Raw genomic sequence first — 112,501 nt, forward strand, 5'->3', positions numbered from 1 at the left:
AGAATGGCCGCGTAGCTGAAACCAATCAGCCTCCGGCGAACCCGGGGCGGTTCAAACCTTAACCTGACGTACGCACAGTCGAATGCGAACGATCGCAAGCTGCGCGAAGCCTTCGGGCAGCCGCTCTTGCCAGAGTTTGCCCCCACAGCACCGCCCCGGCTCGTGCCGCACGTCCCAAAGCGACGCCAACGGGGGCCCGCGGTAGCGCGGCTCGTTGCCATCCTGTCGGACCTGTTCCGCCGACTGGTGCCTGACTCCCATCAGGCATTGATCGCCGGTCTGTCGGAGGCGGGCTACGACGCCAAGCTGAGCTCCAATTACCATCAAGTAATGTCATTCGAGGTCGATGGCCATGGCTTCGAGGGTCGACTCGGCTTGCTCGGAGAGGCCTACTATCCCCGACAGCTCGAGCGGCGGTATCGGTTGGTAAAGCGTTTCCGTCTATTGAGCAGCCTGCTCGACCTGCGCGACGCCATGCGGAAGCTGGCCCAATACGACGCATCCCTTCCCCCTGAGAAAAGGCTCTCCCATGTTGCAGAACGACATCCCGCCCTCCCCGATCGAACCGCTGAAGCACGACAGCCTAGTGCTGCAAAAGATGACCACGATGGATGGCAAGCTCGACGAGTTGATGCCATTGCTCGATCTGCTGGAGACGGAAACCGACCCGAGTGGGCACGGGATGCTGGTCCGCGTCCATACGGTCCTACGGGACGTACAGGAAGAGTTGCGGGTGATACGGACGGACCGCGACGAACTGAAGGCCAGCATGGAAGCGCAGAAGGAAGAGTTCCGCCAGATGGCACGAGCCATACGGGGAATGGCCAAACTCTTGGCAGCCAAGATCAGCACCTGACCTTGGCCGACCGACTTCGACAACTCGCTCCAGTCCTCCGGTCCATGCAAGCGCGGCTGGTACGGGTTGAGCATCAACCCGACGGAAGAATATTCGCTGTAATTCAGCTACCCGGACAGGATGGCGTTGCCAAACTTGAAAGGCGCCTACTTGGAAAGCGGCTCGACGCGCCTCGTATTGAAGGGGGCCTAGAGGCAGTCGAACAGCAAGATGGAGCACCGATCGGGAACGCTTTCCCACAAGCGGAACCTCCCGTTCCCGACATCGATTTCTCAACGGGGATCTAGTATTAGCCCACACGACGCTAACGAGACACTTGTGCGCCGCAGCTCTCGGCCCGTCCTACAGGCACATCCGCAAAAATGACCGGATTCAGTCGCAGCATCCGAGCGTTTTGAGCCGAAATCGAAGTCTTTAAATTTAATACCGCAGGTAGCCTATGCTAGGTCCTGCGTCTCCCTACCGAAAGTGCTCGAGCTTATTCCGGATACACGCATTATATGATCAACCTGACAGCCGGCGAATACTTCCTCCATGTGGCTAGGTTTAAGTCTATCCGACTTGCGGCAGAGCGGCTGCATGTCTCACCCTCGGCGATCAGCCGACAAATCGTCAAACTCGAACATGAATTTGGGGGGCAACTCCTTGAGCGGCGGGCCGAGGGCGTAGAGTTGACCGAAGCCGGCCAAGTGCTGGTCGAGCACTTGGCCGCGGTCTTCAACCGCATTGAGGTGGCCAAAGGCGACATCGCCGACCTACACGACCTTAAGGCCGGCACGGTGTCGATCGCGACAGTCGAAGGCATCACCGATCCGTTCCTGTCAACGCATATTACCGACTTCCGGACCCGGCATCCGAAGGTCGAGTTCCGGGTGCGTATCCGCGGCCGCGAACGCGTGCTGGAAGCGGTCGAACAGCACCTGTCGCAGATCGGCTTCGTCTACGACCATTACTCCCACGAAGGTATCGAGACAGTCGGCCAGTGGCGCCAGCCGCTGTTGGCGCTAGCGCCTCCGAAACATCCCCTGGCTGACGGGCGCCGCCTTCGCCTTGATGATCTAGCCGAGCAGCCCTGCGTCATGCCCGACTCGGGCTTCGGCATTCATCATCTGCTCAACCGGGCCTTCTTTAAGATCGGGCGAAAACCCGATCCGATCATCGTCGCCGACCAGTTCCACTTCCTCATTCGGCATGCCATCCGCAATAATACCATTGTCTACCTGCCGCTACAGGCGGTCCTAAGCGAAGTGAAGCTCGGGCAGCTTCTTCCCCTGAACCTCGACTGCAGCGATTTTGAGCATCGCTTCACCTATGCGGTGGTGCGGCGGGGGCAGCATCGCTCCCCCGCTTGCGAGGCCTTCATTGCCTCGATCCTTTCCGTCTTCGCAGAAGGCGAGAAATCCGATGCGGCGCTTCTCGCACGCCTGCGTACTAGTCAGACGTGAAGCTCGACCGTGATATCGGCCTCGACCGGCGCGTTTAGCCCAAGTACGTGCTGAGTTAGAGCAGCTCGCGCGTGCCGGCCGTTCTCTTCGCCCCAAAGCGCGACAAACAGGTCCGAAACCCCATTAAGCACTTTGTGCGGCTCATAGAAATCCGGCGCACATGACACGTAACCGATCATCTTCACGATGCGCTTCACACGGTCCAGATCGCCGAGGACCGCCTTCATCATGGCGAGATGGTTGATCGCCATCAGCCTAGCCGAGGCATATCCCTCCTCGATGGTGAGGTCCGAGCCCACCCGCCCGACATAGGGCAGCACGTCGTCGTCGTTCTCGTCGGGCCGCGTGCCGAGCGTCCCAGACGTGTAGAGCATGTTGCCCACCACCACGCCGGGCACGTAATTGCCGATCGGTTTCGGGCGGCGGGGCAGAATGATGCCCATCTCGTTTAGTCGACGTTCTGTTTCATGTGCCAAGGGGCGGCCTCCGATGCGATGCGATGTGTCGAGGCCAAACTAGGCATTTCGAGAACGACCACGAGAGCGCAGGTGGCAACGAGGCGTTGCCGAACCGACAACAGGGCATGATCAAACCTACCGTGGTAAATGTTTCTTACCACTTTAAGAACAATGACTTACCGCTCCGCCTCACGCATCGCTCTGGGCTACGACAGCTTTTGAGGCCTGAACAGGGGAGTGGCGTTACGGAAAGCTCTGCATAAGGATGACGCAACAGATTAACCGGAAGGGATGACCAAAGGTGCCTCAGGCTTCGCTCGAAAAGATCGCCGGCGGGCTGCGGGACGGGACCGTCGGCGCCGTTGCCCTCATGGCTGAGGCCGGGGCACGCTACGAAGCGACCGAAGACCGCCTGAACGCCTATCGGACATGGGCCGGCGACCGCGCCGCCGCGCAAGCCGGGGCCGTGGACACCCTGCTGCGCACCGGCGTCGATCTCGGCCCGATGATGGGCCTGCCCGTCTCGATCAAGGACCTCTACGGCGTGCCGGGCCTGCCCGTCTTCGGCGGCACGGATACCGAGTTTCCCCAAGAGTGGCGCCGCCCAGGCCCGCTCGTGCGGCGGATCCTGGATCAACTCGGCCTCGTGACCGGCAAGACCCATACCGTGGAGTTCGCCTTCGGCGGTCTGGGCACCAATCCGCACTGGGGCGCGCCGGTGAACCCTTGGTCTGCGCCGGGCGCGCCGCGCGCCGCTGGCGGATCGAGCTCCGGCGCCGGCGTCTCGTTGGCTCAGGGCAGTGCATTGGCAGCCTTGGGGACCGACACTGCTGGCTCGGTACGCATCCCTGCCTCATTCACCGGACAGACCGCGCTCAAGACCACCTTTGGCCGCTGGTCACTGAAGGGGATCGTGCCCCTGTCGCCCTCGATGGACACGCCCGGCATTCTGGCCCGCTCTATCGAGGATCTAAGCTTTCTCTTTGCCGCGATCGAGAACCGCGACCGCGTGGACGCGCGCGACGTCGGCGGCTTGCGGATCGGCATTATCCGTAACGTTGTCTGGGACGGAATCGATCCCGTTATTGCGGAGAACACGCAGGCGGCCTTGGCCAGACTGGAAGCGGCCGGCGCGCGGTTGGTAGAGGTCGAGGTGCCGCATCTCGACCGCGTTCTTGATATCTTCCGGCGCGGCGGCCTCGGCGCACCCGAGCTGCGCGGCTTCCTCGAGCACCAGTTCCCCGAACGCATCGCGCGTCTCGACCCCGCGGTCCGGGTGCGGGTCGACCAGGCCGACGAGATCACTGCCTCCGACTATCTGCAGCGCCGCGCGGTCTTGGCCGAATGCGGAAGTTCGGCCGCGCGGGCCTTCGAGGGCGTGGACCTGCTGGTCTCACCGACCGTGCCCGTTACGGCACCGCTGCTGGCCGATCTCAAGGATCCCGAGATCTACCGCCAAGCCAACATGATGGCGCTGCGTAACACTGCCCTCGTCAATCTCTTGGGCTGGTGTGCCACGACTCTTCCGACCGGATTGGACGGAGATGGCATTCCCACCGGCCTTCAGATCATCGCGCCGCCCCATCAGGAAGAGCGGCTTCTCGCCGCCAGTCTCGGGGTCGAGGCGGTGCTGGGCGTGGCCTCCGACCTTTTAGGTCCGCCGCCGCTCTAACCCGTGACCACTTCAGCCAAATAAAAAACTGACCAACAGGAAAAGACATGCCCTTCAAAACCATCAAGATTTCGCTGACCGTTGCAGCCACTGCCCTGCTCGGCACCGCGGCTGCCGCTGCGGATTTCGAGTTCACCTTCGCACATGTTCTGACCGAAGATACGCCCAATGCCCGCGCCGCGGTCGTATTCAAGGAAGAGGTCGAGAAGAATTCGGACGGCCGGATCGAAATCAACATTCGCCCTGCCGCGCAGCTCGGCGGCGACGTCGAGATCATCGAGCAGACTCAGATGGGCCTCGTCCATATCTCCATTCCGCCCACCGGCAACCTCGCCAACTTCAACGAGCAGATGTACCTCTTCGACCTGCCGTTCCTGATGGAAGGCGACGACGCGATGAAGCGTGTGCTCGATGGCGAAGTAGGCACCGAACTCTTGGGCACGCTCGAGGGCAACAACCTGCACGGCATCGCGATGTGGGGCGCGGGTTTTCGCAACATGACCAACAACATCCGTCCCATCACCGGGCCGGATGATCTGAACGGCATCAAGATGCGGACCCTTCAGGCCCCGACGATCCTCTCCACCTATCGCGCCTACGGCGCAAACCCCACGGCAATGGCCTATGTGGAGGTCTACAACGGCCTGCAGCAGGGCGTCGTCGAAGGTCAGGAAAACCCGCTGGCCAACATCGCCTCGATGAAGTTCTACGAGGTGCAGGACTATATGACGATGACCAACCACGCCTATCACACCTATGCAGCCGTCATGAACCTTCAGGCATGGGAAAGCCTGCCCGAGGATCTGCAAACGGTGGTCGAGGACGCGATGATCGTGGGCCGCGACGCGGCGCGCGAGTTCACAGTCGAGGACGAGGCCAAGATTCTCGATCAGATCGCAGACCAGATCGAGATCACCGAGCTGTCGGACGAAGGGCGCGCCGCTTTCATCGAGGCTTCGAAGCCGATCTATGACGAGTTTCGTCCCAAGGTCACGCCTGAGCTGATGGACAAGGCGCTGGCCGCAGCCAAGGGCGAATGATCGTAACGGGGACCTGAAAACATGATCGTCTGGCTCAATCGCATCGTCGACTGGATCGAGGGGGTCTTGGTGACCGGGCTTGTCCTGGTTGCCACTCTCATCGCCATCCTGCAGGTCATTGCGCGCTACGTCTTCAACAACTCTCTCTTCTGGTCAGAGGAGCTCATCCTCTACTCGCTTATCACGATGAGCTTTCTGACCATGGGGATGGGGGTGCGCTATGCCTCGCATATCAGTGTCGAAGCGGTCTATGCCTTCGCGGGTCCCCGCACCGGAAAGATCCTCCAGATCGGGGCAGCCTGCCTCGGTCTAGTCTTCGCTGCCGTGCTGGTCTGGTACGGTGGCAAGCTGGTGCTGAACACCTCGCGCATGGGCCAGCTTTCGCCAGCGATGCGCATTCCCGTCGGCTACATCTATGCCGTCATTCCAACGGCCGGCGTTTTCATGATGCTTCGCTACCTGCTGGTCCTGCGCGATTTGGTCAGCGGACGTAGTTACGAGCCGCCACAAGTCGACATCAAAACCAGCTGAGGACCGAAAATGGTTGGCGCTCTCGTTCCCGTATTTTTCGGCCTCCTGATCTTCGGTCTGCCGATCTTTGCTGCTCTGGCTCTCGCTGTAGCGGCCGTCTTCTACTTCTGGGGCGGAATGGACCCTGTGCTCGTGCCGATGCGCATGTTCTCGGGCATGAACAACTTCTCGCTCATGTCCATTCCCTTCTTCATTCTTGCGGCAGAGCTGATGCGGATCGGCGGATTGTCGGACCGGCTCATAGGCCTGGCCCGTGCCTTGATCGGCTGGCTACCCGGCGGGCTGGCTGCGGCGGCGGTGGTTGCCTGCCTAATGTTCGGCTCGATCTCTGGCTCCAGCCCTGCCACTGTGATCGCTATCGGCTCAATCCTGTTTCCGGCTATGGTCGAGGCCGGCTACGACCGCCGCTTCTCGATCGGACTGATCGCCACGGCAGGCACGCTGGGACCGATCGTGCCGCCTTCCATCGCGTTGATCATCTACGGCTCGGTCACCGGCACCTCGGTGGGCCAGCTGTTCGCTGCCGGGCTGCTGCCAGCACTGCTAATTGGCGGGCTGCTGGTCGGCTTCGCGACGTGGTACTCGGCGCGCAAGGGTTATCCGCGCGACGCCTACCCTTCGGTGCGCAGCATCCTCGCGGCAATGCGCCGCGCCGCTTGGGGCCTAGGTCTGCCTGTGATCCTGCTGGGCGGCATCTACTCGGGCGTCTTCACCCCTACAGAGAGCGCCGCCGCGGCCTGCCTCTACGGCTGGTTCGTGGGCGCGGTCGTGTATCGCAGCATCTCCCTGACCGACACGCTGAAGGTGCTGCGCAGCACCGGCTTGATTTCCGGCCCCCTGCTGCTGATCACGGCGGGCGCCTCCGCCTTCTCATGGCTGCTGGCCAGCACCGGCACGCCGGGCGATCTCGCGGCTTACGTTCTGTCGAGCACCGACAACCCCTTCTTCGTGATCGCCTTGTTCAACGTAATCCTGCTGCTCGCGGGCTGCTTCCTCGACAGCGCCTCGGCGATTATCATCCTCGGTCCACTGATGATGCCGATCGCCCAGCAGTTCGGCGTGGACCCGATCCATTTTGGCGTGATCATGCTAGTGAACCTCTCAGTCGGGATGCTGACCCCACCGGTAGGCTTAAACCTCTTCGTCGCCATGGGGGTCGCGAAGATGAGTCTGGGCGAGGTTTTCCGCGCCACCTTGCCGACGATCCTGCTGATGCTGCTGGCACTGATCCTGCTATCCTACATCCCCGCCATCAGCATGGTCCTGCCAAATCTGATGTTCTAATACGACACTCCGCTCAGCGCCCTGAGCGGAGTGTTTCATCAAGAAATCAAGATAGCTTGTTGGGTAGCCCCACGTTTCTTAGACGCCTTCGGTTTTCGGTTTCTGCTGCCTCTCGAGCTCGACAGGCGACCGCACCTCCTTCCGAGCGTATTCTCACGTGAGATTGCATGACATCTCAATGTAATCGAACAGGTCTCGTCTTACTTCCGCTCGGGTGCGGTAGGTGCGCCGCCTGATCCTCTCTCGCTTGAGCAGGTTGAAGAAGCTTTCCGGCGAGACTTTGTCCGCAAATGATCCGAGGATGATGGTCGAGTGCGTCGTCATGGCGGTTGCCCCTACGGCTCATTGAATGCTCGGGAACTTGGGCCCGCAGGAATGCCGTCCAATCTATGATGGTGAACCGGCTGCCATGGACGCCCCTCTGTCTGTCAAGCCGTGATGCAGGTGGCGTTGATCTCCTCATGAAGGTGCATGACGACGCCGTAGAATTCGCGAGTGATGTAGCGATTTAGGGCGCGGATAGCCTCTTTAAAAACTTGCCAATCCAGTTTCTCGAAAGCGGTTCACTGGATTTATCACCGTCAGATCTGCCGACTTCAACCTGCTGCAATCTCCTTGCGCAGCTGCACAAGTCGATCGCGTCTCTCATGGCGCGCGGCAAGAGCTTCGGCCATATCTACGCGTCTAAAACGGGTGGGGGCGTTAGGCTGCAGCTGCCCTACGAGATCCATATCCGCCGAGATAACTGCGCCGAGAGTGAAGTAGCCGCCACCTGAAACCGCGTCTCGATGCAGCACGATGGGCTCTTGCCCCCCGGGTACCTGGATCGACCCGTAGGAGTAGCAGCCGTCGACGATGTTCGAGGGGTCCGACCCTGCTCCAAAGACCGGTTTGCGCTCGACGAACTCCATCGCCCGCCCCCCTTTGAACCGATAGCCCATGCGGTCCGCCTCGGGGGCCACGCGCCATTCATCTTCAAAGAACTGCTGTTGCGCCGCCTCGGTCAGCCGATGCCAATAGAGCCCCGGCAGAACGCGTAGCTCCGCTGGATCGCCAGGGGCGCGCCTATTCTGTGGTGCGACCGTTGTGCCGGCCTTGGCCAAAGTCCGTGCGGCATCGGACGTCTGACCGGTGGGAAGCTGGTCTCCCACAGCGATGGCGCGCCCGTCGATGCCCCCCAGCGCTCCGATCGCGTAGGTCGAACGCGACCCCAGCGCCAATGGCGTGTCGATGCCACCAGCCACCGCGATATAAGCGCGGGCCCCGGCCTTCAGAAAGTCAAAGGACAGCACCTGCCCCGCACGAACCGCGATGGTTGTCCAGCTTGGTCGCGGCTCCCCGTCGATCCGAAGCGGCATGTCTGCCCCCGTCACGGCGATCACCGCGTCGCTGTCAAAGCGGACCTCGGGCCCCATGAACACCGCCTCCAGCGCGGCCTGGCCTTCATCGTTGCCCACGAGCATGTTGGCCACGCGCAACGCGAAGCGGTCCATCGCGCCACCTTGAGGAATCCCCAAGTGGAAATAGCCCGGGCGGCCCAGATCCTGGATCGTCGTGGACAGGCCCGGCTTCAAAATCTCAAGCCCCATCGAGCGCCTCCATCAGCCTTGCGTTGGTTCCGGTCATGTCGGCCTCGAAGGCCGCAAGGTCGAACTCGACCTCGGCGATGCGCGGGTGGTAACGCCCTTGGGCCACCTCTTCCTCGATCCGGTCGAACTCGGCCCGGTCGATGGGTTTCCACTTCACGATGTCGCCCGGTTTGAAGAACACCATAAAGTCGCGCAGGTAGCTTACCTTCTGCTCGGGATCGAAAATCGGCATCGGCGTGATCCCGAACATCTGATACCCACCCGCGCCCCGCACAGAGTAGATGCATGAAAAACAGCCGCCATAGCCGACCGTGTGGCGCGGCGTGTCGGTGCGCGGACGTAGGTATTTCGGCACTTCGATCTGCTGCTCGCGCCCGACGAGCTGATAGAGAAAGGGCAGCCCCGAGACGAAGCCCACCATGGATACGAACCACGGCTGCGAATGATGCGCTTCGATGAAGGCCTCGACGCTGTCAAAGCCGTTGATCCGGGCGGCGTAGTCGAGATCGGTGCCAGAGGGGTCCTGATGCCGCTCGCGAAACCGCATCAGCGTCTCATGCGTCCACGGATCGCAGTAATAGACAGGAATCTCGATGATCCGCGTCGACAGTCGCTTCTCGGCGCTTTCGGTTCCCGCCTCCAGCGCCTTCAGACGTACCATCAGATCCTCGCCGGAGATCCGGTCAGGATCGAAGCGCAGCTGAAACGACGCATTGGCCGGGCAGACTTCGGTGATGCCCTCGATCCCGGCCGCACGAACGGCATCGTGCATCGCCATGCTCTTGAAGAAGGCGGCGAGCGACATCTCTTCGTCCATCTCGACGAATATGTGCTCGTCACCGCCGTAGGAATAGCGGGTTTTCACAGCGTCTCTCCTTGTGCGGCGGCCTTCAGCCCCCCATCGGCCAACCAAGTTTCGAGCCAGCCTGTATGCACCTTGCCCGATCGCAGCGCCGGATCGGCGGCAAGCGCGAGGTGCAGGGGGATCGTGGTCCTCAGCCCCTCGATCCGGCAACCGCGCAGCGCCTGCGCCATCCGCTCGATCGCCGTCGCGCGGTCAGCGGCATGAACGACGAGCTTGCCGAGGAGCGAGTCGTAGAAGGGCGGTACCGTGTATCCCTCGTAGAGAAAGTGATCCACGCGCACCCCCTCGCCCTCCGGCCAGCTCAAGCCGCTCACCGTGCCCGGAAACGGCGCGAACTGCAGCAGCGGATCCTCGGCGCAGATCCGGACCTCGATCGCATGACCGTCGCGGACGACCTGTTTCTGGGTCAGCGGCAGCAGCGCGCCACCGGCGATCTCGATCATCATCACCACGAGATCGAGACCGGTGATCATTTCCGTCACCGTATGCTCTACCTGGATCCGGGTATTCATCTCGATGAAGTAAAACGCGTCGCCTGTTTCGTCGTAGAGGAACTCCACTGTCCCGGCACCGCGGTAGCCCACAGCCTCAGCAAGTCGCACCGCGGCGTCGCACATCGCCGCGCGCGAGACCTGCGACAGCCCCGGCGCGCCCGCCTCTTCCCAGACTTTCTGACGGCGGCGTTGCACCGAGCATTCGCGCTCGAAGCAATGGATCGCGCTGGTGCCGTCTCCCATGATCTGAACTTCGATATGGCGCGGCCGCTCGATCGCCTTTTCGAGATAAAGCCCGCCATCCCCGAAGGCCGCCTGCGCTTCGGCACGGGCCTGTGGCGCAAGCCGGCGTAGCTCGTCTTCGTTCGCAGCGACCCGAATGCCGCGACCGCCACCGCCCGCGGCCGCCTTGAGCATGACCGGATATCCGATCTCTCTCGCCGCCTCGACCACCGCTGCGACATCGTCGAGCCGCCCATCCGAACCCGGCACGATCGGCACACCCGCCGCGCGGGCCGCCTCGCGCGCCGCGACCTTGTCGCCCATCCGCTCGATAGTGCGTGCCTCGGGACCGACGAACACCATCCCGGCGGCCACCACCGCCTCTGCGAAGGCCGCGTTTTCCGCGAGGAACCCGTAACCCGGATGCACGGCGTCGGCACCCGCCGAGCGGGCCGCCTCGATGACCGCCGAAATGTCGAGATAGGACTGAGACGCGGGTGCGGGGCCGATGCAGACGGCGGCATCGGCCTCTCGCACCGCCGACATCTCGTGATCCGCCTCCGAATAGGCCTGCACGGTCTCGATGCCCAGAACGCGCGCCGCGCGGATGATGCGCATCGCGATCTCGCCACGGTTGGCGATGAAGAGCCTCCGGATCGCCATGCTCAAGCCAACCGAGCCAAGGCCGCACCTGCCTGAACCGGGGCGGCATTCTCGGCCAGATAGCTCTCGAAAGTGCCGGCGCTCTCGGCCTTCACCTCGATAAAGGTCTTCATCACCTCGATCAGCCCGATAACCTCGCCCACCGCGACATTGTCGCCCTTGGATTTATAGGGGGCCGCATCCGGCTCGGGGCGCTGGTAGAAGGTGCCCGGCAGAGGGGAGGGTATTTCGGTCATGTCGCTCAAACTCCTTGATGTTTCAGGCCTGGCCGATGACCTGGGCCGCTGGCGCAATGCGGATGCCATGCGTCTCGAGCCGGTCTCGTATGGCCCGCCCGATATCTAGCGCGCCGGGTGTGTCGGAATGAAAGCAGATCGAGTCGAAACCGATCTCGATCTCCGTGCCGCTCACGCTCCTCACCACGCCGTCGCGGCAGGCATGCAGGCATTTTTCGGCGATAGCCGCGGGATCGGGCCGCTCCACCTTGCGGGCAAAGACGATGGCGCCGCTGTCGTCGTAATCGCGGTCGGCGAAGAACTCGCGCACCACCGGATGTCCGGCCGCACGGGCGGCGCGGTAGGTCTCAGAGGCTTCCATGCAAAACAGGATCGTGCCGGGGGCCACGCGTGACAGCGTTTCGATCAGCGCCTCGGAGAACCGTGCCGAGGCCGCGATATCCATGAACAGCGCACCGTGCGGCTTGATGTGTTGCAAGGCTTGGCCATGGCGCGTCGCAAAAGCTTGCAACGCCCCGACCTGATAGACGATGTCATTGATCAGCTCCGCATCGGAGGCTCGGATCGAGCGACGACCGAAGCCTTGAAGATCGCGGTAGCCCGGATGCGCGCCAAGCGCGACCCCGTGCGAGACCGCAAGGGCCACGACCTCGTCCATCACATTGGGATCACCGGCATGAAACCCCGTGGCGATGTTGGCCGAGCTGATCAGCGGCATCAGCGCCGCATCCTCCGTCTCGCCGAGCCGCCACTGCCCGAACCCTTCGCCCATGTCGCAGTTCAGATCGACCGATCTTGTCATACGGACGGCTCCTGTCCTTAGCCTTTGGAGCGAGTGTCCGGTGGATGGAGCCTGCTGTAAAATTCCGATTTCCGTTATCACAGTATCGAAAAAACAGATATGGTTCGAATCATGAACCTGCGTCACCTCAAATACTTCGTGGCCACGGCCGAAACCGGTCAGGTCAGTCGCGCTGCGCGAGCGCTGTCGATCTCGCAAAGCGCTGTTACCGGCGCGATCACTGATCTCGAGCGCGAAGTGGGTACAGAGTTGTTTTCGCGCAGCCCGCGGGGCATGGAACCCACGGCGGCAGGGCGTGAGTTTCTGTCCGGGGCCTATGAGATACTGTCGCGGCTCGACGAGATGCGGGCACTGGCGCGACGCAGCTCGTCGCTGTCCGCCAAGGTGCGTCTTGCCGCAACCTACACGGTGATGGGGTATTTTCTACCGCGACATCTCGAACGATTGGCGCGCCTGCACCCCAACCTCGAAATCGACCTTCTGGAGCTCAATCGTGCGGAGATCGAAATCGGCCTGCGTGAAGGTTCGATCGATATCGCCTTGCTGCTGACCTCGAACCTCGATGCCGCCGACCTCGCCTCTGAAACGTTGCTGCGCTCGCCAAGGCGGCTTTGGGTCGCGAGCGGGCACCGGTTCGCCTCGAGAACCGAGGTCGGGTTCGACGAGATCGCGCAGTGCGACTACATCATGCTGACCGTGGACGAGGCGGCGCAGACGACACGGCGCTATTGGTCGGGGACCGGTCATGCCCCACGCATCCGGCTCGAGACCTCCGCGGTCGAAGCCGTACGTTCGATGGTTGCTAACGATCGCGGCGTGACGATCCTATCGGACATGGTGCATAGGCCGTTTTCGCTCGAAGGCCGGCGCATCCGTACAGTCACGACGTCGATGCCAGTGCCGACAATGGATGTCGGTCTGGCTTGGCGGCGCGGTGTCGAACTGGGACCGGGCGCGAAGTTACTGGCTCACTATTTCCGTTGCAGCTTCGACGCCTCGCTGTTTTAGGCGTGAGCCAAGGCCTGCGCGATCTCGTCGTGCCCCGCGCCCGCGGCCAGAAGCGCCGAAAGCAGCAGCCGGGCCTTGAGCCCCGACAGCGTGCCGGTCAGCAGCCCCCCTGCCTCGATGAGCGTGGTCGCACCGCTGTCGCCGCCGTAAACCGCACGGGTGCGGCTTTCCACGCAGCGCGAGGCGATGAGCACGGGCACGCCAGCCTTAGTAAGCCGCCGCACCGCCGCCCCGAAGCCGCGCGGCGCGTTGCCGCGACCGAACCCCTCGATGACCACGCCGCGCGCGCCATGCCCGGCGCAGAAGTCGAGAAACGCCGGTGTCGTGCCGAGCGCGAGCCGGACCAGCTCCACCTCCTCGACCAGCCCGGCATCGGCCACCACCCTGCGCGGGCCGGGGTGGCGGTAGAGATGCACCTCGCCGAGATCGACCTAACCCAGCTTGCCCAGTCCGGGCGAGCGGAAGGTGTCGGTGCGCGAGCTGTGCATCTTGGTCACGTCGCGCGCGGCATGGATCTCGCCTTCGAAGACGATCACCGCGTCGATGCCGCGCGTGGCCCCATCGGCCGCCACGCGGATGGCATCGGCGATGTTGCGCGGCCCGTCGCTGTCGGGATCGCCCGCGTGGCGCTGCGCGCCGGTGAAGACGATCGGCTTGTCGCCCGCCACGAGGATATCGACGAGATAGGCGCTCTCCTCCATCGTGTCGGTGCCATGGGTGACGACAACACCGGCGCAGCCCGGATCCTGCAACACGGCGCGGATCGCGGCGACGAGACCGTGGGCATCCGACAAGGTAAGCGCGAAGCTGTTGAGCTCGCGGAACTCCTCGACCTGGACCTCGATCCCGTCCAGCGGATCGTGCAGATTGGCCAGAAGCGCACTTCCGCCCAGACCGGCGACGACCGCGCCCGCCTCATCGGAATGGCGCGAAGCGATGGCGCCGCCCGTCGAAATCAAGGCCACATGTCTCACGTTCCGTTCCTTTTGACCCGCCCCTGCCCGCCGCGGGCGAGATCGACGAGTTCCCCCCATCGCCTGACAAGATAATTGTGCTCGTCCATGGTGGTGTTCCAGACGGCAATATGCGCAGCACGGGTCCAGTAGGAGCCGCCCGAGCGGACCTCGCCTACGCGGATCGCGGAATGTCCCGAAGGGTCCGGCAAGGTCCGAACGGCCGGTCGACCCTCGTACCAGTAGTCCCACTCGTCTGGATCGAGGAAATCGCGGACGCGGGAAGGCACCGACATGTAGTAGCCTTGCCGCGCCATGACGGCTCCCGGCCAGCCCGATAGGAACCAGTTCAGGTACGCATAGGCCCGGTCGAGCCGGTCGCCTTCGAGGTGCCGAGCGAGACACAACCCGCCATGCCAGGCCCGGTAGCCTTCGACCGGCACGGCCTGCCGAATTCGCACCGACCGGCTCTTGAGGGCGATCACGGCAGGCGACCACATCGAGGCAATCACCGCGCGCTTGTCTTCGAACAGCGCACGCGCCTCATCGATGGTGCGCCAGAACGGTGCAAAATGCCCGCTCCGGACCATCTCAGTCGCGTGGTCGATCAGCATGTCGATCTCGGCGACCGACATGTTTCCCATGTTCGCGAAACGCAGTCCTGACTTCGCCTGTGCCGCGAGCGCTAGGTCGAAAATGCCGATTGCGGGTTCGTCAACGATCGCGGTCCGGCCGTGCCAGCGCGGGTCCAGCAACTCGCCCCAAGAGCTGACTTCCGCATCGACATCGAGACCGGTCGCGAGTTCGTTGACCCCGAAGCAGTCGAAGTTGTGGACGGTCGGCAACATGGAGATCCGCCCCGACGGCACCCGCGAAAGCGAATTGTCGTCTTGTACGAACAGCCGCGTCACTGGCGCGTCGCCCAAACCCACCCTGGCCTCTGCGGAGATGCTTCCGGTTCTGGTCAGGTCGGTGACGTCGTTCCAGGCATCAATCCGGCTTACGTCGATCGGTTGGATCGCGCGCCAGTGCCAGACGATATCGAGGTTATGAAAGCACTGATCGTAGACATCGTAGCGCCCGGGCTCGGTGGCCGCGATCCGCTGGGCCGTGACAAAATCATGCTGTTCGAACTCCAGCGCAAACCCAAGGTCCGCTTCTGCCTGCGCCTGAAGCTGGCGAAAGGGCGTGATCTCGGTGCATAGTACCCGCAGGGGTGACAGCTGGGCACGACCGACAACCGCAGGGGCCGAAGCGGCAGGTTCGATCATGATCAGGCCTCGACCTGCGCCGAGTTCGAAAGCCTGTTGAAGACATGGAACGAGCGTCGGATTACTTCAGGATCGAGCCCTTCAAGAATGAACACTAGTCGGGAGTAGCGCTCGTTCGTCGGCCAGCGCGACAAGTGTACTGGCGGATGCACGAGGTGCTGCACCCCATGTACAGCCACGGGCCGATCCTCGCCCTCTACGTCGAGGATGCCCTTGACCCGAAAGATCCGGTCGCCGTGCCGGTTCAGCAGCATCGTCAGCCAGATGCCAAAGGCGGTCCAGTCGATCCGCTCTTCGATCACCAGCGAAAAAGAGACGACGCCGAGACCCTTATCGTGGTGATGGTGACCGCGCTTGCCATCATGCGCAAGATCGTCCGTCTCAGTCAGGGCGGGCTCTGGCGCGGTCTGGGTCCAGCGCGACGGATCCTCGCTGAGCATTTCGCCAGGCGCGGTATCACGCGCAATCAGCACACGGGCCGCGGGGTTGAGGCGCTCCAGCCGGGTCCGCAGCGCGCTCGTCTCGGTTGGGGCGCAGAGGTCAGTCTTAGTGAGCGCGATCACATCCGCCGCGCCGATCTGGCGCACCGCCTCGTCGCGCGCCTTGATCTGCGCGCCCGCGTTGACAGCGTCGACGGTGGTGATCACCTGCCCGACCGTGAAATGGCTGCGCAGGACCGGGTGAGCGCGAATGGTGGAAAGAACCGGAAACGGGTCCGCCAACCCCGTGCTTTCGATCACCACGCGATCAAAGGCGGGGATCTCACCGCGCGCGCGGCGCGAAAACAGGTCGGACAGGCTGTCGGCGACCTCGCCGCGCACCGTGCAGCACAGGCAGCCCGATTTCATCAGCATCACCGTGTCGTCGATCCGGTCGAGCAGCTCGTGATCGAGCCCGACTTCGCCGAACTCGTTGATCAGCACAGCCGCCCCGGCCATCGAGGGATCCGACAGCATCCGCTGCAACAAGGTGGTCTTGCCCGAGCCCAGAAAGCCGGTGAGCAGATTGACCGGGATCGGGGATCTGTCGCTCATGGATGGCGTTCCTCGAGCGCTGCGAGCAGGGCCGGGTCGAGCGGGTCAAAGGGCTTGCCCGACAGTGCCTCGGCCTCGGGCCAAAGATGCGCCAGCGCGTCGAAGACCGTGGTGGCGCCGGTGGCGCCCCGTAGCACGTAAGACGTGTTGTGGAAATCTTCGACCTTCATCCTTCGCGTGTGCAGCACCTTGTTGGCGATGGCAAGTCGGCGGGCCGCCTCGCGTCGGCGCGACAGACGGCTGTCGTTGCGGCTATAAACGCCGGGACGCTCAACGGCGCTGCTCCAGTGGTCGTCGCATCCCAAAATGCCGCAGAGCGAACACATGGTGGATCCTCCTTTCCTGTCCGGGGCGACAGGGGCGCGCACGGCGCCCCGGTCGGTATCACGGTCTCACTTGCGCGGGCTGCGCTTTGCAAAGTCGTCCGCCATCTCGTCCATGGTGACGAAGCGCACGCCGTCGTGGCCTTGGATGTAGTCGATCAGCCGCTCGAGCATCAGCAGGACCTGCGGGCGACCCGAGACGTCAGGATGGATGGTGATCGGGAACACGGCGTAGTCCATCTCACGATACACCCAGTCGAACTGGTCCTTCCACATCTGCTCGATATCGCGCGGGTTCACGAAGCCGTGGCTGTTGGGTGCCTTCTTGATGAACATCATCGGCGGCAGATCGTCGAGATACCAGTTCGCCGGGATCTCGATCAGGTCGGTCTCCTCGCCCCGCTCGAGCGGCTTCATCCAGTCCGACGGCTTGCCCGCGTAGTCGATCTTAGTCCACTTGTCGCCCACGCGCACGTAATAGGGCGAGAAGTCGTTGTGCATCAGAGAGTGGTCGTACTTGATGCCCTTCTTGAGCAACAACTCGTTCGTGACGTTCGAGAACTCCCACCACGGCGCGACATAGCCCGTCGGTCGCTTGCCCGACAGTTGGGTGATGAGATCGATCGAGCGGTCGAGCACCTCCTCTTCCTGCTCGGGCGTCATTGCGATCGGGTTTTCGTGGCTGTAGCCGTGGATGCCGATCTCGTGGCCAGCCTCGGCCACCGCCTTCATCTGCTCGGGGAAGGTCTCGACCGAATGGCCCGGAATGAACCAGGTCGTGGTCAGACCCTTGCGCTTGAACAGTTCGAGCAGGCGCGGCGAGCCGACCTCGCCCGCGAACAGGCCGCGCGAGATATCGTCGGGGCTGTCCTCACCACCGTAAGAGCCGAGCCAGCCCGCCACCGCGTCCACGTCGATGCCGAAGCCGACGAGAATTTCCTTTGCCATTGTCTTTCCTCTTTCACTTGGAACTTGGTCCGGCCAAAGCCGGGATCTGGGAGCCGCTCAGCGCGGCGGTACCAGGGTGACGGACTCTTGCGCGAAGCTGAGAGAGACCGGATCGCCCGTTGCAAGCGCGCGGCCCGCCAGCGCGTCGTCGCGCCCCTCGACCACAACCTCGCGCCCGTCCGTCAGGCGCACCTTGAAGTGCCCGGTCGCTCCCACGACCTGCTGGCCGCTGAGCGCCCCGGAAAGCCGGGTGCGACCCGCCACCGGCACCGCGTCGGCGGCATCGATGCGCATCGCCTCGGCCGGTACGACGGCGAGAAGGCCCTGGGCCGGATCGATCCCGTCACGCCAAGGCGCGCGAATCTCGCCCAGCGCGGTGTCGAGCAGCGCCGACGCGCCGTCGCGCCGCAGGCCGCGCCCTTCGAATATCGCATTGGCGCCGATGAAGTCGGCCACGAAGGCCGAGGCCGGACGGCGGTAGAGCTCGGTCGGGGTGCTGATCTGCTCGACCACGCCATCGCTCATCACCACGACACGGTCAGAGAGGCCCAGCGCCTCTGACTGTGCGTGGGTGACGAAGACAAAGGTGATGCCCAGTTCGCGCTGCAGCAGTTTTAACTCGTTCTGGATGATCCGCCGCAGGTTCGCGTCAAGCGCACCCAAGGGCTCGTCGAGCAACAGAATCTCGGGCTCGACCACCAGACCGCGCGCCAGCGCGATGCGCTGACGCTGACCACCCGAGAGCCGGTCGGCGGGGCGGTCGGCGAACTCGGTCAGGCCGAACATGTCGAGAATCCGGTCGACCTTGGTATCCTTCTCGCGCTTGGACAACCCTTTGACGTCGAGGCCGAAACCAATGTTGTCACGCACGTTCATGTGCGGAAACAGCGCGTAGTTTTGAAAGATCATCGAGGTCGGGCGCTTTTCGGGCGGCGTGCGAGAGACGTCGCGGCCCTTGATCATGATCCGCCCGTGGGTGATCTCTTCGAAGCCCGCGATCATGCGCAACGTCGTCGACTTTCCGCAGCCCGATGGGCCAAGAAAGGCCACAAACTCGCCGCTGCCGACCTGCAGGTCGAAGTCCTGCACCGCAACGGTGCCGTCGGGGTATGTCTTGCCGACACCGATCAGTTCTAGGTCGTGCATCAGTCGCCTCCTGGGAATGGGGCGCGCGTCCCGGTCCGGCCGGGACGCGCGATGTCGGGTCAGGCGTTGAGGAACTCGTCCCAGCGCATGATCAGGTGGTCGTACTCATCGGGCCACTGGTGCCAGTAGGCGACGTTCTGGGACCGCTCATCGAGCGAGCCGCCGTCGCGCAGATCCCCTTCGTTGATGCCGCGCTCGGGCGCGCCGACCCAAGGCTGACCTTCGTACCAGAAGGCGTATTTCGCAGGCTCCATGGCCTCCTTGATCTTGGTCGAGGGCGAATAGTAGCCCTGCTCCGTCACGGTGATCGCGGGCGGGCCGGAGAGCCAGAAGTTGGCATAGGCGATGACGGCCTCGCGGTTCGGCGTGCCCTTGAGCATCGACGGCCCGATCGCCCAACCGCGGGTGCCTTCCTTGGGAGAGGCGTAGCGGGATGGCTTGCCTTGCGCCTTCACCGCCATGACCGCGGGCTGCCACGCATCGCAGACGACCATCTCACCCGACGCCATCAGGCTCACGAGCTCGCCGAAATCGCCCCAAAGCGCGCGGAACTGCCCGGCCTTCTTTTTGGCGATGAGGAACTTGGCGGCCTCGTCGATCTCGTCTCGGGTCGGGTTGCCGGGGTTCTGGGCCTCGAGCATCCCCAGCGAGTTCATCGCGAGGATCGCCTGCCCGATGGCAATGAGCGGGTCGATGTTGAGACCCGAGCGCCCCTTCCACTTCTCGTCGAAGAGGGCGGTCCAAGTATTGGCCTCCTCGTCGCTCACCACGTCCGGGTTGTAGCCGATGGAATCGTAGTTGTAGACGGCCGGCACCATCAGCAGCTGGGTCTGCGCTTCATCGGCCCAGATCTGGCCCGCGATCTGCGCGCTTGGCGCCCATTTGTCCGAGGGCGTCGTGAAGGTATCGCGGATCGCGTTCCAGTTAGGCAGGTCTGCGGTGGCGATGGTCTCGACATTGTCGGTGGCGATCAGCGCTGGAAGGCGCTCGGCGATGATCTCCCAGCAATCGTAATCGGACGAGCCCGACAGGATGCGGGTCTGCGCGTCCGGATAGGTCGAGGGCGTGCCCGAGACCGATCCCACGCCCGAAGCCTCCTGGAACATCTGCAGGATGCGGTCCTGCACGGTGGTCGAGAGGCCGGTGGTGCGCAGCTGCTGGTCCCCCAGGGAGGCCTGCGCGAAGGCGGCGCCGCCGAAGGGCAGCCCGCCAAGGCCGAGGCCCGCCGCGGCGCCCAGGCCCGCGCCGCTGCGCAAAAGCCCGCGCCGGGTCAGATGAGATGTGCGTTTCATTGTAGTCTCCCTGTTGATCTTGTTGGTGTTCAATAGCGGCCGACGAGAAGGCCACCGTCGACCGTCAGCACCTGCCCGGTGAGGTAGGAGGCCGCGGAGGATGCTAGAAATGCGATGACACCGGCGATTTCGGCGGGCTCGCCCAGGCGTCCCATCGGAATGTAGGGAGAGGCCATCGCCGCGGCGTCGGGGCCAAGCGAGTTCTCGGCCGACAGGAGCTGCGCGGTGCGGATATAGCCCGGCGCGACGCCGTTGACCCGGATGCCGTCCCGCGCAAGCTCGGTGGCAAGCCCGCGCACGAGCCCCACCACGCCGGCCTTGGCGGCCGAATAGGCGACATGTTCGTCCCAACCATAGGCCACGCCCATGATCGACGACAGGCAGATGATCGTCCCCTGCCCACGGGTCTTCATCGCGGGCACGGCCGGGCGGATCACCCGCAGCATGCCCTTGAGATCGATGTCATGGGTTTCATCCCATTTCTCGTCCGAGAGCCGGTCGAGCGGCACCTTGTGGGCGATGCCCGCGTTGGCGACGATCACGTCGATCCCCCCGCGCCGCGCCACCACATCGGCCACCAGCGCATCGGCTTGCATGGTCGATCGCACGTCGAGGGCCGCGAATTCGGCGCTGCCGCCCTGCTCCGTGATGGCTTGGACGACCGCCCGGCCCTCGGCCTCGAGCACATCCGTCACCACCACGTGACAGCCTCGTGCCGCGAATGCCTCGCAGGCGGCGCGGCCGATGCCGATGCCCCCGCCTGTCACGAGAACCGTGCGCCCCTCGTCATGCGTCATGTCAAATCCCTCGCTCACAGCATCACATCTCCGGAATTCGGCCCCAGCGTCTGGCCCACGAAGAGCGCGCCGTCGTCCGAGGCGAGAAACACCACGGCGCCTGCCACCTCATATGGCTGTCCGAAGCGGCGCAGCGGCAGTTCGGCGGCCTTGGCGCGACGCCAGTCCTCCGACAGCGCCGCAACAAGCGGCGTCTCGATCGGTCCGGGTGCCACGGCATTGACCCGAACGCCTTGCGCGCTCACCTCGCGGGCGAGCGATTTGGTCATGGCGATCACCGCACCCTTGGCGGCAGCGTAATGCGCCAGCTCGACACCGCCCACCTGCCCCAGTTGAGAGGCGATGTTCACGACACAGCCGCGCCCCGCCTCGATCATGGCGGGCAGAAAGGCGCGCGTGACGAGGAAGGTGCCGCGCACATGCACCGCAAAGATCTTGTCGAAGGCCTCGGTTGAAATGTCGGCAAAGCGCGCCTGATGGCCGAAGCCCGCGTTGTTGACGACCAACTCGGGCGACCCGAGGCCGTCCCGCATCTCCTGCGCCATCCGCGCGACCGCGGCCTCGTCCGATACGTCGGCGACAAGGGCCAGTGCCTTCCCGCCGTCGGCCTCGATCCGGTCGACCGTGGCGTGCGCTGCGTCGATCGTCAGATCGTTGACCCCGACCGCATACCCCTCGCGCGCGAGGCGCGACGCGATCGCGGCTCCGATGCCCGAGCCCGCGCCCGTGACGATGGCGCCGCGCATCACGCCTCCTCCGTCGCGCGTGTCTTGGCGCGGCCGACAAAGCGCATCATCAAGAGCGCGTAGATCGCCAAGAGGGTGAAGGAGAACAGCGTCGTCAGCAGGCCGAAGGCGAAGACGTTGGGATAGATCTCGACCGAGAAGGTCCCGTAGATCGACAGCGGCAGGGTCAGCTGTGCGCCCGAGGTGAACAGCGTGCGGGCGAATTCGTCGTAGCTCAGCGTGAAGGAGAACAGCATCGCCGACAGGACGCCCGGAAAGATCACCGGGAAGGTCACCCGCCGGAACGTCTGCGCCGGAGAGACGCCCAGCGACATCGAGGCCTCTTCGATCGAACGGTCGAAGCGATTGAAGATCGCCAACATCACGAGAAAGGCGAACGGGAAGGTGTAGACCACGTGCAGCACGAAGGACGTGCCCCACCAGGCGCGGTCGATGCCGAGCTGGTTAGACAGGAGCGCCACACCGAGGCCGACCAGAACGCCCGGCACCATCATACCCAGAACGATCAGGTAGAAGACCGGACCGGAGCCCTTGAAGCGGGTGCGAAAGGCTTCGGCGCTCATCACCCCCAGCACGGTCGCCACCACCGTGGTCATCAGTGCCAGCACCAGACTGCGCACGAGGCTTTCTCCGACCGGGAGCTGGCTGACACGGGCATTGTCGACCAGCCCGAACAAGTGCCGGTACCAGTAAGTCGACCATTCCTGCACCGGGAACTGCGGCCCGCCGTTGGGTCCCTGGAAGGACAGGATCGCGAGGACGATCAGGGGGCCGTAGAGAAACAACAGGAACAGGCCAGCATAGACGGCGAGAACGGGCTTGAGAAAGCGCACTTCCATCTCACACCTCCTTTCGCAGATCGACGAAGCGCAGCAGCACGCCAATGATGAACGAGATGATCACGGTAAGGACGACGCCTGCCACGGCGGCGAAGGCCCATTTCAGCGATCCCACCTGGCTCACGATGATGTTGCCCAAGAGGTTGACCTTGCGCCCCGAGAGCGACGCGGCGGTGGCGAACTCTCCCAGCACCATGACCGAGACGAAGACGGCACCGACGACAACACCGGGAAGCGACAGTGGCAGGATGATCTTCCAGAAGATCCGACCGAAGCCCGCGCCCAGATCGCGCGCCGCCTCGAGGATGGAGGGGTCGATGCGCGCCAGCATAAAGGTGATCGGGCCGACCATGAAGACGCAGTAGATCTGCGTCATGCCGACGACGACGGAGAATTCGGAGAACAGAAGGAAGGTGAGCGGCGCGTCGATCAGCCCGAGGTTCATCAAGATCGTGTTGATCGCGCCCTCGGTGCCAAGCATCGGGCGCCAAGCGATGACGCGGATGAGAAACGAGGTCCAGAACGGGATCACGCACAGCACGAGCAGTGCCGTCTGCAGCGTCTTGGAGCGGACCATCAAGCCGATGAACAGCGCCACCGGATAGCCGATCAGCAGCGTCGTCGCGAGCACTACGACCCAGATCCTCAGCGTGGTCCAGATCGACGAGAGATAGGTCGAGCTTCCGAGAAACTGTTCCCAGCTTGCGGTGGTGAGATCGGGCGAAACCGCAAAGGTGGTCTGGGTCCAGAACGATACGTAGACCACCATCAGCAGCGGCAGCACCATGAAGAGCAGCATCCACAGCACACCGGGGCTGAGCAGCAAGAGCGCGCGGCGCCGGTCGCGCTGGGCGCGTTTCAAGGCCGGGGAATGGCGCGCGTCCGGCGCAGGCGGGGCAGCGGGCGGCACGGCGGCCGGCGTGGCAGTCTGTATCATCAGGCAGCCCTTTGCGGATGAAGGATGGCGTCCTCGGGATCGAAGCGCAGCTCATAGGCGCTGCCTTCGTCGAGATCCGGCAGACGTGGCGCGCTCAGATGGTCGAGCACTTGGATCAGTTCGCCGTCGAGGGCGCGGAAGAAGCACAGCCGGGTCGAGCCGTTGAATTCCGAGGTGATGAAGCGCGCGGGCAGCCCCATCCGACCGTCGGTCGCGCTTTCTGGGGCAAGAACCGCGATCCGATCGAAACGGACCGACATCTCAGCCGTGGTGCCTTCAGCCAAGTTGCTGCTATGTGGCAGCCCCAGCAAGCCTTCGGGTGTCTTCAGCATGCCGTTTGAGATCTGGCCTACAAAGGTGTTGTAGGCGTTGAGGTGTCGGGCCGTCTCGGCATTGGCTGGCTGTGTGAAAAGCTCGGACGGCGTGGCCGAATGACTGATCCGACCGCCTGAAAGCACTGCGACCTCGTCGCCCATCTTGAGCGCCTCGGTCTCGCTACCCGTAACGTGCAGGAAGGTCACTCCGAGCCGGGCACGAATCTGTCGCAGCTCGTCGCACATGCGTTCGCGCAGGTTGGCATCGAGCGCCCCGAGCGGCTCGTCGAGCAGCACCACGCGCGGCTCGCAGACCAAGGTGCGCGCCAAGGCGACACGCTGCTTCTGACCGCCGGAAATCGCCCCGACCGCCCTTCCGCCCAAGCCCTTCAGACCCACGAGATCGAGCATGTCATTGCTGCGCGCCCGGATCTCCTCTGCATCGGTCACCCGATCGTTTGCGCGGTATTTCAACCCGAAGGCCACGTTCTCCGCCACGCTGAGATGGGGGAAGAGGGCAAAATTCTGGAATACGAAACCGATATCGCGCTCATGCGTCGGCATCCCGTCGAGCCGCGCGTCGTCGAGCAGAATACGGCCTGCATCCGGCTCCTCGAAGCCGGCAATCAGACGCAGCAACGTGGTCTTGCCTGAGCCACTGGCTCCAAGCAGCGATACATAGCGGTCCTGCGGCACGATGAAGTCCAAGCCGTGGAGAGCAGCCGTCGCTCCGTAGGACTTGGACACCTGCTTTAGCACGAGCAAGGCAGCCTCCCTGAGATCGTCCCGCTACATCGCAGGATCTATAAATGTCCTTCGCATACAAACTTCATTATTGATTCGAATCAAGCCGGAAAGGAGGGTGATGCCGCCCAAAGTTCGGGCGCTATATAAACCTTAATATTTATCAATGTGTTGGGAGGTTTTCAGTGCTATGGAGGAGCTGCGCGGCATATACCTACTGCGCGCCTACTAAAGAATCTTGTACACTATAATCACTGTAAACTTCCCCAGCACCTTGGGGGTGGGCATTCTTGGCCAACCTGCGTTGTCACCGCCTTCGACCGCAGTTACACCATCGCCCTGGCTCTGAAGGGACCATTCCATGACCCGTCGTAGCGCAGCTGCAAAGCCGCTGTTCGAGAACGCTGAAGACGTCATTCGTCTCAACATCGAGAACGGAACGCTCGCGCCTGGCGTGGTGCTGCTCGAAAGCGCTCTCGCCGAGGTCCTCAAGATGTCGCGGGCGCCGGTGAAGCGGGCGCTCAGTCAGCTCGAACAACAGCGACTGATCAGCCGCTTCGACGGTCGCGGCTACATGGTGGGAGCAGTTCCCACTCCGGGACACGTCCCCAGGCGCATCGACATCCGCCGTCTGGGTCTCGATCTCGGCCCCGCCGAGGGCGAAGCCAGCGGCCCCAACTGGACCCGGATCCATGACGAGGTCGAAGCGGAGTTGTCCCGTTGCCTCGTGTTCGGGCAGTTCAGGATCATCGAAGACCGCCTTGCCGAGCATTACGACGTCAGCAGGACGGTCGCCCGGGATGTTCTCGGTCGTCTGCAGGAGCGCCGCATCGTAGCCAAGAATGCGACCTCGCGCTGGATACTGAAACCGCTCACCGCACAGATCATCAGGGAGCGTTTCGAATTGCGCGCGGTTCTCGAAGTAGCTGCGTTGCGTACTGCCGCGCCTCACCTCGATCGAGAGGCCTTGCGTGAGCTGGCGCGCCGAATCGAGTCGATAGAACGCGCCGACGAAGATATCGATCAGGCGGAATGGTTCGAAATCATGGGCCGCTTCATCGATCTCGCGGTCTTGACCACGCCCAACTCCGAATTGGCCGACTACGTGGCGTCGAACCGCAAAACCTTGCAGGCCTCGCATTCGGCCTTGTTCAGGCTCGGCATGCCAAGCGATCGTTCATCGGTGATCGAGCTGAGGATCATCGTAGAACTACTCCTCAATGACGCGAGCCCCAGCGCCGCCACGATGTTCGAACAGCACATCTCGAAACTTAGAGATCGAACCATTGCCCAACTGAAGATAGTTGCCGTTGTCCCGGCACCTACTGATCTTCCGCCTTACGTCGTCCATTTGTGAAAGCGACCATGCCACCCATTTTCCGTACGACTGAAGATCTTGCCATCAACTTTGACATTGGTCGCATCGCTCGCGCTTGCGGCTAAGTCTGATCAGCACTCAATATAGCTGGCGATAACATTCGCGAGGCTGCACGATTGATCGTGAATTTCCATTGACTACCACACCATAGCGCGAAGCAGCCTAGCGCACACAGATCCCATGAAGTGACCGCCAAAGCGCACTGATTGATGGAATGATCGATCAACCCTCCCTCCTCGTCGTCTCGCCTCGCAAAACCTTGACGCTCTGCGATACACGGCTAATCTACTGAAACGTCACACAAGCAGCGCACGCTCGAATTTACCAAACATTTTCAATGCTTTGAAAATCTCCGGAATTTCACTGGGGCTCCTACCACCCCAGCCAGGTTTTCTCCAAGTCATTGATATTGTTGATGCCCCGAAACGTGACCGGGGCATGTCACACAGAGCTGTCACACCACGGTGCAGCACTGGATGTCGGGGATCTCGGACGGCCTGCTCTCGATGGAGGGCGGCATGACTGCAATGAACCATGTCTTCCGAGGAGGCGCCGTCTATACGTGGCGCCGTCGCCTACCCCGCCCGCTGGTCGGGCGTGGAGCGCCTGCCCAGCGCAGGGCCGGCCGGTAGCAATCGGCCGTGTCGATGTCGGCTTCCGACGCGGATGCGGCACACTCTGAGGACACGGTCTCCGAGCAGGGCCGTGAGCTTAGCCTATCCTTCCATCCTCAGCAGACGCATCTTTTCCGTGATGGGCGTGACCGATAAGAGTGGCAAGCTCCTCCAGTTGATCCAGCGCAAGGCGAAGAAATCCGTTCGCCGTAAGACTCCCGAGAACCTTGAAGGGAGGCGATCCATGGCACGCGTGCTTCTGGTTTTGATCATGATCATGTTCGCCGTGCCGGCTTGGGCCCAGGACCGCACGGCTACCTTCGATCTCGGGGAGGATTCGTTTCGCGCCGGGCGCTCGGTGAGCCATGCCGTGGCCGGAACGGATGACCTGTTCATGGCCGGGGAGAGAGTCGCGGGGCAAAGCGACATCACGGGATCGGCGCATCTGGCGGGCCGCGCGATCACCATGGAAGGCGCAGTGGGCGGCGATGCCTACGCGGCGGGCGAAGAGGTGTTTATCCGTGGCGTTGTCCAAGGGGATGTGACCGCGGTCGGCCGTGCGGTCTCCGTCGCGGGCGTCGGCGGCGATCTGCGGATGGCCGGCTCGGAGTTGCGGCTCGGCGGCGAAGTCGGTGGCTATGCGATGGTGATGGGTGAGGACGTCGCGTTCGACGCGGCGGTGGCTGGCGATGTGAGCCTTGCGGCGCAGCGAGTGGAATGGGGCAGCGCGGCGTCGATCGCGGGACGGTTGATCGTTTACGAGGCGGAGCCCGGCAACCTGCAGGTGCCCGCCCGGGTCATTCCCGCCGATCGGATCGAACGGCGCGAGATCGAGGAATGGGAGGGGCCGCAGCCGCCGAACTGGGGCCGAGCGATCCTCTGGTTCCTGTTGGGGGTGCTCGTGGTGGTCGCACTGGCCGCGCTGATCGCGGCGCTGGTGCCGGAGCGGCTTGCCGAGATGCGGCGGCAGCTCCTCGCGCGGCCGTTCCGCACCTTGTGGCTGGGCTTTCTGACGCAATCGGCGGTGATCGGCGCGGGCCTGCTGTTCGCGATGACGATCATAGGGCTGCTGCTGACACCGGCCATGATCGTACTGGCGCTCATCGGAGGTTTCGCCGGCTACATCGTAGCGGCGTATTCCTTCGGGGTGGGCCTGTTGCTGGCGTTCGGCAGGGGGGAGCCGGACAGCATCAGCAGCCGAATGGCGGCAGCTTGCGTCGGCGCGCTGGCGGCGGGACTCATCGGCCTCATTCCGTTCCTGGGCTGGCTCTTCGTCCTCGCATTGGTTCTTTCGGGGATCGGGGCGATCGCGACGCGACTGTTTCGGCCCGCGTTCTTCCGCGATCTCCCGTGAGACGACGGGACGCCTCGGGCCGCGATTGTTGCGACACAAGTCGCGCATTGCCCCCCGCAATTCGGGATACAGAAACTGGATCGTGCAGCGCCGGTCAGGTCGGGGGTCAGACCTGCCGGAGTCGGACCCGCGCCGAGGTCATTTGACGTAGATCAACGTGGCTTCGGACCGATGATGGCAGCATCGGGCAGGACACTGGTTCAATCGCGACGCCCATGATGACCGATGACGTCGTGACGGGCAAAATGCCTGCGAGGCGAAACGGGATCATCAGGCGTCCTTCGGAGAAGGAATCCGAGGCGCGCCCGGAACAGGGGGCCCCGATGCCCATGGATCATCTCGGCGACCGACAGCGCAACCACTCGGCACGGTCGAAGACCGGCCCGCCGACCGATGACGCTGGTACGGGTGGCTTGGCCGCGTTCCGTACCGAAGGGCTGAGCAAGACCTATGGCGCCGGAGGGCCGAACGAGGTCCGCGCGCTCGACGGTGTTGATCTGGAACTACCGAGTGAGGAGCTCGTGGTGCTTCTCGGACCATCGGGGAGCGGCAAGTCCACCCTGCTCAACATCCTTGGCGGGCTGGACCACGCGACGCGAGGGACCGCATGGTTCAGGGAGATGGAGCTGACCGCGATGACCGATCGGCAGCTCACCCGCTACCGGCGCGACCATGTCGGCTTCGTGTTCCAGTTCTACAACCTCGTGGCCAGCCTCACCGCTCGCGAGAACGTCGAGCTGGTCACCGACATCGCCGCGGATCCCATGCCGGCCGCCGAGGCCCTGTCGCTGGTCGGGCTCGACGCGCGGCTCGATCACTTTCCCGCCCAGCTTTCGGGCGGCGAGCAGCAGCGCGTCGCCATCGCGCGGGCCATCGCCAAGCGCCCCGAAGTGCTGCTTTGCGACGAGCCGACCGGCGCGCTGGACAGCCGCACCGGGGTCGCGGTGCTGTCGGCGCTCGAAGCGGTCAACGCGCGGTTCGGGACCACCATCCTCGTCATCACCCACAACGCCGACATCGAGCGGATGGCGCATCGGGTGATCCGTTTTCAGGATGGCCGGGTTATCGACGTCGCGCGCAACCCCGACCGCGTCGCGGCCAAGGGCATCCGATGGTGAGGGCGCGCGCCATCGACCGCAAGCTGCTGCGCGACCTGCGCCGCTTGTGGTCCCAGGTCGCGGCGATCGCGCTCGTGCTGGCCTGCGGCGTGGCGATTCTGCTGACCGCCTTCGGCATGATCCGAGCGCTGGAAACCACGCTTGACGACTATTACGGCCGCCAGCGCTTCGCCGATATGTTCGCCTCGGTGCGCCGCGCGCCCGGCGAGCTGGTCGAAGAGATACGCGCGATCGAGGGAGTCCGCTCGGTCGAGGTACGAAAGGTCGGTCCGGTCACGCTCAACCTGCCGGATCGACCGGCGCCGGGTTCGGGCCGGCTGTTGTCCCTGCCCGCCGGTGCGCCGCTCCTGAACGCGCCCCTGCTGGTCTCGGGGCGGATGCCCGACCCCGACAGCGACCGCGAGGTTGCCGTTAACGCCCGGTTTGCGGAGGCCAACGGCTTTCGCCCCGGCGACGGCTTTGCGGCGATCGCCAATGGGCGGCGGCTCGATCTGACGATCACCGGCACGTTGCGCAGCCCGGAATTCCTCTACAGCCTGCCCCCCGGCGGGCTGATGCCCGACGACGCGGGCTTCGCGGTCATCTGGATGCCGGAACGGGCCGCGGGCGCAGTGCTCGACCTCGAAGGCGCCATCAACGACGTAACCCTGACCCTGCACGCGACCGCCGTGACGGCAGAGGTCGCGGACCGGGTCGATGCGCTGCTCGCCCCGTGGGGCGGTACCGGCGTCCGCCTGCGCGACCAACATCCAAGCCATGCCTTCATCGCCGCCGAGCTCCAACAGCTGCGCAACATGACCGTCGTGCTGCCACCGATCTTCTTTGTGATCGCGGGCTTTCTGGTGAACATGCTCTTGGGTCGGATCGTGGCGTTGGAGCGCGCCGAGATCGGCCTGCTCAAGGCGGTGGGCTACCGCAAGTCGGAGATCGCGCTGCACTACCTACTTCTCGCGATGCTGGTGGCCTGCATCGGCATCGCGATCGGCTGGCTTGCCGGAAGCTGGCTGGCAGGCGGCATGGCCCGGATCTACGCCCGGTTCTTCGATTTTCCATGGCTGATCCGGCCGGATGGTTTCGACGTCTACGCGATTTCGGGGCTCCTGGCCCTCGTGGTGGCCGGGCTGGGGGCCGCGCGGGCCGCGCTGACCGCGGCGCGGCTGGCCCCGGCGGTGGCGATGGCCCCGCCCGCGCCTCCGCATTTCGGCAAGGGGCCGTTCGACCAGCTGGCGGCCGGGCGCTGGCTCTCCCAGCCCGCCAAGATGGTGCTGCGCGGGCTGCTGCGCTGGCCGGTCCGTGCCGCGATGACAATGCTGGGGCTCTCCGCCGGGGTCGCGATCCTCGTGGCCTCCAGCTTCATGATCGACGCGATGGATGTGGTGATGGACAGCGCCTTCTACCGGGCGAACCGCCAGCACGCGACGCTGGTCCTTGGCGCACAAGCGCCTGCCGAAGCGGCCTTGCAGGCCCGCGCCCTGCCCGGCGTCCTGCGGGTGGAGCCACAGTTCGATCTCGCCGTGACGCTGCGCAAGGGGCACCTGTCCAAGCGTCTTTCGATCACCGCCCAGCCCCCCGGCGGCGATCTGGTCCGGATCCTCGACACCAAGGGCCGGGTCGTCGCGGCCCCGGAGACGGCCCTGATGCTGTCGCGCCAGCTGGCCGATCAGCTGCAGGTCCGACCTGGCGACGTGGTCGAAGTCGAGGTCGCCGGGGACCGGGAGCGCGACTTCCGGGAGCCGGTCGCAGCAGTGACGCGCCAATATCTCGGCCTCGGGGCCTATATGGACCACGACGCGCTCGCGGCGCGGCTGGGCCGGGCACCGCAGGTCACGGCCCTGCATCTGGCGCTGGACCCCGCCGCGCTGCCCGAGTTTCAGACGGCGCTCAAGACGCTGCCGACGCTTGCGGCGAGCGTCATGCTGACCGAGGTCCGCGACAGCTTCCGCGAGACGATCCGGCAGAACATCCGCTGGAACACGATCCTGTTCCTGACGATCTCCGGGCTGATCACGGCCGGCGTCGCCTATAATGGCGCCCGCATCCAGCTCTCGGAGCGGGCGCGCGAGCTGGCCAGCCTGCGCATCCTCGGCTTCACCCGCACCGAGGCGGCGTCGATCCTGCTCGGCGAGACCGCCGTGCTGGCGCTTCTGGCGCAGCCGCTGGGCTGGGGGATCGGTGCGCTGATCGCGCAGGGCATGGTCTCGGGCTTCGACAGCGACCTCTACCGGATTCCACTGGTGCTGACCCCGGCCAATTTCGCGCGCGCGAGCCTGCTGACGCTGACCGCAATCCTGGCCGCCGCGCTGCTGGTCCGGCGGCGTTTCGACCGGCTGGATCTTCTGAACGTCCTCAAGACGAGGGAATGAAACCATGGCCCGCCCTATCCGCCTGATCGTCCTGTTTGCCATCCCGGCGCTGATCGTCGCGAGCCTCCTTTGGGTCGCATTTCGACCGCTGCCCGTCACCGCCGAGCTGGTACCCGTGGCGCGCGGGCCAATGGAGGTCACGCTCGAGGTCGAGGGAAAGGCGCGGATCCGCGAGGTCTGGGAGGTCTCGGCACCGATCGCGGGTACCGCCCGGCGTTCGCCGGTCCGGGTCGGTGACGCGGTGGTGGCCGGCGAGACGCTGGTCGCCGTGGTCGAGCCGATCGAACCCAGCCTGCTCGACCGGCGCAGCCGGGTCGAGGCCGAAGCCGCCACGCATGAGGCCGAGGCCGCCTTCACCGCCGCCGAGAGCCGGTTGCAGCAGGCCCTGCAGGAGCTCAGCTACGCCAAGTCGCGTCACGATCAGGCGCGAACGCTGGTCGAGCGCGGCGCCGCCCCGGCCGACCGGCTTGAGGAGGCGGCGCAGGCGCTGAAGGTCGCGCAGGCCGCCCGCGACACGGCGCTGTCGACGCGCATCATGGCGCAGAGCGCGCTCGACCGGACCCGCGCCGCGTTGATCGGTCCCGGCGACGGGACCGGGGATGGCAGCGGCTGCTGCGTCGAGATCCGCGCCCCGGCCACCGGCGTCGTCCTCGCCATCGACCAGCTCAGTGCGCGGCCGGTCGCCGCCGGCGAGCGGCTGCTCGACATCGGCGATCCGAACGATCTGGAAATCGTCGCGGACCTGCTGTCGCGCGATGCCGTCCGCCTCCCCGAGGATGCCCTGGCCCATGTCGCGCGCTGGGGCGGGGCGAGCGAGCCGCCCGCCCATCTGCGCCGGATCGAGCCTTCGGCGCGGACCGAAGTCTCGGCGCTCGGGATCGAAGAGCAGCGGGTCGAGGCGATTTTCGATTTCACCACGCCCGATGCTCCGCCCGTCGGGCTCGGGGACGGCTATGCCCTTCGTCTGCGCATCGTGCTGTGGCGGTCACCGGACGAGTTGCAGGTGCCGATCGCCGCGCTGTTCCGCGAAGGCCGCGACTGGGCATGCTTCGTGGTCGAGGAGGGTCGCGCCCGCCGCGCCGTGCTGGAGATCGGCCAACGCAACGACACGGCCGCGCAGGTGCTGGGCGGGCTGAAAGTCGGCGACGTGGTCATCGCGCATCCCGGCGAGAAAGTCGCCGAGGGCGTGGCGATCCGGGCGGCCGAGCGCGAGTGACCCGGAGACCGCCGAGCCGACAGGCGCAGCGCCACCGCGGGGCGGCATCATATCGACCCGTGGCTCCCTCGCCTTGATCCAGATCAGGGCCGGGTTGTCCACGGGCGGCGATACTCGCCCCACCTCCGCTGGAAAGGCCGCCCCATGATCCCCACCGCGATCGAATGCATGGCGGCGCGGCCCGTACCCCGCGCAGCCTGCCCTGCCCTGGAACCTGCTTTCCTGCGCGCGAGGGGCGCGGCTAGCCAGTCCGTGGCACGCGCGTCGCGTCGGCCCGACCGATGAGCATCAAGATCGGCACGACGGCCGGACGGCCAGAGATCGAAATCTCGGGCTCTCTCGGCCTGCCCGAACTGGAACAGGCCCGCCGCCGTTTCGCGCAGATCCCCTTCACCCCCCAGGCCACGCTCGACCTCTCGGCACTGCAGCGTCTCGATTCCGCCGGTGCGTGGCTGCTGCTGACCGAACAGGCGCGGCTGCGGCAGGAGGGGACGGATCTCACCCTTTCATCGGTGCCGCCACATGCCCTGCCGCTCGTGGAGGTCGTACGCGCGAACCTCGCGCGGGCCGAGCCCGCGACCCAGCCGCCACTCACCGTCACCGCGCTGCTCGACCGGCTCGGCAGGAAGGTCGCCGGCGGCGCTGCCTTCCTGCGCGACCTGCTGGGATATCTCGGGATCTTCACCGCGCGGCTGCTCGGAGCGCTCCGGCGGCCACGTGGGTTTCACCTGACCTCGCTCGTGCATCACTGCGAAGAGGTCGGGCTGCGCGCGGTACCGATCGTGGCGCTGATGGCATTCCTGATCGGCGTCGTGCTCGCCTTTCAGGGCGCGACCCAGCTGCGTCCCTTCGGCGCGGAGATCTTCGTGGTCGAGCTGATCGCCATCTCGATCCTGCGCGAACTCGGCATCCTTCTCACCGCGATCATCGTCGCCGGGCGCACCGCTTCGGCCTTCACGGCGGCGATCGGCTCGATGAAGATGCGCGAGGAGATCGATGCGATGCAGACCCTGCGCATCGACCCGGCCAACGCGCTGATACTGCCGCGCATTCTGGCGCTGGTGATCACGCTGCCGATCCTCGGGCTGGTGGCGGATCTTAGCGGTCTCCTAGGCGGTGCGCTCATGTCATGGGCCGAGCTCGGCATCTCGCCCGCGATGTTTCGCACCCGTCTGATCGAGGGCGTCGAGCCGATCCATGTCGTCGTCGGGCTGGTCAAGGCGCCGGTCTTCGCGCTGATCATCGGCATCGTCGGCTGCCGCGCCGGCATGCAGGTCGGCAACAGCGCGGAATCGCTCGGGCGGATGACCTCCAGCGCCGTCGTCACCGCGATCTTCGCGGTGATCGTCATCGACGCGCTGTTCTCGATCCTCTTCGCGCAGGTCGGCCTGTGATCGGGACCGACGACATGGTGATCCGCATTCGCGGGCTGGAGAGCCGCTTCGGGCCGCATCGCGTCCATGAGGGGCTCGATCTCGACATGCGGCGCGGCGAGGTGCTGGGCGTGGTCGGCGGCTCGGGCACGGGCAAGTCGGTGCTGCTGCGCAGCATCGTCGGCCTGCGGCGCCCCGATGCCGGACGGATCGCGGTGTTCGGCGAGGAGATGACCGGGATCAACGAGGATCGCCGCGCCGCGCTCGCGGCGCGGTGGGGTGTCATGTTCCAAGACGGGGCGCTTTTCTCCTCGCTGACGCTGCGCGAGAATGTCGAGGTGCCGCTCCGCGGCGTCGCGGGGCTCGATCCGGACACCCGCCGCGCCTTGGCCGAGCTCAAGATCGCCATGGTCGGGCTGCCGCTCGACGCGGCCGAAACCTATCCGGCCGAGTTGTCAGGCGGCATGCGCAAGCGCGCGGGCCTCGCGCGCGCGCTCGCGCTCGACCCCGAGATCGTCTTTCTCGACGAACCGACCGCGGGGCTCGACCCGATCGGCGCCGCGGCCTTCGACCGGCTGATGCGCGATCTCGTGCAGGCGCTCGGGCTCAGCGTGTTCCTCGTGACCCATGATCTCGATACGCTTTACGCGCTGTGCGACCGCGTCGCTGTGCTGGCCGAGCGCCGCGTGCTCGCCACGGGCACACTCGACGAGATGCTGGCGGTCGAGCACCCTTGGGTGCGCGACTATTTCCACGGCCCCCGGGGAAGGGCCGCTCGCAGGTCCGGCCAGGCCGCGCCGCAAGGGAGGTGACACATGGAGACCAAGGCCAACTACGTCCTCGTCGGCGCCTTCACCCTCGCGGGCCTGCTCGGCATTCTCGCCTTCCTGCTCTGGTTCGCCCGGGTCGAGCTGGACCGGCAGTTCGCCACCTACGAGATCGAGTTCGGCAGCGTCTCCGGGCTCGGCCGCGCCTCGGAAGTGCGCTTTGGCGGGCTGCTGGTCGGACAGGTCACCGACCTCGCCCTCGCCCCCGAACAGACGGGTGCCATAAGGGTCGTGGTGCAGGTGCAGGCCGATACCCCGGTCCGGCGCGACAGCATCGCCCGGATTGAGGCGCTGGGTGTGACCGGCGTGTCCTATGTCGAGATCGAGGCGGGATCGCCCGACACGCAGCTGCTTTCCGCCGCCCCCGGCGATCCATTGCCGCGCATCGCCGCCGGGCCCTCGACGCTGCAATCGCTGACCCGCAGCGCGCCCGAACTGCTCGACGAGGCGCTCTCGGTCATGCAGCGCCTCGACACCCTGCTCGACGAGGCGAACCGCGACCGCATCGTGCGAATCCTCGACAACACCGAACGGGCGAGCGCGGCGCTGGCGGATACGCTCGACGAGCTGTCCGGCACGGCGGAGGCGATCACAGGCGTCACGGCCGAAGCCCGGCGCTTCAACGACACATGGGACGATCTCGCCGATGGGCTCCTGCGCCTCTCCGACCGGGCCGAGACCACCATGGCCCGGATCGATACGCTGGCGGAGTCCGCCGGGGAGACGATGCGAAGCGGCTCCGACACCCTTCAGGCAGCACAGGATCTGCTGGCCGAGACCAACCGCTACATGGCCGATGAGGCAAGCGCCGCCAGCACCGCCCTGCAGCAGATGCTCGACGAGCTGCGGGCCGAGATCGGGGTGCTGGGGCCCGAGGCCCGGCGCATGATCGACACGCTCGCTTCGGCTGGGGAGGCGGCCGGGGCCCGTCTCGACGAGACCGCCGAGCTGCTGCAAAGCGCCACGGACGCTGCGACCCGGCTCGGCCCCGCGATCGGAACCGCCGAGCACGAGATCGCGGCCCTTTCGGGCGCCGCGCGCGATCTGGTGGCGCGGGCCGAGCGGTTGGTCGACGAGGATCTCGCGCCGATGCTGTCGGAGCTGCGCGGGACCGGGCGCGCCATGGACGATCTCGTCTCGACGCTGGGCCCGGATATAGCGAGCGCTACCGAAAGCGCCGCCCGGCTCGCCGGCTCGGCCGAAGCCCTCGTCACGGGGGCGGCGGACGGGCTCGCGGCCGCGCAGGATGCCATGCGCTCGCTGGAGACCGCCATGCAGCGCGGCGAAGCCGCCTTCGCCTCGGCTGACCGGACCTTTTCGGAGACGGCGCGGATCGCGGAAGAGGAGATCGCGCCGCTGATCTCGGACGTCCGGGGCGCCGCTTCGGGCCTCGAGAGCGCCATTGGCACGGTCTCCGCCGAGCTGCCCGGGATCGGCACGGATCTGCGGCGCGCGAGCCAGGCGGCGGCGACCGCCTTCGAGACGCTGGCCGCCACGGTGGCGCGGTCGGGAACCGCGCTGGACGGCTTCACGGCCGAGGCGCTTCCGGGCTATGCTCGCCTCGCACAGGAAGCGCGTGCCCTGGTCGGGAACCTCGACCGCATGGTTGGCCGGATGGATCGGGACCCCGCCCGCTTCCTGCTGGACGACCGGGCCCCCGCCTACCGCAGGTGAAGGGAATGGAATGCTTCGGGTTCAAGGTGCGGCCGGTTTCGGGCTCTTTCTGCTGCTGGCCGGCTGTGGCGCGCTGGATGTCCTGGACCGGGCTTCGGCGCCACTCGAGGTCTTCGAACTGCGCCCGCCTGAAATTGATGGGGCTGCGGGCGCATCACGCCCGCTCGACGTGATCGTCGAACTGCCCGTGGCCTCCGGCAGCATCGCCACCGACCGGATCATGATCCGCCCCGATCCGCTGCGGGCGCAGTACTTGCCCGACGCGCGCTGGGCCGACCCGGTGCCGCAGATGGTCCAGACGCTGATGGTCCGAAGCCTCGGCGACAGCGCCGCGCTGCGATATGTCGGCCGCAGTCCTCTGGGCGTGGGCGGTGATTACGCAGTGCTCACAGAGATCATCGGTTTTCATGCGGAGGCCTTCGCCGCCGAAGGTGCGCAGGTCGAGATCGAGCTGCTGGTCCGGTTGGTACGCGAAAGCGACGCGGCCGTTGTCTCGACGCGCCGGATCAAGGCGGCTGCCGAAGCGCCTTCGACCGACAGCCCGGCGCTGGCCGCCGCCTTCGACCGGGCCGTGCGGACCGCGCTGGGGGACTTCGTCGGCTGGGTGCTCGGCGCGGTCCGCACTAGCAGCTGACGTCATTTCGAGAACCGCACTGGCCATTTGGCGTTGCGCAGCAGGCTCCACGTCATCGCCCCGCGCACGAAGTCGTAGACGCGCGAATGGCCGAAGGCACCGGTGACGATCAGCGGCGCCCCCGTCTGGAAAGCTTCGCGCTCAATTATCCCGCTGATCTTGGATGACCCGCCGTCGGGCCACTCAGGTGCCGAAACGCTGGCGATTGGCGGCACAGCAGCGGCAATGGCCTATCTGGTCGGATCGCTGCTTCGCAGGATTGGCTAGAGGAGATCGGACTATCGCGGCCCAGGCGTCGCCCCAACCGCATCCGCGAGCGCGGTTGTGTTGCACGACACCTTCTCGCGCGCGGCGCGGCGGAACCGCATGGACTTGTTGTCCGATGCGCTTCCTTCGTTTTACGTGGGTTCTGCCCGACCGGCCACGCTACGCCCCGCCCAACGCGACCGGGCGGTTCGACATCTCCCACATCTCGCGCAGCGACTTGTGCATGGCATGGGCGACATTCTCGATCTCGCCGGCGGAGGTCTTGCGACGAAGCAACGCGAAGACGGCGCAGACCGCCCCCTCCGGGTCGACCAAAGGCTCCTTGCTGAAATGCGCGCCGACCCGGTCGAGGAACTCGGCCTCGTTGCGCGGGCGCGGCACCTGCTTCGAGGGGTCCCAGCCCTCGAAATAGATCCCGCGTACCAGAACCGGCAGCTGGGCCGAGAGATCGACCGCCTCGTCGAGCGGCAGGAAATCCCGTAGCGTGTGCAACGTCGCGCGAAGCAGCATGTAGGCGCGCGGCTTGCGACCGCCCCATTCGAGATCCCGGCAGATTTCGTTCAGCCACTCGGCCACCACCTGCGGGCCGTGATCCAGGGCCGTGATTCCCGTCGTGGTCATGGCGCTCTCCTCGATTCGTGAATGTCTTCGAGCATCGCTCCTGGGAGCGGTCCGGACCTTGATCCTGATCAAGCCTGCGCCAACCGATCCCGTGATGCGATGAACAGCCGCTCAGCCGGAAGCGCTCCGCTCGGCCGCGGCGACGTTGCGCTTCACCGCGAGGAAGCTGTCCGGGCTGACCGAGATCGAGTCGATGCCTGCCCGCACGAGCAGCCGGGCGAAATCCGGGTCGTTGCTCGGGGCCTGCCCGCAAAGACCGATCTTCCGTCCCGCCGCCCTGGCCCGAGCGATGGCGGTCTCGATCATCCACAGCACCGCCGGGTCGCGTTCGCTGAACAGCGGCGCGAGGGCCTCGTTGTCGCGATCACAGCCGAGGGTGAGCTGTGTCAGGTCGTTGGAGCCGATCGAGAAACCGTCGAACCGCTCCGCGAAGGCGTCCATGAGGATCACGTTCGAAGGGATCTCGGTCATCATGTAGACCTCGAGGCCATTCTCGCCGCGCCCCAGACCGTTTTCGGCCATGATCTCCAGCACCCTGTCCGCCTCTTCGAGCGTGCGACAGAACGGCACCATGACGACGACATTATCGAATCCCATCTTGCCGCGCAGCCGCTTCAGGGCCGCGCATTCCATCGCGAAGGCATCCCGGTAGATCGGAGCGTAGTAGCGCGCCGCCCCCCTGAGACCGATCATCGGGTTTTCCTCGACGGGTTCGAACCGGCGCCCGCCAAGGAGGTTCGCATACTCGTTCGACTTGAAGTCGCTGGTGCGGACGATCACCGGCTTCGGATGCCAGACGGCAGCGATCCGGGCGAGGCCCGAGGCCAGCCGGTCGACGAAATAGGCGCGCCCGTCGGGGTGATCGCCGATCAGCTCGACGACAGAGGCGCGCTCGGCCTCGTCGGGGATGGCCGCCGGGTCGAGGAGCGCAAGGGGATGCGCTTTGATCTCGTGGCCGATCAGGAACTCCATTCGCGCCAGCCCAACCCCGTCCGCTGGCAACCGCCACCAGCGCAGGGCAGTAGCGGGATCGGCGATGTTCAGCATCACGCGGGTGCGGGTCTCGGGCACGCGGTCGAGCGGGATGTCCCGGACCGCGATCTCGGCCGCCCCGTCGAGAACCCTGCCCTCGCGGCCACCAGCGCAGGAGACGGTCACCACCTGCCCGTCTTGCAGGATTTCGGTCCCGCGACCGGTGCCGACTACCGCGGGCAGGCCCAGCTCGCGGCTGACAATCGCCGCGTGCGAGGTGCGGACGCCGTGATCGGTGACGATCGCCGCCGCGCGCTTCATGACCGGCACCCAGTCGGGATCGGTGGTCGCAGTGACCAGCACGGAGCCGTCAACGAAGCGGTCGATATCCTGCGCCGAGCGGATCACGCAGACCCGGCCCGCCGCCGCGGCGCTGCCGACGCTGGTCCCTGCGAGCAGGACGGGGCCCTTCGGGGTGACCTCGTAGGACCGCATACTCGCGCCGCCGAGGCGGGACTGCACCGTTTCCGGCCGGGCCTGAACGATGAACAGCTCGCCCGTCTCGCCGTCCTTGGCCCATTCGATGTCCATCGGAACGCCGTAATGGGTCTCGATGAGCAGCGCCTGCCGCGCCAGTTCCACGACCTCGCAGTCGGTCAGGACGAACCGCGCGCGCTCGGCCATGCCCGTCGGCAGGTTGCGGGTCCGGGCTTCGCCGGGGACACCATATACCATCCTGAGTTCCTTCGAGCCGAGACTGCGCGACAGAATCGGCAATGCATCCGGGCGAGACAGGAACGGCTTGAAGACAAGAAACTCGTCAGGATCGACCGTCCCCTGAACGACATTCTCGCCAAGCCCCCAGGCGCCGGTGACGAGCACGAAGCGGTCGCAGCCGGTTTCGGTATCGATGGTGAAGACCACGCCGGAGGCCGCGCTGTCGGCCCGCACCATCAGCTGCACGCCGACCGACAGAGCGATAGCTTCGTGATCGAAGCCCTTCAGGCTGCGATAGGTGATCGCCCGGTCGGTGAACAGCGAAGCATAGCAGTGGCGACAGGCGTCGAGCAGCGCCTCCTCACCGGTCACGTTCAGGAAGCTCTCCTGTTGGCCGGCGAAGCTGGCGTCGGGCAGGTCTTCGGCGGTCGCACTCGATCTCACCGCGACCGAGGGCCGGTCGCGCCCGGTGCGCTGGGCGAGCGTGCGATAGGCCGACAGGATCTCCTCGGCGATGTACGGCGGCCAGCGGGCGTCGAGAAAGGCTTGGCGAATGGCGGCCCCGGCTTGCCGCAGGCCAGACCGCTGGGCTTCGATGGCGGCGATATGCTGTCGGATGGTTTCCCGCAGTCCGTTCGCGGCGACGAAACCGCGATAGGCCTCGGCTGTCGTGGCGAAGCCCGGCGGCACTCTCACGCCACTTTCGGCAAGCTTCGAGATCATTTCGCCCAAGGAGGCGTTCTTGCCACCGACCAGCGTCACATCGGAGCGGCGTACCTCCTCAAGCCAGACCAGATTGCGCGCCATACGGACCTCCCTGCCGGACTTCCGACAGCCTAGCCCGCCTGCCGGACCCGGCATTGATCCTGATCAAGGCGCCCGCCGGGCGCTTCGACCAGCATCACCGGCAAGAGCAACCGCCATGCGGGAGGATCCCATGACGACGAATTTCGAGACGCTCGCCGCCGATATCGAGGGCCGGAAGGCCGGTCTGGACGCCAACCTCACCGCGCGCGCGATGTCCGCGATAGGCGAGTGGCATCCCGACCTCGTGCCAGCCAGCCGCACAGAAGAAATCTCGGTAGAGACGCTGCTCCACCTTGCTGATCAACTCGTCCCGGGCTGGAGCATTCTCTTCCGCGGAAAGGCGCAAGAACCCGATGGACACTGGTCCTGCACGATACGCGAGACCATGAGCCGTGACAGTGACGAATTCATCGGCCACGGCAAAGCTCCGGACCTCACGGCGGCGCTACTGGCCGCCATCTTGCGCGTGGTGAGCTATCGGTCGCGATCCAGTCTGCAGGCCTGATCCACATCCATGTAGCGGCGCAGAGCCCCGGCCTCAGGCACCGCTTGCACAGTCGCGGCACAGCACGGCATAGGGCACCGCGCGCAGCCGTGCTTGCGAAATGTCGCGACCGCAGCGCCTGCAGATCCCGTATTCGCCGCGACCCATCCGCGCCAGCGCCTCCTCGAGCAGCCGCAGCTCGCGAAGATTGACCCGGCCCATGCTCTCCAGCACCTCGTCCTCCTCGAGGTCGATCGCCTGATCCTCAAGGTCGGGGTCCAAGGCCTGATCGAGACTGACTTCGATCTCGGCGAGATGGATCTTCAACTCCTCGATACGGGTCTCAATGCGGGCCCGGCGTTCGCTCTCTTCGGCCATGGGCTGTCCTTTCGCTCATCCTGTCGGATTCTCTTGGCCGCAACAGCGCGTGGCGAGCCGGCCGGGACGCCAATCCCGCTTCAGGGACATGCCGTCGCCTGCGGACCGATCACAGTGACCTTCGCCACCGGATCAAGACAGCGGCGGATCTCGGCGGCGTCGAGGGTCTCGCGCGCCTCCAGCGCCTCGACGAGGCTTTCGATCTCCCGGTTGTGACCTTCGAAGATCTCGGTCGCCCGGCGCTCCGCCTCCTTGAGCAACGCCATCACCGCCCGGTCGACCCGGGCCGCCGTCTCGTCGGCATGGCTGCGCGGCTGCGCGATGGACTGGCCGATGAAGGGATGGTCCTCGCTCTGCTTCAGATCGACCGGGCCCAGCGCCTCGTCCATGCCCCAGCGGGACACCATGGCGCGCGCGAGCCCGGTGGCGCGGCGGATGTCGTCATCGGCCCCGGAGCTGACCGATCCGAGCAGCGCCCGCTCGGCCGCCCGCCCACCGAGCAGCGTGGTCAACTGCCCGCGCAGATAGGCCTCGTCGAGCGTGTGCCGCTCCGCCTCGGGCAGCATATGCGTGCCGCCCAGCGCGTGGCCGCGCGGAATGATCGTCACCTTGAACAGCGGGTCGGCGCCAGGGGTATAGAAGGCCGCGGCGGTGTGCCCGGCCTCATGAACCGCGAGCCGGTGGCGCTCCTCCGGGCGGATCGCCAGCGAACGCACCGTGCCCATCATCACCTTGTCGCGCGCCTCCTCCAGATCGGCGCGGGTGATGCCCGTTCCGCTGCGCCGCGCGGCCATGATCGCGGCCTCGTTGAGCAGGTTCTTCAGGTCCGCTCCCGAAAACCCAGGGGTCCCGGCCGCGATCGCATCGAGATCGTCGGCGTTCGCCAACGGCAATCGTCCGGCATGTATGTCGAGGATGGCGCGCCGCGCGATCCGGTCAGGCAGTTCGAGCGTGACGTGCCGGTCGAAGCGGCCCGGACGGAGAAGAGCCGGGTCGAGCACATCGGGCCGGTTGGTCGCGGCGAGCACGACCACCGCCTCGCGCCCGCCGAAACCATCGAGCTCGGCGAGGATCTGGTTCAGGGTCTGCTCGCGCTCGTCATGCCCGCCGCCGAGCCCGGTACCACGGGTCCGGCCGATGCTGTCGAGCTCGTCGATGAAGATCACCGCCGGGGCGGCGGCGCGCGCGGCCTCGAACATCTTGCGGACCCGGCCCGCGCCGACCCCGACGAAGATCTCGATGAACTCGGAGCCCGAGGTCGAGAAGAAGGGCACGTCGGCCTCACCGGCCAGCGCCTTGGCGAGAAGCGTCTTGCCGGTGCCGGGCGGCCCGACCAGCAGCACGCCGTGGGGCACCTCGGCGCCGACGCGCTGGAACCGCTCCGTGTCGCGCAGGAATTCGACCAGTTCGGCCACCTCGCGCTTGGCCTGGTCCTGCCCGGCCACGTCGTCGAAGGTGACCTTCTGCGCCGGTCGGCTGGGCTTGGTGAAGCGGCCGCTCAGCAGCCCGCCCGCGCCGAAGCCGCCCGCCCCCGGCCCGAGGCCGCCGGCCATCCGCCCGATCAGGCGGCGCTGCAGCCAGAAATACACCCCGAGGATCACGACCCATGGCAGCAACAGGCCCAGAAGCGAGAAGTCGCTCGGCTCTGCCGCGCTCACCTCGACCCGCCTGGCCTCCAGCAAGGGCAGCAGGTCGGGATCGCCTTGGACCGGCGTCACCGCCCTGTACCGCGCCTCGCCGCCGCCCGTCGTTTCGGAGACAGACAGGAGGATGCCGTGCTCTTGCAGTTCGGCGCTGGCGACCTCGCCCGTCTCGATCATGCGCTTGGCGGCGCTGTAGGAGATTTCCTCGGGCGCCTCGTCGGGCAGAAACCAGACCGCGCCTAGGATCAGCAGCGCCCAGAAGACCCCGACCCATATCCACTGACGGGCAGGAGGCCAGCCCGGATCGGGCTCCGGGGATCGCTCATCCCTGTCGTTCATCATGTCCCCTCCGGCATTTGGTCATACAGCGGGTCTACCGGAGGGGCGCGCCACCAACCTTGATGCAGGTCAAGCCGGGAGGGAGCGGGCGGGCTTGCGGCAGATCAAGGCGCGCAAGGGCTCGTCAGCTAGGTTGGGGATGGAGAGGGAGATCGCCGATGTATGCAAGCCGAACCGAAGCCGGGCAGCGGCTGGTGCCGCTCCTCGCGGAAATGGGACTGCAACGACCCATCGTCTTCGCATTGCCGCGCGGCGGCGTGCCGGTGGCCATCCCGGTCGCGGCGGCGCTAGGTGCGCCGCTGGAGCTGGTGATGGTCCGCAAGATCGGCACGCCGGGGGCGGAGGAGTTGGTGATGGGCGCGATCGCCGAAGGCGAGGAGACCGTCGTGAACGAGGATATCTACGCCGCAGCAGCAAGCGGGCGTAGCTACCTCGAGCACGAGGCCGCGCGGCAGCGAGATGAAATGGCGCGTCGCGCCCGGCTCTATCTCTCGGGGCATGCCCGCGCCGATCCGGCCGGACGCTGCGCCATCCTCGTCGATGACGGGCTGGCCACGGGCGCGACGATGAAGGCGGCCCTTGCGGCGATCCGTCGCCGCGGCGCGGCGGAGACGGTCGTGGCGGTGCCCGTAGCGCCGCCCCGCGCGCTCGACGAGATTGCGCGGCTGGCCGACCGGGTCGTCTGCCCTTGGCCTGCCGAGGGTTTTCGCGGCGTCGGGCAGTTCTACCGCGAATTCCACCAGCTGTCTGACGAGGAAACCATTGCGCTGCTGCGCGCGGCTTGGGCCAGACCTGACCATGACTGGAATGGCGGTGACGAAGACGCCAGAGGTTGAGGTCGCCCGACGGGTCAGGCCAGGTCCGTGACCTGCACCTCGTCCACCAGCCGCCGCGCCAGCGCGCCGTCGCAAAGCTGGGTGGCGGGGGTGGTTACGGCGGCCGCCGCGGCGGCTGTGCCGCCGCGCACGCTGGTCCGGAAGGTCTGCCCCCGCGCGAGGGCCAGCGCCACAGCGCCGAGAAGGCTGTCCCCCGCCCCGACCGCGCTGACGAGCTCGACCGGAGGAGCGTGGCAGAAGAAGGCTTCCGTCGCGGACACGCCCACAGTGCCGCGCGCGCCGAGCGCCATCACCACCTGCCGCACCCGGCCCGATCCGACCAGCTCCCGGCCGAAGGCCGCCAGCGGCTCGGGCGCGTCGAAGGCATGCCCGGCGAGCTGCCCGGCCTCTTCCCCATCCATCCGGAGCAAGTCGAACGGCGCGCCCGCAGCCGCGCCGAGCGCCTCCGAGAGCGCCGCCCCGGAGGTGTCTAGCAGCATCTCCGCCCCGTGCTCGTGGCACAGATCGGCCAGCCGGTTCAGAACCGCCCCCGGCAGACCCGGCGGCTGGCTGCCGGACACCACAACGAGGTGGCCCGGACCGACCCGCTCCTCGACCTCCGCAAACAGCTGCGCGGTCGCCTCCGGCGGCCAGTCCGGCCCGGGCATCACGAGCCGGTACTGTGCGCCGGTGTCGCGTGCCGTGACGGCGACGGATTGGCGCGTCAGTCCCGGCAGCTGCAGCGCCGCGATCGCGATGCCCTCGGCCGTCAGCAACGTCGCGATCGTGTCGCCGGTCGCGCCGCCCAGCGCGACCATCGCGGTCGAGACGCCGCCCAGCCGGGCGATCGCGCGCGAGGCATTCACCCCGCCGCCGCCGGGATCGAGCCGCGGCGCGGCGCAGCGCAGCTTGCGCCCCGGCAGCATCGCCTCCGTCTCGGTCGACAGGTCGAGAGCGGGGTTCAGGGTCAGGGTCAGGATCGGGCGCATCGGGACCTCGCGGACAGACCGCCCCCGGCGGAACATCCGCCGGGGGCGCGGCAGGACAGTTTGCATCCTAGCACCGCCGGGCGCGCAGATCAGCCATTGGGCCCACTCGGCGTGGCCGGGGCCGTCCTCGCGGCCTCCTCGACCTCAGGAGGTCTTGATCGAGACCCGCTTTTCGTGGCGCAGCGCGTCCTGGCTCTTGGGCAGGCGTACCGTCAGCACCCCGTTGGCAAAGCGCGCCTCGACCTTGTCCTCGTCGATGCCCTTGGGCAGACCGAAGCTGCGCATGAACGCCCCATAGCTGCGCTCGCTGAGATGGTACTCGTCACTTCTCTCGTCGCGGCTGGCGCTCTTCTGGCCGCGGATCGTCACCTTGCCATCCGAGAGCTTCACCTCGACATCCTCGGCCGTCAGCCCCGGCAGTTCGGCTTGCATCTCGAAGGCGTCCTCGCGCTCCAAGAAATCGACGGCGGGGCTTACCTGCCAGTGGCCGCCCGTTTCGCGAATTGGCCCGAAGGCCTGCCGAGCGAGCGGCATCCGCCAGAAGGCCGGGCTGAACTCGTCGAACAGCCGGTCCATTTCCCCGCGCAGCGAGGCGAAGGGCTCCCAGGAGTCCGAAGGCTTCTTCTGCACCATCGACTGCGGCTTCATCGCCTGCTTCGCCGCCTCCTTGCTGACTTCGACTTTCTGATTCTTCGTCGCCATGTCGGTTCTCCGTGCTTGTGGCGTGTCACAGCGGCACGCGGGCAAATGGAAGACCCGTCCGCCCCCGCCCGCCTTGATCTGGCGCAAGCGACAGGCGCTTCGTGCCCGCCTGTCCTGCCCATGCCGTCGACTGCTCGGCCGCCGCGTCGAGTAAACCAGTCCCGATGACCTCGACGCCCTCGCAGGCCCCGGCGAACGGAATGCTCCTTTGGTACGCGCTCGACATACACGAAGTCCTGACAGGCGCTGGAAGCGGGCCGGAAGGGCTAGCGCGCCCGAGGTCGCGTCAGGCCGGGATCGCGTCGTCGCCGGTCTCGCGCCTCAGCCGGTCGAGATCGGGGATGAGGATGCGCCGCCTGTTGTCGAGCGCGATCACCCCTTCGCGCGCGAGCTGACTGATCTGCCGGCTCACCGTCTCGATCGTCAGGCCGAGATATTCCGACATCGCCTCGCGGGTCAGCGGCAGGTCGAGCCGGATGTCGCGGGTCCGGGGCGCAAGATCGAAGCTCGCCTCGCGCCGGGCGACCGAGACCAAAAGGCTGGTGATGCGCTCGCGCGCAGTCTTGCGGCCCAACACCATCATCCATTCACGCGCCGCGTCCAGCTCGTCGAGCGTCATCTCAAGAAGCCGCCCCGCGACATGCGGCATCTCCTCAAGCAGCCGCTCGAACGGCGCGCGGCGAAAACAACACAGGGTCATGTCGCTCGCGGCCGCCACGTCGTAGGGAGCAATGTCGCGGCCTGGCCGCCCGATGAAGTCAGAGGGAAGTAGCAGCCCCACCATCTGTACCCGCCCGTCCTCGAGCGTCTGCGACATGGTGGCGATGCCCGAGACCACCGAGCCCACGAAGCTCAGCTCGTCACCGGCCCAGACGATCTTCTGCCCGGCTTCGTAGTTGCGGTAGAACTTGACCTCTTCGAGCCGCGCCAGCTCGGCCTCGTCGCAGCGCGCGCAGACGGCCCGATGGCGGATACCGCAATCGGCGCAGCGCAGGTTCAGTCGGGGAGTCATCCCGGTTCTCCTTGCTGGACCATCCAAGGTTACCACCGAACGACGAAGAGGAGTAGCGCGAGACGATTCGACCTCGCGCCTTCGTCATCAAAGCGCCCCTTTGGCCGTTTTCGGCGAATGGCGCTCCATGAGCATCGCGGGCCGCAAATCCCCGCCGATGGACCCGCTCGTGCTAGGCTGGGACGGCCTCGAGGCTCATGAATCAAATAGAACGGTTCCGATTTCCGAACAGGAGGGCAGATCATGCATGTCGCCGTCTTTTCGGCCAAGCCCTATGACATCGCCTTCATGACCGCGGCCAATGCAACGGGTCCCGGTCACGATCTGCGCTTCCACGCGGCAAGGCTCGCGCCCGGCACCACGGCGCTTGCGGGTGGGGCCGAGGCGGTCTGCGCTTTCGTGAATGACACGCTCGACCGGCCGGTGCTGGAGGCACTGGCCGCCGCCGGCGTGCGGCTGGTGGCGCTGCGAAGTGCCGGTTTCAACCATGTCGACCTCGCTGCCGCCAAGGCCGCAGGTATCGACCTGTGCCACGTCCCGGCCTATTCCCCGCATGCGGTTGCCGAGCACAGCCTCGCGCTGATCCTCACCCTGAATCGCAAGACGCACCGCGCCTGGGCGCGGGTGCGCGAGGGCAATTTCGAGCTCGACGGGCTGATGGGCTTCGACCTGTACGGCAAGACCGTCGGCGTCATCGGCACGGGTCGGATTGGATCGATCCTGGCGCGGATACTCTTGGGCTTCGGCTGCCGCGTCGTCGCGCATGACCCGAACCCCGATCCCGACTGCCTGGCCCATGGTGTCGCCTATCTCGATCTCGACCCCCTGCTCGCGGCCAGCGACATCGTCACCCTGCAATGCCCGCTGACCGCGCAGACGCATCATCTCATCGACGACCGGGCGGTGGTGCGGATGAAGACCGGGGCCATGCTGATCAACACCAGCCGCGGCGCGGTGATCGACACCCGCGCGATCATCCGCGGCCTCAAGAGCGGCCAGATCGGGAGCCTCGGCCTCGACGTCTACGAAGAAGAGGGAGAGCTTTTCTTCGAGGACCTGTCGAACCGGATCATCCCCGATGACGTCTTCGCGCGGCTCCTGACCTTCCCGAACGTGCTGATCACCGGCCACCAGGGGTTTTTCACGACCGAGGCGCTCACCGCCATCGCCGAGACCACCCTCGCCAACATCACCGCCTTCGAGCGCGATGGCACGGCCCTCCATCCGGTTCCAGATCCGTAGGCATAGGCGGGCGCAGCCGGGTGGCCTGAACTATCCTGTCCCAGTCCATGGGTCGCACTGGCAGGGTGCCCACCCGCGCGCAATGCTCGAACCGGGATTGTCTCTGCGCGGGGTCGTTCCGACCTGATGCGATTGCAGCGGCTCTGTTGCACGGACCGCCCTAAGGCTGAGCGTCCCCTTACCCCTAGCGGCTTGGACGACGGGTTCTGTGATGGGAATGCCGAGGGCGGTGAAGCGGTTCAAGATCGCGAAGCGGAGCTGAAGCTCGGCGGTCTGGCGATCGACGTCTCGCGCCATCGGTTTCTGGCCGAGCAGCTTCATACAGTTCATCTTGGCCTCGGCGCGGCTTCTGCGGCGATATCCGGTCCAGTGCCACCAAATAGCCCTGCCGAGATGCTTGATGGCGCGCACAGCCTCGTCCCTGTTTGCCGCTTTGGGGGCTATCCTTCCTCCACGGCTTGGCGTTGTGCCTGAGCGGTATGAGCGCGTCCGCGCCCCGGTGCGCGATGGCGTCGCGGCAGCCGGTCAGCAATCCACGCTCACGCAACGCCGCGTTGTCGGCGGAGCAGTTCAGTGTGTGGTAGCGGGTGGGGACAGACTTGGACATGCCGCCCAGCTGCGCCGCAGGACTCGTAATGTGAATCCCGGGCAGGAATCACGTAACAAGGCCGCTGCACCTGCAACACCTCTTTGCTGGACAATAGGTCAACAGGCTGCCCCCTTGGCAAGAGCTACACATTTCCGCGCGAGAATATCAGTTGGGTCTAGCAGGATCGGCAGACCTACCGATGCGGAGCCGCTTGGGGCGATCAGTGGGAGTTCAGTGCAGCCCAAGATCACGGCCTCCGCCCCCTTGTCACTGATATGCTGGATCGCGGCGAGGAGATCGTCGCGGCATCGCCCGGTGGTGAATCCGGCTTTGACACCATGTGATCCGTAGATTGCCTCCATGACACCGGTCTGGGTTTCGGCATCTGGCAGGATCAGGGTCAGACCCACGGCATCCAATGCGTCCCGATATACAGCTGACCGGACGGTCCCGGCCGTTGCCAATAGCCCGACCCTTGTCACGTCCGGGTAGGTGGCACGGATGTGAACCGCCGTCTGGGTCGGCATGTTGATGATCGGGATGTTCAGATGCTGCTGTATCCGGGCGACGAAGGCATGCGCGGTATTGCAGGGGATGGCGATGGCATTCGCACCCTCTGCCTCGAGCCTCTTGCAGGTGGCATAGAGTGGAATGGTCGGGTCCTCGCCCTCGCCGAGCAGATGCGCGGTGCGGTCGGGTATCTGCGGGTTCTGCTCGACCACCATCTTGATATGGTCCTGATCGCGGCTCGCCTGCGTCCGCCGGACGACCTTGTCCATGAAATCGACCGTTGCCGCGGGGCCCACCCCCCCGACCACCCCGAGCCTGAAGGTGCCCGGAGGGCTCGCCCCGTCATAGGCCAATGCCAGCTCGGCATAAGCCTGATTGACGTCGAGTATCGGCCGCGCGACGCGCGGCCGGAGCGCCTCGATCAGAACCGGCAACTCGGTGGAGCCCAGAACGATCACTTCGGCCCCGAGGCTCGTGAGATTGTCGCAGGCTTGCGCCAGCCACCCGACCGAGCGGCCGCTCAGGCGGCCAGCCTTGATACCCTCGGGGCCATAGACCGCCGGCATGACCGACCCTGTCTGTATGGCGTCGTCGGGGTAGATCACCTCATAGGCCGCCCCCAGCGCCTTGTCGAACAGTCGTCGCTGGCGGACGTAGCTCGAGCTCACGACACCTATGCGTGTCGCATGGGGGTGATCGCGCCGCAGCATGTCCCGCGTTGCCTCGAAAATATTGAGGACGGTGAGGTCGAGCTCGGGGGCGATCTCGTCGATGAAGCTGTGCGACACGAAACAGGGCAGAAGCGCCACCTTGCAGCCCCGGCGCTCCATGCCCTTGAGGGTGTTGTAGACGTGGAACTTGCGCGGGTTCGGGTTGTAGCCCGCGTCGGCCACGGCCCCGGCATCGTCGAACGGCTGCTGCTCGAAGCTGATGTCGAGCTGCTGATGATCGCCGTCGGCGGGCGTGGACTTGATGATCTTCATCAAAAGATCGGCCGCACCGATGGCACCGAGCCCTCCGACGATACCGAATTTGCTGCGTTTGGGCGTGGATGTCATGGCCTGCGCTTTGCGAGAGAAAAGGATGCCGGGACCGCGCGGGCCAGATGGGATGGCAATTGCACGTCTGCTCCCTGCCCGGCCCGCCTCGGCGGCACGTCCAGCCGCTCTCGCATGTCGCGAGGATCAAGACGCCGAGGCCGGCGGATGCCGCGGAAAGCCCCGGCATCCGGTCGGGTGGCACCGAAGGCGGGTCAGTGGTTGAGGATCTTCGACAGGAAGTCCTGCGCACGGTCGCTTTCGGGATTGTCGAAGAAGTCGGCCGTCGGCCGGTCCTCGATGATCCTGCCTGCATCCATGAAGACCACCCGGTCGGCGACCTTGCGGGCAAATCCCATTTCGTGCGTGACAACCATCATCGTCATGCCTTCGCCCGCCAGCTCCACCATGACGTCCAGCACCTCCTTGATCATCTCGGGGTCGAGCGCCGAAGTCGGTTCGTCGAACAGCATGGCGATCGGATCCATCGCGAGCGACCGCGCGATGGCGATGCGCTGCTGCTGGCCACCGGAGAGCTGCCCGGGATACTTGCGGGCATGGGCGGCCATGCCGACCCGGTCGAGCAGCGCCTCGGCGCGCGAGACGGCCTCGTCGCGGCTGCGCTTGAGCACCTTTTCCTGGGCCAGGCAGAGGTTTTCCAGAACGCTCATGTGCGGATAGAGCTCGAAATGCTGGAACACCATGCCGATCCGCGACCGCAGGGCCGTCAGCTTGGCGCGCTTCGCCGTCACCTCGCTGGTGTCGACGACGATCCGGCCCTTCTGTACGGGCTCCAGACCGTTGACGCATTTGATCAGCGTCGACTTGCCCGAGCCCGAGGGGCCGCAGACGACCACCACTTCGCCCTTGGAAACCTGAGTGGTGCAGTCGTCCAGCACCTGAAAGTCACCGTACCACTTCGACAGGTTGGAAAGTTCGATCATGCTACCTTACCGGACTTGAGGTGTTTCACCAGCATCGAGCCGGAGAAGCAGATTGCGAAATAGACGAGGGCGGCGAAGAGATACATTTCGACCAGCCGACCCTCGGTGCGGGCGACGATGGAAGAGGCCGTCATGAAGTCGCGCAGGCTGACCACGAACACGAGCGAGGTATCCTGAAACAGGATGATCCCTTGGGTGACGAGGATCGGCACCATGTTGCGGAAGGCCTGCGGCAGCACGACATGGCGCTGGATCTGCCAATAGGAGAGGCCGGAGGCCTGACCGGCATGGGTCTGGCCGCGCTTCACGCTCTGGATCCCCGCGCGCATGATCTCGGAGTAATAGGCCGCTTCGAAGAGGACGAAGGCGATCAGCGCCGAGTAGAAGCCGCCGATCGGCCGACCCAGCACCAGCGGCACGAGGAAATAGAACCAGAAGATCACCAGGATCAGCGGCACCGAGCGGATCAGGTTCACATAGGTGGCGGCGAGCAGCGACAGGGGCAGAAACCCCGACAGCCGCGCCAGGGCCAGAAGCGTTCCGAGGACAATGCCGCCGACGACGGCCAGCAGCGTCAACAGAAGGCTGAGCTGCAGCCCCTGCCACAGGAAAGGCAGCGACGCCACGATGACATCGAAATCAAGATCGGACATGGGTCAGCCCTCCCTTCCGGCGAAGCCCGGAATGCGGGTGCGGCTTTCGATCAGCTGCATCAGGAGCGTGGCGATCAGCGCGATGCAGACATAGATGACCGTCGCGGCGGTGAAGGCCTCGAAGCCCTGGAAGGTGAATTCGGAGATCTGCTGGCTTTGCGCGGTAAGCTCGAGCAGGCCGATGGTCAGCGCCAGCGACGAGTTCTTGAAGACCGTGAGGAACTCCGAGGTGAGCGGGGGCACGATCGTGCGGCAGGAAATTGGCAAGAGCACGTAGCGATAGGTCTGCGCGAGGCTCAGCCCATGCGCCGTGGCGGCCGACGACAGGCCCTGCGGCACGGTCTCGATGCCGGCGCGTAGCTGTTCGGCAATGCGCGAGGCGGTATAGAGGCCCAGCGCCACCACGGCGGTGACGAATTCGGGGTTGGGCATGTCGCGCTTCATCCAGCGCCCCATCTCCTCGGGGACCAGTTCGGGCACCGCGAAGTACCAGATGAACATCTGGACCAGCAGCGGCACGTTCCGGAAGATCTCCACATAGGTGGCGCAGATGCCGCGGATCGCGCGGTTGGGCACGGTCTTTCCCACCCCGACCAAGGCCCCGACCACCAAGGCCAGGCACCACGCGCAAAGTGCTACGGCGACGGTCCACCCCAAGCCGCTGATCAGCCAGTCGAGATAGGGCTCTTCGAAGAGCACGCCCCAATTCCAATTGTAATCCATTTGCCCCTTTTCCATATCCGCATCGCGGTCATCCGGCCCCGGCCGGTGTCCCGGCCGGGGCGCGTCGTGGCTTAATCGGGCAGAGCGCCAAGCTCGTAAGCCGCTTGCAGGAGCGGATCGGCCGGGACATTCATCGGCCCGAACCATTTCTCGTAGATCTCGTCGATCTCGCCGGACCGGAACAGCTTGGCCAGCGCCGTCTTGCCGACCAGCTCGAAGGCGCTGTCGTCGCGGCGCACCATGAGGGCGTAGGGGTCGAAGGACAGGAACTCGCCCACGACGGCCAGCTCATCGGGCGACTTGGACTTGGAGATCAGGCCGTGCAGCAGGATGTGATCGGAGGCATAGGCGTCCACCCGGTCGGTTTCCAGCGCGAGAAGCCCCTCGGCGTGATCGCGCACCGGCAGGATCTTGACGTCCATGCCGGCCTCTTCCACCGCGTTGACGATGACGCGCTCGTTCGTCGTCCCCTGCGCCAGGGCGATGGCCTTGCCTTCCAGATCGGCCAGCGACGTGATGCCGCTGTCCTTGCGCGCGAGGATCTTCGTGCCGGTGACGAAGGTCGTCGGCAGGTATTCGACCTGCTGCTGGCGCGTCAGGTTGTTGGTGGTGGAGCCGCATTCCAGATCGATCGTGCCATTGGCCATCAGGGCGATCCGGGTCTTGGGGTTGACCGGCACGTATTTGATCGAAATCTCCTTACCGAGCTCCTCGGAGACCTGTTCGACGATCTTGTGGCACAGGTCGAGGGAGTAGCCGATCGGCTTCTGGTTCTCGTCGAGATAGGCGAAGGGCACCGAGCTTTCGCGGTGGCCGATCACGATCTCGCCGCTTTCGGCGATCTTGGCGAGGGTGCCCGCCTGGTCCTGTGCCATGACGCTTGTCGCAGGCAAAGCCAGAGCCACGGTCGCGGCGAGGGCGATGTTGGTCAGTTTCATCTGTCGTATCCCTGTTGTTGTGGAAGTTTCATTCGGAGTATCCGGGCAGATCGAAGCTGTCGGGATAGCCGAAGAGCGCGGCGCTCCCGCCGGTATGGAGAAAGACGACGTTCTCCATGCCGTCGAACTGCCCCTTGCGGATCTGGTCGATCAGCCCGTCGAGCCCCTTGCCAGAATGAACCGGGTCGGCGAGCAGCCCCTCGGTGCTGGCAAGCAACCTGACGGCCGCCTTCATGCCCTCGGTGGGCAGGCCGTCGCCCGAGGCCACAGGGTCGCAATCGGCCCGCACCTGCGCGCGATCGATCCGCGGCCCGAGGCCTAGGCGCTCGGCGGTGCGCTGCGCGAGGTCGAAGACCACCTGCTCCTGCCGGTCGCGGGGGGCTTGCGTGCCGACGCTCAGCAGCTGGATGTCGCTTCCGATCGCGGCCAGACCGACGACCAGACCCGCTTGGGTGCCCGCGTTGCCCCCGACGAGGACCAGCGCGTCGATCTTCAGGCCCATGCCATCGGCCTGCTCGGTCAACTCACGCGCGCAGTTGACGTATCCCAGCGCGCCGATCTCGTTCGAGCAACCACCGGGAATGACATAAGGAAGGGCGCCCGCCTGCCGCAGGCTTTCGGCCAGGATCTCCATTTCGGCGTCCATGTCCGCCCCGCCCGGCCGTTTCGCCACATGCGCACCATGCAAAAGATCGAGCAACACGTTGCCGTTGCGCAGGTGGTTCGGATCGGCCGAGCCCGTGCGATCCTCGAGCAGGAGATGACAGGCCATCCCCAGCTTGGCCGCGGCCGCGGCCGTCTGGCAGGCGTGGTTCGACTGGATTGGGCCTTGGGTGATGACCGTATCGGCGCCCCGCGCCTTGGCCTCGGCCATCAGGTATTCCAGCTTGCGTGTCTCGTTGCCGCCAGATGACAGCCCGGTGCAATCGTCGCGCTTCACCCAAAGCCGCGGCCCGCCCAGTTCGGCACTGAGCCGATCCATCGGCTCCAACGGGGTCGGCAGGTGGCCGAGGCGAAGGCGTGGAAAAGCGCCGAGCGCGATCGCCAGCTCCTTGCACAGCGTCAACCGGTGCTGCGCGTCCATCTCGGACCGTTCCAGACTGTCGTTATCGGCTGAGGGCATCGGCACTTCCATTCGGGCGTTACCCCAACAGACCCCTATGCAAGCTCAGAAATATAATGCTTTTTGCTACGCCTTCTCATACTGATCGTATGGGCAACGGGAGATGACGATGGATTTGCGATGGCTCGAGGACGTGCTCATCCTGCTGGAAGAGCGGAATCTCACCCGAGCGGCCCATCGGCGCAACATCACGCAGCCGGCCTTCTCGCGCCGCATCCGCAGCTTCGAGGACTGGATCGGGGCGCCGGTCCTGAACCGCGAGGTCAACCGCGTCTCGCTCGATCCGGCCCTGAGCGAGCACGAGCAGGAGATCCGGGCGCTCACGACCCGGATACGCGAGCTGCGCGGCAACATCGCCAACCATCGCCCGTCGAACGTCACGGTGACGCTCACCTCGCATCACGCGCCGATCCATTCCAAGTTTCCCGACCTGGCCATCGAAGCGCGCCGCCATTTTCCCGAGGTGCGATTCCGCCTTCGGGCGGGAAACCAACGCGATTGCATCACGTTCTTCCTGCGCGGCGACGCCAGCATCTTCCTCAACTACGAGGCCCGCAGCGAGCAGTCGCCGATGTTCGGCGCTTCGGTGAAGCGCGCGGTTTGCGGACATGATCGGCTGGTGCCGGTGATCGGCGGCCGGCTGCGCTATCGTCTCAATCCCGATCAGCGTCCGCCAGAGGACTTTCCTTGCGTGACCTACCCTGAGGACTGCCATTTCGGCGAGATCCTCGCCCGCGCCGAGCGGCCGTTCGGCACGAGGCAGATGTCGCGCAATTCCTTGTGCGAGACCGCGCTTTCCAGCGGCATAAAGGAACTCGTGATGAAGGGGCTCGGCCTTGGCTGGCTACCGCTGAGCATGTGCTACCGCGAACTGGAAAGCGGCGAAATCGTCTCGGTCGCGCACCACTTCGGGCATGAGGACATCAAGGTGGTGCTCTACGCGAACACCGAGAACAAGACGGCCGTCGAACTCGTGGATCACTGGCAGACCGCCTTCAGCCTGCAAGCTGTCGATTAAGCGATAAAGCCATAGCTTAGCGACAGAAAGTTCACCCTTCGATCGTTCAGGCTTGGTGCGGCTAAGGTTGGCGAAAGCGACATCATTGCCATAAACGTTGCAGCATCGATCAAAAGCTATTGGCGACCCACCCGCCTAGTCTCAGGCGCCAAGGGGACCATGCTGGTTTCGGCCTCGGAGCCGCGCTTCGCCGAGGGGGCTCTTCTTGCGTTGAAGCCTGTCCGCGCGAGCGGAGGGGTCTACCGCATCACGCACCGATCCGGGTCACAGCCCCGGTCCTGCAGGTGCGAGAGGGCCGGCTACATCGGCGTCTGGCCGCATGCGTCCAGCGAACCAGTACTGAATGTGGCCTTGGGACCAAGATGTACGCTTGATCCGCCCGAAAGAGGCACGAAAAATCCTTCTAACCTCAAGCGTTCGCCGCCACCGACGACTTGCCACGAACCGGTTCGGCCTCATCCACGACCGGGCTGGCGCAGATGCCAATACCTTCGATCTCGATTTCGACTGTCTCGCCCGAGCGCAACCAGCGCGGCGGCGTCTTGGCATGACCCACGCCCGGCGGTGTGCCCATGGCAATATGATCGCCCGGCTGCAATGTAGTATATTCAGAGATGATCGCAATCGCCCGGGCGACTGGCCAGATCATGTTGGCGGTGTTTGATCGTTGCAATATCTCGGATCCGACACGGCTTTCGATCGAAAGCCCTGACGCGCCCTCGGGCAACTCGTCGGGAGTGACAACGAAAGGACCGATGGCGCCGGTGTCGTCAAAGTTCTTGCCCGGTGTCCACTGGTGCGTCTTGCGCTGGTAGTCCCGGATCGAACCGTCGTTGAAGACCGTGTAGCCGAACACATGCGAAAGCCCTTTCTCTTCGGCGATATGCCGACCGCCCCGCCCGATGATCACCATCAGCTCGGCCTCGTAGTCGAGCTTCTCCGAACACCGCGGGAGCACCATCGGCGCGCCCGCAGCCATGATCGACTTTGGTCCCCGCATGAAGAGCGCCGGGTAGTCGGGAATATCGTAACCGCCCTCCTTGATGTGTTCGATATAGTTCAGCCCCATGCATATGATGCTAGGGGGACGGCGAACCGGCAGGCCTGGCGTCACATGCGACACCGGGACGCCGGGGCCGAGATCCACCGCCCCGGCAATCCGCTGCAGCAATCTGGGGTTGCCGATCAGCCCAGCCAGATCCTCACCCACCTCGTCAAAACGCTGGCTGAGGTTATATGCGCGCGCGTCGCGAACCAAATGAACTGCAGGGCCGTCTTCGGTGACACCTACCAGAAAACGCATGGTCAACTCCCTAATTACCAATGATATTCAGCAACCGCTATCGCGAAATGCCTTGCTGTCTGACGTGGAAGAGATCGCCGCTTTACGAGATCAAGTGGTTGGACGTCCTTATGCCTGCGCTTCGCCCGATGCTCCTCTGCGAAAGGGAGCGAGCAAGGCCGCGCAGATGCGCCGCGCTGACATGGAGACGCGACCTCCTTGCCGCATGCTCATGTGAAACCGGGCTGCGATGGATGGCCCCTGGCGAGCGCGCACTTCGAAAACCATGCTCAAGGCAGCAGGCCCGCCACCCGCGCCCTCAGCGTCACAAGCGCATGCACCGTGTCGATGGTCGGCGTGGGTTGCCCGACGATCCGCCCCAATTCGCGCACCGACCCGACCAATGCTTCGATTTCCATAGGCCGTTCGGCGTCGATATCCTGCAGCATTGAGGTCCGATGCGCACCGACGGCCGCCCCGCCCGCAATCCGCCGATCCACGTCGATCGGAAAGCTCACGCCCAGTGCTTCGGCGATCGTCTGCGCCTCCAGCATCATTCGACGCGCCACCTCCCGCGTCCCCTCGTCGGTGCAGAGCACATCCAGCGTGGCATGGGTCAGCGCCGAGATCGGGTTGAACGATAGGTTGCCCCACAGCTTGATCCAGATTTCGTCGCGAAGCTTTGGTCGCACCGGCGCCTTCAGCCCTGCCTCCTGCAGCACGCGCGAAAGACGCAGCGCGCGCTCCGATTTCGACCCGTCGGGTTCCCCAAGCGAGAACCGGTTGCCTTCGATATGGCGCACTGTCCCTGGTGCGCTGACTTCGGCCGCCGGGTAGACGACGCACCCCAGCACCCGGTCGGGCCCCAGCCCCGACCACTGCACGCCGCCAGGGTCGACCGTCTTGAGACGGGTGCCTTCGAGGGGGCCGCCGAACTTGTGAAAATACCACCACGGCAAACCGTTCACGCCGCTCACGATCGTCGTGTCCTTGCCGATCAGGGGTCGCATCGCGCCGACCACTGCGGGCACGGAATGCGCCTTGAGCGTGACGATGACGTAGTCCTGTATCCCCAACTCAGCGGGATCGGCGCTGGCCTTTACCGGCACGGTGATCGGCTCCGCCGCCTCCTCGATCAGCGTCAGCCCGCGGCTCTGGATCGCTTCCAGGTGCGGGCCGCGGGCGACGAGGCTGACGTCGGCCCCCGCCTGAGCGAGTTTCGCGCCCATGTAGCCACCGATCGCACCGGCCCCAAAAATGCAAATCTTCATGTATCCCCCGCCCCGACCGCGGTCAGGCCCCCAGTCCCAGCTTTTCTGCCAAGCCGATCCGCTGCATCTTGCCGGTGGCACCCTTGGGGATCTCGCCCAAGATGACGATCCGGCGAGGAACCTTGAACTCGGCCATTTGGGCAGCCGCGAAGCTACGGATGTCCTGTTCGGAGGCTGACTGGCCCTCTCTCAGGACCACCGCTGCCGCGACCTCTTCGCCCAGTTTCTGGTGCGGCATGCCAAAGGTCACGACCTGCAAAATCGCGGGGTGGTCCATCAGCACGCCGTCCACTTCGAGCGGGCTGATCTTCTCGCCGCCGCGATTGATGATCTCCTTGAGCCGTCCGGTCAGCCGCAGGTAGCCCTCGGGATCGAGCGCTCCCTGGTCACCGGTGCGGAACCAACGTCGTCCCTCGGCCTCGAAAAAGCTGGTGCGGTTGGCCTCGGGGTTGTTCTCGTAGCCCGAGGTCACATTGTCACCCGAGATCACCACCTCCCCGGTTCCCTCGACCAGACGATCCTCGGCCTCATCGGCGATCCGAAGCAGCGGACCTGCGGCGATACCGACCGAGCCGGGCTTCTGGGCGCGAGGCGGCAGCGGGTTGCAGGCCATCTGGTGCGTCGCCTCGGTCATCCCGTAGGCCTCGATCACCGGCGCTGCAAAAGTCTCTGACAGTGCCTGCATGACCTGGGCCGGGAGCGAGGCCGAAGAGGAGCGGACGAAGCGCAGCGGCGTTGCGGCGATGACGTCGGCGTTGCGCGACGCCCGCGACAAGATTGCCTGGTGCATCGTCGGCACGGCGCTGTACCAGGTCGGTCGCGCCATCTCTATCCACCCGAAGAATCGCAGCGCGTCGAAGCCCGGCGCGCACCAGATCGACGCCCCCGCCGAGAGCGAGGCCGTCACCGCAGCGATCAGCCCATGGATGTGAAAGAGCGGCATGACATTGAGGGCCCGATCCGACGAGGTGAGCGCCAGAGAGGCCGCGACATTGCGTGCCGAGGCATGAATATTGGCCTGCGACAGGGGCACGATCTTGGGCCGTGAGGTCGTCCCCGAAGTGTGCAGTATGAGCGCGGTGTCGCCGGGCTCTGGGGCCGCGGTTTCGGGCCGAGCGTCGGGATCGTCCGCGCCGGTGATTTCGAACTGTCCCGCCGGTGCGGCTGGGTCGGCATGCAGACGCAGGACCCGGATGCCACAGGCCTTCGCCGCTGCGACCGCCGGCCCCTCCTCGTGTGCCGCAACGACCAGCGCCTTGGCACGCAGATCTCGAAGGTAGAAAGAGAACTCGTCCTGCTGGTAGGCCGGGTTCAGCGGCGCCGTGGTAGCGGCCTGCGCGATTGTCATGAAGGCCGCCGCCATCTCCGGCCCGTTGGGCAGAACGATCGCCACCCGGTCCTGCCTCCCGATGCCCAGGGCATGCAGCTGCCTGGCCACCAGCGACGATAGCCCTCGCAGCTCTCCGTAGGACATCCACTCCCGATCTGGAGCGCCGATTGCCGGCGCCGAAGCCTCGTGGTCCTGCAAAAGTGCGGCAAGCGTCAAAGTCATGTCGATGTCCTTTAAAAACACGGAGAGCGGCGGCGAAGATCAGCGGGAAGCGGCGTAGTAGGCGACCTTGCGCTCGAGAAACGCGAGAAACTCAGAGAGCGTGAACGCCAGCGCGAAAAGCACGATCAACACGGCCCAGAACTCTGCCATGAGGAAGTTGCTCGAATAGAGTTCGAACAAGGCGCCGAACCCCACGATCGAGATCAGCAGCTGGCCGATGATTACCCCTTTCACGGCGCGGATCACGCCAATCCGCACCCCGCCGAGGATTTCGGGCAGCGCCGCCCAGAAGTAGATCTTGAAAAAGGCGTCCAGGGGCGAGGCGCCGAAGCTGCGTGACATCTCCACCAGCGAGCGGTTGATGTTACGCACCCCCGCCCGCGCGTTGAGGATGATGATCCAAACCGCGAAGAGCGCCGTGGTGATGATGATCGTCTTGGTCCCGAAGCCAAACAGAACCATCAGCACCGGCACCAGCGCCGTGAGCGGCGCGCTGAGGAAGATGTTCACCCAAGGCAGCAGCAGCTCGTCGAGCAGTCGGCTCTTGCCCATCAGGATGCCGACCGGGATGCCGATCACGATTGCCGAGATTACGCCCACCCAAAAGGCATAGGCGGTGGTGGATAGCGCCCTGAGAAAGGCCGGGGTTTGGACGAGACCGAAGAGAGTGACGAACACTTCCGACAACGGCGGCACGAAAAAGGTCAGGTCGAGTTGCCCGACGATTTCCCACAACAGCCCCCAGACCAGCAAGGACGACATCATCGGCAGCTTGTATCCATGAATGGTCATCGGGCTCACTCCACGTAGCTGCGCAGCGACGCCCAGATCTCATCGACGATGTCGAGATATTCGGGGTCGCGGCGGATGCTGCCCAGCCCTTGGGCTCGCGAGATCGAGGGCCGGATGATTTCGTGGACACGGCTCGGACGCGGAAGCAGGATCGCGATCTGGTCCGAGACATAGACCGCTTCTTCGATAGAATGGGTGACGAAGATGAAGGTCTTGTTCTCGTTCTGCACCAGCGCGATCAAGTCCTCCTGGAACTTGCGTCGGGTCTGTTCGTCGACCGCCGAGAAGGGCTCATCCAAAAGCAGCACTTGCGCGTCGACCGACAACGCCCGCGCCAGCCCGACCCTTTGCCGCATGCCGCCAGACAACTCGTGCGGATAGCTCTTCTCGAATCCCGCAAGGCCGACCTCGCGGATATACTTCTCGGCCTTGGCCTCGCGCTCCGAGCGGGCGACGCCGCGCAGTTCGAGCCCGAAGGCCACGTTGCGGATCACGCTGGCCCAAGGCAGCAGTGCAAAATCCTGAAACACGAAGGCTCGGTCTGGCCCGGGCCCGACTACCGACTTGCCGCCGACTTCGATCGTGCCCGAGCTGGCCGGAAGAAGCCCCGCGATGATCTTCAACAGCGTCGTCTTCCCACAGCCCGAGGGCCCGAGGAGGGATGTCAGCTGCCCGCGCGGGAACTCGAGGGAGAGATCGCGCAGCGCCTCGACCTGGCCGTAGGACTTGGAGACGTTGCGGACGGAGACGGCACTGTCGGTGACCGGCATGGCGGCGGTTTCGATCTTCAAATCAATCTGAGACATAACCACGATCATTCCCTTCAAAGAGGTAGCTTTCGAGCTTTTCCAGTAGGTTGAGAAACAGTACCGCCAGAAGGATGATCGAGAAGATCGCGGCGTACATGCTTTCGTAATCCGCAATTGACCGGCTGTAGGTAATGATGTCGCCGACGCCGGTCGGCGTGATCTTCAGCTCTGACAGGATCGCCCCGATGAAGCCCGCCGACACGCCCAGTCGCAGGCCGGAGAAGATAATCGGAGATGCCGCCGGAATGATGACCTTGAGCAGGATATCACGGTCTTTCGCGAGAAAAGAGGTGGCCATCTGCGTGAGTGAGGCTGGCGTGTTGCGCACCGCGCCGCTGGTGTTGAGCACGATCACGGGCATTGCCATGATGCATACGACGAAGACCTTAGAGGTCAGCCCGATGCCATAGATCATCACCAGGATCGGGATCAGCGCCGCCAGTGGCGCGGCCTGCATCACGACAAAGATCGGTGAGAATAGCCACTCCGACTTGAGATTTAGGCCGATCCACAGCCCCATGCCGATGCCCACGATCGCCGAGATGACGATGCCGATCAAAAGTGGTTTCAACGTTTCGGCATATGCCACGAAAATCGTGCCGTCGAACGTCATGCGCACCAGCGCGGCCATGGATTCCAAGAAAGTCGGAAAGGCATAGCTTACCGGGATCCGCCCAGCGATCTCCCAGGTGCCGAAGACTAGTACGGCGGACAGCAGTTTCAGCAATAGCGAACGATGGCTTTGGTATCGGTCCATGCGGCGATCCTCACAAGGATGTCTCGAAGGCCGTCCAGCCGCGTCCGCGGCCGGACGGGGCGATCAATCGCAGGGCTATTCGACAGCCTTGTCGAGCGGTGCGAAGTACCAATAATCCTCGAGTTTCATGGTAGCCGGATCGCCCTCGATCTGTCCCGCGGCGGCGTACCATTCCAGATCGGCCTGCGCGGCGACCCGGCCGCCGCCCTTGGGATCGTAAAGCCCACCCTCGACCGCTTCGGTGTAGAACTTGTCCAGCCCCGCCAGCACTTCGGCCGGCAGCTCGCCGATCGGACCGTCCGGATCGGTCTCGCGGCTGATGATCGTCGGATCCTCGGCCATGTCGCGCCAGACGCTGGCCAATGCGGAAACGAAGATATCGACCGCCTCTTCGTTGTTCTGCATCCACTCCAGGTTGGCGAACAGCGCCTCGTCGCTGGCGTTGACCTCGAACATCGGCAACGCGGTGAACTTGTCGCCCGCCTCTTCAATGATCTTGTTCTTGTTGGCCAGGTCGAGGATCGTCGCCTGCGCCTGCCCTGCCAGCATGGCGACGACCCGGTTCGAGGAGCCCGGGACATAAGAGCGCTTGCCAAGGGTTATGCCTTCGCGATCCTCGATGACATTGGCGATCGAGTCCGTGCCACCACCGCGCGAATGCAGCAGGATCGGCTGGCCATCCAGATCGGCGAGGGTCTGATACTCCTTTGTCGCGACAGGAAAGAAGACCAGCTTGGAAAGCTGGAAGATGATCCGCAACGGCGCCCGCGAGCGCTGCATTGCCGAGTAAGGCGTGCCGAACCCGACATCCATCTGCCCCGACAGCACGGCTTGGATTGCAAGCTCCTCGTCGGAGAAGGCGGTCCACTCGTAGTCGAGCCCGTTCGCGCGTGCACGGTCCAGTGCGACGAAGAAGGCCGCCATTTCGTCCGACGGGGTCTCCGCCAACGCAATACGGATCGTTTCGGCCTGCGCGGCCGAGGCTGCGAGTGCTCCTGCGAAAACGGCGCCTACCAGTTTCCTGGTGATCTTAGTCATTGAAGTCCCTCCCTGAAAAAAACAGTTCCGCAATCCGCTGATCCGACGCCTTGGGGCGTTCTCATTCTGCCGACCCTCTCCGACCTGCCCTCTCAGCCCACCTCGAAGAGCCTTGCCGAGACAGAACGCAAATGCGTGCGCATCGCCTCGTAGGCAGCCTGGGGGTCATGATCCCGGATCGCAGCGACCAGTACCTCGTGCTCGGCAAAGCTGACGTGCTCGCGCGACGGCCGCGCCGTCCGGCGGGTCACGTTGCCCACAGCCACGGCACGTCGCACCTGGTTGAGCTGATCGAAAAGATACAACAGCAGCGGATTGTCGGCGGCCTCCGCCACGGCGCGGTGCAGAAGGTCGTCCTGCTTCTCATATGCGCGCCAGGTTTCGGCGGAATAAGCCGCCTGCTGGGCCATTTCCATCTGAGCAATATCGTCAGCCGAAGCATTGATCGCTGCTTCCCGCGCTATTGCGGGTTCGATCGCCACCCGCGCCCGCATCATCCGGAAAGGGGTTAGCTTGCGCCCGAGATCGACCAGCGCGTCGGGAGGCTCAACCTCGGTATCCTGCGATACGAAGGTACCACGCCCCACATGGCGCCAGATCACCCCCTCGCGCTCGAGTACGTCGAGCGCCTTGCGCAGCGTCGAGCGCGACAATCCGAGATCATCCGTCAGCTTGCGTTCTGGCGGCAGCTTGGCACCGGGGCCGTATCCGCCTCGCGCCACATACTCGCGCAACTGAACAGTAGGATCGCTGGGCTGGTCACTATTCGCCACGGCAATGTCACTCCGAATTGGTTGACCAATATCTACCATTGATCCCGATTCTGGTCAAGTTTTATCGCAATCAATGTGCAATTGGTTAATTTATAGGCCTCTCATCGTGATTGATTTCTATTGATCGCGGTCATTGCGCCAGCTAGGGTTATCTCGAATCCCAGCTCAGCGAGGCTAGACATGACCGACTTCGTTATCCCGACCCCGCCTGTCCCGGCCATCCCCACGTCTGAGGGGGGACAGTTTCCGGTCCGCCGCGTCTATTGCATTGGCCGAAACTTCGCTGCTCATGCGGTCGAGATGGGTCATGATCCTGACCGCGAACCGCCTTTCTTTTTCCAGAAGAACCCCAACAACCTCGATGCTTCGGGCGAGTTTCCCTACCCGCCGCACAGCAACGACGTGCATCACGAGGTCGAGCTTCTGGTGGCCCTTAAATCCGGCGGTGAAAACATCGCCGTCGAAAGTGCGCTTGATCACGTCTGGGGCTACGGAGTGTCTCTCGACATGACCCGGCGCGACCTGCAGGGCAACGCAAAGAAGATGGGCCGCCCTTGGGAGATCGGCAAAGCATTCGAGCGCTCCGGCCCTGTCGCTCCCCTAATCCCGGTGGAGCAGACCGGCCACCCCGACCAAGGCCGCATCGAACTGAAGGTCAACGACAAATTGGTGCAGGAAGGCGATCTGAACCAGATGATCTGGAAGGTGCCAGAGATGATCTCCTACCTTTCAGAATACTTCGACCTCGCTGCAGGGGATGTGATCATGGCAGGCACGCCCTCTGGCGTCGGCGCCATTTCGCGTGGCGACACCATGCAGGCAAGTATTGAAGGACTTGGAACCCTGTCCGTACAGGTGGTCTGAGCAGCCCCACGTTTCGCCCGACCCTATGCAACCTTACCTCAGCCGGCCACAGATCGTGGCCGGCTTTGCCTTGCTATCGCATGGCTCTGAGGCGGCAACCGCCATCGCTATGCGACGCATTCGAGCGCGGCGGGTTCGTTATGGACATGAGCACTCAGGAGAAGGAACCGCTGTATTCCAGGGCCCCTGAACATGACTGGGGCGCTTCACACGGAGCTGTCACACCATGGTACTGGATGACGGGGATCTCGGACGGCCTGCTCTCGATAGAGGGCGGCATGATGGCAATAAACCATGTCTTCCGAAGAGGCGTCGTCTATACGTAGCGCCGTCGACTACCTCGCACGCTGGTCAGGCGTGGAGCGCCTGCCGTAATGTAGTTGAGCTTACAAACCTGTGGATTACCGGCCGCCAGGCGCCTTGCCGCCATTGCGACAGCGCAGAGCGAAGCTGTATTTTGGGCCATGGAACACGAAAACCTTGGGGGTGTCCGCAAATCGAGTTGGTAGACTTCGTTCTGTGAAGAAAGAGCCTATATTCATCCGCTTTTCTGCGGAGGATGCCCTTGCTTCACCACGACTTTCGCCGTCTCCTGGCCGCCGTCGATGGGCTGAACCCAGCTCAAATCGAAGACCCACAATCCAAGATTCGCGTTCTCCGGCGAAGGTCGGAGGCGATCTCATAGATCGAGGCCCGGACGAACCGAGAATGCAGCTGCCCACACTGCGGCGACGGCAGGCGACAGAAATGGGGATGCACGCGCATCCAAGTCCAGCGCTACCGATGCGGCGGCTGCTAGAAGACCTACTCCGGCCGAACAGGCTCCGCCATCGGTCGCATACACAGACCTGACCTGTTCATGGCCGCGCGTCGAGACATGCTCGGGGATGCGGCTCCGCAGTCGGTGCGCAAGCTCGCAGACCGCCTTGGTCTCAACAAATACACTATCTGGCGTTGGCGACTGCTCATGTTTTCGATCATTGGAAGCAGCTCTAACGCGAGCTTCACTGGAATCGTCGAGGCTGACGAGACCTATCAACAGGAGTCGCGGAAAGGATCTCGGGAATGGGTCCGCTACTTCGCTGACCCCAAGACCGTCGTGAAACCTCCGAGGCATAGATGGGAGGACTATACGACCAAGGGCTTGAAGAAGATGCGGGGCCTGTCCAGATGGCAGCTTCCTATCCTGACGGTCGCCGACCGCAGCGGGACGCGCCACTTTCAACGCCTGCCTAATCACGGTGGCAAAACCTTGGTGCGAGCGATGCTGCCTCTGGTCTCTGCCGATATCGTGCTGTGCTCCGATGGCACCAAGCGATACAGGAAACTCGCTGCACGAGGTGCGATCGAACACGTCGTCGTTGGCAGTAAGGCGGGCACACGGGTGACAGCAGGTTGCTACCACATCCAGACTGTGAACTCGCTCCACGCTCGCTACAACAAGTTCATCAGGCCGTTCTGCGGGCCGGCCACCAAGTATCTTGGCGGGTACATACGCTGGCTGGAAGCGAGGCTGGCAGGGATGCGACCTGCGGACATCATGAAAGCCTCATGATGCGCCGCTATGATAGGCAGATGTCCGCTCCGAGCCTATATTGACGTATAAGGTTTCGTACGCAAATGTCCGCAAACTGTTCGGTTCAAGGTATTTTGCAATTTGCATAGGAGATATGTCATGCGGTTTTCCGAGAGCTATTTGGGGCAACTGCGATCTCTGGTCGGAAGCAGGTGCCTCCTGGCAATCGGTGCGCGCGTGTTGATCGAAGATTCTGCGGGTAGGTTTCTTTTAATTAAGCGAACAGACAGTGGCCTATGGGGCCTGCCAGGCGGGTCGATGGAATTGGGTGAATCTCTGATGGACGTGGTCTTTCGAGAGGCCATGGAAGAGGCAAACGCAACTATAGAAAAAGTCACCGCATTCGGCTTGTCTTCAGACCCAAACGTAGAGCAGCACACTTATCCGAATGGGGATCAGCTGCAAAATATCTCCCTGCTCGCGCATGGCTATATATCAAATTCTGACTATGCCGCCGATGGCGGCGAAGCATCTGAAATCAAGTTTTTTAGCTATGAAGATATTGATAGAGATAGCTTCGTGGCGACCGAATACCCTACGTTCTCACACTGGCAGGCGTTTAGGGACACGGGAGCGTTTCAGATTGTTTGACCGTTTGCGGCAAATACAAACTGGTGTCAGTGACATGAGAGATCCTATTTCTGCGGTGGCATAGCGATAGCTGGTCTGGAAATGGAGGAGATTGTCGCCGGGTATTTTGCGTTGTTTGCGCAGATAAGCGATCCAGATGGCAATACGGTGATTCTGGCAAAGCCGAAGTAGTAGCTGTGACCTCAAGCTTTGCCCGGACAGCCGACCAACACGGTTTGCGGACACCCCCAAAACCTTTCCCCCGAAGAGGCCCGGCGTCTGCTGGAGCACAGCCTGCGCGACGCGCAGGCTCAGATTGCAAAGCATGAGCTCCTCGCCCTCGCAGATGGCACGCCGAACGCAGTCGAGGCGGGACAACGCGCCGATCTCGTGTCAGGACATGCGCATTGGCTGATGACGACGCATGGCCAGTTGGCACGCCTCGGCGAACAGGAATGGAAGTCGCTGGCGCAGGAGGGACTGAGCGAGAAGGCATGCAACTCTGTCGTCGCCCATATGGACGTTCTGCGGGACGCGTACTTTTCTCAATCATGGGCGGGCTTGATCGGTCGGAAGACCTCCGAGGCCATTGGCCGACGGAACCTGTCAGCCCTCGACCTGATCACTGCCCGCCAGATCATTCTAAAGGGGCGCGCTGCGGCTTATCTCGAAAGCGCAGCCGCGAACGCTTCCGACGACATCGACCCGGCGATCACTCTCGCTGCAGAATTCAGAAGGGAAGCAATGACCAGAGCCTATGCCCCTCCCAGCGCGGATCCTGCGATGGATCGCAGTGCCTGCCCCCCGTCAGCACCTCTGTGACATCTGAGTTGATTTTGTAACGGAGGGTTTCTGGCTCATCGCAACTATCAAGAAGGGGAGATAAGACAGAAACTCGAAACAGCCTAACAGACGCCGGAGTCGCTGGTGAGGGACATCCGTCGGCGCATGCGGAAGCACCATTCAGCCGATGAGAGGGTCCGCATCGTCCTTGATGCGCGCGATGTATGGACAGGGCACGGCGTCGCTTGGGGTCGAGCAGTTCGACCGGACTACCAGCATCGCCGATCTCTATCACCATTGCAGTATCAACGCCGCCTCGGTCGCCGAGACGGCTGAGTGCCGGGTGGCCGAACGCACTGTCTGGCACGGCGATGCCCAGTTAACCCGCTGCGAGGGCGAGGCAGTCCCGGTAGAGCCGCACCGCCTCGTCCTCGGCGATCTCCACGTCGGCAAATCGCAGGGCCGCGCCCTTGGCCACGGCCCGGCGCAAGGTGATCCCCTGTGCCAAGCCGATCGGAAGCACGTCGTCGCGCGCGGCCCGTGCGGCAGGCATCACCTGGCCCCAGACGGTATAGCCCCCCTCCCCGTCGAGCCGGTCGCCCCGCGCGAGGTCGCGCTTCGCGATGGCGGCGACGCTCGCGTGAAAGCCCGAAGCGGCGCCGGTGGCTTCGCCCCTGAGCGCGACCGAGAGCACCGAGGTCGCAAGCTCCAGACCGATCATATGAAAGGGCCGGTACATCGCGGCATAGCGCCCCGTCTCATCGGTCGGCAGGCCATATTGCCGAAAGCAGGCGGCGGCGTAGTCGCTTTGCGCCTCGATCACCACGTAGACGCCCCAGCGCAGGTCGCGAAACACGGGGCGGCCATCGCGCTCGAGGCTCGAAACCACCTCGACCATGCCCGTCCGCTCCAGCTGCCCCCCGATCTCGCGCGGCCGCAGCACGCGGGCGAGGTCATCCGCGCCGCAGGGCGGGAAGGCCAGCCCCTCTTCGGGCACCGAAAGCCCGGTGGCGTTGGCGATCGCCGCCGCCTCGATCGCGCTCTTGGTGCCGTCGAGAAACGAATTGAACATCTGCGGGTTCATCCCCGCCTTCTTCGCCTCCTCGGCCGTCAGACCGTAGTGTTCCCAGACCGCCTCGGGTGTCACCTCGTGATAACCCGGCAGATACTTCGTCCCCTTGCCCGCCGCGACAACCCGAAACCCGTTCGAGCGGGCCCAATCGACCATCTCGCAGACCAGCGCCGGCTGGTCGCCGAAGGCCATGGAATAGACCACGCCCGCCTCGGCGGCACGGCGCGCCAGCACGGGGCCAGCCAGCACATCGGCCTCGACGTTGACCATCACGACGTGGCGACCCGCGCCGATGGCAGCCAGCGCGTGGCGGATGCCCGCGCGTGGATGGCCGGTCGCCTCGATCACCACCTCGACCCCGTCCATCGCAGCAAGCGCAGCCCCGTCGGCGACAAAGCGCGTGGCTTCGATGCGGCCCTCGCTCCAACCCACTTCGCGGCAGGCGGCGCGGGCGCGATCGGGATCGAGATCGGCGATCGCCGCGACTTCGAGCCCTTCAACATGCGGCACCTGCGCCAAGAACATCGAGCCGAACTTGCCCGCGCCGATCAGACCGGCGGTCACGGGCCGCCCCTCCACCGCGCGCGCCGCGCAAAGCCTTGCCAGATTCATGGATGTCTCTCCTTCTCCCGGCGCGGAGTGAAGGCGAAAACCGCCGCCGGGTCCATGCGCTTTCATCGCCCAACTCGCTTCGAAACCCTGCCGCGGTCCTGCAATCATCGAGCGGTTGTGGAGATATGCGCCCCAGCTGGCTGACAGCACCCAGCCCGACAGCACGAGCCTTGAGTCTCAACAATTGGTTCGGCGCATTGAGAAGCTGCGGCGCGTTTGCAAAACACGCTGCCGATCCTGTCGCAAGCGGGGATCGCGGCTAGCGCCTCGTCAGCAATTCGGGAAGTCGACTAGGGTTGATACTTCGGTCGTGGGGGCCACCGCCGTAGTCTCGGGAAGCCCAGCCCCGTCTGCAGGCGGGTGGCCGTGCTTCCGCCTTGGCCGTGAATACCGCTTCGCGCCCGCAGCGCCCAAGGCCCTGGCCGCGCGATCGGCGCGCCCTTGTCACGGGGCGGCGCGATGTCGGTGTGATCCCTGGTCGCTTGGCCTTCTCCCTCGTTGTGGTGTGTTGCGACGTGGTCGCGCCGATGAAGTGCAGGCTGCAAGGCTCGACCAGCTCGTTCATCAGATCTGCGCCGCCGGCTTCCACGAAGTCGGACATCCGCCGTGGGTCGCCCTAAGCGCCAACGGGGTTGGCGATCGGGCCGCGGGCCGGGTCCTTGCCCGAGAAATACGAGCTGTCGGTGATGTGGCCATCAAGAATGCTGGCCGTGATCGCGTCCTGCGTCTCGTTGTGGGCAACGATGGCTTCGTTGGGAAGCATCGCGACCGCGATCCGGTCCTCGGGCATTTCGCTCACGCTCTCGACCCACTCTTTCTGAAGCGCGAAGTTGGGGTTGCCTGCGGGGTCGGACGACCGGAGGCAGAAGCTGTAGCCCTATGAGATGGCCACACCCGACAGGGGCAGCACTTTTGCGAGGGCGACGGTAAAGATCTTGGTTATAAAGTCTTGCTCGGAGTGTGTGCCTGCCCGGACCCGTCGGGTCCTCCCTGCAGGCGAGATGTAAGCTGTGTCAGCGCCTGTGCGACGATCTCGTCCGGCGCAGGCGCGACAGACACCGCTATGGCCCTCTCCTCGGGGGTGGGCGGCTCGAGTGCCTCGAACTGGCTGTCGAGCAGCGAGACCGGCATGTAATGCCCCTCGCGCTTGGCCATGCGGATGCGCAGCAGCGCGTAGTCGCCATCGAGATAGACGATGGGGAAATCGCCCAGGTGCCCACGCAGACGGTCGCGGTAAATGCGCTTGAGAGCGGAGCAGGCAAATATCGCGAAAGGTTCGGTCGAGGCCACCGCTTCGGCGACCCGGTCGAGCCAGCCCCAGCGCATGTCGTCCGTCAGCGGCTCTCCACGCGACATGGCGGCGACGTTTGCTTCGGGATGCAGATCGTCGGCATCGACATAAACGCCGCCCAGACGCTCTGCGAGGCCCTGCGCCACGGTGCTCTTGCCCGCGCCGCTCACGCCCATCACCAGAACCGGGGTCTGCTTGTCCACCGTGCCACCTCCTTTGCCGCAGCCACTCCTCGCCGCGACGATGACAGCGCTATCATTGGATGACAGCGCTGTCATCCGTCGAGGGGGGGGGAGCGATATGGCGAAACGGGTGACCTTGGCCGAGGTGACTGCACGGGCAGGCGTGTCGCCGATCAAGGTGAGCCGCGCGCTGAGATGGCCCGACACGGTCCAGCCAGAGACCCGGACGCGGATCGACGCGGCGGTGGCAATGCTGGGCTATGTGCCGGACCCGGCGGCGCGAGAGCTGGCCATGGGGCGCTCGGACGTGATCGGCGTGCTGATCCCCTAGGCCACCATCACGGTGTTCACCGACGTGCTGTCGGGCATCTACGACCGCCTCGCCGAGAGCCGCGCCGACGTCCAATACGGCATCACACGCTATGACTCCGCGATGAGGAAAACCTGCTCGGCGTGTTCCTGCGCCAGCGACCTGCCGGGCTCATCGTCGCGGGCATCGACCAGACCGAGGCGGCGCAGCGGCGTCTGGACCGGGCGGGCTGCCCGGTGGTGCCGGTGACGGAGACCTGACCCGACCCGGCCGACATGATGGTCGGGTTCTCGCACCACGATGCGGCGGCGGCGACAACGCGGCACCTGATCGCCAAGGCTACCGCCGCCCCGGGTTTCCCGGCGCACGGATGAATCCGCGCACGCAGCGCAGATTTACCGGGTTTCGCGCCGAAGCCGAGGCCGTCCTTCGTTCCGAAGTGCTGCCTTCGGAGGCCAAACCTTCAACCGGTGCGAGGCCGGATGATCAATCCGGCCTCGCGCCTTGGGCCTCACAGGCCCGGCATTCGCCTATCGCTTGTCAGGATGGCCAATTCTGTAGGGGTAGAGCGTTTCGGGCGCCGACACCTCGTCCAACGCCTGCATGTCGGCATCGCTTAGAGCCAAGCCCAGCGCGCCCAAGTTGTTCTCGAATTGGCCCATCGTGCGGGCGCCGAGGATCACCGAGGCCACCGAAGGCCGCCGCAGCAGCCAGGCCAGCGCCACCTGCGGCACGCTGGCACCATGCGCCGTGGCGATCCGCTCGACCTCGGCGATGATCGCCCAGTTGCGCGTCGTAGCGCGGCGCTCCCAACTTTCCTCGTAGTCGGTATTGGCTTCGGCCACGCGGCCCTCGCTGCGCGGGGCGCGGTCGGACGAGGTATACTTGCCGCTCAGAAAGCCGCCGCCCAGCGGCCCCCATGGCACCAGCCCCAGACCCTCGCTTTCCAGCAGGTCGCTGAACTCGTGCTCGATGTCTCGCAGCACGAGGCTGTACTGGTACTGCGCCGCTGACAGCGGCAGGAAGCCGCGCCGCTCGGCGATACCCTGCGCCTTCATCACCTGCCATGCCTTGAAGTTCGACACGCCCAGATAACGGATCTTGCCGCTGCTCACGAGGTCGTCGAAGGCGCGCAACGTCTCGTCGAGCGGAGTCAGCGGGTCCCAGCCATGCATGTAGAGGATGTCGATCCGATCGGTGTCGAGCCTCCGCAAGCTGGCCTCGACCGAGGCCATGACATGATGCCGCGACAGGCCGACCTCGTTGATCCCATCGCCCATCGGCCAGCGCAGCTTGGAAGCGACGATCAGCTCCTCGCGCTTGCCCTTCACGGCGCGGCCGACGATCTCTTCGGAAGTGCCGCCCGCATAGACGTTGGCGACATCGATATGGTTGCCGCCCGCATCGACGAAGGCATCGACCATGGTGCGGGACGTCGCCTCGTCGGTGCCCCGACTGCCGGTTTCTCCGAACAGCATCGTGCCCAGAGCCAGTTCGGACACCATGAGCCCGGAACGGCCAAGCCTGCGGTATTGCATGTAGTTCTCCTCGTTGAAGCTTTTCTGTGCCGCATCAGTTGGCGGCGCGCGGTGGTCCGCCCTACCCGGCCGCCCCGATGTGAAGATGCCCTTCGGCACCGACCTCGTACGGTGCCGGGTCCATCACATAGCCGTCGAACCTGTCCTTGCCACCACCTGCGAAGCCCTTGATGACCCAGCCCCGCTTCGATTCCAGAATCTGCGCCGCGTAGCGGCCGCATGGCAGGTCGCCGTCGAGAAAGCCCGGCGCCACAATCCATGGACCTCGAACGTTGTTTGCCGTGAGGTTGTGGTTGCCAGTGGCCGGCGGGGGACCCGCCTTGGCCTCGCGCGCCTCGGACCAATGCTCCTCGGCGGTGCAGAACAGGTAGTAATACCTGAAGCCCACATTGAAGATCTGCGGCACTTCAAGCTGGCCGTAGTGGCCCGCGACGACCGACGGCTGCAGCGTCCATACAAAGAGATCGGGCGAGGTGGCAAAACCGATGGCGCCACCGGCGTTGGCCTCCGTGATGCCGGACACGTGGGCGGCACGTCGTTGACCACCTCCCCGTCGATCTCGAGCGTGCTGCCGGAGATCTCCTCGAGCCCCGCGATCATCTGCAGCAAATTGAATTTGCCGCAGCCCGAGGGCCCGACGAAGACAACGAGCTCGCCCTTGCCGATCTCCAGATCGATGTTCTCGAGAACCTCGACCGACCCGCCATGGGTCCTAGCCACGTCCTTGAGTTTCAGCTCCGCCATGACGGATCTCCTCATTTTACGGAACCGGTCAGCAGCCGCGCGCGAGATAGCGTTGCAGGGAGGAGAACACCGCGAGCGGCACCGCGAGCGGCACGAAGACCGCGGTCGCAAGGATGCCCCCAGTCGCTGCCGCGCGAGCTTAGAAGGTCATCGGCGATCTTCACGGGCATCACCTTGGCCTCGTCCGAGGAGGGCAGTAAGGCCGTGGCGATCAAAAGGTCGTTTCGTGTCCAAAGAAACTGGAAGATCGCGAAGGCCGCGAGTGCCGGGAAGGACAGCGGCAGGGTGATCCTGATGAAGATCTGGAAGTCCGTTGCCCCCTGTCATCGCGTAGACGATGTCGAAGACCTTGAGCGTGAGAATGGTGATCGTGGCCCAGACCATGGTGATCGTGCCGGTGATCTGCGGTACCTAGATCTTCATAAGATCTGGAACGGGCTGGAACCGTCGAGGATCGCAGCCGCGATCGTCTCCTCCGGGATGCCGCACAGCGCGACCGAAAGGATCACCATGGCAAAGCCGGTCTGCACCCAGATCAGGATCACCATCAGGAAGATGTTGTTCCAGAACGACAGCTGCAGCACGTCGATCGGCGCAAGGCCGACCCAATCGCGCAGCGCGTTGATCAGGCCGATGTCCTCGTCGATGGCATAGACGAACTTCCAAATTAGTGAGGCGCCGACGAAGCGGATCGCCATCGGCATGAAGCTGATCGACCTAGCAATGTTGCCCCAGACAATCTCATCGGTGAGCTGGGCGATGGTCAGCCCGAGAATGGTAGAAGCGGCGGGCATGACTAGCGACCAGAGCACATTGTTCATGAAGGCCGTGCGAAACTCGCCCGATCCAATCAGCGAGGTGTAGTTGCCAATCCCGATGAATCCGTCGCCCGACTGGCTGCAGAGCAATCGGATGAACGAGCCGACCACCGGGTAGAGCAGGTAGAGCCCGAGTGCGAAAACCGTCGGAAACAGGATCAGCCAGGGCCGGATGCGCCCGGAGCGGTTGATGTTGCGCGAGGCGTGCGGCCCCTTTGCCGGGAACAGCACCCGGTCAAGAAACCGGTTCAAGAGATAGAGATGGGCGAAGCAACCGCCGACCCCGACTGCGATGGTCATGTGGCCCTGAAGCGCCGCATTCGTGGGCGAGCCCTTCCGTCACAAGGGCGCGGCGGACCTCGCTGCACAGGGACCACCGTCACAGGCCGAGAGGGCCCCCGTGACGACGGCGGTCACCGGAGCCCCGACGCGCGATTACTGGATCGCGTTCAAGCGCTCTTCGATTTTGTCGGCAAAGCCCTGAACATCGGCGCCGGTGGTGTAGTCCACCATGCCGGTTCAGGAGACGTTGGTGCCGATCTCGCCGTTACGACGCGCTTGCCCCCTACGGCGTGCCCTCATGAGCCTTTTCCAACCACGACGTGCCGCGCCATGTCAGAAGCTGGGCCGCCCATGCCGCAGACCCCGAGCGCTTTGCCACGCTGTGCTGTGAGCTGCTGCTGTCGCTGCCGGGCTCGGTCTGCCTCTATCAGGGCGAGGAGCTGGGCCTGCCGGTGCCGCCGCTCTCTCTCATGACGAGCTGGTCGCCCCCGAAGCCTGCACTTTTGGCCCGAGAACCCGGGTCGCGATGGGGCACGCACCCCGATGCCGAGGGAAGGCGACGCACCGAATGCCGGCCATTCGGCCGACATGAAAACATGGGTGCCGGTCAAGTCCGTGCATCAGGCGCCTGCCGTCTATGGCCAAAAGGACGCCCCGAACTCCGTGCTGTCACACTACCGGCGAATGCTCGACTGGCACCGGTCCGTTCCGGCGGCGACCGGCGATCAGATCACCTTTCTCGACACAGCCGAGCCGGTGCTCGCCTTCCGCACCTGTGAAACGCCTCACGGCTTCTATCTGGGACGAAAAAGCGCTTCGGTCACCGTTTCCAAAGCCATGGACACACAGATCCTCCAAAATGCGCGTCAGACCGATGGCATGCTTCGGCTGGGACCGAACGGCTTTCTGATTACGTGCCTTCAGGCCTAGGCGCGGCGTCATGCTTCATCGCGAGGCATAGCCTCGTCGCCCCATGATCGGGGCGGCGGACGTGCATCGGGGCCTTGCAGGTCGCGGCGGCTCCCCTTGGGAGCCGCCGCCTTCTTTCAGACGTAGCGGTTGACGAGGTTTTCGAGCCGCTCCTGCCGCCCGGAGCGCGGCGCGGGATTGATCCCCTCGCCCTCGACCCGGGCCGCGATCTCCTCAAAGCCGCCCGCGAGCATGGCCTTGGCCTCCGCCGTCTCCCAGCCCGCGTAGCGGCTGTCGCGCGCCGCTTCGAGCTTGCCGTCTTCCAGCATCTTCGCCGCCGCCTTAAAGCCCGCCGCACAGGCGTCCATGCCGCCGACATGGGCGAGGATCAGGTCTTCGGCGTCGAGCGACTGGCGCCGCAGCTTGGCATCGAAATTCGTGCCACCGGTGGTGAACCCGCCCGCGCGCAGCACCTCGTAATAGGCCAGCGCCATCTCCGGCACGTTGTTGGGGAACTGGTCGGTGTCCCAGCCCGACTGGTAGTCGTTGCGGTTCATGTCGATCGAGCCGAAAATTCCCAGCTCGCGCGCCAGCGCCAGCTCGTGCTCGAAGCTGTGACCGGCGAGGATCGCGTGGCCCTGCTCGATATTGACCTTCACCTCATTTTCCAGACCGAAGTCCTTGAGAAAGCCGTAGACCGTCGCGACGTCGTAGTCGTACTGGTGCTTGGTCGGCTCTTGCGGCTTGGGCTCGATCAGGATGGTGCCGTCAAAGCCGATCTTGCGGGCGTATTCGACGGCTTGGATCAGGAAGCGGCCCGCCTGCTGCCGCTCGCGCCCCATGTCGGTGTTAAGCAGCGTCTCGTAGCCCTCGCGCCCGCCCCAGAGCACGTAGTTCTCGCCGCCGAGCTGGTGCGTGGCGTCGATACAGGACTTCACCGTCGCCGCAGCAAAGGCATAGACATCCGGGTCGGGGTTGGTCGCGGCCCCCGACATGTAGCGGCGGTGCGAAAACAGGTTCGCCGTGCCCCACAGTAGCTTGGTGCCCGTCGCCTCCATCTTGCCTTGGAAATAGTCGGTGATCTCGCGCAGGTTGCGGGTGTTCTCGGCGAAGCTTTCGCCCTCGGGCCGCGCATCGACATCGTGAAAGCAGAAATACGGCGCGCCGAGGATCTCGAACATCTCGAAGGCCACGTCGGCCTTGAGCTTGGCCTTCTCCATCCCCTCGCCGAACCAAGGCCGATCGAAGGTCTGGCCGCCGAAGGGATCGCCGCCCTCCCAAGCAAAGCTGTGCCAATAGGCGACCGAGAAGCGCAGGTGCTCCTTCAGCGTCTTGCCCATCACCACCTCGTCGGGGGCGTAGTGGCGAAAAGCGAAATCATTGTCACTGTCGGGGCCTTCGTGGCGGATCGCCGGGATGCCCTTGAAGAAATCGGTCATGCTGCTCTCGTCTTTCAATTGTAAGTCGGTCAGGCCTGTACCATGCACACGGCGCCACATTATTGACTAACGTACATCAAAGACGGTGACGTGAGAAGCATCTTTGGTGGCAGGCACCGTTCAAGGCAGGTTGTCGCGCAGGAAAATCTCGGTGTGGATCAGGCCGGTCCGCGCATCGATCGGCACCGCTTCGATCAGATTGCGCATGATCGCGAGCGCGCTCGCCACCTCCTTGTGGATGTCCTGATGCAGAACGGCGTCGAACACCCCGTCCTGCAGCGCTGTGCGCGATTGCTCGGTCAGCTCGTGGACCACCACGCGGGGCCGGTCGGCGGTCGCGACCCTGTCGAGCGCCTCGCGCAGGCCCCGGTTGCCGCCGCCAAGACTATAGACACCGGTTATGTCGGGGTATGTCCCAAGGGCGTCGCTCAGGAGCCTGTCGACACGCGCGGCTTCGTCGCCGCCCTCGACGGGCGGCAGCAGGTTAAGGGTCGGAAACTCCGCATGCATGACCTGTTCGAAGCCGAGCCTGCGCTCGACGTGGTCGCGCACCAGCATGGAGCCGGCGACGATCGCGATGCGGCCCGGTCGGCCCTGACAGAACCGCCCCAGAAGCCCGGCGGCGGTGCGCCCGGCCGAGACGTTGTCGATGCCCACGAAATGCCCACGCATCGAGGCCGACAGGTCCGACACCAGCGTGACGACCTGTATCCCGGCGCCGCGCAGCTCCGAGACGGCCTGCCGCACCTCCGCCGATTCCGTGGCGACCATCACCACCCCGTCGGCCCCAGCCTCTCTCGCGCGGCGCAAACCCGCGGCAAGCCCCCTGCCATCGAAGGGCGGCACCGTTGAGACGTGGATCTCGGTTCGGTCGCGCAGGGCGATACGGGCATGCGCCTCGAGCTCGGCCGCGAGGTTGCGCATGAAGCTGTTCGGGCCGTCGGGGATCACGAAATGAATGTCGTAGATCCGCTGGCGCGACAGGTTGGCGGCCATGATGTCGCGCTCGTAGCCGAGCTGCTTCATCGCCGCGCGCACCCGCTCTTGGGTGGCCGCGCGCACCCCATTGCGCCCGTTGAGAACCCGATCGACGGTGGAAAGGCTGACACGGGCCACGCGCGCCACGTCATGCACGGTCGGTCGCGACATATGACAGCTCCCTCTGGTTGGTTTCGGCCACCGGTTAGACCAGCATCGAAGGATCGACAACGTGGCAAGGGGTGCGGGGCCGACGCGCCACGGCCTTGCGGCCCCGCGCACGCGCCCGTTCAGCGCTGGCTCAGAAACTTGAGCGCGGCGTAGCTTTCTTTGTAACGGCCATGCGCCTCCGAGAAGGCCGCGGACAGGCCCGGCTCCGGCTCCACCACCCGCGAGATCGGGGGCGGCGTCGCGATCTCGGCCCCCTGCCCGCTCGCCGCCATCAACCCGAGCCGCGCCGCGCCGAACGCGCCGCCGAAATCGCCCGCCACCGGCAGTTCGACCGGCAGATCGAGCGCCGTTGCGATCGCCTTCAGCCAGTAGTCCGAGCGCGTGCCGCCGCCGACGCCGATCAGCCGGTCAAAGCGGGTGCCGGTCGAGGCCAGCGCGTCGCGGCTGTCGCGGATAGCAAAGCTCACCCCCTCCAGCACCGCGCGCACCAGCGCGGCGCGGTCGGTGTCGTGCCCCATGTGCAGAAAGGACGCGCGGACATGCGCGTCGTTGTGCGGCGTCCGCTCACCACCGAGATAGGGCAGGAACAGCGTGCGCGACGGTGCCCGCAGATCGCCCAGATCCGCGGTCAGCGCGGCGGCCGGGCTGCCGAGCACCTGCGCGAACCAATTCATCGCGTCGGCGGCGGCGAGAATGACCCCCATCTGGTGCCAACGGCCTGGCAGGGCGTGGCAAAAGCTGTGAACCGCGCTTTCCGCGTTGGGATGAAAGCCCTGCGTCGCAGCAAAGAGCACGCCGGAGGTGCCGAGCGACACGAAGGCCGTGCCCGCCTCGACGACGCCCATGCCGACCGCGGAGGCCGCGTTGTCGCCACCGCCCCCCGCGACGACGATTTTGCCCGAAAGCCCCCAGCGCGCCGCGATCTCCGGCCGCAATGTGCCCGACACCTCCGCCCCTTCAACCAGCCTCGGCATCTGCGCGCGCTCCAGCCCGGTCGCCGCCAGCAATGGGTCGGACCAATCGCGCGCGGCGACGTCGAGCCAGCCGGTCCCGGCCGCGTCCGACATGTCCGAGACATGCTCACCGGTCAACCAGAGCCGCAGGTAATCCTTGGGCAGCAGGACCTTGCGGATCTTTTCGAAGACATGCGGCTCGTGACGGCGCACCCAGTCGAGCTTGGGCGCCGTGAAGCCCGGGAAGACAATGTTGCCGGTGATCTCGCGAAATCGCGGATCCGCATCGAGCGCTGCGGCCTCGACATGGCTGCGCGTGTCGTTCCACAGCATGCAGGGACGAAGCACCGCGTCGGAGGCATCGAGCAGCGTGGCACCATGCATCTGCCCCGAAAGGCCGATGCCGCGCACGGCGTCCCGGTCGATCCGATCCAGCAATGCGCCGACGGCCGTCTCGGCCGCGGCGATCCATGCGGCGGGATCCTGCTCGGACCAGCCGTCCCGCGGGCGGTCGACCGAGAGAGCCGCGCTGGTCTCGGCCAGGATCGACTGATCCTCGTCGATGGCCAAGGCCTTGAGGCCCGATGTGCCCAGATCCAACCCGATCAGTATCATTCCGCCCTACTTCCTGTTTTCCGCCTGCCCCCCTGCCTCCGCTGCAAATCGGACCAAGGGCGAATACGCACCACGAATTTTGACATACGTACATCGGATTTCTGCGGCGGCAAAGCGGAACCATACCTGTCGCGCGGCTGCCTATCCTCGGCAGGTCCCCGGCATCCATGTCCTACCCTGAGCCAGACGGTACAGGTCGCCCCGGCATATCGGCGCCGGGCGAGCAGATCGGCCCCCGTGATTGGCTCCGGCTCATCGAGGTGTTCCGGGCCGAACGTCCCTTGGCGCTCGACCGCTCGCTCCCTTACGGCGGCCGGACCGGACGAAGGGCCGGCCTTCTATGCGAGCCCCTCCGCCAAGGCATCGAAGACCACTCGCAGACGGCGGGACCGGGCGATGTCGCGGTGCGCCACGAGCCAGATCGGGAAGGCGATCGGCTCGAAGCCCGGCACGGCGCGTTCGACCATCGGGTCGGCATCGCCGATGCGATCGTCAAGAATGCCGATCCCCATGCCACGACGAACCATCTCCCACATCACCGTGAAGTTGCGGCAGCGATAAGGGAAGTTGGCTTCGCTCAACCCAAGGCCCTGCGCATTCAGCAGCCCCATCAGGCTTCCCTGCCCATCGATCTCGATGAACTCCGCCGCCTGAAACCCCTTGCCCCTTTCAGGCCGCCCGAGACCGTCGAGATAGCCCGGTGCGGCATAGAGCCGGGCCGCCGCCTCCCGAACCTTGCGGGCGATCAGGTCCGGCTCGGTGGGGCGGATATTGCGCACTGCGATGTCGGCTTCGCGGCGGGCCAGATCCGACAGGTCGTTCGAGACCACCACCTCGATGCGGATGCGCGGCTCGGCGCGGTGCAGACGCGCGAGGATCGGCGGCAGCAGGTAGCTGGCATAGGCATCAGAGGCCGAGATCGCGACCTCGCCCTCGAGCGCTTCGGACTGCCCCCAAGCCGCGAGCGACAAGGCCCGGGCACCTTCCCCCATGAGGCGCGCGTGTTCCAGCAACTCGTGCCCTGCCGGGGTCAGGCGCAGCCCGCGCCCGGTGCGCTCGAACAATGCCAAGCCCAACTCCGCCTCGAGCGCCTCGACCTGACGGCCCAGAGTCGGCTGCGCCAGCCTGAGCGCGCGGGCGGCAGCGGAGAGCGAGCCTTCTTCGGCAGTCACGAGAAAAGCGCGCGCTCGGTTCCAGTCGAAGGTGACGCTGCGCCAATCCATACGGATATGCATATCAGCTCGGCGAAATCGGTCAATTCCATGCGCAAGAGAGGGGGCGCACACTGACGCCATCCCCAAACCCCTGCCCGAATGGAGGCCCGTCATGCATATGTTCCAAGACCCTTCCTCCCGCGCCTATGCCCGGCTCACGGGGGCGCTTTACCTGCTTATTGCCTTCGCAGGCGGCTGCTCGATCCTGTACGTGCCGGGCGTGCTCGACATGCCCGGCGACCCTGCCGCGACCTTTGCCAACATCGCGGCCCATCGCGGGCTGTTTTACGCGGGGCTGGCGGGCGACGTGGTGATGATGACGGCCGAGGTGCTGGTGTCGGTCATGCTCTACTTCATGTTTCGACCGGTGAACGCGACGCTCTCGCTCGCGGCCTCCTATGCGCGGCTGATGATGGTCGCCGTGATGGCGGCGATGCTGTTCTTTCATGCGGGCTCGCTGGCGCTGGCCGACCGAGCGGTGCCTCTGGGCAGCTTTTCCGAAGCACAGCGGTTGGAGCTGGCAGGGCTGATGCGGCATGTCCACGACGCGGGCGTCTGGATCTGGCAGGTCTTTTTCTGCCTGCATCTGGTGCTGCTGGGCACGCTTGTCGCGCGCTCGGGGCTTTATCCGCGCCTCATCGGCACGGGGTTGGTCGTGGGCGGCACCGGATATCTCGTCGACAGCGTACAGATGTTCGCCTTCCCCGACGCCATGGCCTTGGAGGCCGTAAAGGTCGCCCTCCTCATCGTCGTGACGCTGGCCGAAATCGGCTTTGCGCTTTGGCTGCTGATCCGGGGCCCGCGCGCCACCGCTCCGCATGCCGTCGCGGTCTGATCCCTCGATTCACGGAGACGGGACATGAAGCGCATCTGCATCGTCGGCATTTCGGGCAAGCTCGGGCAATACATGGTCGAACATGCTCTGGCGCGCGGCTACGAAGTCACCGGCGTCTGCCGACCCCAGAGCGTGGGCAAGCTCGCACGCTTCGGCGACCGCATCACCCTCCACCCCGGCCGCACCGACGACCGGGCGGTGATCGCAAAGGCCACGCAGGGCTGCGACGGTGTGCTGACGGTGCTGGTACCATGGGGCGTGCAGAACTACGCCTCCGGCACCGCGCGCGCCGTCCTCGACCTCGCGCCGCCCGGTGCGCGGCTGGTCTTCTCCTGCGGCTGGCACGTCAGCCGCGACGGCAAGGACCGCTACGGCTGTAAGCTGCGCGCCTTCGTGGCGATCTTCGGGTGGATCGCCAAGGCGCTGCGCTTTGCCGACCTCGACGATCAGCTTCGCGCCGCGGCCCTTATCTTTGCCTCGGACCGGGACTGGACCTTGGTGCGCGGCTCGAACCTGGAGGAAGGCGAAAGCGAGGGCTTGCCCATCTGGGCCCGCCACGTGGGCGATCCGGTGCTTGCCGGCAACCTGACCCGGCGCACGGATTTCGCGCTTTTCATGGTGGCGGCGTTGACCGACCCTGCCCTCATCCGCGAAGCCCCCGCGATCAGCGGGCGCACGGGTGCCTCGGTGCGGGACTACCGAGACCACCCACGCGGCTGATCACCGAGGCGGGTGGCAGGTCGTGCCGGTTACACTGCGAATCCAACGACAGGTGCTGCGAAAACAAAGTCAGGACACCCGCCATGCGCTCTCTTAAGGTGGTCTCAGGGGTATTCCGGCCCAAAACGGCATCCGGGCGAAAGCCACGTGCCGTGCGGGGCCATGACCCAACCAGACAGGAGAGGCTCAATGACAACCAAACTCGTTGTCGGACTGGACGGCCATGCCTCGGGGGAGCGCGCCCTCGAATTCGCCGTCAAGCAGGCCCGGCTCATCGGTGATTGCGACCTCGTGGTCGCCTATGTGATCGAATGGTCGCCGTTCTCGTTCCAGACCGCAGAAGAGAACGCCCAGCGCCACAAGCGCCGCGAGGAAGAGATCAGCACGGTGATGTCCCGCGTGATCGACCCGGCGGTAAAGAAGCTCGAAACATTGGGGCTGACCGCCTCTGGCAAGGTGCGCCACGGCGACGTGGCCGACACGCTCAACGCCATCGCCAAGCAACAAAAGGCGGCACAGATCATCGTCGCGCGCTCCTCCGAGGGCGGATTTTCGAGCCGCATCTTCGGCTCGTCGACCTTCAACCTCGTGAAAGGGGCCGATGTACCGGTCACGGTCGTGCAATGAGAGGGGCTGACATGAGCCGACAGACACTCGCCGCCCTTGCCGCGACGCTGATCGTCGCGGGCCCCGCCGCCGCGCAGGAGGCCTCCACGCTCGACGCACGCGTCAACGAGATTTTCGCGCAGGCTACCGGGCCTTTCGTCAACTTCATCTTCGCGCCGATCTACGGCACCGGCTTCCCGTGGATCGTGATGTGGCTGGTCATCGCGGCCACAGTGTTCACGATCTACTTCGGCTTCGTGCAGTTCCGCTTCTTCGGCCATGCGATCCGGCTGGTGAAGGGCGACTACTCCGACCCCAACGACGCGGGCGAGGTGAGCCATTTCCAAGCGCTCGCCACGGCGCTGTCGGGCACGGTGGGCCTTGGCAACATCGCGGGTGTCGCGGTGGCCGTGGGCATCGGCGGGCCGGGTGCGACCTTCTGGATGATCCTCGCGGGGCTTCTGGGGATGGCGTCGAAGTTCACCGAATGCACCTTGGGCGTGAAATACCGCAACGAATACGAGGACGGCACCGTTTCGGGCGGTCCGATGTATTATCTCTCCAAGGGGTTCCGCGAGCTGGGCCTGCCCGGCGGCGGCTTCCTCGCGGTGCTGTTCTCGATCTTCTGCATCCTCGGCGCGCTGGGCGGCGGTAACATGTTTCAGGCCAACCAGGCCCATGCGCAGATCTCGGGCATCTTGGGCGATTATCCGGGCTGGATCACCGGGCTGGTCTTCGCCTTCGTGGTCTTCCTCGTGATCGTCGGTGGCATCAAGTCGATCGCGCGCGTCACCGAAAAGATCGTGCCCTTCATGGGCATCCTCTACGTGGGTGCTGCGCTGATCATCCTGATCGTCGAGTATGACAAGATCGGCTGGGCCTTCGGCCAGATCTTCGCCGGTGCCTTCAGCGGGCTCGGCGTCGCGGGCGGTCTCGTCGGTGCGCTGATCCAAGGCTTCAAGCGGGCGGCCTTCTCGAACGAGGCAGGCGTGGGCTCGGCGGCCATCGCGCATTCCGCGGTGCGCACCAAGGAGCCGATCACCGAAGGCTTCGTGTCGCTGCTCGAGCCGCTGATCGACACGGTGGTGATCTGCACGATGACGGCGCTGGTGATCACCATCTCGGGCCAGCTCATCGTGAACCCCGAGACCGGGCGTTTCGTGCTCAACGAGGCGGGCTCGGCGATCTCGACCATCGACGGCAACACCGGCGTGGCGCTCACTTCGGCGGCCTTCGCGACCGGCATCAGCTGGTTTCCATACGTGCTCGCGGTCGCGGTGGTGCTGTTTGCCTTCTCGACGATGATCAGCTGGTCCTATTACGGCCTCAAGGCCTGGACCTACCTCTTCGGCGAGGGGCGCAAGACCGAGCTGACCTTCAAGATCATCTTCTGCGTCTTCGTGGTGATCGGCGCCTCGGCCAGCCTCGGCCCGGTGATCGACTTCTCCGACGCGGCGATCTTCGCCATGGCGGTGGTCAACATCTTCGGCCTGTATTTCCTGATGAAGGTGGTGCGCCGGGAGCTGGGCTCCTACAGCGCGCGGCTGCACAGCGGCGAGATCGTGGCCTACAAGAGCTGATCCGGTCCGCTCTCCCCGCGCGGTGCGCCGCATCGCGCGGGGAGGTTTGCGCAGGCGGCATCCCCCGCGCATGAAACACGCCCTTCGAACGCCCAAGGCCGATGGCGCGACCCCAGACCACAGCCCGATGCAGGAATGCGGCACCGCGCGGCGGCGCGTTCCGAACGTGGATGCACCCGATCCAGAGAGCCTGTAGAGATCCCCGGGCGGGGCGGCCGACCCCGTGACCGAATGGGGAACCGGGGACATGATGTCGTGGGGCGTACCGGCACTGCTGCTGGCGACGATCATCAATCAGTTGCCGGTGATCAGCATTCTCGTGCCGACCGAGCCGGTCTATGTCTATCTCGGCACGCAGCTCCCTGCGGCGGGCGCGCCGTCGCTGCTCATTTGCATGATCGGTGTGTGGATCGGCAGCCAAGGCGCCTTCTGGCTCGGGCGCACCGCCGGCGCGCGAGTGGTGGCGCGGATGAACGTGGCCCCCACGGCGATGGCACGGGCGCGGCGCCTGTTCGAGCGGCGCGGCGCGGCCTTCGTGGTGATCGCCCAGATGATCTGGCCCATCGCCACGCTGACGCAGGTCATGGCCGGGGTCTGGGGCATGCGCCCCGCCACCTATCTCGCCGCCTCGGCCATCGGCGCGGTGTTGGCGATCGCCCAATACGCGGCGATCGGCTATTTCTCGGCGGCCGGCCTGCACATGCTGGGCCTGCAACCCGAAGAGCCGCTCCTCGTGTGGATCGGTCCCTACCGGGTGACGATCGGCCTCGTGATCCTGCTGACGCTCGGCACCCTGCTGATCCTGCGGCGGGTGCGGCATCCGCTGCCGCTGCGGCTGGCCTATGCAGGGCTTCTGGCACTGGCGATGTTCGTGGCGATCAATCTCGGGGCGCTGACCAGCAGGGCCGAGGCGGCAGGCGGCGTGGCCCCGCTGCCGCTGGACCTCGCCTGCCGGGCGCTGGACGAGACGCTGATCGCGCGCACCGGCGATACGCCGTTGCACGCGGCGCAGCCAATCAACCTGGCGCTCAGCGGCTTCAACGACGCCCCCGCTCTGCTGCGCAGCCTAGGCTGGCTGCGCAACCGCACCTATGCGGGCGACGATCTCGACGCGATCGAAATCCTGCGGCTGACCTTTGCGGGGCTGCCGCCTGCCTCGTCGATCCTGATCGAAGGCATCGCCACCGACATGGCATGGCAGGAGCGGCGCGGCACCGTGCCGCGCACGCAGCTGCGCCTGTGGCGGGTCGCGGTGCCCGACGACATGCCCCCGGTCTATCTTGGGGCGGTCGGGCGCATCGACGCGGTGACGCTGCGCCTGTGGGGTGAGGTGCCGGCGCTGGCCTACGACCTGTTCCCCTTTACCGACACCGCCCGCAACCGTGAGGCCGAGGCGATCACCGCGGCGGTGCCAGGTGCGGGCTGGCGGCTCGTCGGGCCGAACCAGCCACTCGACATGGAGAACCGTTTTGAGAGCGACGGCCGCCTCGCCACGCTACACGCGCCGGGGGCCCCGGATCTGGCACAGATCTGCGACGCACGCCTGCCCGGCTGAGCTCGACACCCGCTCACGCAAAGCCCCGGACCTCATGGCGGGGTCCGGGGCTGTCTCATCTCGCGCGGGGGCGGCGGGCCGCCCCTCGGTCTCTCACTCGGCCGCCGCCAGTTCGGCCAGCGCCTTGGGCAGCTTGAAGGTCCACAGCGTCGCGCCCTGGTTCAGGAAGTTGACCTTCTTGGCCACCTCGCCGCCCCACAGCGGCACCGCGCCGCCCCAGCCCGAGATCACCGAAACGAACTGCTCGCCGTCCTGCTCCCAGGTGATCGGCTGGCCGACCACGCCTGATCCGGTCTGGAAGCTCCACAGCTCTTCGCCGGTCGCGTCGTCGAAGGCGATGAACTTGCCCTCGGGCGTGCCGGTAAACACGAGGCCGCCCGCGGTCGACATCACGCCCCCCCAGAGCGGCGCGTCGTTCTTGAACTCCCACACCCATTCACCGGTCGCGGGGTCGATCGCCTTTAGGCTGCCGATGTGATCCTCGTAGAGCGGCTTGATGGTGAAGCCCGCGCCCATGTAGGCCGCACCCTTCTTGTAGGTCACCGGCTCGTTCCACATGTCCATGCCCCACTCGTTCGAGGGGACGTAGAACAGTCCGGTGTTCTCGGAATAGCTCATCGGCATCCAGTTCTTGCCGCCGAGGAACGAGGGCGCGGCGAAGATCGTCTCGCCCTTGGCCTCGCCGGTCAGCTCGGCGGGACGGCCGGGGCGGTTCTCCTCGACGAAGATCGGCCGGCCGGTGTCGTCGATCCCTTCGGCCCAAGTGATGTCCTTCACGAAGGGGAAGGCATCGACATAGGCGCCGTCCTCGCGGTTCAGCACATAGAAAAAGCCGTTGCGGTCGGCGGTGCCGTAACGCTTGTTGCCGTCGGCGTCGGTGTATCCCACCACCTCGTTGACGCCGTCGAAATCCCAGCCCTCGCGCGGCGTGGTCTGGAAGTGCCACTTGATCTCGCCCGTCGCCGGGTCGAGGCCGACGCGGCTCGCGGCATAGAGGTTATCGCCGGCGTTGCCCTCGACCGGCTCGCCCGCATTGCGCAGCCAGCTGTTCCACGGCGAAGGGTTGCCCGCGCCGAAGACCAGCGTGTCGGTCTCTGCATCATACGAGCCGCCGAGCCATGTCGCGCCGCCGCCCTGCTTCCACATGTCGCCCGGCCAGGTCGCGTTGAGCGTGCCGGTCATGGTGCTCTCTTCGCCGTTCAGCGTGCCCATGTGGCCTTCGATCATCGGCCGGGTCCAGACCATCTCGCCGGTTTCGGCGTCGCGCGCCTGCACCTCGCCGACGATGCCGAACTCGCCGCCCGAATTGCCGGTGATGATGAGGCCGTTGTGGATAAGCGGGGCGGCGGTGAAGCTGTAGCCCGCCTGATAATCGGCGATCTTCTTGTTCCAGACCACGTCGCCGGTCTTGGCGTCGAGCGCCACGAGCCGCGCGTCGAGCGTGCCGAAATAGACCTTGTCGCCGTAAAGCGCGGCGCCGCGGTTGACCACGTCGCAGCACGGCAGGATGCCCTCTGGCAGGCGCGCGTCGTACTGCCACAGCTCCTCGCCGGTCTTCACGTCGATGGCGTAGAGCCGCGAATAAGAGCCGGTAATGTACATCACCCCGTCATGCACGAGCGGCTGCGTTTCCTGCCCGCGCTGCTTCTCCCCGCCGAGCGCGAAGGCCCATGCGGGGACGAGGTATTCGATGTTGTTGCGGTTGAGCGTGTCGAGCGGGCTGTAGCGTTGCAGCCCACGGCCCATGCCGTTGGTTACCACGTCCTCGGTGGTCATGGCGTCGTTGGCGATGTCCTCGTCGGTGACCTGAGCCTGAGCGGCATGGGTCGTGATCAGCGCGGCGCAGGCGGCGGCGATGAAGCGGTTCATATGGGTCTCCTCCCTGGCGTGTTGGCGCCGGGGCCCGCTGCGGGGACTCCTTCGCCGCCCACATGATTGCCGTCGGGGGAGGCGCCGAAAATCGGACGATGGTCGTAGCCCTGCCCCCCTGCCAAGGTCGTAGGCCCTGAAGGCCCCGAGGAACCGCGCGGGCATGGCGATACACCGCCCGAAGCCATGGGCTGCCCGGTGGAACATAGGCATTGGGGGCAAATGACATCGGCGGCCTTGGCGCTGGCGCGTGATCGCCGCTCCATCGGTCGCGCATGCTGTCGCCCCCTGCCCGGAAAGGATGAGAGATCCGCAGGCAGGGGGATGGATACAGCGTGCAGCAGGCAGGCGTTCCGCATGGCGGGTCATCCGCGCCCATGATGGCGATGGGCCGGCCTCCTGTCAGCCGCGACAAAGGTCGCGGGTCACACGCCGCGCCGCACCAACCCGCGCGCCGGGTCATAGCCCCAAAGCGCCAGCCCCAGAAACACCGCCGCCGCCAGCCCGGTCCAGCCCAGCGCAGACCAATTGGCCTCGGCGTAGAGCGCAAAGCGGATCAACTCGACCGCATGGGTAAAGGGATTGGCGGCGCAGATGTCGCGCAAGAGCGCGCTGGCCTCGGCCATCTTCCACAGTGGGTAGAGCGCGGAGGACATGAAGAACATCGGAAAGATCACGAAGTTCATGACGCCTGCGAAGTTCTCGAGCTGGCGCACCGTGCTCGACAGGGCGAGGCCCAGCGCGCCCAGCATCAGCCCGGCGGCGAAGAGCGCCGGCAGGACCGCGACATAGCCCAGCCACGGCAAGGTGATGCCAAAGAGCGCGGCCACCGCGAGAAAGGCATAGACCTGCAGGATCGAGATCAGGGTCGAGGCCACGAGCTTGGACAGCAGCAGCCAGCCGCGAGGCAAGGGCGAGGTCAGCAACAGCCGCATCGAGCCCATCTCGCGGTCGTGCACGAGGCCGAGCGAGGATTGCATGCCGTTGAACAGCAAGATCATGCCGCACAGGCCGGGCACGATGTAAATCTCGTAGGTGACATAGGTCTGGTAAGGCGGCGTGATCGACAGGCCCAGCGCCGCGCGAAACCCGGCCGCGAAGACCAAAAGCCAGACCAGCGGCCGCACCAGCGCCGCGATCAGGCGACCGCGCTGCCCCACGAAGCGCCGTGCCTCGCGCCGCACGATCCAGAGCATCGCCACGGCATAGGCCCGAGCCACGGGCGGGCGGGGCACGGTGGCAAGGGGGGCTGCGGCGTCGGTCATGCGGTCTCCGCCGTGAGTGCCAGAAAACGCGCGGCAAGGTCGCCGCTCGGGGCGATCTCGCGCGCAGGTGCATCGGCGATGACCCGGCCCCGGTGCAGCACCGCGACCTGATCGCCGGAGGCCACCTCATCGGCCAGATGCGTGGCCCAGAGCACGGTCAAACCGCCCTGCCCCGCCAGATCGTGCACATGCGCGGTGATCGCGGCACGGCTCGCCGCATCGAGACCCACGGTCGGCTCGTCGAGCAGCAGCACCGAGGGGCCATGCACCAGCGCGCGGGCGATCTCGGCGCGCCGGCGGTGCCCGCCGTTGAGATCGCGCGCCCGTTCCCCCGCCCGTTCGCCCATTGCCAGACGGTCGAGCGCCGCGTCGATGCGGCGCGCGGCCTCGCGCCCCGACAGCCCGTGCAGCGCCGCGAAATAGCGCAGGTTCTCGATCACGCTGAGGTCGAGATCGAGCGTCGACTGCTGGAACACCACGCCGATCTCGGCCAGCGCGGCGCGCGGTGCGTCGAAGAGGTCATGCCCGGCCACCTCGATCCGCCCCGCCTGCACCGTCATCAACCGGGTGAGCAGCGAGAACAGCGTCGACTTGCCCGCGCCGTTGGGCCCGAGAAGCGCGCAAAAGCGCCCGGGCGGCAGCCGCAGCGACACCGCCTCCAGCACCCGCTTGGAGCCGTAGGCATGGCTCACACCGCTAACGATCAATCCGCTCATTCGATCACCACCTCGAGCCGCTGCGTCTCGCCGGTGCTGCCGGGCACGCGGAGGTCGTAGCGCCCCGGCTTGATTGCAACAAAGCCGATCTCCATCACCCCGGCCTCGTCGAACTCGACGCTGTCGAGGCCAAGGGGCCGGATCTCAAGCCCTTCGATGACGATCTCGTCGATCCAGATCGCGCGAAAGAACTCCGGCCCCGCCAGTCCCAATTCCTGGCTGCCATCGGCCTCGATCTCGATCTCGTAATAGGTGCCGGACTTGAGACGCAGCGGTGCCTCGGCCAGCGGCATTCCCGCCGACAGCAGGATCGGCGGCAGGTCCTGCTTGTTTCCCGAGGACAGGAGACCGGCCAGGCCGAAGCCCTGCGCCTGCGCGAAACCCGGGACCAGCGCCAAGGCGAGGGCCAATGCAAACTTGTGGATCATGCGGGGTCTCCCTTTGCAGGCCGGAACGCCGCGCCCCATGGAAAGCGGCCCACCTTGATGGACCGGAGCGGCTTGCGCGCGGCGACGTCGATCACCGTGACGTCGCCGGACACGCCGTTGGTGGTGAAAAGCAGAGATCGGTCGGCATTGAAGGCCATGTGCCAGACCCTTCGGCCCACGAGGATGTAATCCTCGACCGCATAGGTCTCGGCATTCACCACGGCGAGGTAGTTCGCCGGCCCCAGCGCCACGAAGGCGGTCTTGCCATCCGCCGTAAGCTCGAACCCCACGGGCTGCACCCGGTCGGGATGCACCCCCGTCACCGCGAAACCGATCTTGGCCTTCTCGGCCTGTGTCGCCGTGTCGAACACTGTGATCGTGCCGCCGATCTCCGAGGACACCCAAAGCTCCGCCCCATCCTTGACGAACTCGGCATGGCGCGGGCGCGCATCGACCAGCGTGTTGGCAAAAAGCGCTTGGGTTTCGGTGTCGATCCAATGCGCCATGTTGGTGGTCTCGGAGGTGGTGATCGCCACCTTCCCGTCCGGGCTCACCGCCATGCCCTCGGGCTCGATGCCGACATCGATCTGCGCGATGACCTCGCGGGTTTCGGTGTCGACCACGGTGGTGATCGCGTCGTCCTCGTTCGCGATATAGAGACGGCGATCGTCGGGGTGCAGCACGAACTGCTCTGGGTCCTCGCCCGAGGGCAAATCGTGCAGGATCACGCCCGTCTCGGGGTCCATCACCTGCACCGCGTCGCTGTCGGAGGCGCAGATGTAGAGACGTGAGAAATCGTGCGAAAAGGTCAGCCCGCGCGGCCGCTCGCCGGTCGGGATGGTGCGGGTGACCTGCATCGTCGCCACGTCGATAACGCTGACGGTGTCGTCCTTTTCGTTGGTCACCCAGATCTCGCCCTGTTCCTGCGCGAGCGCGGGCGCGGCCATGACGGCAAAGGCGATGGCGTATTTCATGCGGTGTCCTCAAAGGCGGTGCAGGTGGTTTCCGGCGCGTCGCCGCCAAGCGTGTCCATCTCGCTCACCGGGTGCAAAAACCCCTCGAGCGGGGCGGTGGCGACGACCGCGCGCTCGGTGACGAGAGGGATCGGCTGACGCATCTGGCCATCCCAAGAGCGAAAGCTGAGCGGGCTTCCCAGAAAGCCGCCGAGCTCGAACTCGGGGCCAAGAAGGAACACGCGCAGGGTGGCGGGATCGGCGGATCCGGTGCGTGTCACCGCCTCGCCGATGGCGCGCATCGCGGCCCACGCGGCAAAATCCCGCGGGCGCATCTCGCGGCCCGATTGGGCATGAAACCGCGATTGCAGCTGCGCGGCCCCCCAAGCCTCGACCACCGGCGCCCAAGCCACCGCCCGCAGCCCCTCGGACCCCGCGAGCGGGCGTGGCGTCCAAGCGTTGTAGGCGACATAGCGAGCAAAATCCCCGGCCTCGTCGGCCACGAGCAGCACGTCATGATCCGGCAAGGATTGCGTGAACACCGGCACCTCTTGGCCCGCGTTGCGGCGGATGTCGGCATCCGCGAGCCACGGCGCCTCGGCGCGCAGCTTCAGCCCGAACTTGGTGAGCGATCCGCGCAGGCTATCGGCGTAGTCCACATCCTCGGGCCGCGCGCCCGCGATCATCACCAGATCGTCCCAGCGACGCTGCAGCAGGAACTGTGCCAGCGCGTCGGTGCGCATCGCGGTCGAGGGCAGCGTGTGCAAAAGATTGGCGCGGCAGTCGGCCCCGCGCAGTCGCGCCTCGGGGGCGGCGGTGTTGAAGATCAACGCACCCTGCGCTTCCGGCAGGTCCGCCACCGTCAGTGCGGCATCGGCGGGCGCATCGAGGATCAGCAGGCCACCGCGCGCCAGAGCGGCCTTCGCCACCTCGACCAGATTGCCATCCGGCGGCACCGACAGCGTGTAGAGACTATAGTCATGCCCCAGAAACCGCCCCGTGGTGGCGTTATCCTCAAGGCCCAGTTCGGCGCCTGCGCGGCCCTCGTCTTCGGGCCATGTGTCGAGGTTCGAGCGCACTGGTGGTCGGACGACCTCCGTGCGCAGCCATGTCACCGGCACCTCGATGCCGGCCTGCGCCGCGCTGGTCCAAAGCCCCAACGCCAGTATGCGTACCGCGTGTCGGATCATCACTGTCCTCCCGATCCCGAGGCTAGCGGCATTGCCCCCCGCGTCCGAATACGACCATGGTCGCGGCCCCGCCGAAGGTCGCATATGCCGCTTGGCCTCGGGCGGCTAAGGCTGGAGGCGACATTCGCAGGAGGACCGACCATGCCCCGCAAGACCCGCATTCTCGCGACGCTCGGCGCCATCGCCGCCGCTGCCACCCTTGCCCAGGCCGCCGGCCTGCCGCTCGACATTCAGGCGGTGAACACCGACGCCCTGCCCGACGTGGGCGAGGAATGGCTGACCGTGAACCCCTACCGCGATCAGGGCGAGGAGGTCTGGCAGAAAGCGATCGAGATCGGCGCCTCCGGCTACAACCAGAACTGCGCCCGCTGCCACGGGCTCGGCGCGGTCTCTGGCGGGCTTGCTCCCGATCTGCGCTTTCTCGAGGCCGAGGAATACGGCGATGAGTGGTATGCCGAGCGGTTCCGGCACGGCTTTACCCAGAACGACGTCACCCGGATGCCCGCTTTCGGCGAGCTCTTGGGACAGAAAGCGGCCTGGGCGATCCGCACATATCTCGAAACCCGCCCCGACGAGGAGGCGGTGAGCGCGAAATCCGCCGAGCTGAAGACGCTGCGCGACACGCTCTCCAAGGGTGGCGACCTCGACGCGGACGCGATCCGGACCGAGCTTGCGGGCATTGCCGAGGAGATCGAGACGCTGTCGGGCGCGCCGGTGGCCGATTCCATCGCCTACCGCGCCGCCCATGTCATCGACGGCACCCCCGAAAGCTACCACAAGGCGGCGGAGACGCTGACCGTGGGCCTTTCGGCCGCCCAGTGATGCGCCGCGCGGGCCTTGCGCTGGCGCTCGGCCTCGCCCTTTCTCTCCCCGGGGGCGGGGCCTTTGCGCGCTGCGAAGATTACGTACCGCAGCCCAAGCCGCAGAACGCCGACCGCGACTACATGGGCCAGACCCTCGACGAGATCCTCGATCGGGGGTTCATCGAATTCGCGGTCTATGCCGATTTCCCGCCATGGTCCTACGAAGACAACGGTGTCGCCACAGGGGTCGATGTCGAGATCGGGCGGCTGATCGCCCGAGATATGGGGGTCGAGGCGCGGTTCCGGCTGGTGGCGGCGGGCGAGGATCTCGCCGCCGATTTGCGCAACTGGGTCTGGAAGGGCCCGGTGGTGGGCGGCAGCGTCGCCAATGTGATGCTGCATGTGCCTTACGACAGCGCCTTCACCTGCCGGGTCGAGCAGGTGGTGTTCACGGGCCTTTACGATGTCGAAACCCTCGCCATCGCCTATGACAGCGGCGTCTTTCCCGACGACGCCCCCCTGCCCGCCTATTTCCGGATGCACCGCGTCGGGGTCGAGAACGACTCGATTTCGGATTTCTATCTTTCGGCCATGGCAGGCGGGCAGCTTGGCCCCAACATCTCGCGCCATCCGACGCTGGAGGCGGCCATGGCCGCGCTGGCGGCGGGCGAGGTGACGGCGGTGATGGGGCCACGCGCGCAGCTCGAAGCGGATCTCGGCACAGCCGGCCTTCACGTGCCGCCCTTTCCCGGACTGATGAAACCCGCGTGGCCGATCGGCCTCGCGGTCCATCAAAGCCACCGGGATCTGGGCTACATGATCGAAGGCATCGTCGGCGATGCCGTGGCCGACGGGCGGATCGCCGCGATTTTCGACAGCCACGGCCTGAGCTGGACCGCGCCCGAGTGGTGAGCGCCTAGAGCGTCATCATGTCGCCCGCGCGGTCCACCAGCCGCACCTTGCGCAGGCCCGCAACATCCAGCGCCTCGATCTCCTCGCGCGGCATCAGGCAGATCGCCGTCGACAGCGCGTCGGCCAGCGCCGCCGTGTCGGCCTCGACGCTGACGCTCGACCACAGCGGCGTCTTCAGCCCGCCACTCAGCGGGTCGAGAATGTGGCTCGCGCCGCCTGGCAGGAACAGCGCGCCGGGGCTGGAGGTGGCGATGGCGCCGCCCGAGAGGCTGACCTGCCCGATGAGACCCTGTGCGTGATCCTCGATGCCGATGCGCCACGGCCCGCCCAACGCCCGCATCTCGCCTATGTTGACCAGCGCGCGGGTGAACCCCGCCGCCGCCAGAGCCTCGGCCACGCGGTCGCTGGCAAAGCCCTGCGCGATACCGTTGAGCGTCAGCGCCTGCCCCTCTCCGAGTTGGACATCCGGAGCGGTCGTCACCCGGCCCCAGCCGATGCGCGCGGCGGCGGCGCGGGTGTCGCCGCCTTCGGCCAAGGCGCGCCACAGTGGCTGCACCGTCGGGTCGAACCGCCCCGCCGTTGCGGCAAAGACCCTTTCGCACAGCCCCATCAGCGCGGCAAAGTCGGCATCGGGCGCATCGAGCCGCCCGGTCGCGTTGAGCCGCGACAGCACGCTGTCCGCGCGGTAGAGGCTGAACAGCGCTTCCATCCGCTCCAGCGTTTCGCGCGCCACCGCCAGCGCGGGCGCAACCTCGTGGCGCGGGCCCGAGAGCGTGATCGCGGCGTCTGCCCCGAGCGCGGTGCCGCGCCAGGTTTCGGCATGGCTCACGCCGGGGGCCGCGATGGCGGCGGCGGCGATTGCGAGAAAGCGGCGGCGGCTCGGCATGGCGGTCCTCATTCGGCAACAAGCGGGGTGTTGCGGCTGGCGCGTGCGGGGCGCCGCGCGTCGAGCACCAGCGGCACGCAGCGCGCCGGATCGTCGTGGATCGACACACAATCGAGGCAGCCGAAGCATTCGGCGTAGTCGATGCGCCCCGTCTTCTCGATCGCTCCATAGGCGCATTTCACTCGGCAGAGCTGGCACGGAGAGCCGCAGTCCACCCGTCGCGCGATCCAATCGCGGCCGCGCAGCAACCCGCCGATCGCCATCACCGCGCCAAGCGGACAGAGGTAGCGGCAGAACCCTTTGAACAGCACCATGCCAAGCAGCAGCCAGAAGACGGCATAGGCGACGTAATACCATTCGCGCAGGAAGAAGGTGGTGATCGCGGTCTTGAACGGCTCGATCTCGGCGGCCTTGTCGACATGGTCAGGCGCCAGGATCACCAAGAGCACCAGACCCGCGAGCGCGATGTATTTCAGCGATTTCAGCCGCCGGTCCCAGACCGCCGAGGGGCGGATCTGCGGCAGGCGCAGCCACCGCCCCGCGTGATGCGCGAACTCCTGCAACGCGCCGAAGGGACACAGCCAGCCGCAGAACAGCGCCCGCCCCCAGATCACGAACCCGATGATGGCCGCCCCCCAGACCGCGAGACCGAAAGGGTCGTAGAGAAGGAAGGCGAAGCTGCCGCCTTCGATGGCGGTGCGGATCACACCGAGCACGGTGACGATGGAGAGCTGCCCCTGCCCCCACCAGCCGACAAACCCCGTGACCAGCGCCAGCGCCGAAAGACGGAACGGCGTCAGTACCTCAGCCGAGGCCGTCCGCCGCAGCCCCGGCCAGAGCGCCGCGAACAGCGTGGCAATCAGCAGCGCCAGAAGCCCCAGATCGGCGGTCCGCGCGCGCAGCGCCTCGCGCCAGGGCGACCCCGCCACGGGCTGGGTCGGTCGTTCGAAGAAGCGCTCGGGCGTGGCATGGGCGATCTCGAAGCTGGTCGAGCCGATCTCCGGGCGCAGCATCCCGTGTTCGCGCAGCGCCAGCACGTTCAGCGTCCAGTCCGCCGCCGGGTCGAAGCCGAGCCGCCGGTCGGCGCGCAGGATCATCGCGCGGCCCTCGGGCACGCCGGGGGCCAGCTCCACGAAGATGTCGCTATCGCGCAGCGCCACCGGCAGGCCGCCTTGGCTCGCCGAGAGCAGGTCGGGGGCGGTATTGCGCACGAAATCCTCGCCCACCAGCCCGTGCCGACCGGCTTCGACCAACAGGATCGGCTCGTCATGCGGCGCGATCTCCGAGAACTGCCTGAGCTCGGCCAGCGTGCCCTCTGACAGCGCCGCGCGGGCGATGGAGGGCGGGCCGAGATCGACGACCCACAGGTCGAGAAAGGCCTCATTGGGGGCCGCGCGCGCCTCCGGGTCGTCGTGGCTCCAGATCGTGCCGGCAAAGCGCGCGTCCAGCTCGGCGTTGCTGACCACGACATGCCGAGCCAGCCCTTGTGCTACGAGATCGTCCCATGTCAGCGCCTCGTCGTGTCCCATATCGGGCCGCGACGGGGGCGCCGAGGCGATGCCCTGCATCTTCTCGCGCGCCACCTTGAGCGCGGCGGCGAGGATCGACTCATGGGCGATGCGCACGCTTGCCGTCGCCTTGGTCACGCCGTCGAGATAGACCAGCGACGAGCCTGCCCCCGCATCGCCATAGGGCGTGCCGACCACGAGGCTGTCGGCGATGGACAGCCCGCCGTATTGCTCGAGGAAGCCCCGCAGCGGCGCCTCGCCCAGCCCCGACACGAAGATCGGCTCGTTCTGCGACACCAGCCGCACGTCGATGAAGCGCCCCGCGAGGTCGAGCGTCACCAGCATGTCGATCGGCGCGCCCGAGAACCCCGGCAGCGGTGCCAGAGGCTCGGTCTCGAACACGTAGCCTGCCTGCGCGCCGCCCGAGTTCAACAGGCTCCAGACCCCGTCATCGCCGATCGGATCGCCGAGTGAATATGGCGGCACGATCATCTCGGCCAGGGCCTCTCGCGGCAGCGTATCAGGCGCGGCCCGACCCGGCCCGGCAAGCGCGGGCGCGAGAAGAAGTTGCAGGAGCACGAGAATGAGGCGCATCCCCAAGAGCTACGCCCACCGCCCGCGCCGCGACATTCGACCTTGGTGCCGGGGCATGGTCATGAGACCTTTGGCCTATGTCTGGCCCGCCCGGGGCCTGATAGCCTGAATGGGACGCACCAACGGAGCGGGATCATGGCGCAGGAGAAGCTACAGGTTGAGACGGCGTTCCGACGCGCTCTGGTGATCGACGACCATCCACTGTTCTGCGACGCGCTGGGGCTGACGCTGCGCCATTTCGTCGGGATCGAACGGATCGACACCGCCGACCGGCTCGAGGCGGCGCTGACGCGGCTCGACGCGGGTGAGACGCCCGATGTGATCCTGCTCGATCTGCACCTGCCGGATGTGTCGGGCCTCGATGGTCTGGTGCGGCTGCGCCGGATCGCGGGAACGACACCCATCGTCGTGGTCTCTTCGCTCGCCGATCGGCAGGTGGTCTCCGCGGCGATCCGGGCAGGCGCGCGTGGCTTCGTGCCCAAGCACAGCGACCGCGAAGTATTTCTCACGGCCTTTCGGATCATCGCGGCGGGCGGCCTCTACATGCCCGAGGGGATGGATCTGCCCGACGCGCCGGGGCGCGGCTACGAGGATGCGATAGACCGGCTGGCGCAGCTGACACCGCAGCAGGCGACGATTCTGCACCGGATCTGCTGCGGCGCGATGAACAAGCAGATCGCCTATGACCTGTCGATCGCCGAGACCACGGTGAAGGCGCATGTCACCTCGATCATGCGCAAGCTCGGGGTGCAGACCCGGACGCAGGCGGTGCTGCTCGCCAAGGAGGCGAGCTTTGGAAACATGTTGCCCGACCCGCCGCTGCGGCAGTAGCGTCCGATCGAGGGAGGACGAGGGATGGAGCTTTGCGCCACGGCGCCCGGGGAGGGGCGCGAGCGCGACGACACGGTGATCCGCACCGCCAGCGTCTCGGCCTTTGCGCCCGGGGCCGCGCAGGCCTTGGCGCGCGCTCTCGGCCCCGGCCCCTTCGCTCTGGTGATGATCTTCGCCGCGCCGCGCGCGCCGCTTGAGGAGATCGCCCGCGCCGCCCGCGACTGGCCCGGCGCGCGACAGGTCATCGGCTGCACCACGGCGGGCGAGATCACCGGCGCCGGCTATGCCGAGGACGAAATCGTTGGTATCGGCCTGCCCGCCGAGATGTTCGAGGCCGAGGTCATGGCGATCCCGGATCTGGCCCGGATCGGCGGTCGCGACATGGTCGGCGACATGACGGTGATCCGCCAGAGGCTCGAGGACCGCCGCCGCGACTGGTCGTCGGAGTTCGCGATGCTGCTGGTCGATGGTCTGTCGCGACGCGAGGATGCGCTGGCCGCCGCTCTTTCGAGCGGAATCGGGCGGGTGCCGCTGTTCGGCGGCTCGGCTGGCGATGGCGAGGCCTTCGGCGAAACCCGCGTGCTGATCGACGGCGTCTGGCAGCAGAACGCCGCTGTGGTGGCCTTCGTGCGCACCGCCTGCCGCGCCTCGGTGTTCAACCTCGATCATCTCGAACCGACCGAGGAGCGCATGATCGTCACCGAGGCCGACCCCGAGGCGCGTGTGGTGCATCGTCTCAACGGCGAGCCGGCGGCGCGCGAATACGCCCGCGTGCTGGGCCTCGACCGCGCGCAGCTGTCGGCCTTTACCTTTGCCGCGCATCCGCTGGTGGTGCGCATCGGCGGGCGGCACCATGTCCGCGCGATCCAGCGGATCGGAGCGGCGGGCGAGCTGATCTTCTATGCCGCGATCGACGAGGGCATGGTGCTGTCGCTGGCCGAGCCGCTCGACATCGCGGAGCATCTCGACGCCGCCTTCGACGAAATGGCGCGCGACGCGGGACCACCGGCGGCGATCCTCGCCTTCGACTGCATCCTGCGCAGGCTGGAGGCCACCGAAAAGCAGATGGGCGGACGGATGAGCGCGGTGCTGCGCAAGCACCGCATCGTCGGGTTTTCGACCTATGGCGAACAGATGAACGGGCTGCATGTGAATCAGACGATGACGGGCGTGGCCCTCTACCGCCCGTGACGCAGGAGATGATCGCCACACACGCCTTCCTCGACCCCGAGGACAGCCTCGAGCGGCAGAACGAGAAGCTGATCCAGATCGTCGACGCGCTGGTGCGACAGGTCGAGCGCGGCGGCTCGGGTTCGGGCGAGGCCTATGCGCAGTTTCGCCGCGCCGCCCTGCTCGAGGAACAGGTGCAAGCTCGCACGGTGGAACTCGAGAGCGCGCTCGAGATGCTCAACCGCTCGAACGCGCGGCTGGCGCAGGCGATGCGCGAGACCGAAGCCGCGCGGCGCGACCTGTCGACCGCGATCGAGACGGTGCAGGAAGGCTTCGCCATGTTCGACCCATCGGGCGCCATGGTGATGTGCAACTCGCGCTTTGGCATGTACATGGAGGATCTGCGCGAGACGCTGCGCCCCGGCCTGCGCTTCGAGGATTACATCGCCCATGTGGCGCAGTCGCGCTCGCTGTCATTGCCGCCCGGCGAGACGCCGCAGCTATGGCAGGCGCGGCGGCTGGCGCGGCATGATGACCGCCACGCGATCTTCAACGTCTCGCTCGCGGGCGATCACTGGGTTCAGGTGAGCCAGCATCGCACGCCCGGCGGCGGCACGGTGATCCTGCAGACCGACGTGACCGACATGATCCGTGCCGAGCGGCAGGCACGCGAACGGATGCTCGACGACCAGTCGCGCATGGCGCGCGCCACGCTCGATCACATCAAGCAGGGCATCTGCATCTTCGATGGGCGGCTGCGCCTCGCGGGGTGGAACGACAGCCTGAGCCAGCTCATGGGGGTGCCGACGCCGCGCCTCAGGCGCGGGCTGCACTTTCCGGCGCTGTGGCGGATGATCGCGCAGGATTTCGACTTCGACACCGAGATGACGATGCAACGGCTCACCAATTGGGTCGAAAGCCCGGTCGCGCGTCAGCCGCTGCGGTTTCGGATGCGCAGCGAGGACCAGCGATTTATCGACGCGAGCGCCCAGCAGATGCCCGACCGCGGCTTCGTGATCAGCTTTACCGACATCACCGCCGAGCGCCGGGCGATCGGCGACCTTGCCCGCACCAACGAGGCGCTGGAGGAGCGGGTGCGCGCCCGCACGCTGGAACTCGAGGACGCGCTGGAACGGGCGGGTCGCGCCAACGCCAGCCGCTCGCGCTTTGTCGCCGCCACCAGCCACGACCTGTTGCAGCCGCTCTCCGCGGCCAACCTGTTCCTCTCGGCGCTGGCGCATGACGACCCCGCCAACCGCGAGGTGCTGGGCAAGGCGCACAGCGCGCTGCACAGCGTCGAGAGCATCCTGCACGCGCTGCTCGACATCTCGAAGCTCGAGCTGGGCCACGCCTCGATGGACGTGGGCCCCGTGGCGCTGGGGCCGGTGCTGGAGCAGTTGCACGACCAGTTCGCGCTTCAGGCCGCGGCCAAGGGGCTCAGGCTCGACATCCTGCCCACCGGCCTCGTGGTGTCGAGCGACCGGACCTATCTCAAGCGGGTGCTGCAGAACCTGATCGGCAACGCCGTGCGCTATACGCAGGCAGGCCGCGTCCTCGTCGGCGTGAGACGCCGCGGCGGTGCCGCGGTGGTCGAGGTCTGGGACACCGGCCCCGGCATCCCCGAAGAGGACATGCAGGCGATCTTCCGCGAATTCTCGCGGCTCAATGCGCGGGCCAGCGCCTCCGAAGGCATGGGGCTGGGCCTCGCCATCGTCGAGCGCGCCTGCGCGATCCTTGGCCATCCGCTCGACGTGGCCTCCGAGCCGGGCAGGTTCACGCGGTTCAGCGTCGGTGTGCCCGTCACCGTCGCCCGCGCCCCCGACACCGAGGCCCCCGGTCAGGCGCTTTCGGCAACGGACACCGGACCCGAACGGGTGGCCCTTCTGGTCGAGAACGACGCCGAGGTACGCCGTGCCATGTGCCACCTGCTGGAGCGCTGGGGCCTCACCGTGCTCGATGTCGAGAGCGGCGAGGCGGCGCTGTCGCTGCTCGACGAGACCGGGGCCGAGCCGGACTTCCTGCTCATCGACCAGCAGCTCGGGGCCGGGATGACCGGGCTCGAGACCATCGCGGCGCTGCGCCCGCTCCTGCCGGGCCGCCCCATACGTCTCGTCACCGCCGACCGCTCGCCCGAGCTGCGCGACGCGGCGCGCCGCGCGCGGGTGACGATCCTGCCCAAGCCCGTCGCCACCGACGATCTGCGCCGGTTCCTCGGGCGCGGCGGCTAAGCCCCACCTTGGTCGTACGACCATGGCCGCATTTCTGGATCGCCCGGCATTCGGCATCCTCACCCCCAGACGCCACCCTCGCGCCGATGCAGGGTCCGGCGTTCCTGTAGGGAGGACACCATGAACATCCAGACACAGACCACGCCGAGCCGCCAGGTCAGCTCCGCGCTCGACACCAGCCATCTCGGCGTGCCGTTCCCGTTCAAATCGCGCTACGGCAACTTCATCGGCGGCCAGTTCGTCGAGCCGCGCTCGGGCCAGTATTTCGAGAACCCGACGCCGATCACCGGCGAGGTGATCTGCGAGATCGCGCGCTCCAACTCCGACGACGTGGAAGCCGCCCTCGACGCCGCCCACGCCGCCTTTCCGGCCTGGGGCAAGACCTCGCTGGGCGAGCGGTCGAACATCCTCAACAGGATCGCCAACAAGATGGAGGAGAACCTGCAGCTCCTCGCCGCGGCCGAGACCATCGACAACGGCAAGCCGATCCGCGAGTCGGTCAACGCCGACCTCGCGCTTGCCGTCGACCACTTTCGCTACTTCGCGGGCGTCATCCGTGCCGAGGAAGGCTCCATCGCCGAGATCGACGCCAACACCTATGCCTATCACTTCAACGAACCACTTGGTGTGGTCGGCCAGATCATCCCGTGGAACTTCCCGCTGTTGATGGCGACCTGGAAGATCGCGCCGGCGCTGGCCGCCGGCAACTGCGTGGTGCTCAAACCCGCCGAGCAGACGCCGGCGTCGATCATGGTGCTGATGGAGCTGATCGGTGATCTGCTGCCGCCGGGTGTGCTGAATATCGTGCAGGGCTTCGGCCTTGAGGCGGGCAAGCCGTTGGCCCAATCCGACCGGATCGCCAAGATCGCCTTCACCGGCGAGACCACGACCGGCCGCCTGATCATGCAGTATGCCTCGCAGAACCTGATCCCGGTGACGCTGGAGCTTGGCGGCAAGTCGCCCAACGTGTTCTTCGAGGACGTGATGCAGGCCGACGATGCCTTCTTCGACAAGTGCCTCGAAGGCTTCACCATGTTCGCGCTGAACCAAGGCGAGGTCTGCACCTGCCCTTCGCGCGCGCTGATCCAGGAATCAATCTACGACGACTTCATCGCCCGCGCGGTGGAGCGGGTCGGCAAGGTGGTGCAAGGCAACCCGCTCGACATGAACACGATGATCGGCGCGCAGGCCTCGACCGAGCAGATGGAAAAGATCGGCTCCTACCTGAAGCTTGGTCGCGACGAGGGGGCCGAGGCGCTGATCGGCGGCGAGGTGGCCTCGCTGGGATCGGGTCTGGAGAACGGCAACTACATCCAGCCCACGGTCTTCCGCGGCAACAACAAGATGCGCATCTTCCAAGAGGAGATCTTCGGACCGGTGCTCTCGGTCACCACCTTCAAGGACGAGGCCGAGGCTCTCGAGATCGCCAACGACACGCTCTACGGCCTTGGCGCCGGTGTCTGGACGCGTGACGGCTCCCGCGCCTTCCGCATGGGCCGCGCGATCCAGGCGGGCCGGGTCTGGACCAACTGCTACCACCAGTACCCCGCTCACGCGGCCTTCGGCGGCTACAAACAGTCGGGTATCGGGCGCGAGAACCACAAAATGATGCTCAACCACTACCGCCAGACCAAGAACCTTCTGGTCTCCTACGACCAGAACGCGCTGGGCTTCTTCTAGACCTCGGCCCTCCCCCCCCGGACCGGCGCACTCCTGCGCCGGTCCGGCCCCCTTCCCCTGTCCCGGAGACCCGGCCCATGACCAACACAACCGCAGAGACGGGCCACATAGGGGTCAGCGCCACCGATGCCGCGCTCGATCTCATCTCCGAGATCAAGTCGCGCCACGGCGACGACCTGCTGTTTCATCAATCCGGCGGCTGCTGCGATGGCAGCGCGCCGATGTGCTTTGCCGCTTCGGATTACATGGTGGGGCCGCGCGACGTCTGCCTCGGCACCATCGGCGGCGTGCCCTTCTACATGAACCACGACCAGTACGAGCGCTGGAAGCACACCACCCTGACCATCGACGCGATCGACGGCATGGGGGGCATGTTCTCGCTCGACAACGGCACGGGGCGGCGGTTTCTCACCCGCTCCGAGGTCTGTCTCTGATCCCCATCCCCGACCGAAGGACGACCCTATGCGCCATTCGATGCGCCACCCAAAGCGCTTGGCCACAGCTCTTGCGCTTGCCACCCTCACGGCCACCCCCGCCTTGGCCGAGACCCATCTTGTCCAGATGCTCAACCGCGACGCGGCGGGCAACATGATGGTGTTCGAGCCCGCCTATCTCGAGATCGCGCCGGGCGACAGCGTCACCTTCGTTCCGACCGAGCGGTCGCACAACGCCGAGAGCATGGACGACATGCTGCCCCAGGGAGCCAAAGGCTGGACCGGCAAGCGCGACGAAGAGATTACGGTGAGCTTCGACGTGCCGGGCTACTACGGCTACAAATGCAAGCCGCACGAGGCGATGGGCATGGTCGGGCTGATCCGCGTCGGCGACCCCGAGACCCTGCCCGAGGTCGGCAAGCTACGCGGCAAGGGCGACGACCGTATGCAGGAGCTTCTGGCGCAGGCAGGCGCCTGACGCCGGGGCCACGGCACCCGGTCCCGCTGGCGAAACGGCGCCCCGCTTGTCGCGGGGCGCCGTTGTCATGTTCAGAAGGCAGGAACAGTCTGGCGTCGACGCTGGAGCAGGACCACCACGCCCAGGAGCAGCAGCGCCGGGATGTAGAACACGTATTTCGTGATCCGCTGGCGCGGGGCCTGCACCTCGGCGATCCGCACCGGCGTGTCCGAGTAAAAGTCGAAATCGGCAAGCTTCTCGGCCACCGGAGTGCCGAACATCGGCTCGTCGAGCCGCACCACATCGCCTTCTGGGAACAGCAGCAGTCCCGAGGCGTCGATCCTTTCGGCGGCGCCGCCTTCGCCTTCGATGTTCATCACCAGCGTCGTCGCGGTCGTGGCACCCGAGTTGAAGTCCGGCCCCTCGATCTTAAGCCGCAACAGGTCGCCCGGACTGGCCTCGGCCACCGCCGTTTCGAACTCGGCCGGGGCATAGGTCTGGAACGGACTCTGGACCTGATTGAGCCAGAAGCCCGGCACGAAGAGCGTGAAGGCCACGATCAGCAGGGCGGCGGATTCGTGGATCTTCGAGGGTGCGAGAAAGTAGCCTTGGGTCGCGGCGGCGAAGAGCAGCATCGCGAAGGTCGCCACCACGAAGATGAACACCGCCTGACCGATCCCCGCCCATGTGCCCAGATCGATGCCGTAGAGGATCAGCGCGGGGTTGTAGATGAACAGGAACGGCAGCGCGACGGTGCGCAGGCTATAGAAGAACGCCGTGAAGCCGGTCTTGATCGGATCGCCACCCGAGACGGCGGCGGCGGCGAAGGAGGCCAGACCCACCGGCGGCGTCACGTCGGCCATGATGCCAAAGTAGAACACGAAGAGATGCGCCGCGATCAGCGGCACGATCAGCCCCTCCTGCGCGCCCAGGTTCACCACCACCGAGGCCATCAGAGAAGAGACCACGATGTAGTTGGCGGTGGTCGGCAGGCCCATGCCGAGGATCAGCGAGAACAGCCCCACGAAGACCAGCATCAGGATCAGGATGCCGCCCGAGAGCTGCTCGACGAGGCCCGCAAGCTCGGTGCCGATCGGGGTCTTGGTGACGGTGGCCACGATGATACCGGCGGCCGCCGTGGCGACGCCGATGCCGATCATGTTGCGCGCGCCCGCTACCAAACCATCGCGAAGGTCATGCAGACCGGCGGCGAATTGCGAGGCCAGTGTGCTGCCCTCGCCCCGGAACAGTGCCTTGAGCGGGCGCTGGGTCAGGATGATGAACAGCATCAGGCCGGTGGCGTAGAAGGCCGATTTGGCCGGGCTTTGACGCTCGACCATCAAGAACCACACCAGCACCAGGATCGGCAGCACGTAGTGCAGGCCGGTGGCATAGACCTCGGCCACGGTGGGCAGCTTGATCTCTTCGTCCGAGGGGTCGTCCATTTCGAGATCGGGGCGCTGCGCCGCGACCCAGACCAGACCGAGATAGACCACGCCCAGAAGCACCATCATCAGCGGAGCGGCCAGCGACGGCAGCGCGCCCTCGAGGGCGTCGACGCCGTAGATCAGCGCGGTGAAGGCGACGCCCGCCACGGCAAAGCCGATCAGGAACTTCACGATCATGCCAGCGAAGCTCTTGCTCTCGCCCAGCGCCGGCATCTCGCGCTTCAGCGCCTCGAGATGCACGATGTAGACCAGCGCGATGTAGGAGATCACCGCCGGGATGAAGGCGTGCTTGATCACCTCGAGGTAGGAGATGCCGATGAACTCGACCATCAGGAAGGCGGCCGCGCCCATCACCGGGGGCATGATCTGGCCGTTGACCGAGGAGGCCACCTCGACCGCGCCGGCCTGCTCGCGCGAAAAGCCCACCCGCTTCATCAGCGGGATGGTGAAGGTGCCGGTGGTGACCACGTTGGCGATCGATGAGCCCGAGATGAGACCGGTCATGGCCGAGCCGACGACGGCGGCCTTGGCCGGGCCGCCGCGCAGATGGCCCAGACCCGCAAAGGCGAGCTGGATGAAATAGTTGCCGGCACCCGCCTTGTCCAAGAGCGAGCCGAACAGCACGAAGAGAAACACGAAGGCGGTCGAGACACCAAGCGGGATACCGAAGACACCCGCCGTGTCGAGCCATTGCGCGTTGATCAGCGAGGTGAAGGACAGCCCCTCGTGCTCGACAAGATCGGGGATCAGCCAGCCGGTGCCGAAATAGGCATAGGCGAGGAACAGCGCCCCGACGATGGTCAGCGCCGGGCCCAGCGCGCGGCGCGAGGCTTCGAGCAGCACCACGAGACCGACCGAGCCGATGATCACCTGCGCTTGCGTCGGCAGGCCCGAGCGCGCGGTCATCGCCAGCGTGTCGGAGAACCAGAAGACATAGAAGGCGCAGAAGGCACCGATGAGGGCGAGGCCCCAGTCGACCAGCGGGATGCGCTCGCGCGGGCTCGACTTGAAGGCGGGATAGGCGAGGAAAGCGAGAAAGATCGCGAAGGTCAGGTGAATGGGCCGCGTCTGCGAGGAGTTGAGCACCGGCAGGTAGGCCCCGAACCACAGTTGCGGCTGCGCGATCCACAGCTGGAACAGCGACCAGGCCATTGCCGTGCCCGCGATCAGCATCGCTGTCGCGCGGTTGATCGGCGCGCGCGCGCCCGAGTCCGAACTGGTGACGAGGTCCTGCAGATCGTCGTCCGAATATTGCCGGTCGTCCCGGTCCTCGCGCTGGTCGGCCATCGGACGCGCTCCCTCATGTTGTGTTGGTGTCAGCTCCGCCCCTCGGGACGGGAAGGGCCGGGGCGCGCCCGCGCGCGCCCCGGCCGGTCGTTCAGCGATGCGTGCCGATCACTCGATCAGCCCGGCCTCGCGGTAGTATTTCTCGGCGCCCGCGTGCAGCGGAGCCGACAGGCCGTCGGCGACCATCTCTTCCTTGGTCAGTTCGGCGAAGGCCGGGTGCAGGCCCTTGAACTGATCGAAGTTCTCAAACACCGCCTTGGTCACCTCGTAGACGACCTCCTCGGGCACGGCGGCCGAGCTGACGAAGGTCGCGCCGACGCCGAAGGTCGAGACGTCTTCGTCGTTGCCGCGATACATGCCGCCCGGAATGGTGGCGGTGCGGTAGTAGGGGTTGTCGGCCACGAGCTTGTCGACCGCCTCGCCAGACACTTCGACCAGCACCGCGTCACAGGCGGTGGTCGCCTCCTGGATCGAGCCCGAGGGGTGACCGACGGTGTAGACCATCGCGTCGATGTTGTTGTCGCACAGCGCCTGGCTCTGCTCGGCGGCCTGCAGCTCGGAGGTGAGCTGGAAGTCGTCCATGGTCCAGCCCATGGCCTCCATCAGCACTTCCATGGTGCCACGCTGGCCCGAGCCCGGGTTGCCGACGTTGACGCGCTTGCCCTTGAGGTCTTCGAAGGTCGTGATGCCGGCATCGGCGCGGGCCACGACGGTGAAGGGCTCGGGGTGCACCGAGAACACGGCGCGCAGGTCTTCGAACGCGCCCTGCTCCTCGAACTGCGAGGTGCCTTCGATCGCGTGGAACTGCCAGTCGGACTGGGCCACGCCGAACTCGATCTCACCCGACCGCAGCGCGTTGATGTTGTAGACCGAGCCGCCGGTCGACTCGACGCCGCAGCGGATGCCGTGATCGGCGCGGCCGCGGTTCACCAGACGGCAGATCGCGCCGCCGGTGGGGTAGTAGACGCCGGTGACGCCGCCCGTGCCGATCGAGATGAACTGCTGACCGTCCTGCGCGGATGCGCCCCCCGCGGCCAGGGTCAACGCGGTCGCGGCTCCGACGAGATACGTCTTCATGGTTTCTCTCCCTTTGGGTTCGTGATGTTCGTGGCTTCGCTTGGGCGATTGGCTCGCCTAAGCGTGATGTACCGCCCGTGAAAGTCAACAGCCCGCCGGTGTCAACGGGTTACGGCGCGGGCGTTTTGTCCAGTTCTTCCCGAATGTTGGCATCGAGCCGCAATCGCGTGCTGTTGGCGATGAAGGCCAGAACTGTGTAGAACCCCACCGTCGCCATGACATCGAACAGCCCCGCACAACCGACCAGCGCCTCCACCTCGGCCTGTCGCGCCGGTGACATCCTGGCCTCGGCCAGAAGCTCGTCCACCGCCCCCGCAAGGACTGCATCCTCAGGCGACATGGCGTCGAGAGGCCCGGCGATGGAGGCGATCCGCGCCTCCTCCATGCCGAGCTTGCGCGCGCGGCTGACATGGTGGCCCCATTCGTAATCCGAGCCATGCTGGTGCCCGGTGCGCAGGATCACCACCTCGCTGCGCTCCAGCCCGAGCGAGGTGTCGACCACCACGTGCTGGCGCAGGTCGCTCCATGCGCGCAGCAGGGCCGGATGATGCGCCATGACCCGGTAGATATCGAGCCGACCGGCAAAGCCCGGCAGCATGTCGGCGATCTCGACCGGCCAGTCGGCATCGGCCAGCGGTGCGAGATCGCTCACGCGATCTCTCCCAGAGCGGTCTCGACCGCACGGGCAAGGCGTTCGACGATCCGGTCGATGTCCTCGCGCTTGGCGATGAAGGGCGGGGCCAGAAGCACATGGTTGCCGCGCACGCCATCGATGGTGCCGCCCATGGGATAGACCATCAGCCCCTCCTCCATCGCCGCCGCCTTGATCCGCGCGTGCAGCTTCAGGCCCGGATCGAAGGGGGACTTGGTGCCGCGGTCGGCCACCAGTTCGATCGCCTGAAACAGCCCCCTGCCCCGGATGTCGCCGACGTGGGCGTGGCTGCCGAAGGCTTCGCCGAGCCGGGTCGCCAGATGCGCGCCCATCTCGCGCACGTTCGACAGGAGATCGTCGCGCGCGATCACCTCCTGCACCGCGAGGGCCGCCGCGGCAGCCATCGGATGGCCCATGTAGGTGTGGCCGTGTTGGAAGAAGCCCGAGCCGCTGGCGATGGCCTCGTAGATCCTGCCGCTCAGGAGCACCGCACCGATCGGCTGATAGCCACCGCCAAGCCCCTTGGCCACGGTCATCAGGTCGGGCGCGACACCCTCCTGCTCGCAGGCGTGCAGCGTGCCGGTGCGCCCCATGCCGCACATCACCTCGTCGAGGATCAGCAGCACCCCGTGCCGGTCGCAGATCTCGCGGATGCGCTTGAAATAGTCGCCCACCGGCGGCACCGCCCCGGCCGTGGCTCCCACCACCGGCTCGGCCACGAAGGCCAGAACGCTCTCTGGGCCAAGCTCTTGTATCTTGGTCTCGAGCTCCCCTGCGGCCCGGGCGGCATAATCGGCGTCGCTCTCGGTCTCGCGCTGCTCGCGATAGGCGAAACAGGGCGCGATGTGATGCGTCTCCATGAGCAACGGTCGAAACTGCGCGCGGCGCCATTCGTTGCCGCCCGTGGCCAGCGCGCCCAGCGTATTGCCATGGTAGCTCTGCCGCCGCGCGATGACATGACGCCGACTCTCTTCGCCGCGCTCGGTCGCGTATTGCCGCGCCAGCTTGAGCGCCGCCTCCACCGCCTCCGAGCCGCCTGAGACGAGATAGGCGTGGCTGATCCCCTCGGGCGCGTCGGCCACGAGCCGGTCGCCCAGCGCCTCGGCCGCCTCGGTGGTGAAGAACCCGGTATGGGCATAGGCCACCGTGTCGGCCTGCCGGTGCAGCGCCGCGAGGACATCCGGGTGGCCGTGGCCAAGACAGGAGACGGCGGCACCGCCGCAGGCGTCGATGTAGTCGCGCCCTTCGCTGTCGGTGATGGTCAGGCCCTGCGCCGTGACGGCGCGGCGCGGCTGGCCGCGCGTGGTTCGATGCAAGAGATGTGTCATGGGGGATCCCTTCGGGGGCAGATCGGCGGCAGAATGCCCCCCCGCCTTTACAGGCGCAACCACCGGGTCGCCACCGCATGCCCCCCTTGGGCCCCGTGCCGGACGCTATGCTTCGACGGGCCATTCCCCTTGCGAGGACCACGCGCCTTGCAGGCGCGGCGGGTCCCGGTCGCGCCTCGGTCCGGCCTTAGCGTGCGAATTTCACCTGAGCGAGTTGCCAGATGCTGCGCGCGAAGGTCGTCTCGGTGCGATATTGCGCGCCACGGTCATAGGGATAGACGAGCCAGTAGGGCCCCTTGTCGCGCACCTGCATGGTTTCACCGTTCACCCGGGTCGCCACCACCGGTGAGGTGGCGTCGATCTCGTCGATCGGGATCTCGATCCGGTAGTCGTTGAGCGCGACCAGTTCGACCTGCTCGACCGCTCCTTCTTCGGTCCCGACCCAATCGAGCAAGGCCGCCAGCGGCACGCCGGAAAAGCGGGTCTGGCCGTCGGTCCAGATCGTGCCGGTCACGAATTCTTCCTGCGGCAACGCGTCGAGCGCGGCGAGATCGAGCTCCACCACGGAGTGGTCCGGCCCCGTGACCCGCAGGGCCAGAGGTTGCGCCATGGCGGCGCCGGCCAACGCCGAAACAGCGATGGCAACGAAGGCAGTCCTGAGCGTCCCGATCATCACGAATCATCTCCCGGCTGTACTCGAGAACACTGGCCCAGCCCTCGATTTCGGGCCACATCGCTTCCGAACAGGTTCCTATCCCATGAGGTAGGGCCGGAATCCGGTTGGTGATTTCGTTGCAATTTTCACCACATTTCGCGGCCTGACGCTCCGTTACACGGCTTGCAGCGCTCCTGCGGCCTCGAATTTTCCCAAAACGGAAACAACTTTGGGGCATGATCGAAGTGGCCCCTCGCGGGCCTTGTGAGCAACTGCCGGAGTGCATGATGCGAATCCTGATCGCGGACGACCACGACCTCGTACGTGAAATGCTGGCCGCCTATCTCGAACGCGATGGCGGCATGCAGGTGACCCAAGCCGCCAGCCACGAAACCGCGATGCGCGAGATGAAGCGCAGCGGTCCGTTCGAGCTGGTGCTGCTCGACTACCTGATGCCGGGCATGCGTGGCCTCGAGGGCCTGAGCGTCGCGCTTTCGGCGAGCGGCGGCAATCCGGTGGCGCTCATCTCGGGCACGGCGGGGCGTGGCATCGCGGAGACGGCGATCGCGGCGGGGGCCGCGGGATTCCTGCCCAAGACGATGCCCGCGCGCTCTTTGGTCAATGCGGTCCGGTTCATGGCAATGGGCGAGACCTATGTCCCACACGACTTCATGATCACCCGCGAAGAGGAGAACGCCACGCTGTCGCATCTGACCCCGCGCGAGCGGCAGGTGCTCGAAGGTCTCACGCAGGGAAAGTCGAACAAGGAAATCGCCATCGACCGTGAGATTCAGGAGGTGACGGTCAAGCTGCATGTCAAAACCCTGTGCCGCAAGCTCGGAGCCCGCAACCGCACGCAGGCCGCAATGATGGCGCGCGACCAGAGCCTGCTCTAGGATCCGACCGTATCGACGGCACGCGGGGCATGGAAACTGCCCGTCTTCCGACATAGCATGTCGGGGATACGGTAGTCGGGGTTCGGGTGATGACGGCAATCGAACGCAACAACGTGAGCGTGGATGGCCCCGAGGGGGCCAGACCGATGGTTTTCGTGCATGGCTTTGGCTGTGACCGGTCGATGTGGCGCGACGTGGCACCCGCCTTTGCGCAGACGCACCGAGTCATCACCTTTGACCTGACCGGCATGGGCGGCTCGGATCTGTCGGCCTACGAGCCGCGCCGCTATGCGGATCTTCAGACCCACGCCGACGACCTTCTGGAGATCCTCGAAGAACTCTCGCTGCGCGACGTGTGCATCACGGGGCATTCGATCGGGGCCTCGATCGCGCTTCTGGCGGCGAATCGCGCCCCCGACCGGGTATCGCAACTGGTCATGGTTTCGCCCAGCCCCGCCTTTCTCGACGACACCGGGGCGGGATACCGGGGCGGTTTCGCGCGCGAGGAGATCGAAGGCCTGGTCGGGCTGCTCGAAGAGAACCACCTCGGCTGGTCCATGCAGATGGCCCCGACCCTCACCGGACAACCCGGCGAAGCGCCATCGACCGAGACGCTGACGCAGAGCTTCTGCCGCACCGATCCGGAGATCGCGGGGCATTTCGGACGGGTCACCTTCTTTTCGGACCGTCGTGCCGATTTCGAACACGCGGCCTGCCCGGTGCTGATCCTGCACTGCAGCGACGACGCGCTGGTGCCGATGGACGTGGCCGAATGGATGCGCACCCACGTGCCGGGCGCTACACTCGAAGTGCTCGACGCGACCGGCCATTGCCCGCACATGACCGTGCCGGGAGAGGTCGTGGAGACCATGCGCACCCATCTCGGAACCGGCTGATGCCGTCGATGTCCGGCAACGGATTCGAGATGGCGACAGAGCTGATCGAGGACGCGCCATGCGGAATCGCCGTGACGGACCCCGACGGCCGTCTGCGCTATGTCAACGCGACCTTGGCGCACTGGCTCGGCCTGCCGCCCGAGGGCGATCCCACGCGCGCAACCCTTGCTTCGTTGTTCACCGGACCGGGGCGAATATTCTACGACACCCATATGGCGCCAATGATGCGGCTTCAGGGCTTCGTGCGCGAGATATCCTGCACGC

General features: G+C 65.7%; 105 protein-coding genes and 5 pseudogenes (1 of these 110 cut by a window edge). 42 read left to right on the forward strand and 68 right to left on the reverse strand.

What is annotated here, in order from left to right:
- Window positions 1-529 precede the first annotated feature (529 nt).
- Together AADJ02_RS02455 and AADJ02_RS02460 are read left to right on the forward strand one after the other, a co-directional pair.
- On the forward strand, window positions 530-856 hold the full coding sequence (locus tag AADJ02_RS02455) for a hypothetical protein (protein ID WP_341211410.1): 327 nt from the start codon (window positions 530-532) through the stop codon (window positions 854-856).
- 500 nt (window positions 857-1,356) lie between these two features.
- Window positions 1,357-2,301, forward strand: a complete 945-nt coding sequence (locus tag AADJ02_RS02460; protein WP_341211411.1) for a LysR family transcriptional regulator — start codon at window positions 1,357-1,359, stop codon at window positions 2,299-2,301.
- On the opposite strand, the gene AADJ02_RS02465 is transcribed toward AADJ02_RS02460, so the two are convergent.
- Window positions 2,292-2,777, reverse strand: a complete 486-nt coding sequence (locus tag AADJ02_RS02465) for a RidA family protein (RefSeq protein WP_341211412.1) — start codon at window positions 2,775-2,777, stop codon at window positions 2,292-2,294. The two genes, AADJ02_RS02460 and AADJ02_RS02465, sit on opposite strands and share 10 nt — an antisense overlap.
- Window positions 2,778-3,060: 283 nt before the next feature.
- Between AADJ02_RS02465 and AADJ02_RS02470 the strand changes: the two genes are divergently transcribed.
- From AADJ02_RS02470 to AADJ02_RS02485, 4 genes are read left to right on the forward strand one after another with little or no spacing between them, the layout of a single operon-like run.
- Window positions 3,061-4,431, forward strand: a complete 1,371-nt coding sequence (locus tag AADJ02_RS02470) for an amidase (protein WP_341211413.1) — start codon at window positions 3,061-3,063, stop codon at window positions 4,429-4,431.
- A 47-nt stretch (window positions 4,432-4,478) separates the two neighbouring features.
- Window positions 4,479-5,471 carry a TRAP transporter substrate-binding protein gene (locus tag AADJ02_RS02475; protein WP_341211414.1) on the forward strand — a complete coding sequence of 331 codons (993 nt, stop codon included), beginning with the start codon at window positions 4,479-4,481 and terminating at the stop codon, window positions 5,469-5,471.
- A 21-nt stretch (window positions 5,472-5,492) separates the two neighbouring features.
- Window positions 5,493-6,002: a TRAP transporter small permease gene (locus tag AADJ02_RS02480; RefSeq protein ID WP_341211415.1), complete on the forward strand. Its 510-nt coding sequence runs from the start codon at window positions 5,493-5,495 to the stop codon at window positions 6,000-6,002.
- 9 nt (window positions 6,003-6,011) lie between these two features.
- Entirely contained in the window at window positions 6,012-7,286 is a 1,275-nt protein-coding gene (locus AADJ02_RS02485; protein WP_341211416.1) for a TRAP transporter large permease, read from the forward strand.
- Window positions 7,287-7,364: 78 nt separating this feature from the next.
- Here AADJ02_RS02485 and AADJ02_RS02490 read toward each other — a convergent pair.
- The 6 genes and pseudogenes from AADJ02_RS02490 to AADJ02_RS02515 all read right to left on the reverse strand — a co-directional run.
- Window positions 7,365-7,695 (reverse strand): annotated as a pseudogene (locus tag AADJ02_RS02490) (IS3 family transposase); the annotation flags it as partial.
- Between the two features lie 187 nt (window positions 7,696-7,882).
- Window positions 7,883-8,875, reverse strand: a complete 993-nt coding sequence (locus tag AADJ02_RS02495; protein ID WP_341211417.1) for a biotin-dependent carboxyltransferase family protein — start codon at window positions 8,873-8,875, stop codon at window positions 7,883-7,885.
- Window positions 8,865-9,740: a carboxyltransferase domain-containing protein gene (locus AADJ02_RS02500; protein WP_341211418.1), complete on the reverse strand. Its 876-nt coding sequence runs from the start codon at window positions 9,738-9,740 to the stop codon at window positions 8,865-8,867. Before AADJ02_RS02500 ends, AADJ02_RS02495 begins: the two co-directional genes overlap by 11 nt.
- Entirely contained in the window at window positions 9,737-11,119 is a 1,383-nt protein-coding gene (locus AADJ02_RS02505) for an acetyl-CoA carboxylase biotin carboxylase subunit (RefSeq protein WP_341211419.1), read from the reverse strand. The genes AADJ02_RS02500 and AADJ02_RS02505 overlap by 4 nt, the downstream gene beginning before the upstream one ends.
- Window positions 11,120-11,121: 2 nt before the next feature.
- Window positions 11,122-11,355: an acetyl-CoA carboxylase gene (locus AADJ02_RS02510; protein WP_341211420.1), complete on the reverse strand. Its 234-nt coding sequence runs from the start codon at window positions 11,353-11,355 to the stop codon at window positions 11,122-11,124.
- A gap of 22 nt (window positions 11,356-11,377) precedes the next feature.
- Window positions 11,378-12,157, reverse strand: a complete 780-nt coding sequence (locus tag AADJ02_RS02515) for a 5-oxoprolinase subunit PxpA (RefSeq protein ID WP_341211421.1) — start codon at window positions 12,155-12,157, stop codon at window positions 11,378-11,380.
- A 111-nt stretch (window positions 12,158-12,268) separates the two neighbouring features.
- On the opposite strand from AADJ02_RS02515, the gene AADJ02_RS02520 reads away from it, so the two are divergent.
- Window positions 12,269-13,165 carry a LysR family transcriptional regulator gene (locus AADJ02_RS02520; protein WP_341211422.1) on the forward strand — a complete coding sequence of 299 codons (897 nt, stop codon included), beginning with the start codon at window positions 12,269-12,271 and terminating at the stop codon, window positions 13,163-13,165.
- On the opposite strand, the gene AADJ02_RS02525 is transcribed toward AADJ02_RS02520, so the two are convergent.
- The 13 genes from AADJ02_RS02525 to AADJ02_RS02585 all read right to left on the reverse strand — a co-directional run bounded on the left by AADJ02_RS02525 (window position 13,162) and on the right by AADJ02_RS02585 (window position 24,524).
- Window positions 13,162-13,581: a hypothetical protein gene (locus tag AADJ02_RS02525; protein ID WP_341211423.1), complete on the reverse strand. Its 420-nt coding sequence runs from the start codon at window positions 13,579-13,581 to the stop codon at window positions 13,162-13,164. The genes AADJ02_RS02520 and AADJ02_RS02525 overlap by 4 nt on opposite strands.
- A 15-nt stretch (window positions 13,582-13,596) precedes the next feature.
- Window positions 13,597-14,139, reverse strand: a complete 543-nt coding sequence (locus tag AADJ02_RS02530) for an asparaginase domain-containing protein (RefSeq protein ID WP_341211424.1) — start codon at window positions 14,137-14,139, stop codon at window positions 13,597-13,599.
- Window positions 14,136-15,389, reverse strand: coding sequence for an extracellular solute-binding protein (locus tag AADJ02_RS02535; protein ID WP_341211425.1), 1,254 nt, complete (start codon window positions 15,387-15,389; stop codon window positions 14,136-14,138). Before AADJ02_RS02535 ends, AADJ02_RS02530 begins: the two co-directional genes overlap by 4 nt.
- A gap of 2 nt (window positions 15,390-15,391) precedes the next feature.
- Window positions 15,392-16,423 (reverse strand): GTP-binding protein, encoded by a 1,032-nt coding sequence (locus AADJ02_RS02540; protein WP_341211426.1) that lies wholly within the window; start codon window positions 16,421-16,423, stop codon window positions 15,392-15,394.
- Window positions 16,420-16,749, reverse strand: a complete 330-nt coding sequence (locus AADJ02_RS02545; protein ID WP_341211427.1) for a hypothetical protein — start codon at window positions 16,747-16,749, stop codon at window positions 16,420-16,422. Before AADJ02_RS02545 ends, AADJ02_RS02540 begins: the two co-directional genes overlap by 4 nt.
- Before the next feature lie 66 nt (window positions 16,750-16,815).
- On the reverse strand, window positions 16,816-17,694 hold the full coding sequence (locus AADJ02_RS02550) for a polysaccharide deacetylase (RefSeq protein ID WP_341211428.1): 879 nt from the start codon (window positions 17,692-17,694) through the stop codon (window positions 16,816-16,818).
- A gap of 57 nt (window positions 17,695-17,751) precedes the next feature.
- Entirely contained in the window at window positions 17,752-18,840 is a 1,089-nt protein-coding gene (locus tag AADJ02_RS02555) for an ABC transporter ATP-binding protein (RefSeq protein WP_341211429.1), read from the reverse strand.
- 59 nt (window positions 18,841-18,899) lie between these two features.
- Window positions 18,900-20,132 (reverse strand): extracellular solute-binding protein, encoded by a 1,233-nt coding sequence (locus tag AADJ02_RS02560; RefSeq protein WP_341211430.1) that lies wholly within the window; start codon window positions 20,130-20,132, stop codon window positions 18,900-18,902.
- Between the two features lie 29 nt (window positions 20,133-20,161).
- Window positions 20,162-20,947: an SDR family NAD(P)-dependent oxidoreductase gene (locus AADJ02_RS02565; protein WP_341211431.1), complete on the reverse strand. Its 786-nt coding sequence runs from the start codon at window positions 20,945-20,947 to the stop codon at window positions 20,162-20,164.
- Window positions 20,944-21,675: a glucose 1-dehydrogenase gene (locus tag AADJ02_RS02570; RefSeq protein WP_341211432.1), complete on the reverse strand. Its 732-nt coding sequence runs from the start codon at window positions 21,673-21,675 to the stop codon at window positions 20,944-20,946. Before AADJ02_RS02570 ends, AADJ02_RS02565 begins: the two co-directional genes overlap by 4 nt.
- Window positions 21,675-22,514: an ABC transporter permease gene (locus tag AADJ02_RS02575; protein WP_341211433.1), complete on the reverse strand. Its 840-nt coding sequence runs from the start codon at window positions 22,512-22,514 to the stop codon at window positions 21,675-21,677. The genes AADJ02_RS02570 and AADJ02_RS02575 overlap by 1 nt, the downstream gene beginning before the upstream one ends.
- Window position 22,515: 1 nt before the next feature.
- Entirely contained in the window at window positions 22,516-23,451 is a 936-nt protein-coding gene (locus AADJ02_RS02580) for an ABC transporter permease (RefSeq protein WP_341211434.1), read from the reverse strand.
- The gene (locus AADJ02_RS02585) at window positions 23,451-24,524 is read right to left on the reverse strand and encodes an ABC transporter ATP-binding protein (protein WP_341211816.1); all 1,074 of its coding nucleotides are present in this window, start codon (window positions 24,522-24,524) and stop codon (window positions 23,451-23,453) included. The genes AADJ02_RS02580 and AADJ02_RS02585 overlap by 1 nt, the downstream gene beginning before the upstream one ends.
- Before the next feature lie 346 nt (window positions 24,525-24,870).
- Here AADJ02_RS02585 and AADJ02_RS02590 point away from each other — a divergent pair, with 346 nt between their 5' ends.
- The 9 genes from AADJ02_RS02590 (at window position 24,871) to AADJ02_RS02630 (ending at window position 37,060) form a co-directional block, all read left to right on the forward strand.
- Window positions 24,871-25,866 carry a GntR family transcriptional regulator gene (locus tag AADJ02_RS02590; protein ID WP_341211435.1) on the forward strand — a complete coding sequence of 332 codons (996 nt, stop codon included), beginning with the start codon at window positions 24,871-24,873 and terminating at the stop codon, window positions 25,864-25,866.
- 774 nt (window positions 25,867-26,640) lie between these two features.
- Window positions 26,641-27,855, forward strand: a complete 1,215-nt coding sequence (locus AADJ02_RS02595; protein WP_341211436.1) for a hypothetical protein — start codon at window positions 26,641-26,643, stop codon at window positions 27,853-27,855.
- A 329-nt stretch (window positions 27,856-28,184) separates the two neighbouring features.
- Complete coding sequence (locus tag AADJ02_RS02600) at window positions 28,185-28,973, forward strand: ABC transporter ATP-binding protein (RefSeq protein ID WP_341211817.1); 789 nt, start codon at window positions 28,185-28,187, stop codon at window positions 28,971-28,973.
- Window positions 28,967-31,336 carry an ABC transporter permease gene (locus AADJ02_RS02605; protein ID WP_341211437.1) on the forward strand — a complete coding sequence of 790 codons (2,370 nt, stop codon included), beginning with the start codon at window positions 28,967-28,969 and terminating at the stop codon, window positions 31,334-31,336. Before AADJ02_RS02600 ends, AADJ02_RS02605 begins: the two co-directional genes overlap by 7 nt.
- A gap of 4 nt (window positions 31,337-31,340) precedes the next feature.
- Window positions 31,341-32,552 carry an HlyD family efflux transporter periplasmic adaptor subunit gene (locus AADJ02_RS02610; RefSeq protein ID WP_341211438.1) on the forward strand — a complete coding sequence of 404 codons (1,212 nt, stop codon included), beginning with the start codon at window positions 31,341-31,343 and terminating at the stop codon, window positions 32,550-32,552.
- Window positions 32,553-32,833: 281 nt separating this feature from the next.
- Window positions 32,834-33,946, forward strand: a complete 1,113-nt coding sequence (locus AADJ02_RS02615) for an MlaE family lipid ABC transporter permease subunit (protein WP_341211439.1) — start codon at window positions 32,834-32,836, stop codon at window positions 33,944-33,946.
- 14 nt (window positions 33,947-33,960) lie between these two features.
- Window positions 33,961-34,737, forward strand: a complete 777-nt coding sequence (locus AADJ02_RS02620; protein WP_341211818.1) for an ATP-binding cassette domain-containing protein — start codon at window positions 33,961-33,963, stop codon at window positions 34,735-34,737.
- Between the two features lie 3 nt (window positions 34,738-34,740).
- Window positions 34,741-36,426: an MlaD family protein gene (locus AADJ02_RS02625; protein ID WP_341211440.1), complete on the forward strand. Its 1,686-nt coding sequence runs from the start codon at window positions 34,741-34,743 to the stop codon at window positions 36,424-36,426.
- Window positions 36,427-36,436: 10 nt separating this feature from the next.
- The gene (locus AADJ02_RS02630; protein ID WP_341211441.1) at window positions 36,437-37,060 is read left to right on the forward strand and encodes an ABC-type transport auxiliary lipoprotein family protein; all 624 of its coding nucleotides are present in this window, start codon (window positions 36,437-36,439) and stop codon (window positions 37,058-37,060) included.
- 2 nt (window positions 37,061-37,062) lie between these two features.
- Here AADJ02_RS02630 and AADJ02_RS02635 read toward each other — a convergent pair whose 3' ends face one another.
- The 3 genes from AADJ02_RS02635 to ppsA all read right to left on the reverse strand — a co-directional run bounded on the left by AADJ02_RS02635 (window position 37,063) and on the right by ppsA (window position 40,444).
- Complete coding sequence (locus AADJ02_RS02635; protein WP_341211442.1) at window positions 37,063-37,275, reverse strand: universal stress protein; 213 nt, start codon at window positions 37,273-37,275, stop codon at window positions 37,063-37,065.
- Window positions 37,276-37,486: 211 nt separating this feature from the next.
- On the reverse strand, window positions 37,487-37,948 hold the full coding sequence (locus AADJ02_RS02640) for a DUF2267 domain-containing protein (RefSeq protein WP_341211443.1): 462 nt from the start codon (window positions 37,946-37,948) through the stop codon (window positions 37,487-37,489).
- A gap of 111 nt (window positions 37,949-38,059) precedes the next feature.
- Window positions 38,060-40,444, reverse strand: coding sequence for a phosphoenolpyruvate synthase (ppsA, locus tag AADJ02_RS02645; RefSeq protein ID WP_341211444.1), 2,385 nt, complete (start codon window positions 40,442-40,444; stop codon window positions 38,060-38,062).
- Window positions 40,445-40,574: 130 nt separating this feature from the next.
- On the opposite strand from ppsA, the gene AADJ02_RS02650 reads away from it, so the two are divergent.
- Entirely contained in the window at window positions 40,575-40,949 is a 375-nt protein-coding gene (locus AADJ02_RS02650; protein WP_341211445.1) for a hypothetical protein, read from the forward strand.
- 33 nt (window positions 40,950-40,982) lie between these two features.
- Here the strand turns inward: AADJ02_RS02650 and AADJ02_RS02655 are convergent, their stop codons facing one another.
- Entirely contained in the window at window positions 40,983-41,306 is a 324-nt protein-coding gene (locus AADJ02_RS02655; RefSeq protein ID WP_341211446.1) for a TraR/DksA C4-type zinc finger protein, read from the reverse strand.
- 80 nt (window positions 41,307-41,386) lie between these two features.
- Window positions 41,387-43,288, reverse strand: a complete 1,902-nt coding sequence (ftsH, locus tag AADJ02_RS02660) for an ATP-dependent zinc metalloprotease FtsH (protein WP_341211447.1) — start codon at window positions 43,286-43,288, stop codon at window positions 41,387-41,389.
- A 158-nt stretch (window positions 43,289-43,446) separates the two neighbouring features.
- Here ftsH and AADJ02_RS02665 point away from each other — a divergent pair, with 158 nt between their 5' ends.
- Window positions 43,447-44,124 (forward strand): phosphoribosyltransferase family protein, encoded by a 678-nt coding sequence (locus AADJ02_RS02665; RefSeq protein ID WP_341211448.1) that lies wholly within the window; start codon window positions 43,447-43,449, stop codon window positions 44,122-44,124.
- Between the two features lie 14 nt (window positions 44,125-44,138).
- On the opposite strand, the gene AADJ02_RS02670 is transcribed toward AADJ02_RS02665, so the two are convergent.
- The 3 genes from AADJ02_RS02670 to AADJ02_RS02680 form a co-directional block, all read right to left on the reverse strand.
- Window positions 44,139-45,092, reverse strand: coding sequence for a hexose kinase (locus tag AADJ02_RS02670; protein ID WP_341211449.1), 954 nt, complete (start codon window positions 45,090-45,092; stop codon window positions 44,139-44,141).
- Between the two features lie 144 nt (window positions 45,093-45,236).
- Window positions 45,237-45,794 (reverse strand): Hsp20/alpha crystallin family protein, encoded by a 558-nt coding sequence (locus AADJ02_RS02675; RefSeq protein WP_341211450.1) that lies wholly within the window; start codon window positions 45,792-45,794, stop codon window positions 45,237-45,239.
- A 286-nt stretch (window positions 45,795-46,080) separates the two neighbouring features.
- Window positions 46,081-46,806, reverse strand: coding sequence for a Crp/Fnr family transcriptional regulator (locus AADJ02_RS02680; protein ID WP_341211451.1), 726 nt, complete (start codon window positions 46,804-46,806; stop codon window positions 46,081-46,083).
- 243 nt (window positions 46,807-47,049) lie between these two features.
- Here AADJ02_RS02680 and AADJ02_RS02685 point away from each other — a divergent pair, with 243 nt between their 5' ends.
- Entirely contained in the window at window positions 47,050-48,048 is a 999-nt protein-coding gene (locus AADJ02_RS02685) for a 2-hydroxyacid dehydrogenase (RefSeq protein WP_341211452.1), read from the forward strand.
- A 198-nt stretch (window positions 48,049-48,246) separates the two neighbouring features.
- Here the strand turns inward: AADJ02_RS02685 and AADJ02_RS02690 are convergent.
- From AADJ02_RS02690 to AADJ02_RS02720, 7 genes and pseudogenes are all read right to left on the reverse strand, one after another.
- Window positions 48,247-48,568, reverse strand: a pseudogene (locus AADJ02_RS02690) (IS5/IS1182 family transposase); the annotation flags it as partial.
- Between the two features lie 185 nt (window positions 48,569-48,753).
- Entirely contained in the window at window positions 48,754-50,205 is a 1,452-nt protein-coding gene (locus tag AADJ02_RS02695; protein WP_341211453.1) for an amino acid racemase, read from the reverse strand.
- Between the two features lie 194 nt (window positions 50,206-50,399).
- Entirely contained in the window at window positions 50,400-51,128 is a 729-nt protein-coding gene (locus AADJ02_RS02700) for an amino acid ABC transporter ATP-binding protein (protein WP_341211454.1), read from the reverse strand.
- A complete protein-coding gene (locus AADJ02_RS02705; RefSeq protein WP_341211455.1) occupies window positions 51,125-51,781 on the reverse strand; it encodes an ABC transporter permease subunit in 657 nt (218 codons plus the stop codon). The genes AADJ02_RS02700 and AADJ02_RS02705 overlap by 4 nt, the downstream gene beginning before the upstream one ends.
- 3 nt (window positions 51,782-51,784) lie before the next feature.
- Window positions 51,785-52,504: an amino acid ABC transporter permease gene (locus tag AADJ02_RS02710; RefSeq protein WP_341211456.1), complete on the reverse strand. Its 720-nt coding sequence runs from the start codon at window positions 52,502-52,504 to the stop codon at window positions 51,785-51,787.
- A 71-nt stretch (window positions 52,505-52,575) separates the two neighbouring features.
- Window positions 52,576-53,442: an amino acid ABC transporter substrate-binding protein gene (locus tag AADJ02_RS02715; protein ID WP_341211457.1), complete on the reverse strand. Its 867-nt coding sequence runs from the start codon at window positions 53,440-53,442 to the stop codon at window positions 52,576-52,578.
- A gap of 28 nt (window positions 53,443-53,470) precedes the next feature.
- The gene (locus tag AADJ02_RS02720) at window positions 53,471-54,565 is read right to left on the reverse strand and encodes a D-cysteine desulfhydrase (RefSeq protein ID WP_341211458.1); all 1,095 of its coding nucleotides are present in this window, start codon (window positions 54,563-54,565) and stop codon (window positions 53,471-53,473) included.
- Window positions 54,566-54,674: 109 nt separating this feature from the next.
- On the opposite strand from AADJ02_RS02720, the gene AADJ02_RS02725 reads away from it, so the two are divergent.
- Window positions 54,675-55,583, forward strand: coding sequence for a LysR family transcriptional regulator (locus AADJ02_RS02725; protein ID WP_341211459.1), 909 nt, complete (start codon window positions 54,675-54,677; stop codon window positions 55,581-55,583).
- Between the two features lie 409 nt (window positions 55,584-55,992).
- Here the strand turns inward: AADJ02_RS02725 and AADJ02_RS02730 are convergent, their stop codons facing one another.
- The 8 genes from AADJ02_RS02730 to AADJ02_RS02765 form a co-directional block, all read right to left on the reverse strand.
- Window positions 55,993-56,886 carry a fumarylacetoacetate hydrolase family protein gene (locus AADJ02_RS02730; RefSeq protein WP_341211460.1) on the reverse strand — a complete coding sequence of 298 codons (894 nt, stop codon included), beginning with the start codon at window positions 56,884-56,886 and terminating at the stop codon, window positions 55,993-55,995.
- 269 nt (window positions 56,887-57,155) lie between these two features.
- A complete protein-coding gene (locus AADJ02_RS02735) occupies window positions 57,156-58,136 on the reverse strand; it encodes a 2-dehydropantoate 2-reductase (protein WP_341211461.1) in 981 nt (326 codons plus the stop codon).
- A gap of 22 nt (window positions 58,137-58,158) precedes the next feature.
- A complete protein-coding gene (locus AADJ02_RS02740) occupies window positions 58,159-59,688 on the reverse strand; it encodes an acyl--CoA ligase (protein ID WP_341211462.1) in 1,530 nt (509 codons plus the stop codon).
- Between the two features lie 39 nt (window positions 59,689-59,727).
- Window positions 59,728-60,480: an ABC transporter permease subunit gene (locus tag AADJ02_RS02745; RefSeq protein ID WP_341211463.1), complete on the reverse strand. Its 753-nt coding sequence runs from the start codon at window positions 60,478-60,480 to the stop codon at window positions 59,728-59,730.
- Window positions 60,481-60,485: 5 nt separating this feature from the next.
- Window positions 60,486-61,286, reverse strand: a complete 801-nt coding sequence (locus tag AADJ02_RS02750; RefSeq protein WP_341211464.1) for an ABC transporter ATP-binding protein — start codon at window positions 61,284-61,286, stop codon at window positions 60,486-60,488.
- Window positions 61,273-62,046, reverse strand: a complete 774-nt coding sequence (locus AADJ02_RS02755) for an ABC transporter permease subunit (protein ID WP_341211465.1) — start codon at window positions 62,044-62,046, stop codon at window positions 61,273-61,275. The genes AADJ02_RS02750 and AADJ02_RS02755 overlap by 14 nt, the downstream gene beginning before the upstream one ends.
- 75 nt (window positions 62,047-62,121) lie before the next feature.
- On the reverse strand, window positions 62,122-63,084 hold the full coding sequence (locus tag AADJ02_RS02760) for an ABC transporter substrate-binding protein (protein WP_341211466.1): 963 nt from the start codon (window positions 63,082-63,084) through the stop codon (window positions 62,122-62,124).
- A gap of 92 nt (window positions 63,085-63,176) precedes the next feature.
- Window positions 63,177-63,896 carry a FadR/GntR family transcriptional regulator gene (locus AADJ02_RS02765; protein WP_341211467.1) on the reverse strand — a complete coding sequence of 240 codons (720 nt, stop codon included), beginning with the start codon at window positions 63,894-63,896 and terminating at the stop codon, window positions 63,177-63,179.
- Window positions 63,897-64,037: 141 nt separating this feature from the next.
- Between AADJ02_RS02765 and AADJ02_RS02770 the strand changes: the two genes are divergently transcribed.
- The 4 genes from AADJ02_RS02770 (at window position 64,038) to AADJ02_RS02785 (ending at window position 67,689) form a co-directional block, all read left to right on the forward strand.
- Window positions 64,038-64,721 (forward strand): fumarylacetoacetate hydrolase family protein, encoded by a 684-nt coding sequence (locus AADJ02_RS02770; protein WP_341211468.1) that lies wholly within the window; start codon window positions 64,038-64,040, stop codon window positions 64,719-64,721.
- A gap of 859 nt (window positions 64,722-65,580) precedes the next feature.
- Window positions 65,581-66,276, forward strand: coding sequence for an IS1595 family transposase (locus AADJ02_RS02775; protein WP_341211469.1), 696 nt, complete (start codon window positions 65,581-65,583; stop codon window positions 66,274-66,276).
- A 120-nt stretch (window positions 66,277-66,396) separates the two neighbouring features.
- Entirely contained in the window at window positions 66,397-66,888 is a 492-nt protein-coding gene (locus tag AADJ02_RS02780; RefSeq protein ID WP_341211470.1) for an NUDIX domain-containing protein, read from the forward strand.
- Window positions 66,889-67,077: 189 nt separating this feature from the next.
- Window positions 67,078-67,689, forward strand: a complete 612-nt coding sequence (locus AADJ02_RS02785) for a hypothetical protein (RefSeq protein ID WP_341211471.1) — start codon at window positions 67,078-67,080, stop codon at window positions 67,687-67,689.
- Window positions 67,690-68,029: 340 nt separating this feature from the next.
- Here the strand turns inward: AADJ02_RS02785 and AADJ02_RS02790 are convergent, their stop codons facing one another.
- The 3 genes from AADJ02_RS02790 to AADJ02_RS02800 all read right to left on the reverse strand — a co-directional run bounded on the left by AADJ02_RS02790 (window position 68,030) and on the right by AADJ02_RS02800 (window position 70,828).
- Window positions 68,030-69,334: a Gfo/Idh/MocA family oxidoreductase gene (locus AADJ02_RS02790; RefSeq protein ID WP_341211472.1), complete on the reverse strand. Its 1,305-nt coding sequence runs from the start codon at window positions 69,332-69,334 to the stop codon at window positions 68,030-68,032.
- Window positions 69,335-69,950: 616 nt separating this feature from the next.
- On the reverse strand, window positions 69,951-70,133 hold the full coding sequence (locus AADJ02_RS02795) for a hypothetical protein (RefSeq protein ID WP_341211473.1): 183 nt from the start codon (window positions 70,131-70,133) through the stop codon (window positions 69,951-69,953).
- Window positions 70,134-70,273: 140 nt separating this feature from the next.
- Entirely contained in the window at window positions 70,274-70,828 is a 555-nt protein-coding gene (locus AADJ02_RS02800) for a gluconokinase (protein WP_341211474.1), read from the reverse strand.
- Window positions 70,829-70,925: 97 nt separating this feature from the next.
- On the opposite strand from AADJ02_RS02800, the gene AADJ02_RS02805 reads away from it, so the two are divergent.
- Window positions 70,926-71,138: a LacI family DNA-binding transcriptional regulator gene (locus AADJ02_RS02805; protein ID WP_341211475.1), complete on the forward strand. Its 213-nt coding sequence runs from the start codon at window positions 70,926-70,928 to the stop codon at window positions 71,136-71,138.
- 509 nt (window positions 71,139-71,647) lie between these two features.
- On the opposite strand, the gene AADJ02_RS02810 is transcribed toward AADJ02_RS02805, so the two are convergent.
- The 5 genes and pseudogenes from AADJ02_RS02810 to AADJ02_RS02830 all read right to left on the reverse strand — a co-directional run.
- Complete coding sequence (locus tag AADJ02_RS02810; protein ID WP_341211476.1) at window positions 71,648-72,655, reverse strand: aldo/keto reductase; 1,008 nt, start codon at window positions 72,653-72,655, stop codon at window positions 71,648-71,650.
- 61 nt (window positions 72,656-72,716) lie between these two features.
- The gene (locus tag AADJ02_RS02815) at window positions 72,717-73,178 is read right to left on the reverse strand and encodes a hypothetical protein (protein WP_341211834.1); all 462 of its coding nucleotides are present in this window, start codon (window positions 73,176-73,178) and stop codon (window positions 72,717-72,719) included.
- A 5-nt stretch (window positions 73,179-73,183) separates the two neighbouring features.
- Window positions 73,184-73,399 (reverse strand): annotated as a pseudogene (locus AADJ02_RS02820) (ATP-binding cassette domain-containing protein); the annotation flags it as partial.
- Between the two features lie 11 nt (window positions 73,400-73,410).
- Window positions 73,411-73,719 (reverse strand): annotated as a pseudogene (locus tag AADJ02_RS02825) (ABC transporter permease subunit); the annotation flags it as partial.
- Window positions 73,712-74,517: pseudogene (locus AADJ02_RS02830) on the reverse strand (sugar ABC transporter permease); the annotation flags it as partial. The pseudogenes AADJ02_RS02830 and AADJ02_RS02825, both read right to left, overlap by 8 nt.
- A 570-nt stretch (window positions 74,518-75,087) precedes the next feature.
- On the opposite strand from AADJ02_RS02830, the gene AADJ02_RS02835 reads away from it, so the two are divergent.
- Window positions 75,088-75,429: a hypothetical protein gene (locus tag AADJ02_RS02835; protein ID WP_341211477.1), complete on the forward strand. Its 342-nt coding sequence runs from the start codon at window positions 75,088-75,090 to the stop codon at window positions 75,427-75,429.
- A gap of 116 nt (window positions 75,430-75,545) precedes the next feature.
- Here AADJ02_RS02835 and xylA read toward each other — a convergent pair whose 3' ends face one another.
- From xylA to AADJ02_RS02855, 4 genes are all read right to left on the reverse strand, one after another.
- Window positions 75,546-76,847, reverse strand: coding sequence for a xylose isomerase (gene xylA, locus AADJ02_RS02840; protein WP_341211478.1), 1,302 nt, complete (start codon window positions 76,845-76,847; stop codon window positions 75,546-75,548).
- A gap of 120 nt (window positions 76,848-76,967) precedes the next feature.
- The gene (locus AADJ02_RS02845; RefSeq protein ID WP_341211479.1) at window positions 76,968-77,996 is read right to left on the reverse strand and encodes a LacI family DNA-binding transcriptional regulator; all 1,029 of its coding nucleotides are present in this window, start codon (window positions 77,994-77,996) and stop codon (window positions 76,968-76,970) included.
- Window positions 77,997-78,115: 119 nt separating this feature from the next.
- Window positions 78,116-79,561, reverse strand: a complete 1,446-nt coding sequence (gene xylB, locus AADJ02_RS02850) for a xylulokinase (RefSeq protein WP_341211819.1) — start codon at window positions 79,559-79,561, stop codon at window positions 78,116-78,118.
- Window positions 79,562-79,902: 341 nt separating this feature from the next.
- A complete protein-coding gene (locus AADJ02_RS02855; protein ID WP_341211480.1) occupies window positions 79,903-80,787 on the reverse strand; it encodes a LysR family transcriptional regulator in 885 nt (294 codons plus the stop codon).
- A gap of 103 nt (window positions 80,788-80,890) precedes the next feature.
- Between AADJ02_RS02855 and AADJ02_RS02860 the strand changes: the two genes are divergently transcribed.
- The 5 genes from AADJ02_RS02860 to AADJ02_RS02880 all read left to right on the forward strand — a co-directional run bounded on the left by AADJ02_RS02860 (window position 80,891) and on the right by AADJ02_RS02880 (window position 86,074).
- Window positions 80,891-81,613: a DUF4386 domain-containing protein gene (locus tag AADJ02_RS02860; protein ID WP_341211481.1), complete on the forward strand. Its 723-nt coding sequence runs from the start codon at window positions 80,891-80,893 to the stop codon at window positions 81,611-81,613.
- Window positions 81,614-81,637: 24 nt separating this feature from the next.
- Window positions 81,638-82,333 carry an NAD(P)H-binding protein gene (locus AADJ02_RS02865; RefSeq protein ID WP_341211482.1) on the forward strand — a complete coding sequence of 232 codons (696 nt, stop codon included), beginning with the start codon at window positions 81,638-81,640 and terminating at the stop codon, window positions 82,331-82,333.
- A gap of 189 nt (window positions 82,334-82,522) precedes the next feature.
- The gene (locus tag AADJ02_RS02870) at window positions 82,523-82,960 is read left to right on the forward strand and encodes a universal stress protein (protein ID WP_341211483.1); all 438 of its coding nucleotides are present in this window, start codon (window positions 82,523-82,525) and stop codon (window positions 82,958-82,960) included.
- Between the two features lie 11 nt (window positions 82,961-82,971).
- A complete protein-coding gene (locus tag AADJ02_RS02875; protein ID WP_341211484.1) occupies window positions 82,972-84,519 on the forward strand; it encodes an alanine/glycine:cation symporter family protein in 1,548 nt (515 codons plus the stop codon).
- Window positions 84,520-84,742: 223 nt separating this feature from the next.
- Complete coding sequence (locus AADJ02_RS02880; RefSeq protein WP_341211485.1) at window positions 84,743-86,074, forward strand: VTT domain-containing protein; 1,332 nt, start codon at window positions 84,743-84,745, stop codon at window positions 86,072-86,074.
- Window positions 86,075-86,167: 93 nt separating this feature from the next.
- On the opposite strand, the gene AADJ02_RS02885 is transcribed toward AADJ02_RS02880, so the two are convergent.
- The 6 genes from AADJ02_RS02885 to AADJ02_RS02910 form a co-directional block, all read right to left on the reverse strand.
- The gene (locus AADJ02_RS02885) at window positions 86,168-87,943 is read right to left on the reverse strand and encodes a PQQ-dependent methanol/ethanol family dehydrogenase (RefSeq protein ID WP_341211486.1); all 1,776 of its coding nucleotides are present in this window, start codon (window positions 87,941-87,943) and stop codon (window positions 86,168-86,170) included.
- A 425-nt stretch (window positions 87,944-88,368) separates the two neighbouring features.
- The gene (locus AADJ02_RS02890) at window positions 88,369-89,139 is read right to left on the reverse strand and encodes an ABC transporter permease (protein WP_341211820.1); all 771 of its coding nucleotides are present in this window, start codon (window positions 89,137-89,139) and stop codon (window positions 88,369-88,371) included.
- 65 nt (window positions 89,140-89,204) lie between these two features.
- Complete coding sequence (locus AADJ02_RS02895; protein WP_341211487.1) at window positions 89,205-89,924, reverse strand: ABC transporter ATP-binding protein; 720 nt, start codon at window positions 89,922-89,924, stop codon at window positions 89,205-89,207.
- Window positions 89,921-90,352 carry a hypothetical protein gene (locus AADJ02_RS02900; protein ID WP_341211488.1) on the reverse strand — a complete coding sequence of 144 codons (432 nt, stop codon included), beginning with the start codon at window positions 90,350-90,352 and terminating at the stop codon, window positions 89,921-89,923. The genes AADJ02_RS02895 and AADJ02_RS02900 overlap by 4 nt, the downstream gene beginning before the upstream one ends.
- Window positions 90,349-91,326 carry a YVTN family beta-propeller repeat protein gene (locus AADJ02_RS02905; RefSeq protein ID WP_341211489.1) on the reverse strand — a complete coding sequence of 326 codons (978 nt, stop codon included), beginning with the start codon at window positions 91,324-91,326 and terminating at the stop codon, window positions 90,349-90,351. The genes AADJ02_RS02900 and AADJ02_RS02905 overlap by 4 nt, the downstream gene beginning before the upstream one ends.
- On the reverse strand, window positions 91,323-92,495 hold the full coding sequence (locus tag AADJ02_RS02910; RefSeq protein ID WP_341211490.1) for an ABC transporter substrate-binding protein: 1,173 nt from the start codon (window positions 92,493-92,495) through the stop codon (window positions 91,323-91,325). The genes AADJ02_RS02905 and AADJ02_RS02910 overlap by 4 nt, the downstream gene beginning before the upstream one ends.
- Before the next feature lie 141 nt (window positions 92,496-92,636).
- On the opposite strand from AADJ02_RS02910, the gene pedF reads away from it, so the two are divergent.
- A complete protein-coding gene (gene pedF, locus AADJ02_RS02915; protein ID WP_341211491.1) occupies window positions 92,637-93,317 on the forward strand; it encodes a cytochrome c-550 PedF in 681 nt (226 codons plus the stop codon).
- Window positions 93,317-94,210 (forward strand): transporter substrate-binding domain-containing protein, encoded by an 894-nt coding sequence (locus AADJ02_RS02920; protein ID WP_341211492.1) that lies wholly within the window; start codon window positions 93,317-93,319, stop codon window positions 94,208-94,210. Before pedF ends, AADJ02_RS02920 begins: the two co-directional genes overlap by 1 nt.
- A 4-nt stretch (window positions 94,211-94,214) precedes the next feature.
- On the opposite strand, the gene AADJ02_RS02925 is transcribed toward AADJ02_RS02920, so the two are convergent.
- The gene (locus AADJ02_RS02925; protein ID WP_341211493.1) at window positions 94,215-95,096 is read right to left on the reverse strand and encodes an FAD:protein FMN transferase; all 882 of its coding nucleotides are present in this window, start codon (window positions 95,094-95,096) and stop codon (window positions 94,215-94,217) included.
- Between the two features lie 8 nt (window positions 95,097-95,104).
- Complete coding sequence (locus AADJ02_RS02930) at window positions 95,105-97,198, reverse strand: 4Fe-4S binding protein (protein ID WP_341211494.1); 2,094 nt, start codon at window positions 97,196-97,198, stop codon at window positions 95,105-95,107.
- A 135-nt stretch (window positions 97,199-97,333) separates the two neighbouring features.
- Here AADJ02_RS02930 and AADJ02_RS02935 point away from each other — a divergent pair, with 135 nt between their 5' ends.
- The 6 genes from AADJ02_RS02935 (at window position 97,334) to AADJ02_RS02960 (ending at window position 104,019) form a co-directional block, all read left to right on the forward strand.
- A complete protein-coding gene (locus tag AADJ02_RS02935; RefSeq protein WP_341211495.1) occupies window positions 97,334-98,029 on the forward strand; it encodes a response regulator transcription factor in 696 nt (231 codons plus the stop codon).
- 24 nt (window positions 98,030-98,053) lie between these two features.
- Window positions 98,054-99,220, forward strand: coding sequence for an FIST N-terminal domain-containing protein (locus AADJ02_RS02940; RefSeq protein WP_341211496.1), 1,167 nt, complete (start codon window positions 98,054-98,056; stop codon window positions 99,218-99,220).
- A gap of 8 nt (window positions 99,221-99,228) precedes the next feature.
- Complete coding sequence (locus AADJ02_RS02945) at window positions 99,229-101,427, forward strand: PAS-domain containing protein (protein ID WP_341211497.1); 2,199 nt, start codon at window positions 99,229-99,231, stop codon at window positions 101,425-101,427.
- Window positions 101,428-101,547: 120 nt separating this feature from the next.
- Window positions 101,548-103,107: an aldehyde dehydrogenase family protein gene (locus AADJ02_RS02950; RefSeq protein WP_341211498.1), complete on the forward strand. Its 1,560-nt coding sequence runs from the start codon at window positions 101,548-101,550 to the stop codon at window positions 103,105-103,107.
- A 77-nt stretch (window positions 103,108-103,184) separates the two neighbouring features.
- Window positions 103,185-103,541 carry a DUF779 domain-containing protein gene (locus AADJ02_RS02955; RefSeq protein ID WP_341211499.1) on the forward strand — a complete coding sequence of 119 codons (357 nt, stop codon included), beginning with the start codon at window positions 103,185-103,187 and terminating at the stop codon, window positions 103,539-103,541.
- 28 nt (window positions 103,542-103,569) lie between these two features.
- Window positions 103,570-104,019 (forward strand): pseudoazurin, encoded by a 450-nt coding sequence (locus AADJ02_RS02960; RefSeq protein WP_341211500.1) that lies wholly within the window; start codon window positions 103,570-103,572, stop codon window positions 104,017-104,019.
- 71 nt (window positions 104,020-104,090) lie between these two features.
- On the opposite strand, the gene AADJ02_RS02965 is transcribed toward AADJ02_RS02960, so the two are convergent.
- From AADJ02_RS02965 to AADJ02_RS02985, 5 genes are all read right to left on the reverse strand, one after another.
- A complete protein-coding gene (locus tag AADJ02_RS02965) occupies window positions 104,091-106,733 on the reverse strand; it encodes a TRAP transporter permease (protein WP_341211501.1) in 2,643 nt (880 codons plus the stop codon).
- Between the two features lie 108 nt (window positions 106,734-106,841).
- Complete coding sequence (locus tag AADJ02_RS02970) at window positions 106,842-107,810, reverse strand: TAXI family TRAP transporter solute-binding subunit (protein WP_341211502.1); 969 nt, start codon at window positions 107,808-107,810, stop codon at window positions 106,842-106,844.
- A 109-nt stretch (window positions 107,811-107,919) separates the two neighbouring features.
- Entirely contained in the window at window positions 107,920-108,462 is a 543-nt protein-coding gene (locus AADJ02_RS02975) for a carboxymuconolactone decarboxylase family protein (protein ID WP_341211503.1), read from the reverse strand.
- On the reverse strand, window positions 108,459-109,790 hold the full coding sequence (locus tag AADJ02_RS02980) for an aspartate aminotransferase family protein (protein ID WP_341211504.1): 1,332 nt from the start codon (window positions 109,788-109,790) through the stop codon (window positions 108,459-108,461). The genes AADJ02_RS02975 and AADJ02_RS02980 overlap by 4 nt, the downstream gene beginning before the upstream one ends.
- Before the next feature lie 187 nt (window positions 109,791-109,977).
- A complete protein-coding gene (locus tag AADJ02_RS02985) occupies window positions 109,978-110,463 on the reverse strand; it encodes a molybdopterin-dependent oxidoreductase (protein WP_341211821.1) in 486 nt (161 codons plus the stop codon).
- Between the two features lie 269 nt (window positions 110,464-110,732).
- Between AADJ02_RS02985 and AADJ02_RS02990 the strand changes: the two genes are divergently transcribed.
- The 3 genes from AADJ02_RS02990 to AADJ02_RS03000 form a co-directional block, all read left to right on the forward strand.
- Entirely contained in the window at window positions 110,733-111,341 is a 609-nt protein-coding gene (locus tag AADJ02_RS02990; protein WP_341211505.1) for a response regulator transcription factor, read from the forward strand.
- An 89-nt stretch (window positions 111,342-111,430) separates the two neighbouring features.
- Window positions 111,431-112,237: an alpha/beta hydrolase gene (locus tag AADJ02_RS02995; RefSeq protein WP_341211506.1), complete on the forward strand. Its 807-nt coding sequence runs from the start codon at window positions 111,431-111,433 to the stop codon at window positions 112,235-112,237.
- Window positions 112,238-112,245: 8 nt separating this feature from the next.
- Window positions 112,246-112,501, forward strand: the start of a protein-coding gene (locus AADJ02_RS03000) for a PAS domain-containing protein (RefSeq protein WP_341211507.1). Its footprint extends 1,091 nt past the window's final position; 256 of the gene's 1,347 nt are visible here — the first part of the coding sequence; the start codon lies at window positions 112,246-112,248; its stop codon lies off the right edge, out of view.

Source organism: uncultured Limimaricola sp. (assembly GCF_964022235.1).
Classification (GTDB): domain Bacteria; phylum Pseudomonadota; class Alphaproteobacteria; order Rhodobacterales; family Rhodobacteraceae; genus Limimaricola.

What these genes read in the sequence shown, in the direction of transcription:
- AADJ02_RS02455 (WP_341211410.1), top strand. Translation starts at nt 530, where the DNA reads ATGTTGCAGAACGACATCCCGCCCTCCCCGATCGAACCGCTGAAGCAC.
- AADJ02_RS02460 (WP_341211411.1), top strand. Translation starts at nt 1,357, where the DNA reads ATGATCAACCTGACAGCCGGCGAATACTTCCTCCATGTGGCTAGGTTT.
- AADJ02_RS02475 (WP_341211414.1), top strand. Translation starts at nt 4,479, where the DNA reads ATGCCCTTCAAAACCATCAAGATTTCGCTGACCGTTGCAGCCACTGCC.
- AADJ02_RS02480 (WP_341211415.1), top strand. Translation starts at nt 5,493, where the DNA reads ATGATCGTCTGGCTCAATCGCATCGTCGACTGGATCGAGGGGGTCTTG.
- AADJ02_RS02485 (WP_341211416.1), top strand. Translation starts at nt 6,012, where the DNA reads ATGGTTGGCGCTCTCGTTCCCGTATTTTTCGGCCTCCTGATCTTCGGT.
- AADJ02_RS02495 (WP_341211417.1), bottom strand. Translation starts at nt 8,875, where the DNA reads ATGGGGCTTGAGATTTTGAAGCCGGGCCTGTCCACGACGATCCAGGAT.
- AADJ02_RS02505 (WP_341211419.1), bottom strand. Translation starts at nt 11,119, where the DNA reads ATGGCGATCCGGAGGCTCTTCATCGCCAACCGTGGCGAGATCGCGATG.
- AADJ02_RS02510 (WP_341211420.1), bottom strand. Translation starts at nt 11,355, where the DNA reads ATGACCGAAATACCCTCCCCTCTGCCGGGCACCTTCTACCAGCGCCCC.
- AADJ02_RS02515 (WP_341211421.1), bottom strand. Translation starts at nt 12,157, where the DNA reads ATGACAAGATCGGTCGATCTGAACTGCGACATGGGCGAAGGGTTCGGG.
- AADJ02_RS02520 (WP_341211422.1), top strand. Translation starts at nt 12,269, where the DNA reads ATGAACCTGCGTCACCTCAAATACTTCGTGGCCACGGCCGAAACCGGT.
- AADJ02_RS02535 (WP_341211425.1), bottom strand. Translation starts at nt 15,389, where the DNA reads ATGATCGAACCTGCCGCTTCGGCCCCTGCGGTTGTCGGTCGTGCCCAG.
- AADJ02_RS02540 (WP_341211426.1), bottom strand. Translation starts at nt 16,423, where the DNA reads ATGAGCGACAGATCCCCGATCCCGGTCAATCTGCTCACCGGCTTTCTG.
- AADJ02_RS02545 (WP_341211427.1), bottom strand. Translation starts at nt 16,749, where the DNA reads ATGTGTTCGCTCTGCGGCATTTTGGGATGCGACGACCACTGGAGCAGC.
- AADJ02_RS02550 (WP_341211428.1), bottom strand. Translation starts at nt 17,694, where the DNA reads ATGGCAAAGGAAATTCTCGTCGGCTTCGGCATCGACGTGGACGCGGTG.
- AADJ02_RS02555 (WP_341211429.1), bottom strand. Translation starts at nt 18,840, where the DNA reads ATGCACGACCTAGAACTGATCGGTGTCGGCAAGACATACCCCGACGGC.
- AADJ02_RS02560 (WP_341211430.1), bottom strand. Translation starts at nt 20,132, where the DNA reads ATGAAACGCACATCTCATCTGACCCGGCGCGGGCTTTTGCGCAGCGGC.
- AADJ02_RS02570 (WP_341211432.1), bottom strand. Translation starts at nt 21,675, where the DNA reads ATGCGCGGCGCCATCGTCACGGGCGCGGGCTCGGGCATCGGAGCCGCG.
- AADJ02_RS02575 (WP_341211433.1), bottom strand. Translation starts at nt 22,514, where the DNA reads ATGGAAGTGCGCTTTCTCAAGCCCGTTCTCGCCGTCTATGCTGGCCTG.
- AADJ02_RS02580 (WP_341211434.1), bottom strand. Translation starts at nt 23,451, where the DNA reads ATGATACAGACTGCCACGCCGGCCGCCGTGCCGCCCGCTGCCCCGCCT.
- AADJ02_RS02590 (WP_341211435.1), top strand. Translation starts at nt 24,871, where the DNA reads ATGACCCGTCGTAGCGCAGCTGCAAAGCCGCTGTTCGAGAACGCTGAA.
- AADJ02_RS02595 (WP_341211436.1), top strand. Translation starts at nt 26,641, where the DNA reads ATGGGCGTGACCGATAAGAGTGGCAAGCTCCTCCAGTTGATCCAGCGC.
- AADJ02_RS02600 (WP_341211817.1), top strand. Translation starts at nt 28,185, where the DNA reads ATGGATCATCTCGGCGACCGACAGCGCAACCACTCGGCACGGTCGAAG.
- AADJ02_RS02605 (WP_341211437.1), top strand. Translation starts at nt 28,967, where the DNA reads ATGGTGAGGGCGCGCGCCATCGACCGCAAGCTGCTGCGCGACCTGCGC.
- AADJ02_RS02610 (WP_341211438.1), top strand. Translation starts at nt 31,341, where the DNA reads ATGGCCCGCCCTATCCGCCTGATCGTCCTGTTTGCCATCCCGGCGCTG.
- AADJ02_RS02615 (WP_341211439.1), top strand. Translation starts at nt 32,834, where the DNA reads ATGAGCATCAAGATCGGCACGACGGCCGGACGGCCAGAGATCGAAATC.
- AADJ02_RS02620 (WP_341211818.1), top strand. Translation starts at nt 33,961, where the DNA reads ATGGTGATCCGCATTCGCGGGCTGGAGAGCCGCTTCGGGCCGCATCGC.
- AADJ02_RS02625 (WP_341211440.1), top strand. Translation starts at nt 34,741, where the DNA reads ATGGAGACCAAGGCCAACTACGTCCTCGTCGGCGCCTTCACCCTCGCG.
- AADJ02_RS02630 (WP_341211441.1), top strand. Translation starts at nt 36,437, where the DNA reads ATGCTTCGGGTTCAAGGTGCGGCCGGTTTCGGGCTCTTTCTGCTGCTG.
- AADJ02_RS02640 (WP_341211443.1), bottom strand. Translation starts at nt 37,948, where the DNA reads ATGACCACGACGGGAATCACGGCCCTGGATCACGGCCCGCAGGTGGTG.
- ppsA (WP_341211444.1), bottom strand. Translation starts at nt 40,444, where the DNA reads ATGGCGCGCAATCTGGTCTGGCTTGAGGAGGTACGCCGCTCCGATGTG.
- AADJ02_RS02650 (WP_341211445.1), top strand. Translation starts at nt 40,575, where the DNA reads ATGACGACGAATTTCGAGACGCTCGCCGCCGATATCGAGGGCCGGAAG.
- AADJ02_RS02655 (WP_341211446.1), bottom strand. Translation starts at nt 41,306, where the DNA reads ATGGCCGAAGAGAGCGAACGCCGGGCCCGCATTGAGACCCGTATCGAG.
- ftsH (WP_341211447.1), bottom strand. Translation starts at nt 43,288, where the DNA reads ATGAACGACAGGGATGAGCGATCCCCGGAGCCCGATCCGGGCTGGCCT.
- AADJ02_RS02665 (WP_341211448.1), top strand. Translation starts at nt 43,447, where the DNA reads ATGTATGCAAGCCGAACCGAAGCCGGGCAGCGGCTGGTGCCGCTCCTC.
- AADJ02_RS02670 (WP_341211449.1), bottom strand. Translation starts at nt 45,092, where the DNA reads ATGCGCCCGATCCTGACCCTGACCCTGAACCCCGCTCTCGACCTGTCG.
- AADJ02_RS02675 (WP_341211450.1), bottom strand. Translation starts at nt 45,794, where the DNA reads ATGGCGACGAAGAATCAGAAAGTCGAAGTCAGCAAGGAGGCGGCGAAG.
- AADJ02_RS02680 (WP_341211451.1), bottom strand. Translation starts at nt 46,806, where the DNA reads ATGACTCCCCGACTGAACCTGCGCTGCGCCGATTGCGGTATCCGCCAT.
- AADJ02_RS02685 (WP_341211452.1), top strand. Translation starts at nt 47,050, where the DNA reads ATGCATGTCGCCGTCTTTTCGGCCAAGCCCTATGACATCGCCTTCATG.
- AADJ02_RS02695 (WP_341211453.1), bottom strand. Translation starts at nt 50,205, where the DNA reads ATGACATCCACGCCCAAACGCAGCAAATTCGGTATCGTCGGAGGGCTC.
- AADJ02_RS02700 (WP_341211454.1), bottom strand. Translation starts at nt 51,128, where the DNA reads ATGATCGAACTTTCCAACCTGTCGAAGTGGTACGGTGACTTTCAGGTG.
- AADJ02_RS02705 (WP_341211455.1), bottom strand. Translation starts at nt 51,781, where the DNA reads ATGTCCGATCTTGATTTCGATGTCATCGTGGCGTCGCTGCCTTTCCTG.
- AADJ02_RS02710 (WP_341211456.1), bottom strand. Translation starts at nt 52,504, where the DNA reads ATGGATTACAATTGGAATTGGGGCGTGCTCTTCGAAGAGCCCTATCTC.
- AADJ02_RS02715 (WP_341211457.1), bottom strand. Translation starts at nt 53,442, where the DNA reads ATGAAACTGACCAACATCGCCCTCGCCGCGACCGTGGCTCTGGCTTTG.
- AADJ02_RS02720 (WP_341211458.1), bottom strand. Translation starts at nt 54,565, where the DNA reads ATGCCCTCAGCCGATAACGACAGTCTGGAACGGTCCGAGATGGACGCG.
- AADJ02_RS02725 (WP_341211459.1), top strand. Translation starts at nt 54,675, where the DNA reads ATGGATTTGCGATGGCTCGAGGACGTGCTCATCCTGCTGGAAGAGCGG.
- AADJ02_RS02730 (WP_341211460.1), bottom strand. Translation starts at nt 56,886, where the DNA reads ATGCGTTTTCTGGTAGGTGTCACCGAAGACGGCCCTGCAGTTCATTTG.
- AADJ02_RS02735 (WP_341211461.1), bottom strand. Translation starts at nt 58,136, where the DNA reads ATGAAGATTTGCATTTTTGGGGCCGGTGCGATCGGTGGCTACATGGGC.
- AADJ02_RS02740 (WP_341211462.1), bottom strand. Translation starts at nt 59,688, where the DNA reads ATGACTTTGACGCTTGCCGCACTTTTGCAGGACCACGAGGCTTCGGCG.
- AADJ02_RS02745 (WP_341211463.1), bottom strand. Translation starts at nt 60,480, where the DNA reads ATGACCATTCATGGATACAAGCTGCCGATGATGTCGTCCTTGCTGGTC.
- AADJ02_RS02750 (WP_341211464.1), bottom strand. Translation starts at nt 61,286, where the DNA reads ATGTCTCAGATTGATTTGAAGATCGAAACCGCCGCCATGCCGGTCACC.
- AADJ02_RS02755 (WP_341211465.1), bottom strand. Translation starts at nt 62,046, where the DNA reads ATGGACCGATACCAAAGCCATCGTTCGCTATTGCTGAAACTGCTGTCC.
- AADJ02_RS02760 (WP_341211466.1), bottom strand. Translation starts at nt 63,084, where the DNA reads ATGACTAAGATCACCAGGAAACTGGTAGGCGCCGTTTTCGCAGGAGCA.
- AADJ02_RS02765 (WP_341211467.1), bottom strand. Translation starts at nt 63,896, where the DNA reads ATGGTAGATATTGGTCAACCAATTCGGAGTGACATTGCCGTGGCGAAT.
- AADJ02_RS02770 (WP_341211468.1), top strand. Translation starts at nt 64,038, where the DNA reads ATGACCGACTTCGTTATCCCGACCCCGCCTGTCCCGGCCATCCCCACG.
- AADJ02_RS02775 (WP_341211469.1), top strand. Translation starts at nt 65,581, where the DNA reads ATGGCCGCGCGTCGAGACATGCTCGGGGATGCGGCTCCGCAGTCGGTG.
- AADJ02_RS02780 (WP_341211470.1), top strand. Translation starts at nt 66,397, where the DNA reads ATGCGGTTTTCCGAGAGCTATTTGGGGCAACTGCGATCTCTGGTCGGA.
- AADJ02_RS02790 (WP_341211472.1), bottom strand. Translation starts at nt 69,334, where the DNA reads ATGAATCTGGCAAGGCTTTGCGCGGCGCGCGCGGTGGAGGGGCGGCCC.
- AADJ02_RS02805 (WP_341211475.1), top strand. Translation starts at nt 70,926, where the DNA reads ATGGCGAAACGGGTGACCTTGGCCGAGGTGACTGCACGGGCAGGCGTG.
- AADJ02_RS02810 (WP_341211476.1), bottom strand. Translation starts at nt 72,655, where the DNA reads ATGCAATACCGCAGGCTTGGCCGTTCCGGGCTCATGGTGTCCGAACTG.
- AADJ02_RS02835 (WP_341211477.1), top strand. Translation starts at nt 75,088, where the DNA reads ATGAAAACATGGGTGCCGGTCAAGTCCGTGCATCAGGCGCCTGCCGTC.
- xylA (WP_341211478.1), bottom strand. Translation starts at nt 76,847, where the DNA reads ATGACCGATTTCTTCAAGGGCATCCCGGCGATCCGCCACGAAGGCCCC.
- AADJ02_RS02845 (WP_341211479.1), bottom strand. Translation starts at nt 77,996, where the DNA reads ATGTCGCGACCGACCGTGCATGACGTGGCGCGCGTGGCCCGTGTCAGC.
- AADJ02_RS02855 (WP_341211480.1), bottom strand. Translation starts at nt 80,787, where the DNA reads ATGGATTGGCGCAGCGTCACCTTCGACTGGAACCGAGCGCGCGCTTTT.
- AADJ02_RS02860 (WP_341211481.1), top strand. Translation starts at nt 80,891, where the DNA reads ATGCATATGTTCCAAGACCCTTCCTCCCGCGCCTATGCCCGGCTCACG.
- AADJ02_RS02865 (WP_341211482.1), top strand. Translation starts at nt 81,638, where the DNA reads ATGAAGCGCATCTGCATCGTCGGCATTTCGGGCAAGCTCGGGCAATAC.
- AADJ02_RS02870 (WP_341211483.1), top strand. Translation starts at nt 82,523, where the DNA reads ATGACAACCAAACTCGTTGTCGGACTGGACGGCCATGCCTCGGGGGAG.
- AADJ02_RS02875 (WP_341211484.1), top strand. Translation starts at nt 82,972, where the DNA reads ATGAGCCGACAGACACTCGCCGCCCTTGCCGCGACGCTGATCGTCGCG.
- AADJ02_RS02885 (WP_341211486.1), bottom strand. Translation starts at nt 87,943, where the DNA reads ATGAACCGCTTCATCGCCGCCGCCTGCGCCGCGCTGATCACGACCCAT.
- AADJ02_RS02890 (WP_341211820.1), bottom strand. Translation starts at nt 89,139, where the DNA reads ATGCTCTGGATCGTGCGGCGCGAGGCACGGCGCTTCGTGGGGCAGCGC.
- AADJ02_RS02895 (WP_341211487.1), bottom strand. Translation starts at nt 89,924, where the DNA reads ATGAGCGGATTGATCGTTAGCGGTGTGAGCCATGCCTACGGCTCCAAG.
- AADJ02_RS02900 (WP_341211488.1), bottom strand. Translation starts at nt 90,352, where the DNA reads ATGATCCACAAGTTTGCATTGGCCCTCGCCTTGGCGCTGGTCCCGGGT.
- AADJ02_RS02905 (WP_341211489.1), bottom strand. Translation starts at nt 91,326, where the DNA reads ATGAAATACGCCATCGCCTTTGCCGTCATGGCCGCGCCCGCGCTCGCG.
- AADJ02_RS02910 (WP_341211490.1), bottom strand. Translation starts at nt 92,495, where the DNA reads ATGATCCGACACGCGGTACGCATACTGGCGTTGGGGCTTTGGACCAGC.
- pedF (WP_341211491.1), top strand. Translation starts at nt 92,637, where the DNA reads ATGCCCCGCAAGACCCGCATTCTCGCGACGCTCGGCGCCATCGCCGCC.
- AADJ02_RS02920 (WP_341211492.1), top strand. Translation starts at nt 93,317, where the DNA reads ATGCGCCGCGCGGGCCTTGCGCTGGCGCTCGGCCTCGCCCTTTCTCTC.
- AADJ02_RS02925 (WP_341211493.1), bottom strand. Translation starts at nt 95,096, where the DNA reads ATGCCGAGCCGCCGCCGCTTTCTCGCAATCGCCGCCGCCGCCATCGCG.
- AADJ02_RS02930 (WP_341211494.1), bottom strand. Translation starts at nt 97,198, where the DNA reads ATGCGCCTCATTCTCGTGCTCCTGCAACTTCTTCTCGCGCCCGCGCTT.
- AADJ02_RS02935 (WP_341211495.1), top strand. Translation starts at nt 97,334, where the DNA reads ATGGCGCAGGAGAAGCTACAGGTTGAGACGGCGTTCCGACGCGCTCTG.
- AADJ02_RS02940 (WP_341211496.1), top strand. Translation starts at nt 98,054, where the DNA reads ATGGAGCTTTGCGCCACGGCGCCCGGGGAGGGGCGCGAGCGCGACGAC.
- AADJ02_RS02945 (WP_341211497.1), top strand. Translation starts at nt 99,229, where the DNA reads ATGATCGCCACACACGCCTTCCTCGACCCCGAGGACAGCCTCGAGCGG.
- AADJ02_RS02950 (WP_341211498.1), top strand. Translation starts at nt 101,548, where the DNA reads ATGAACATCCAGACACAGACCACGCCGAGCCGCCAGGTCAGCTCCGCG.
- AADJ02_RS02955 (WP_341211499.1), top strand. Translation starts at nt 103,185, where the DNA reads ATGACCAACACAACCGCAGAGACGGGCCACATAGGGGTCAGCGCCACC.
- AADJ02_RS02960 (WP_341211500.1), top strand. Translation starts at nt 103,570, where the DNA reads ATGCGCCATTCGATGCGCCACCCAAAGCGCTTGGCCACAGCTCTTGCG.
- AADJ02_RS02965 (WP_341211501.1), bottom strand. Translation starts at nt 106,733, where the DNA reads ATGGCCGACCAGCGCGAGGACCGGGACGACCGGCAATATTCGGACGAC.
- AADJ02_RS02970 (WP_341211502.1), bottom strand. Translation starts at nt 107,810, where the DNA reads ATGAAGACGTATCTCGTCGGAGCCGCGACCGCGTTGACCCTGGCCGCG.
- AADJ02_RS02980 (WP_341211504.1), bottom strand. Translation starts at nt 109,790, where the DNA reads ATGACACATCTCTTGCATCGAACCACGCGCGGCCAGCCGCGCCGCGCC.
- AADJ02_RS02985 (WP_341211821.1), bottom strand. Translation starts at nt 110,463, where the DNA reads ATGATCGGGACGCTCAGGACTGCCTTCGTTGCCATCGCTGTTTCGGCG.
- AADJ02_RS02990 (WP_341211505.1), top strand. Translation starts at nt 110,733, where the DNA reads ATGCGAATCCTGATCGCGGACGACCACGACCTCGTACGTGAAATGCTG.
- AADJ02_RS02995 (WP_341211506.1), top strand. Translation starts at nt 111,431, where the DNA reads ATGACGGCAATCGAACGCAACAACGTGAGCGTGGATGGCCCCGAGGGG.